Origin of the sequence: Pseudomonas monsensis (assembly GCF_014268495.2) — a bacterium.
GTDB lineage: Bacteria > Pseudomonadota > Gammaproteobacteria > Pseudomonadales > Pseudomonadaceae > Aquipseudomonas > Aquipseudomonas monsensis.
This window is the reverse complement of record NZ_CP077087.1, coordinates 1,971,263-2,086,605: the sequence shown is the minus strand read 5'-3', so window position 1 is coordinate 2,086,605 and position 115,343 is coordinate 1,971,263. Positions and strand designations below refer to the sequence as shown.

Here is a 115,343-nt window from a genome sequence, read left to right as displayed (position 1 = left end):
TGGTGTGCGCCATCAGCACGCCGACGGCAAACAGGATGAACGCTTCGATGCTGTTCTGATGCGCCGCCAGTGCCCGTGCACCGTAACCGGTAAGTTGCGCCTGTTGCTGGCGCGGCAGGTGATTGTTGTAACCGCCCTGCTCTTTCATGGCTTTGCCGACCGGCATGCGGGCGATGTAAATCAACAAGGCACTGATAAACACGCACCAGAACGGAATACTCATCAAGCAGCCTCTTTAGTCGCTTCGGGCAACGGCGCCTCAGTAGGGGTATAGACCATCACGTCGAGAACGTCGGAATGAAATTCGCGACGATACAAAACCAGCACGACGCCGGCACTCATCAACATGAACAGCCACGGGCTGACAAACCACGCCAGCATGCTCATGCCGAAATAGTAAGAACGCAGGCCGAAGTTGAACTGGTTGGCCGCCATCGAAATAACTCGCGCCGCCCGTAATGCGAACGCCTTGCGCTCCTGCTCGGACACCTGACGCTCGCCGATCATCGGTGCCGAACCCACCAGTACAGCGGCAAAGTTGTATTGGCGCATGCACCAGCTGAACGTAAAGAAGGCATAGACGAACACCAGCGCCAGGCACAATAACTTGATCTCCGACATGCCTTGAGAGGCTTGTTGCACCATCGGAATATCCGCCAGCAAGGACACCGCCCGCTCCGACGCGCCCAGCACGGTCAGAATGCCGGCCAGGATGATCAGGGTGCTAGAGGCGAAGAACGAGGCGTTTCGCTCCAGATTGCCGATCACGCTGGCATCGGCAATGCGGTTGTCACGTAGCAACATGCGGCGCATCCAGTCTTCGCGGTACAGGTGCAGTACGCTGGCCAGGCATGCGGTGTCGCGGGCCTTCCAGCTGGCATAGCGGGTGTAACCGCCCCAGCAGGTGACAAACCAGAGCGCGGCGAGCAGGTGGATCAGGTTGGCTTGGATGAACGACATGCAATTCCCTGTGGAGTGTGAACACGGTACCTGTAGCAGTGAGCCTGCTGGCAATAGCGGTTTGTCAGCCAACTTCAATGGTGACTGACACAGCGTGATCGCAAGCAGGCTCACGCCAACATTAATTCTGTGCAGTGCTTCGACGTTAGCTCAGGGAAAAAGACACTGCCTCACGCACATAAAAAATGCCCCGTATCGTTTGATACGAGGCATTTCTGTTCAAGCGTTCAAGCCCCGCTTGTGGCGGGTCAGGGAACGTCAGGCAACGGCTTCGCTGCGCTTGCCCAGCAGGCGATCGCAAACCACCGCGACCACCAGGGTCATCACGCACGGCACCAGCCACGCCAGGCCCTGCTCGCTCAGCGGCAGGTGGGACAGTTGCGACGGCATCCAGTCGGCCAGGCCGGCACCTTTCAGCGCGTCGATCATGCCGAACACGAACGACACCAGCATCACCGGACCGATGATGCGGCCATGCTCATGCCAGAAGTCTTTGCAGAAGCTCAGCGCCACCAGCACGATGCACGGCGGGTAGATCGCGGTCAGGACCGGGATCGAGAAGGCGATCAGCTTGGTCAGACCCAGGTTGGACACCAACAGCGAGAACGCCGCCAGAATGATCACCAGGGTCTTGTAGGACAGTGGCAGCACACGGCTGAAGTATTCGGCACAGGCGCAGGTCAGACCGACCGCCGTGACCAGACACGCCAGCGAAATCAGTACGGCGAGGAAACCGCTGCCCAGCGAACCGAAAGTATGTTGCACATAAGCGTGCAAGACCGCGGCGCCGTTGGTGGCGCCAACAGCCACTTCGTGGCTGCCGGAACCGAGACGGAACAGGCTGACATACACCAGCGCCAGACCCACGCCGGCAATCAGCCCGGCGATGATCGCGTAACGGGTGATCAACGCTGGCGATTCAACGCCGCGAGAGCGGATGGCATTCACGATGACGATGCCGAATACCAGCGCACCCAGGGTATCCATGGTCAGGTAACCATTGATGAAGCCCTGGGAGAACGGCGCGGCGACGTACTCTGGCGTGCCTTGACCGATATCACCGGCCGGCAAGGCGAAGGCAGCGATGCCGAGAACGGCCAGTGCAATGATCTTCAACGGCGCGAGGAAACGGCCGACAGTGTCGAGCAAACGGCCCGGATACAACGAGATGAAGAACACCAGCAGGAAGTACACCGAGCTGTAGAGGAACAGCGCCAGCGGGCTCTCGCCGGTCAGCGGCGCCAGGCCAACTTCGAAGGACACGGTCGCGGTACGCGGCGTGGCGAACAACGGGCCAACTGCCAGGTAGCACGCCGCCGCGAGGATGCCGCCAGCGACCTTGCCGATCGGGCTGCTCAGTGCGTCCATCGCCCCGCCGACCTTCGCCAGCGCAACGACGGTGATGACCGGCAGGCCGACTGCAGTGACCAGAAAGCCCAGCGCCGCCATCCAGACATGAGGCCCGGCCTGCAAACCGACGATAGGCGGGAAGATGATGTTGCCGGCCCCGACGAACAGGGCAAATGTCATAAAACCAAGTGCCAGGATGTCCTGACCTTTCAAAACTTTCATTAAGGAAATACCACACTACTGAATCGGAATTTAGAGGGGGATTTCCCTGTGGGGTTAGGGAAATGCTGTCAGTCCGTATAAGACTGACCCGTTTAGCGCGTTGCATGCCTTGTGGGCGGCAGACGCAAAAATGGCTGCTAGCCTAACGAATTTGTCTGACAAACGCACTGTTTGAGGGCGAACTATCCGATACGCGACGTTTCCGTGTCGCGTTTTTGCATGTAATTGGGTAGATGTCTATAAATCGCTTTCGCGAACAAGCTCGCTCCCACTTGGGAATGCGTACAAATGTGGGAGCGAGCTTGCTCGCGAAGGCGATATCACTGATGACGCAGGTGCCAGAAACGACAAAGGCCACCCGAAGGTGGCCTTTGCCTGGTGAAGCGTCAGCTAAGCGCGAGGCTTACTTGACAGCCCAACCGGTCAGCTCGGCCAGGGCCTTGCCGATGTCTGCCAGCGAACGCACGGTTTTTACACCGGCGTCTTGCAGTGCAGCGAACTTCTCGTCTGCAGTGCCTTTGCCGCCAGAGATGATTGCGCCAGCATGGCCCATGCGCTTGCCCGGAGGAGCAGTCACACCAGCGATGTAGGAAACAACCGGCTTGGTCACGTGTGCCTTGATGTAGGCAGCCGCTTCTTCTTCAGCCGAACCGCCGATCTCACCGATCATCACGATCGCTTCGGTCTTCGGGTCTTCCTGGAACAGCTTCAGGATGTCGATGAAGTTCGAACCCGGGATCGGGTCACCACCGATGCCAACGCAAGTCGACTGACCGAAACCGGCGTCAGTAGTTTGCTTGACAGCTTCGTAGGTCAGGGTGCCGGAACGCGAAACGATACCGACCTTGCCTGGCAAGTGAATGTGACCTGGCATGATGCCGATCTTGCATTCGCCTGGGGTGATCACGCCTGGGCAGTTAGGGCCGATCAGGACTACGCCCAGCTCGTCGCACTTAACTTTAGCGTCCAGCATGTCCAGGGTAGGAATGCCTTCGGTGATGCAGACGATCAGCTTGATGCCGCCGAATGCCGCTTCCAGGATCGAGTCCTTGCAGAAAGGAGCCGGAACGTAGATCACGCTGGCGGTAGCGCCAGTGGCCGCGACTGCGTCTTTAACGGTGTTGAACACTGGCAGACCCAGGTGCTCGGTGCCGCCTTTGCCCGGAGTTACGCCGCCAACCATCTTGGTGCCGTATTCGATGGCTTGCTGGGTGTGGAAACTACCTTGCGAACCGGTAATACCCTGGCAGATAACTTTGGTGTCTTTATTGATCAGGACGCTCATTATTTGCCCTCCGCAGCTTTGACAACTTGTTGAGCAGCGTCGGTCAGGCTGGTAGCAGCGATGATGTTCAAACCGCTTTCTGCCAGTACTTTAGCGCCCAGCTCAGCGTTGTTGCCTTCAAGGCGAACAACAACCGGGATTTTCACGCCGACTTCTTTCACGGCGCCGATGATGCCTTCGGCAATCATGTCGCAGCGAACGATGCCGCCGAAGATGTTGACCAGTACTGCAGCGACGTTGGTGTCGGACAGAATGATCTTGAACGCTTCAGTAACGCGTTCCTTGGTAGCACCACCACCTACGTCGAGGAAGTTGGCTGGCTTGCCGCCGTGCAGGTTGACGATGTCCATGGTACCCATGGCCAGACCGGCACCGTTGACCATGCAGCCGATGTTGCCTTCCAGGGCTACGTAGTTCAGTTCGAACTTGGCAGCGTGCGCTTCGCGCGGATCGTCTTGCGACGGATCGTGGAAAGTCTTCAGCTTAGGCTGACGGTACATGGCGTTGGCGTCGATGTTGATCTTGGCGTCCAGGCAGTGCAGATCGCCGTCAGCCTTGATCACCAGCGGGTTCACTTCCAGCAGCGCCAGGTCGTGATCCTTGAACAGCTTGGCCAGACCTACGAAGATCTTGGCGAACTGAGCAACCTGCTTGCCTTCCAGACCCAGCTGGAATGCCAGCTCGCGACCCTGGAATGGCTGAGCGCCAACCAGTGGATCGATAGTGGCTTTCAGAATTTTTTCTGGAGTGTCGTGAGCGATTTTCTCGATGTCCACGCCACCTTCGGTGGAAGCCATGAACACGATGCGACGGCTCGAACGGTCAACGACAGCGCCCAGGTACAGCTCTTTAGCGATATCAGTGCACGATTCAACCAGGATCTTGGTGACAGGCTGACCATTGGCGTCAGTCTGGTAAGTCACCAGACGCTTGCCCAGCCACTGCTGTGCGAAGGCTTTGGCGTCTTCTTTGCTGCGAACCAGCTTGACGCCGCCCGCTTTACCGCGACCACCGGCGTGAACCTGGGCTTTGACAACCCACTCGTTGCCGCCGATTTTGTCGCAAGCTTCTGCTGCTGCTTCCGGGGTGTCTACTGCGTAACCAGTGGATACTGGCAGGCCGTATTCAGCGAACAGCTGCTTACCCTGATACTCGTGAAGATTCATGCTTTTTACCGTCTTCGTTAGGTACTGCGCATTCGGCGCTGCGCTCTTGATGAGTGCCGCGCCACCTGTGACTGCTGCTTGCGTAGCTTTTCCGGGTACCCGGTGCAGCTACGCAAGACTGCGTCCAGCGGACATTCCGCGGTGAGACTTGCTCGCAAGGCTCACGACGGGCCGTTACCGCCGTGGTTTCTTATTGTGTGTCTTAACGCTTCTTGCGGTTGGCAATGTGGATGGCGCCGCCATTCACAGCCAGAGCAGCTTCGTGCAAGGCTTCAGACAGGGTCGGATGGGAGAAAACCATCATGCCCAGGTCTTCAGCGCTGGTGCCGAATTCCATACCGATCGCGCCCTGCTGAACCAGTTCTGCAGCGCTCGGACCAATCACGTGCACGCCCAATACGCGGTCAGTCTTGGCATCAGCGATGACCTTGACGAAACCACCGGTATCGTTGGCGGCCATGGCACGGCCGGAAGCGGCGAACGGGAAGGTGCCGACGTTAACTTCAACGCCTTCAGCTTTCAAGGCCTGCTCGGTTTTGCCAACCCACGCGATTTCCGGGTGAGTATAAATAACCGAAGGGATCAGGTCATAGTTCATCTGGGCTTTGTGGCCCTTGATGCGCTCGACAACCATGATGCCTTCTTCGGATGCCTTGTGCGCCAGCATCATGCCGCGAACCACGTCACCGATGGCGAAAACGCCCGGTACGGTGGTAGCGCAGTGATCGTCAACGTGCACGAAACCGCGCTCGTCCAGGGTCACACCGCTGTCGGCTGCCAGCAGATCAGTGGTCACCGGACGGCGACCAACGGCTACGATCAGCTTGTCAAACGTGATGGTCTGTTCGCCGTTGGCATCGGTGTAGTTCACCACGACTTCGTCGCCGTTCACTTTGGAACCGGTTACGCGAGCGCCCAGTTTGATGTCCAGACCCTGTTTGGTCAGGGTTTTCAGCGCTTCCTTGGAAACAGCGGTGTCCGCTGCCATCAGGAAGGTGTCCAGGGCTTCCAGGACAGTCACTTCTGCACCCAGACGCGACCAGACCGAACCCAGTTCCAGACCGATCACGCCAGCGCCGATCACGCCCAGACGCTTCGGTACGGATTGGAATTCCAGAGCGCCAGTCGAATCAACGATGACTTTCTGGTCGACCGGAGCCGGTGGAATGTCGATCGGACGCGAGCCTGGTGCCAGGATGACGTTTTCAGCTTCGATGACTTCAACCGAACCGTCTGGCTTGGTGACTTCGACTTTCTTGCCGGCCAGCAGTTTGCCGTGGCCCTGAATCGAAGTAACGCCGTTGGCCTTGAACAGGGTGGCAACGCCGCCGGTCAGGTTCTTGACGATGCCAGCCTTGCGGCCAACCATCGCAGCGACGTCCATTTTGACTTCGCCGGTCGAGATACCGTGAACGTTGAAGCTTTCTTTTGCTTCCTTGTATTTCCAGGAGCTGTCCAGCAGCGCCTTGGAAGGAATGCAGCCCACGTTCAGGCAGGTACCGCCCAGGGCTTGCTTGCCTTCGGCGTCGGTGTACTTCTCGATGCAGGCAGTGGTCAGACCCAGCTGCGCGGCCTTGATGGCAGCTACGTAACCGCCAGGGCCGGCACCGATCACTACTACGTCAAATTTCTGCGACATTCAAAAAATCCTCTTTAGCAATAAAGCTACAAGCCGCAAGCCAAAAGCTACAAGCCAATCCGCTCGTATTGAGCTTGAGGCTTGTAGCTTGACGCTTGCAGCTGCTTTTTAGATATCCAGCAACAGACGAGCCGGATCTTCCAGCAGGTTCTTGATGGTCACCAGGAAGGTCACAGCTTCTTTGCCATCGATCAGACGGTGATCGTAGGACAGTGCCAGGTACATCATCGGACGGATCACGACCTGACCGTTGATGGCCATCGGACGCTGGATGATGTTGTGCATGCCCAGAATCGCTGCCTGCGGCGGGTTGACGATCGGGGTCGACATCATCGAACCGAAGGTACCACCGTTGGTGATGGTGAAGGTACCACCGGTCATCTCGTCCATCGACAGTTTGCCGTCGCGGGCTTTTTTGCCGAATGTTGCGATGCCGCCTTCGATTTCAGCCAGGCTCATCAGCTCGGCGTTACGCAGAACCGGTACCACCAGACCACGGTCGCTGGAAACAGCAACACCGATGTCGGCGTAGCCGTGGTAAACGATGTCGCCGCCGTCGATCGACGCGTTGACAGCCGGGAAGCGCTTCAGCGCTTCGGTGGCGGCCTTGACGAAGAACGACATGAAGCCCAGGCGTACGCCGTTGTGGGACTTCTCGAACAGATCCTTGTACTTCGAACGCAGAGCCATGACTTCGGTCATGTCGACTTCGTTGAAGGTGGTCAGCATCGCCATGTTCGACTGAGCTTCAACCAGACGCTTGGCCACGGTGGCACGCACGCGGGTCATCGGCACGCGCTTCTCGATGCGGTCGCCAGCGGCGAACACAGGAGCAGCGGCAGCTGGAGCAGCAGCCTTGGCAGGCGCGGCAGCCGGAGCGGCTTTCTTGGCGGCAACAGCAGCCACCACGTCTTCCTTGGTCACACGCCCGCCTTTGCCGGTGCCGGCAACGGAAGCGATGTTGATGCCGTTTTCTTCAGCCAGCTTGCGCGCGGCAGGAGCAGCAACAGGATCGTCTTCGCCTTCAGCAGCGGCCGGGGCAGCGGCGGCCGGAGCAGCAGCTGGAGCAGCTGGAGCAGCGGCAGCAGCGCCGCCTTCAACGATGGAGCCCAGTACTTCGTCGGACAGGACGGTTTCGCCCTCGCCCTTGACGATTGCGCCCAGCACGCCATCAGCAGTAGCCAGAACTTCCAGTACGACTTTGTCAGTTTCGATGTCGACGATCAGTTCGTCGCGCTTGACGGCGTCGCCCGGTTGCTTGTGCCAGGTGGCAACGGTGCCATCGGCAACCGATTCCGGGAAAGTGGGGGCTTTGATCTCGATAGCCATTATCTGTAGTTCCTTAAATTCGGTTTCAGGTGCGCGAAGGCGTTAAACGGTAAACGCGTCTTGCAGCAGTTTTTCCTGCTGCTCGGCGTGCATCGAAGCGTAACCACAGGCTGGGGCAGCAGAAGCCTCACGGCCCGCGTACTCAAGTACGAGAGACTTGTCGAGGTTGCTGATGCTACGGCGCAAGTGATGCTGGCTGCAGTACCAGGCACCCTGGTTCATCGGCTCTTCCTGACACCAAACGGCATTTTTGACGTTGGTGTACGGCGCCAGGACTTCTTTCAAGTCGTCCTCAGGGAATGGATACAGCTGCTCGATACGCACGATGGCGATATCTTCACGGCCTTCGGCACGGCGTTTTTCCAGCAGGTCGTAGTAGACCTTGCCGCTACACAGAACAACGCGCTCGACCTTTTTCGGATCCAGGGCATCGATTTCCGGGATAACGGTCTGGAACGAACCTTCAGCCAGATCTTCCAGGGTCGAGATGGCCAGTTTGTGGCGCAGCAGCGACTTAGGTGTCAGAACAACCAATGGTTTGCGCAGCGGGCGAATCACCTGACGACGCAGCAAGTGGTAGATCTGCGCCGGGGTAGTCGGCATGCACACCTGAATGTTGTGCTCGGCGCACAGCTGCAGGTAACGCTCAAGACGTGCCGAGCTGTGCTCAGGACCCTGACCTTCGTAACCGTGTGGCAACAGCATGGTCAGACCGCAGAGACGGCCCCACTTGTGCTCGCCGCTGGTGATGAACTGGTCGATGACAACCTGTGCACCGTTGGCGAAGTCGCCGAACTGGGCTTCCCAGATCACCAGCGCGTTCGGCGTGGTGGTCGAGTAACCGTATTCGAATGCCAGTACCGCTTCTTCCGACAGGAACGAGTCGTACAGGTCAAAACGTGGCTGACCGTCGTACAGGTTCTGCAGCGGAATGTAGGTGCCCGCGTCTTTCTGGTTGTGCAACACAGCGTGACGGTGCGAGAACGTACCGCGGCCGATGTCCTGACCGGTCATGCGAATCGGGTGACCTTCGAACGCCAGGGTCGCGTACGCCATGGTTTCGGCGTAACCCCAGTTGATCGGCAGGCCGCCGGCTTGCATCTTCTGACGGTCTTCGTAGATCTTCGCGACCTGACGCTGAACCACGAAGCCTTCAGGAATCTCCAGCAGCTTGGCGGACAGTTCTTGCAGGGTCTTCAGATCGAAGCGCGTGTCGTGACGCGCAGTCCAGGCATGGCCCAGATACGGACGCCAGTCCACGAACAGCTCTTTGTTCGGCTCTTTGACCAGTGACTTCACCACGTGCAGACCGTTGTCCAGCGCGTTGCGGTACTCGTCGACCTTGGCCTGAACGCGATCAGCGTCCAGTACACCGGCCTGGGTCAGGCGATCAGCGTACAGCTCACGGGTGGTGCGCTGCTTGGTGATCTGCTGGTACATCAGCGGCTGGGTGCCGCTTGGCTCGTCGGCCTCGTTGTGGCCGCGACGACGGTAGCAGACCAGGTCGATCACCACGTCACGCTTGAACTGCATGCGGTAGTCGATGGCCAGCTGGGTCACGAACAACACGGCTTCCGGATCATCGCCATTCACATGGAGAATCGGCGCCTGGATCATCTTCGCAACGTCGGTGGCGTACTCGGTGGAACGCGAGTCCAGCGGGTTGCTGATGGTGAAACCGACCTGGTTGTTGATCACGATGTGCACGGTACCGCCGGTCTTGAAACCGCGGGTCTGCGACATCTGGAAGGTTTCCATGACCACGCCCTGACCTGCGAACGCAGCGTCACCGTGGATGGAGATCGGCAGCACCTTCTCACCGGTAGCGTCGTTACGACGATCCTGACGGGCACGAACCGAACCTTCAACCACCGGAGAAACGATTTCCAGGTGGGACGGGTTGAACGCCATGGCCAGGTGAACTTCACCGCCGGCGGTCATCACGTTGGACGAGAAGCCCTGGTGGTATTTAACGTCACCGGAACCCAGCTCGACCTTCTTCTTGCCTTCGAACTCGTCGAACAGCTCGCGCGGGTTCTTGCCGAAGGTGTTGACCAGGACGTTCAGACGGCCACGGTGAGCCATGCCGATGACGACTTCCTTGGTGCCGTAGGAACCGGAACGCTGGATCAGTTCGTCGAGCATCGGAATCAGGCTTTCGCCGCCTTCCAGACCGAAACGCTTGGTGCCCGGGTATTTGGTACCCAGGTATTTCTCCAGGCCTTCACCGGCCGTCACGCGCTCAAGCAGGTGGCTCTTGATGTCGGCGGAGTACGTCGGACGACCACGCACGCTTTCCAGACGCTGCTGGAACCACTGGCGCTGCTCGGAATCGGTGATATGCGTAAATTCAGCGCCGATGGTGCGGCAATATGTCTGCTGCAACGCTTCGTGAATTTCGCGTAGGCTCGCTTCCTCTTTGCCGATGAACAGGTCGCCGGCACGGAAGGTCGTATCAAGATCGGCATTGGTCAAGCCGTAATGATTGATCGACAGGTCTGCAGGTGCAGGACGCTGCCACAGTCCCAGCGGGTCAAGCTGGGCTGCCTGGTGGCCACGCATACGGTAGGCCTGGATCAATCGCAGCACTTCAACTTGCTTCTTCTCGTGCTCACTGCTCACGCTGCCGGCGGAAACCGGTTGGGCGCGGCGCTGGTTCTTTGCCAGCAGCACGAAATGATCGCGAATTGTGGAGTGCGAAACATCAGTGGCAGAGTTGCCGTCGGCAGGCAACTTCTGAAAGTAGGTGCGCCACTCTTCTGGCACAGCGTTAGGGTCGTGCAGGTAGAGCTCATAAAGCTCTTCCACATAGGCAGCGTTTCCACCTGAAAGGTAGGCGCTGTTCCACATGCGCTGCATCACGCTTTCTTGCATGCTTGGTCACCCTCGGTTAGGGGAACACCATCGGCGTCGACACCGAGCAAACTTGCAGAAGTCCGAATGCAGCGACCAAAACAAGCCACTTAGGATCACGCTGATAGTCCGGGTACCAGCCCGGATGCCCCTGCTTGTCTCATTTCTTCAAAATAAGAGCTGCAGCTTGTGACTACGGCTCTGGTTATAGCCATGACGCGGGTTGAAGCCCGCGCCACAGCCTCTTCGGTACAGCGGTTCTACGGTTACAGCAGCTGAATCACACGCCGCTCGAGAGCAACATGTTACGGATGTGACCGATGGCCTTAGTCGGGTTCAGGCCTTTCGGACATACGTTGACGCAGTTCATGATGCCCCGGCAGCGGAAAACGCTGAACGGGTCATCGAGCGAAGCCAGACGCTCGTTGGTCTTGGTGTCACGGCTGTCTGCCAGGAAGCGGTAGGCTTGCAGCAGCGCAGCTGGACCCAGGAACTTGTCCGGGTTCCACCAGAAGGACGGGCACGAGGTCGAGCAGCAAGCGCACAGGATGCACTCGTACAGACCGTCGAGCTTTTCACGCTCTTCAGGGGACTGCAGACGCTCGATGGCCGGAGCCGGCGTGTCGTTCTGCAGGTAAGGCTTCACCTTCTCGTATTGCTTGTAGAAGATGCTCATATCGACGACCAGGTCACGAATAACCGGCAAACCTGGCAGCGGACGAACGATCAGCTTGTTGCCTTTTACGACAGCGGACAGCGGCGTGATGCACGCCAGACCGTTTTTGCCGTTGATGTTCATGCCGTCGGAGCCGCAGACACCTTCACGGCAAGAGCGACGATAGGAGAAACCCTCGTCCTGCTCTTTGATCAGGGCCAGCACGTCCAGCACCATCAGGTCTTTACCACCGGTATCGACCTGGAATTCCTGCATGAACGGCGCAGCGTCCTGATCAGGGTTGTAACGATAAACACTGACTTGCAACATGGCGGTCACCCTTAATAAGTCCGGACTTTAGGTTCGAAAGTCGGAACAGTCTTCGGCGAGAAGTTAACGGCACGCTTGGTGACGCGCTTGTCACCCGGGAAGTACAGGGTGTGGCACAGCCAGTTTTCGTCGTCACGGTCTTCAAAGTCTTCACGGGCGTGAGCGCCGCGGGACTCTTTACGTACTTCGGCCGCGATGGCGGTAGCTTCAGCCACTTCCAGCAGGTTTTGCAGTTCCAGCGCTTCGATACGTGCAGTGTTGAACGCCTGCGACTTATCGTTGATCTTCACGTTGGCGATACGCTTGCGCAGATCGGCCAGCTGAGCGATACCCTTCTGCATGTATTCGCCGGTACGGAATACACCGAAGTAGTTCTGCATGCAGCTTTGCAGCTCGCGACGCAGGGTGGCGACGTCTTCGCCATCGGTACGGCTGTTCAGCGCGTTCAGACGCGACAGGGCTGCTTCGATATCGGCTTCGGTAGCGTCGTCGTATTCGATGCCGTCGGTCAGCGCCTTTTCCAGGTGCAGGCCGGCAGCGCGGCCGAATACCACCAGGTCGAGCAGCGAGTTGCCGCCCAGACGGTTGGCACCGTGAACCGATACGCAAGCCACTTCACCTACCGCGAACAGACCAGGAATGATCTGGTCCACGCCTTCAGCGTCCTGGGTGATCGCCTGGCCGTGAATGTTGGTGGCAACGCCGCCCATCATATAGTGGCAAGTCGGAACAACCGGAACCGGCGCAACCACCGGGTCAACGTGTGCAAACGTCTTCGACAATTCGCAGATGCCTGGCAGACGGCTGTGCAGCACTTCCTCGCCCAGGTGGTCGAGCTTGAGCATTACGTGGTCGCCATTCGGACCGCAACCGTTGCCGGCGATGATTTCTTTAACCATCGAACGAGCAACCACGTCACGACCAGCAAGGTCTTTCGCGTTCGGAGCATAACGCTCCATGAAACGCTCGCCGTGCTTGTTGATCAGGTAACCACCTTCACCACGGCAACCTTCGGTCACCAGTACACCGGCGCCGGCGATGCCGGTCGGGTGGAACTGCCACATTTCGATGTCTTGTACCGGCACGCCAGCACGCAGTGCCATGCCGACGCCGTCACCGGTGTTGATCAGGGCGTTGGTGGTGGAAGCGTAGATACGACCTGCACCGCCGGTAGCCAGTACGGTGGCCTTGGCGCGGATGTAGGTGGTTTCGCCGGTTTCGATGCAGATCGCGATCACACCGACGAATTCGCCTTCCTGGTTTTTCACCAGGTCGACAGCGTAGTACTCGTTCAGGAACGTGGTACCGGCTTTCAGGTTGCCCTGATAAAGGGTGTGCAGCAGCGCGTGACCGGTACGGTCGGAGGCTGCGCAAGTACGGGCAGCCTGGCCACCTTTACCGTAGTCCTTGGACTGACCACCGAACGGACGCTGGTAGATACGGCCTTGCTCGGTACGCGAGAACGGCAGACCCATGTGGTCCAGCTCGAAAACCGCGGCCGGGCCTTCCTGACACATATATTCGATAGCGTCCTGGTCACCGATGTAGTCGGATCCCTTGACGGTATCGTACATGTGCCAGCGCCAGTCATCGTTCGGGTCAGCCGACGCGATGGCGCAGGTGATGCCGCCTTGGGCGGACACAGTGTGCGAACGGGTCGGGAAAACCTTGGTGATCACGGCAGTCTTGTGACCACCCTGTGCCAGTTGCAGCGCAGCGCGCATGCCGGCACCGCCACCACCAATAATGATGGCGTCGAAAGAAATCGTTGGAATGTTAGCCATGAATCAGATACCCCAGAGAATCTGCACACCCCAGACGAAGTAAGCGAACATCGCGATGCCGCAAACTGCCTGGAAAAGGAAACGTACTGCGGTCGCGGACTTGCCCAGCGCCATTGGCGTCAGGTAGTCGGTCGCGATGGTCCACATGCCGACCCAGGCGTGAGCGCCCAGGGCAACGAGGGCCAGCAGACTGAAGATACGCATCCCGTTGTGAGCGAACAGGCCGTGCCACTGGTCGTAGCCAATGCCCGGATTCGCTGCAAGGTATCCGATCAGGAAAATGAAATAAGCCGCGAGAACAACCGCAGACACACGTTGCGCCATCCAGTCATAGAGGCCCGAACGCGAAAGGTTCGTAACGCTGGTTACCATATCCAAACTCCTGCCAGAACGATCAGCACCACGGAAATGGCGATGATGATTTTCGAGCCCAGGCGGCCGCCTTCCAGCGTCTCACCGATGCCCATATCCATGATCAAGTGGCGCACACCGGCTACCAGGTGATACAGCAGAGCGGACAGGAGGCCCCATGCTACGAACTTGGCCAGCGGGCTGGTCAAGCATGCCTTCACTTCGGCAAAACCTTCCTCGGAACCCAGGGATTTGCCCAATGCATAAAGCATGAAGCCGAGGCCCAGGAAGAGGATGATGCCGGAAACACGGTGAAGAAACGACGTAACGCCGGTGATGGGGAGTTTGATGGTCCTTAGGTCTAGGTTTACAGGTCGTTGGCTTTTCACGGCTTTTTTTTCACACTGAAGAGCCCCTAACAATCAGGGCAAAGTTGTTGGGGAGTGCACTGGTCAGGTAACCACCACCCAGGGATGCGACCCCCAATAAAGCAGGCCCAAAAGCCCTTGGCGGTCGGTGGCCGAGTATAGACAGTTAGGCTACTAATGACAACGCAATCACCTACCCCAAATAGCTGATTGCACAAGTCGTATAAAAGGCGTAAATGGCAGTCAATTTCGAGGAAAAAGTACGCTTAAAGCCTTCTGGAGCAAGACTTTAGGCAAATTGACATTCGAATTTATCTCACTATAGTGGTGCGGGCCCTGCGTGGGGGGTCTGTCTGATGGTTCAAGCATAAATAGGAGGCCACATGGCTGACAAAAAAGCGCAGTTGATCATCGAGGGCGCAGCCCCCGTCGAGCTGCCCATTTTAACCGGCACCGTTGGTCCCGATGTAATCGATGTTCGGGGCCTGACGGCCACGGGCCGCTTCACTTTCGACCCAGGCTTCATGTCGACCGCCTCGTGCGAGTCGAAGATCACCTATATCGACGGCGACAACGGCATTCTGTTGCACCGCGGCTACCCGATCGAACAACTGGCTGAAAAGTCGGACTACCTGGAAACCTGCTACCTGCTGCTCAATGGCGAACTGCCAACCGCAGAACAGAAGGCCCAGTTCGTCAGCACCGTGAAAAACCACACCATGGTTCACGAGCAGTTGAAAACCTTCTTCAACGGTTTCCGTCGCGACGCCCACCCGATGGCCGTCATGTGCGGTGTAGTCGGCGCCCTCTCGGCCTTCTACCACGACTCCCTGGACATCAATAACCCGCAGCATCGCGAAATCTCCGCGATCCGTCTGGTTGCCAAGATGCCGACCCTGGCAGCGATGGTTTACAAGTACTCCATGGGTCAACCCATGATGTACCCGCGCAACGACCTGACGTACGCGGAAAACTTCCTGCACATGATGTTCAACACCCCGTGCGAGATCAAACCGATCAGCCCGGTACTCGCCAAGGCCATGGACCGGATCTTCATCCTCCACGCCGACCACGAGCAGAACGCGTCGACTTCCACCGTGCGTCTGGCCGGCTCCTCGGGTGCCAACCCGTTCGCCTGTATCGCCGCCGGTATCGCCGCACTGTGGGGCCCTGCCCACGGTGGTGCGAACGAAGCCGTATTGACCATGCTCGACGAAATTGGTGATGTGTCCAACATCGACAAGTTCATCGCCAAGGCCAAGGACAAGAACGATCCGTTCAAGCTGATGGGCTTCGGTCACCGCGTTTACAAGAACCGCGACCCTCGCGCGACTGTAATGAAGCAGACCTGCGACGAAGTACTGAAGGAGCTGGGCATCAACAACGATCCGCAACTCGAACTGGCCATGCGCCTGGAAGAGATCGCGCTGACCGACCCGTACTTCATCGAGCGCTCGCTGTATCCGAACGTCGACTTCTACTCGGGGATCATCCTCAAGGCGATCGGCATTCCGACCAGCATGTTCACCGTGATCTTTGCACTGGCACGTACTGTCGGCTGGATCTCCCACTGGAAAGAAATGCTCTCCAGCCCGTACAAGATTGGCCGTCCGCGCCAGCTGTACACCGGCTACGAGTCGCGTGACATTACCAAGCTGGAAGACCGCAAATAAGGCTTGTCTTGCGATAACGTCTTGAAGTTGTACCGGGAACGGCCTCTATTTATATAGGGGCCGTTTTTGTTTGTGCTTGGTATTTTTTGGGGTTGGGGGCATATCCGTTGCTGCGGGAGCTGCCGCTGGCGGTTTCGCTCTTACAGCGAGTCCCTTTTTCAAACGCCGGAGTGCCGGCCTAGCAAAAAGGAACCAAAAGGCTTTGCCCCTGGCGTACGGCACTTCGCTGAGGCTCAGTGTTCCCTCGCTACGGTGTCCATCCGGGGGCATCGCCTACGGTTTGCTTCGCTGCACCTCCTCTCGATGTATGCGGCTTCGCCGCACGGCGCTGCGCGCCTACCCCCGGATGAACACCTTCGCTCGGCCTGCCGATGGGGCAAAAGATCAAAAGCCAAAGCCAGATCAAAAGCCGGATCAAGAGCCCCTCACCCTAGCCCTCTCCCGGAGGGAGAGGGGACTGACCGAGGTGTTTGGGGGATCTGCGCCGACGTGCGATATCGCGTTGAACTCAGGCGTTGAAAAACACACAAATCGGCCCCTCACCCTTCCAGGGAGAGAGGGGAGTGATCGAGGTGTTTGGGGGAGCTACGCCGACTTGGGATATCGAGTTGAACGCGAATTTTGAGAGACCCACCATCGGCTCCCTCTCCCTCTGGAGAGGGCTGGGCGGGCGGCGTTCCGATGAGGGGCAAGAGCACCACAAATCCAAAGCCAAACACCCGCTCTTCACCACTCAATAGGCCGAGTGTCAGCTCGCCTGCTTTTGATCTTGATCTGTAAGGCGACATCGGAAGGCTGAGTGGAGGGATTGATCCGGGGGTGGGAGCGCAGCGACCGTTTGGCGAAGCCAAACACAGCGAGAGGAGGTGCAGCGAAGCAAACCGGAGGCGCTGCGCCCGGATCGTTCCCGGAGCGAAGGAACCCCGAGCCCCAGCGAGCGGGCCGTACGTAGGAGCAAGCGTTTTTTGCTTACTTTTTTTGGCGTTCGGTACGTGTCAAGGTAACTGTCGCCTTGGTCTTACGGTTGCTAGTCCATTGCGCCCTTAATTTCAGGGCGCTCAGGATTTAAGTAAACGGCATCTGCCAGCTTCCAGTTGCGTGTGCGAGTGCTCCACCGGCTTGGGTTAGTTCGCCTGGCATCCTCATAAAGCTCTGCCCTGGCTTGTAATAGGGCGGTTGCTTTGCCCTCGTGCCGTTGGTTTGGCGTGACGTATTTCAGGGCACTGTGGCGGTGATCTTCGTTGTACCAATCGATGAAATTCTGCACCCAAAGCCTTGCATCAGTGACCGTATCAAATGGTTGATCCGGCCAAAGCGGGCAATACTTTGCGGTGCGAAAAAGTGCTTCGGCGTAAGCATTGTCATTGCTCACCCTTGGCCGACTAAAAGAAGGCTCTACGCCCAGCGCGACCATGCTTTCACGCAGCAAAGAACCTCTCATCACGTGTCCGTTATCTGAGTGCAACACCAGCGGACGACCTGCCGTCTGTTCGCGTAAACATCCCTTTCTGAGCAGTTCACAGGCGTGTTCGGCGCTCTCCACTTCGTGGACTTCATTGGCGACCAGTTTGCGACTGTAGACGTCCTTGACCATGTACCAGTAGAAAAACGGCCCTTCACTGTGCTCGGCAACCAGGTGATATCAGCACCACACCTGATTGGGGCCATCAGCGCGATGCGTCGTCAGTACTCTTCGTTTTGGGGCTTTGGCCCGGCCGCGACGGACGTTTTGATTGGCGGCTTTCAACACACGATAAAACGTCGATTCCGAAGCTAGATAAATGCCTTCATCAGCCAGCTTAGGCACGATTTGGTGCGGGGTCAGGCTGGCGTAGCCAGCCTGATTGGCAGCATCCAGCACCGCTTGACGCTCCGTATCATTGAGCTTGTTAGCCGGAGCTGCACGTTGAGCCAGCTGTCGCCCGTCACATTCAGTGTGTTGCCAGCGTTGAACTGTGCGCAGGCTCAGACCCAGTTCATTGCAAGCGCGATATCGACGAGCGCCATTCAGCACTGCGTCGGCAATCAACTTCATGGCTTGCGTACGATCAGAGGCGTTGATCAGTCTTCCTTGTCCTTGCCCCAGATCGCATTGGCTTTTTCTGAGCTCCAGCAACGCCACCGCCTCTGCACGACTGGCATCAGACTGAATCAGTTGGCGCTCAAGTATTTTGATGCGCCGTTGCTCGGCCGTTTTTGAAGTTCGAGAGGTGAGATCAACAACGGGATTAGCGTTTTGGCATGCCACTCGCCACTGTTGGATTTGCTCAGGGTAAATGCCTTTGATTCGGCAGTATTGAGAGATCTCGACCTCGCTCAACGGCGCGGTTTCCATGACGGCATTGAATTTATCGGCGCTAGACCATTGGTCACTGGTCTTGCCGTTTCCCGGAACGATCAAGCCTTTATCTCTAGCCATTTGTCTCCAGTTTCGCAGTGACTGTGGCGTGAGATTGAGTGCAACGGCAAGTTCCGCCACTGATCGATTGAGGGGCGGCATCATTTGCAGAACGACCCAATCTTTGAAGTCGTTGTCGTAGCGTTTGCCCATTTTGGACATGGTTATTCACCTTCGCCCTCTTGATTATTTGAGTCAATCAATAAGGGCGACAGGTAGCCTGACACGGAGGGCGTTTGAAAAAAAGTGAGTCGCCGTAAGGGCGAAACCCTAAGCCGCCGTTACCGCAGCAATGGATATGTACACAGCTCGAGCCGATAACCGCCCACAAAAAATGCCCCGATCTCTCAACCGGGGCATTCAGCACAACATTACAAAACCATCAAACCATCAATGCGAAACCGCCCCACTCGCCCCCAACCCAGTCTGCGAACGCACAAACTGCGGGAAGAACAGCGCCCGCTCGTTATCCGCAGCCGCCGACTTGTCGGTAATCGAGAAGAACCAGATCCCGATGAAAGCAATGATCATCGAAAACAGCGCCGGATACTCGTAAGGGAAAATCGCCTTCTCGTGATGCAGAATCTGCACCCAGATGGTCGGGCCAAGCACCATCAGGCCTACCGCACTGATCAGCCCCAGCCAGCCGCCAATCATCGCACCGCGGGTAGTCAGCTTCTTCCAGTACATCGAAAGCAGCAGCACCGGGAAGTTGCAGCTCGCCGCGATGGAGAACGCCAGGCCGACCATGAACGCAATGTTCTGGCTTTCGAACAGGATGCCCAGGCCGATGGCCAGCACGCCCAGTGCGATAGTGGTGATCTTCGAGACGCGGATTTCATCCTTGTCGTTGGCCTTGCCCTTCTTGATCACGCTGGCATACAGGTCGTGAGACACCGCAGAAGCACCGGCCAGGGTCAGACCGGCCACCACCGCCAGAATGGTCGCAAACGCTACCGCCGAGATGAAGCCGAGGAAGATACTGCCGCCCACCGCGTCCGCCAGGTGTACCGCCGCCATATTGTTGCCGCCGAGCAGAGCGCCCGCCGCATCTTTGAAGGTCGGGTTGGTGCTGACCAAAAGGATTGCGCCGAAGCCGATGATGAAGGTCAGGATGTAGAAGTAGCCAATGAAGCCAGTGGCGTACAGCACGCTCTTACGGGCTTCTTTTGCGTCGCTGACGGTGAAGAAGCGCATCAGGATGTGCGGCAGGCCAGCGGTACCGAACATCAGTGCCAGGCCGAGGGAGAACGCCGATACCGGATCCTTCACCAGACCGCCCGGACTCATGATCGCTTCACCTTTGGGGTGAACCTTAATCGCCTCGGAGAACAGCATGTTGAAGTCGAAGTTGACGTGCTTCATCACCATCAGCGCCATGAACGAAGCACCGGAGAGCAACAGCACCGCCTTGATGATCTGCACCCAGGTGGTCGCCAGCATGCCGCCGAACAGCACGTACAGGCACATCAGGATACCGACCAGAATCACCGCGACGTAGTAGTCGAGACCGAACAGCAGCTGAATCAGCTTGCCGGCACCGACCATCTGCGCGATCAGGTAGAACGCCACCACCACCAGCGAACCGCAAGCGGACAGCGTACGGATCTGGGTTTGCCCGAGGCGATAGGACGCCACGTCGGCAAAGGTGTATTTGCCCAGGTTACGCAGGCGCTCGGCGATCAGGAACAGAATGATCGGCCAGCCCACCAGAAAGCCGATCGAGTAGATCAGGCCATCGTAGCCGGAGGTGAACACCAGCGCGGAAATCCCCAGGAAGGATGCCGCCGACATGTAGTCACCGGCAATCGCCAGACCGTTCTGGAAACCGGTGATCTTGCCGCCAGCAGCATAGTAGTCAGCCGCCGACTTGTTGCGCTTGGAAGCCCAGTAGGTGATGCACAGCGTTGCCCCGACGAACACCACGAACATGGCGATTGCCGAAACGTTGAGCGGTTGTTTGTGAACTTCGCCGGTCAAGGCATCGGCAGACCATACGGCCGGAGCGAAGGCTGCGATGCTCAAAAGAGCCAGTAGACGCCGGATCATTGCTGAGCCTCCTTGAGAATCGCATTGTTCAGGTCGTCGAACTCGCCATTGGCGCGGCGCACGTAGATAGCGGTGAGGATGAATGCAGAAAGAATGAGTCCGACACCGATTGGAATTCCCCAGGTAATCGAGGATTCCGGACTGAGTTTCGCGCCCAGAACATGCGGCCCGTAAGCGATCAACAGGATGAAGCCAGAGTAAAGCCCGAGCATGATCGCCGAGAGTATCCAGGCGAACTTTTCCCTTTTTCGCACCAGCTCCTTGAATCGGGGACTGTTTTGAATCGAGAGGTAAATGCTGTCGTTCATTGTTTTTATCCTCGCAGCACAAATTATTGTTGGAACATAGCTAATGTATGCGGCTGCGAGCGCGGTAACAGACGACCTTAGTAGTAGAACGCCATGACACTTTTGCCAATTTCCGGTACACGCAAAACAACTGTGGGAGCGAGCTTGCTCGCGAAGGCGTCAGATCAGTCGATATTTGCATCAACTGACAGAACGCATTCGCGAGCAAGCTCGCTCCCACAGGGTTAGGCGGCGAAGCTTTTATTTGGTCCAGTCAGCCACGCGATCCGGGTGCTTGGCGACCCAATCCTTGGCCGCTGCTTCAGGTTTGGCACCGTCCTGAATTGCCAGCATCACTTCGCCGATCTCGTCTTTCGACGCCCACTGGAAGTTTTTCAGGAACTTGGCCACTTCCGGAGCTTTGGTGGCGAGTTCCTTGCTGCCGATGCTGTTCACGGTTTCAGCCGCGCCGTACACGCCTTTCGGGTCGTCGAGGAAGCGCAGTTTCCACTTGGCGAACATCCAGTGCGGCACCCAACCGGTAACCGCAATCGACTCGTTCTTCTTCTCGGCACGGGTCAGCTCGGCAATCATGCCGGCGCCGGAACTGGCCTTGAGGGTGTAACCGGTCAGGTCGTAATCCTTGATCGCCTGATCCGTCTTGAGCATCACGCCGGAACCGGCGTCGATGCCAACAATACGTTTTTTGAAGCTGTCGTCGGTTTTCAGGTCTTCGATGGATTTGGCTTTCACGTATTCCGGCACGATCAGGCCGATTTTCGCGTCCTTGAAGTTCGGGCCGTAATCGACCACCTGGTCCTTGTTCTTCGTCCAGTATTCACCGTGGGTCACTGGCAGCCAGGCCGAGAGCATGGCGTCGAGTTTGCCGGTGGCCACGCCTTGCCACATGATCCCGGTGGCGACGGCTTGCAGTTTCACGTCGTAGCCGAGTTTCTGCTTGATCACTTCGGCCGCCACGTGGGTGGTCGCGACGCTGTCGGACCAGCCGTCAACGTAACCGATGTTAAGGGTCTGTTTTTCAGCGCTGGCGAATGTGGAACTCATCGCAAGCACCAGAGCGGCACCTGCGCCTAAAAGTCGTCGCATCTTCATCGTTACTTCCCCGAAATGCTGCGCCCGACGGATGCCGGGCATCGTCAACGTATTGTTATGGTGCACAGCGCCCCCATCACGCCTGACCGCAAACTCGCCCGACCGTCAGTGGAGTACTGACGCTTTCGATCATCGGCCTGACGCCCACAGCGACCTGCTCTGTCAGCGACCTCAATACACCGAGAAACGACATCAGAAAGCCATTAATTGCAGCTGAATAAATGACGCCAGATAATCCGCCCGAACTTTGCATGGCAAATCATGCCGGCCACCAACGCGTGGATAAATGCAGGTAACATGCGTCGCTTTGCAGCCACTCGGCCTGACCATGTCCGCGACGTCCCGCTTCCCGTTTATTCCTTATCTCTTCGCTTGCCTGCTCGGCCTGCTGGCCCTTGGCGGCTTCTGGTACGACCTCGGCAAGCCGGTGATCCTCCCGGACGCCGCGACCCCGACGCATAAATTGCAGTGCGCCTCCTACACGCCTTTCGACAAGGATCAGTCGCCGTTCGACGTGCCGTTCAAACTGCGTCCGGAACGCATGGATGCCGACCTTGCCCTGCTGGCGACGCGCTTCGAATGCATCCGCACCTATTCGATGACCGGCCTCGAAGCCCTGCCGGAACTGGCGCGCAAGCACGGTTTGAAGTTGATGATCGGCGCCTGGGTCAACAGCAACCCGGTGGACACCGAAAAAGAAGTCGATCTGCTGATCAAGTCGGCCAACGCCAACCCGGACGTGGTCAACGCAGTGATCGTCGGCAACGAAGCCTTGCTGCGCAAGGAAGTCACCGGCGCACAATTGGCCAAACTGATCAACAAAGTCAAAAGCCAGGTCAAGCAACCGGTCACGTATGCCGATGTCTGGGAGTTCTGGCTCAAGCACCCGGAAGTCGCGCCGGCGGTGGATTTCCTGACCATTCACCTGCTGCCGTACTGGGAAGACGACCCGTCGAACATCGACGTCGCCCTGCAACACGTGGCGGATGTGCGTCAGGTGTTCGGCAACAAGTTTGCGCCCAAGGACGTGATGATCGGCGAGACCGGCTGGCCCAGCGAAGGCCGCCAGCGCGAGACCGCCCTGCCGAGCCGAGTCAATGAAGCCAAGTTCATTCGTGGTTTTGTCGCGATGGCCGAAAAGGAAGGCTGGCACTACAACCTGATCGAAGCGTTCGACCAGCCATGGAAGCGTGGCAGCGAAGGCGCGGTTGGCGGTTACTGGGGTCTGTTCGACGCGGATCGTCAGGACAAAGGCGTACTCGCCGGGCCGGTGACCAATGTGCCGTACTGGAAGGAATGGCTGGGCCTCGGCGGGCTGATTTTCCTCGGTACGCTGCTGCTCGGCGGCCGGGTGCGCAGCACACAATCGGCATTGATCCTGCCGCTGCTCGGTGCGGTGGCTGCCTGCTCGATCGGCGCCTGGGGCGATCTGGCGCGGGTGACCACGCGGTTTGCCAGCGAATGGCTGTGGGTCGGCTTGCTGACCGTGTTGAATCTGTCAGTGCTGGTGCACGCTGCGTTGACCTTGAGCGCCCGCCAGGGCTGGCGTGAACGCGCGTTCAATTGGCTGGAGCGCCGCGCCGGGTGGCTGGTCGCTGTGGCCGGTTTTGCCGCTGCGGTGATGATGCTGGAGATGGTGTTCGACGCACGTTATCGCAGCTTCGCCAGCATGGCGTTCATTCTGCCGGCGCTGGTGTACGTGTGCCGCCCGGTCAGTGTGCCGCGCCGGGAAATCGCCCTGCTGACCTTCATCATCGGCGCAGGGATTGCCCCGCAGCTGTATGAAGAGGGATTGTTGAATCAGCAGGCGTGGGGCTGGGCGCTGGTCAGTGGCTTGATGGTGGCGGCGCTTTGGCGTTGCCTTCGTGTTCGCAAGACCTGATTTTCAGCGCCTTCGAAGCCCTCATCGCTGGCAAGCCAGCTCCCACAGGATATTGGCTGAACACAACATGTGTGTACGAGCCAAAAACCTGTGGCAGCGGGCTTGCCCGCGATGACTGACTGTCAGGCGCTAAGGGACGCCCGGACCAGGCGCAACCCGGCAATCACCAGCGCAAACACCGCCAACGTGGTGTTGTACAACGCCAGCGCCGGCAGGCCGAACGCCAGCGCGAGCACCGCCAGCCACCACCCTGCCCGCCCGGGCAACACAAACCCCAGCAACGCCGCAACCAGCGCGGTCCAGCCCAACACCTTGAAGTGAATCATCAGCCCCAGGTTCGAGCGCACCGTGCATTCCCAGCGGCTTGCCTCGTCGACGCAGATGCCGACCCACCGTCCATCCTCCATGAAGCCGTAACGCGCGCCATAGCTGGCAGCCAGCCACAACGGCAACAGGACGAGCAACAGCACCACGGGCAAGCGGCGAGACATGAATCACTCCAATCTACGGAAATCGGCGGCCAGCTTAATCGGACTTGTACCGTTGGCAAGTACTAACAACTGTTAACTGTTCATTCGGCCGCTGCAAAGTGTATCGTCCAGCTACTATTACTCCGAATTCTGCCTGTTTGGTGCCGAGGCATGGCACTTTGGCGCAAGCCCGGTGGTCATAGCCTGCGAACTTCATTCGGCACCTTCCTTTAAGGGATCCAGTCATGCTCCGTTCCTTGCGCTTCGCCGCGCTGTTCAGCGGCCTTATTCTGAGTGCGTCCGCACTGGCGGTGGATATCGATGCCGCCAGTTATGGCTATCCCCTGACCAACCCGTTCGAGGCAACCATCGCCACGACGCCACCGGACCTGCGCCCGGAATTGCCGTCCAACGACGACATCAACCAGTCCGACCACAGCATCACCTTGCGCCCGGAGCGGGCCTTCATCCTCCCGGACAACTTCTGGGCGGTGAAGAAGCTCACCTACCGCATCGCCGAGCAGGACAAACCGGCGCCGCTGATCTTCCTGATCGCCGGCACCGGCGCACGCTATGACAGCACGCTCAACGAATACTTGAAGAAGCTCTACTACAAGGCCGGTTATCACGTCGTGCAGTTGTCCTCGCCGACCAGTTTCGATTTCATCAGCGCCGCTTCACGCTTCGCCACGCCCGGTATCACCAAGGAAGACGCCGAAGACATGTACCGGGTGATGCAGGCCGTACGGGCGCAGCACCCGAAACTGCCGGTCACCGAGTATTACCTGACCGGCTACAGCCTCGGCGCCCTCGATGCCGCGTTTGTCGCGCACCTGGACGAAACCCGGCGCAGCTTCAACTTTAAGAAAGTCCTGCTGCTCAACCCGCCAGTCAACCTCTACACCTCGATCAGCAACCTCGACAAGCTGGTTCAGACCGAAGTGAAAGGCATCAACAACAGCACCACGTTCTATGAACTGGTACTGGGCAAGCTGACCCGTTACTTCCAGCAGAAAGGCTACATCGACCTCAACGACGCCCTGCTCTATGACTTCCAGCAGTCCAAGCAGCACCTGACCAACGAGCAGATGGCGATGCTGATCGGCACGTCGTTCCGCTTCTCGGCCGCCGACATCGCCTTTACTTCGGACCTGATCAACCGTCGTGGCCTGATCACCCCGCCGAAATTCCCGATCACCGAAGGCACCAGCCTCACGCCGTTCCTCAAGCGTGCGCTGCAATGCGACTTCGATTGCTACCTGACCGAACAGGTGATTCCAATGTGGCGCGCGCGCACCGACGGCGGCAGCCTGCTGCAACTGATCGACCAGGTCAGCCTGTATGCGCTCAAGGATTACCTGCACGACAGCCCGAAAATCGCCGTGATGCACAACGCCGACGACGTGATCCTCGGCCCGGGCGACCTGGGCTTCCTGCGCAAGACGTTCGGCGATCGCCTGACCGTTTATCCACTGGGCGGCCATTGCGGCAACCTTAACTACCGCGTCAACAGCGACGCCATGCTGGAGTTTTTCCGTGGCTAAATATCTCCTGCTGATTGCAGCGCTCCTCAGCGCAGGCGTGGCCCAGGCCGACAACAGCAAAGCCAACGCGCCGGTGGTGGTCGACAGCGACGGCTTCAAGGAGCCGTTGTCCAAACTCAAGTTCAACCCGGGTCTGGACCAGCGTGAGTTCGAGCGCTCGACGCTCAACGCGCTCAACGTGTATGACCCGCTGGAGTCGTGGAACCGTCGCGTCTACCACTTCAACTACCGCTTCGACCAATGGGTGTTCCTGCCGGTGGTCGACGGTTACCGTTACGTGACCCCTGGCTTCCTGCGCACCGGGGTCAGCAACTTCTTCAACAACCTCGGCGACGTGCCGAACCTGGTCAACAGCCTGCTGCAGTTCAAGGGCAAGCGTTCGATGGAAACCACCGCACGCCTGTTGCTCAACACCACCATCGGCATTGCCGGCCTGTGGGACCCGGCGACCGCCATGGGCCTGCCGCGCCAGAGTGAGGACTTCGGCCAGACCCTGGGCTTCTACGGTGTACCGGGCGGCGCCTACTTCGTGCTGCCAATCCTCGGCCCGTCGAACATCCGCGATACCGCCGGGCTCGCGGTGGACTACACCGCCGAATCGGCGATCAACTATCTGAACGTCTCGGAAGTCAGCTCCAACCATCCTGAGATCTGGGCCCTGCGCGCCGTCGACAAGCGCTACCAGACCAACTTCCGCTACGGCCAGATGAACTCGCCGTTCGAGTACGAGAAAGTGCGCTACGTGTACACCGAGTCGCGCAAGTTGCAGATTGCCGAGTAAAAACGGCTGCCACAAAACAGTGTGGGAGCGAGCTTGCTCGCGAATGCGGTAGTCCAGTCAACGTTTAAGTCGACTGATACTCCGCTTTCGCGAGCAAGCTCGCTCCCACATTTGTTTTGTGTCGCTGGTTAGCTCTTCAAGGCGCGCCAGATTTTGCCGACGACAGAAACCACCGCCAGCACCACCGCGCCCGCGATGATCCCCGCCACGCCGTTGAGCAGCACCGGCACCGCAAACCCGGCACCGCCCGCCGCTGCGCCAACGCCTTCAATCCAGTGATGCACCACAGGAATGCCGTGGGTGAGGATGCCACCGCCGACCAGAAACATCGCTGCCGTACCAATCACCGACAGGCCTTTCATCATGTACGGCGCGGCGCGCAGGATCGCGTTGCCGATGCTTTTTGCTGCCGAGCCGGATTTCTGCGTCAGCCACAGGCCCAGGTCGTCGAGTTTGACGATGCCGGCCACTAGGCCATAAACGCCAACGGTCATGACAATCGCGATGCCGGACATCACGATCACTTGCTGGGTCAACGAGGCATCGGCCACGGTACCGAGGGTGATGGCGATGATTTCCGCCGAGAGGATGAAGTCGGTGCGGATCGCGCCTTTGATCTTGTCCTTCTCGTAGGCCACCAGATCGGTGGTCGGGTCAGCGACCGCCTCGGTGAGTTGCGCATGCTCGGCGTCATCTTCGGCCTTGCTGTGCAGGAACTTGTGCGCGAGCTTTTCAAAACCCTCAAAACACAGATAGGCGCCGCCAACCATCAGCAGCGGCGTCACCAGCCACGGTACGAACGCACTGATCGCCAGCGCGGACGGCACCAGAATCAACTTGTTAAGGAACGAACCCTTGGCGACCGCCCAGACCACCGGAATTTCCCGCTCGGCGCGCACCCCGGAGACCTGCTGGGCATTGAGCGCCAGATCGTCGCCGAGCACCCCGGCGGTCTTCTTCGCGGCCATCTTGCTCATCAACGCCACGTCATCCAGAACGGTGGCAATATCGTCGATCAGCACCAGCAAACTGCTTCCTGCCATGAATCTTGTTTCCTTATGTGAATAATGCCGCGCAGCATACCGCGACTGCAGGCCACACGGGCATTCTTGAGCCACGCGCGAGGCCGGTGCTACCATGCGCAACCGCCAGAACAGGCAAGGAACCACCGGGTTTATGAGCACAATCCGCGAGCGCAACAAAGAACTGATCCTGCGTGCCGCCAGCGAGGAATTCGCCGACAAGGGCTTCGCGGCGACCAAAACCAGCGACATCGCCGCCAAGGCAGGATTGCCCAAACCCAACGTCTACTACTACTTCAAGTCCAAGGAAAACCTCTACCGCGAGGTGCTGGAAAGCATCATCGTGCCGATCCTGCAGGCTTCGACCCCGTTCAACCCGGACGGCGTGCCGAGCGAAGTGCTCAGCGGCTACATCCGCTCGAAGATCCGCATCTCCCGCGACCTGCCCTTTGCCTCGAAAGTGTTCGCCAGCGAAATCATGCACGGCGCCCCGCACCTGAGCGCCGACCTGGTCGAGCAACTCAACGGCCAGGCCAAGCACAACATCGACTGCATCCAGACCTGGATCGACCGCGGCCAGATCGCCCCGATCGACCCCAACCACCTGATGTTCAGCATCTGGGCCGCGACCCAGACCTACGCCGACTTCGACTGGCAGATCTCTGCGGTCACCGGCAAGGACAAGCTCGACGAGGCGGATTATGAAGCGGCAGCGCAGACGATTATCCGATTGGTGTTGAAGGGGTGTGAGCCGGATCAGTAAGACCGCGGTGACCCTATCGCTGGCAAGCCAGCTCCCACAAGGTTTTTTGTCGTTTGCAAAATCTGCATTCAACAAGCAAACCTGTGGGAGCTGGCTTGCCAGCGATGGCGGCAACTCGGTATCAGATCAAACCCAGATGGCATCCCACAGCGGATAATCACCCAGCCTTTCTACCAATCCTGCCCGCAACGGGTTAGCGACCACATAGCGCGCCATCTTCACCAGATCATCTTCCCGCCTCAATGCTCGATCATGAAAACCCTGCTGCCAAAGCGGCCCGCTACGATCGCTGGATAGATTCACTTCACGGGTAATCAGCGACTTGGTTTCCCCCATCAGCCTTCTGAGCGAACAATTTTCCAGCTCAACGAGCCAATGAAAATGGTCAGGCATGACCACCCACGCCAGTGAATTAGCCAATCCAAGCTCCTGTGCCCGGCGAAATTGATGAACCACCAATCGACCCAAAGCGAAATTGGCAAAGATAGGTTCGCGACCAAGTGTGTTGGTTGTCAGCAGATAGATTTGATTGGGCTCGGCATAGCGGCCGGTTCGCAGACGATGTGAAGCCGGAAGATCAGGCAATCCTTTGCCCCTTGATGATGAGTTCACCAGAAGGCTAGACCGCAGCGCCCCATCTGGCTCGGCCGTCTTTTATCTTGATATGTCAGTCAGGCCGCCATCGCTGGCAAGCCAGCTCCCACAGTTTTGATGTTGAATACAAAATTTGTGAACGACACAAAACCTTGTGGGAGCTTGCCAGCGATTGCTTTACTTCAGACGCTACTGATCAAGCCGCCACCCCCGCATCCGCCTTCAACTCCAGCGCCTCCACTGCCCTGATCGCCACCTGCTCATCAATATCCGACAGATCGCCGCTGATGCCGATCGCTCCCAGCACATTCCCCGCCTGATCGCGAACCAACACCCCGCCCGGGGCCGGGACGACGCTGCCCTGGCCCATGCTGTTGAGTGCGGCGATAAAGGCCGGGCGTTGTTGGGCGTCCAGCGCCAGCAGGCGTGAGCCCTTGCCCAAGGCGATAGCGCCCCAGGCTTTGCCGATGGCGATCTGCGGGCGCAGCAGACTGGCGCCGTCTTCGCGTTGCAGGGTGATCAGGTGGCCGCCGGTATCGAGTACCGCAATGGTCAGCGGCGCAGCGTTGACAGCTCGCCCGGCGCTGATGGCTTCGTTGACCAGGTTGACTGCGACTTTCAAGGTTAAAGCGCTCATGGTGCCGTCCTCATTTTGTTATTGGGAAAGTCGGGGGGCTGCGGTTTTGTGCCGCAGTCCGATGCAACAAATAGAACACAATGAGTTATTTTTTTGTATACAATAATTCTCGAAAAGCGCCACATGCGACGAAAAGCCACAGTAGATACGGCTTCCGACGAATGAAACAGGCGCTTGAGAAAATGGATTGACCTGCGCCGTCCGCCGTGAATACACTCTGCGCAAAGCCACTTGTATACAATTACAAAACGTAAAGAGGCACAAAACCATGAGCAAAATGAGAGCAATCGAAGCCGCCGTTCTGGTGATGCGCCGTGAAGGGGTTGATACCGCCTTTGGCATTCCCGGCGCTGCGATCAACCCGCTGTACTCCGCCTTGCAGAAAGTCGGTGGCATCGATCACGTCCTCGCTCGCCACGTCGAAGGCGCGTCGCACATGGCCGAGGGTTACACCCGCACCAAGGCCGGCAACATCGGCGTGTGCATCGGTACTTCCGGCCCTGCCGGTACCGACATGGTCACCGGGCTCTACAGCGCCTCGGCCGACTCGATCCCCATCCTCTGCATTACCGGCCAGGCACCCCGCGCCCGTATGCACAAGGAAGACTTCCAGGCGGTCGACATCACCAGCATCGTCAAGCCCGTCACCAAGTGGGCGACCACAGTTCTGGAGCCGGGCCAGGTGCCTTACGCGTTCCAGAAAGCTTTCTATGAAATGCGCTCCGGCCGTCCAGGCCCAGTGCTGATCGACCTGCCGTTCGACGTGCAGATGGCCGAGATCGAATTCGACATCGACGCTTACCAGCCGCTGCCGCTGGCCAAGCCGACTGCGACCCGCGTTCAGGTTGAAAAAGCTTTGGCGTTGCTGGATCAGGCCGAGCGTCCATTGCTGGTGGCCGGTGGCGGCATCATCAACGCCGATGCCAGCGATCTGCTGGTTGAATTCGCTGAGCTGACCGGGATCCCGGTCATCCCGACCCTCATGGGCTGGGGCACCATCCCGGACGATCACCCGCTGATGGTCGGCATGGTCGGTCTGCAGACGTCGCACCGTTACGGCAACGCGACGATGCTGAAATCCGACGTGGTACTGGGCATCGGTAACCGCTGGGCCAACCGTCACACCGGTTCGGTCGATGTGTACACCGAAGGTCGCAAGTTCATTCACGTCGACATCGAAGGCACGCAGATCGGCCGCGTGTTCACCCCGGACCTGGGCATCGTGTCCGACGCTGCTGCCGCGCTGACCGTGTTCATCGAAGTGGCGCGTGAATGGCAAGCCGCCGGCAAGCTGAAAAACCGCTCTGCCTGGCTGCAGGATTGCCAGCAGCGCAAGTCCAGCCTGCACCGCAAGACCCACTTCGACAACGTGCCGGTCAAGCCGCAGCGCGTTTACGAAGAGATGAACCAGGTGTTCGGCAAAGACACCTGCTACGTCAGCACCATTGGTCTGTCGCAGATTGCCGGCGCGCAGTTCCTGCACGTCTACAAGCCGCGTCACTGGATCAACTGCGGTCAGGCCGGCCCGTTGGGCTGGACCATTCCGGCAGCGCTGGGCGTGGTCAAGGCCGATCCGAGCCGTAAAGTCGTGGCCCTGTCGGGGGACTATGACTTCCAGTTCATGATCGAGGAGCTGGCGGTCGGCGCTCAGTTCAAACTGCCGTACATCCACGTTGTGGTGAACAACTCGTACCTGGGCCTGATCCGCCAGGCCCAGCGCGGGTTCGAAATGGACTACTGCGTGCAGCTGTCCTTCGATAACCTGAACGCGCCGGAACTCAACGGTTACGGGGTTGACCACATCGCAGTCGCCGAAGGCCTGGGCTGCAAGGCGCTGCGTGTGTTCGAACCCTCGGAAATCGCCCCTGCCCTGCGCAAGGCCGAACAGATGATCGAAGAGTTCAAGGTGCCGGTGATCGTCGAAATCATCCTGGAGCGTGTGACCAACATCTCCATGGGGACCGAGATCAACGCCGTCAATGAATTCGAAGACCTGGCGCTGGTCGGCAACGATGCGCCAACGGCGATTTCGCTGCTCGACTAAACGTAATTGGCCCCCTCTTCCTCCGGGAGAGGGGACTTGATCGCGTTCAGTCTGATCAACCGTGTCACATGCGTTTTTAGGAGACCACCATGCCGCGTTTCGCAGCCAACCTGTCCATGCTGTTCACCGAACAGGATTTCCTTGCCCGTTTCGACGCCGCCGCCAAGGCCGGTTTCAGTGGTGTGGAATACCTGTTCCCGTACGACTTCAGCTCCGCCGAAATCAAGGCCAGGCTCGACGCCAACGGTCTGACCCAAGTGCTGTTCAACCTGCCGGCCGGTGACTGGGCCAAGGGCGAGCGCGGTATCGCCTGCCTGCCGGACCGGGTTGAAGAATTCCGCGCCGGTGTCGATCTGGCGATCGCCTACGCGCAAGTGCTGGGCAACACTCAGGTCAACTGCCTGGCCGGTATCCGCCCGCAAGGCGTCGACGATGCCACCGTGGAAAGAACCTTCGTCGCCAACCTGAAATACGCCGCCGACAAGCTGCAGGCAGCGGGCATCAAACTGGTGATGGAAGCGATCAACACCCGCGACATTCCGGGCTTCTACCTGAACAACACGGCGCAAGCCCTGTCGATCCGCGAGCAGGTCGGCAGCGCCAATCTGTTCCTGCAATACGACATCTACCACATGCAAATCATGGAGGGCGATCTGGCCCGCACCCTGCAATCGCACCTGGGCGAGATCAACCACGTGCAGCTCGCGGACAATCCGGGGCGCAACGAGCCGGGCACTGGCGAGATCAACTACCGCTTCCTGTTCGAACACCTCGATCGCATCGGTTATCAGGGTTGGGTGGGTTGCGAGTACAAGCCGCTGACCACCACTGAAGCGGGCCTCGGCTGGCTGAAAACCCACAACGCAATCTGATTGACCACGCATAGCCCGTGTGGCGAGGGGATTTAGCGAATCGTCGCACCGCCCCGTTCGGCTGCGCAGCAGTCGTAATAGCTACACCCGCGCATTGCAAAAAATCTGGGGCAGCTTCGCTGCCCATCGGGGATAAATCCCCTCGCCACAAAAGCTCACCGACTCGGTGTTGGGAGCAAGACAAAAACAAGAGGATTTTCTCATGGCTAAAATCGGATTTATCGGCACCGGCATCATGGGCCACCCAATGGCGGCGAACCTGCAGAAAGCCGGTCACAGCCTGTTCCTGTCGGCGCACCACGACGCCGCGCCTGCCGACCTGGTTGCCGCTGGCGCCGTCGCCCTGGCCAACCCGCGCGAAGTGGCGCAGGAAGCTGAATTCATCATCGTCATGGTTCCGGACACCCCGCAGGTCGACGACGTGCTGTTCCGCGCCGACGGCGTTGCCGCCGGTATCGGCAAAGGCAAAGTGGTGATCGACATGAGCTCGATCTCGCCGACCGCCACCAAGGCCTTCGCCAAGAAAATCAACGAAAAAGGCGCGCAGTACCTCGACGCCCCGGTATCCGGCGGTGAAGTCGGCGCCAAGGCGGCGACCCTGAGCATCATGGTCGGTGGCGACGCCGATGCGTTCGAACGCGCACTGCCGCTGTTCCAGGCCATGGGCAAAAACATCACCCTGGTCGGTGGCAATGGCGACGGTCAGACCGCCAAGGTCGCTAACCAGATCATCGTCGCGCTGAACATTCAGGCCGTGGCCGAAGCGCTGTTGTTCGCCTCGAAAAACGGTGCCGATCCGGCCAAGGTGCGTGAAGCACTGATGGGCGGTTTCGCTTCGTCGAAGATCCTCGAAGTGCACGGCGAGCGCATGATCAAGGGCACCTTCGATCCGGGCTTCCGCATCAGCCTGCACCAGAAGGACCTGAACCTGGCCCTGCAAGGCGCCAAGGAACTGAACATCAACCTGCCGAACACCGCCAACGCCCAGCAAGTGTTCAGCACCTGTGCGGCCATCGGTGGCAGCAACTGGGACCACTCGGCGCTGATCAAGGGTCTGGAACACATGGCCAACTTCTCGATTCGCGACAACAAATAATCTTCACTTCTGGCTCGCTCCCTGTGGGAGCGGGCTTGCCCGCGATGGCATCGACTCGGTTTTTCTGAAGGACCGCAGCGCCTGAATCGCTGGCAAGCCAGCTCCCACAGAGACCGGGTTGCTGCACCGTTGTCGCTCCACTCCAATAACAAGAATTCCGGGAGCCCGCCATGTCGGTCGATCCGCAACAACTGCTGCGCGAGCTGTTTGCCACAGCCATCGACGCGGCCCATCCGAACCAGGTCCTCGAAGCTCATCTGCCTGCCGATCGCACTGGCCGAGTCATCGTCATCGGCGCCGGCAAAGCGGCCGCCGCGATGGCGCAAGTGGTCGAGCGCTGCTGGCAGGGTGACGTCTCGGGCCTCGTGGTGACCCGTTACGGTCACGGCGCCCCGTGCGAAAAAATCGAAGTGGTCGAAGCCGCGCATCCGGTGCCGGACGCTGCCGGTCTGGCCGTGGCCAAACGCGTGCTGGAACTGGTCAGTAACCTGACCGAAGACGACCGTGTGATCTTCCTGCTCTCCGGTGGCGGCTCTGCCCTCCTCGCCTTGCCGGCCGAAGGCATCACCCTCGCCGACAAGCAGTCGATCAACAAAGCCCTGCTCAAATCCGGCGCAACCATCGGCGAGATGAACTGCGTGCGCAAGCACCTCTCGGCGATCAAGGGCGGGCGTCTGGGCAAGGCCTGCTGGCCAGCCACGGTGTATACCTATGCGATTTCCGATGTGCCGGGCGACCTCGCCACGGTCATCGCGTCCGGCCCGACCGTGGCCGATCCAAGCACGTCTGCCGAAGCACTGGCGATCATCAAACGCTACGGCATCGAGATTCCCGCTTCCGTGCGTAACTGGCTGCAAAGCCCTGAGTCGGAAACGGTCAAACCCGGCGATCCGAGTCTGGCGCGCAGCCACTTCCAGTTGATCGCCCGCCCTCAGCAATCGCTGGATGCCGCTGCGGTGAAATGCCGCCAGGCCGGTTTCAGTACGCTGATCCTTGGCGACCTCGAAGGCGAGTCGCGCGAAGTGGCCAAGGTCCACGCCGGCATCGCCCGCCAGATCATCAACCACGGCCAGCCATTGGCGGCGCCGTGCGTGATTCTCTCCGGCGGCGAAACCACCGTGACCGTGCGCGGCAATGGCCGTGGCGGACGCAACGCCGAATTCCTCCTCAGCCTCACCGACAGCCTCAAGGGCCAGCCCGGCGTCTACGCCCTGGCCGGTGACACCGACGGCATCGACGGCTCGGAAGACAACGCTGGCGCGATCATGACCCCGGACAGCTACGCCCGCGCCGCCGCCCTCGGTTTGAGCGCCAGCGACGAGCTGGATAACAACAACGGTTACGGCTACTTCGAGGCGCTCGATGCGCTGATTGTCACCGAGCCGACCCGCACCAACGTCAACGACTTCCGCGCCATTCTGATCCTCGAGAGCTCTAAATCATGACGCCTGATAAAAAGGTCAAAATCCTCGCCACCCTCGGCCCTGCCGTCGATGGCATCGAAGACATCCGTGAGCTGGTCGAGGCCGGGGTCAATATCTTCCGCCTGAACTTCAGCCACGGCGATCACGCCGACCACGCCAAGCGCTATCAGTGGATCCGCGAAGTCGAGCGCCAGCTCAACTACCCGCTGGGCATTCTGATGGACTTGCAGGGGCCGAAACTGCGCGTCGGCAAGTTCGCTGACGGCAAGGTGCAACTGCATCGCGGTCAGGCGTTCCGTCTGGATCTGGACGCGACACCGGGCGACGAACGCCGAGTGAACCTGCCACATCCGGAGATCATTGCGGCGCTCGAAGCCGGTATGGATCTGCTGCTCGATGACGGCAAACTGCGCCTGCGGGTGGTCAGCAAATACACCGACGCGATCGACACCACCGTGCTCAACGGCGGTGAGCTCTCCGACCGCAAAGGCGTGAACGTGCCGCAAGCGGTGCTCGACCTGAGCCCGCTGACCGCCAAGGATCGCCGCGACCTGAGCTTCGGCCTCGAGCTGGGGGTGGACTGGGTGGCGCTGTCGTTCGTGCAACGTCCGCAGGACATCATCGAAGCCCGCGAGCTGATCGGCGACAAGGCCTTTTTGATGGCGAAAATCGAGAAGCCGTCGGCGGTTGAGCAACTGCGTGAAATCGCCGAGCGGAGCGATGCGATCATGGTCGCCCGTGGTGACCTTGGCGTGGAAGTGCCGGCGGAAAGCGTGCCGCAGATCCAGAAAAACATCATCAGCACCTGCCGCGAACTGGGTAAACCGGTGGTGGTGGCGACGCAGATGCTGGAGTCGATGCGCTTCTCCCCGGCGCCAACCCGCGCCGAGGTCACCGACGTCGCCAACGCCGTGGCCGAGGGTGCCGATGCGGTGATGTTGTCGGCGGAAACCGCGTCCGGTGAATACCCGCTGGAAGCCGTGCAGATGATGAGCAAGATCATCCGTCAGGTGGAAAACGGCCCGGACTATCAGACGCAGCTCGACGTCAGCCGACCAAAGGCTGAAGCAACCGTATCCGACGCGATCAGCTGTGCGATCCGCCGCATCAGCAACGTGCTGCCGGTGGCGGTGCTGGTCAACTACAGCGAGTCGGGCGCATCGACCCTGCGTGCGGCGCGGGAACGGCCGAAAGCGCCGATCCTCAACCTGACGCCAAACCTGCAGACCGCACGCCGCTTGAGTGTCGCGTGGGGGATTCACTCGGTGGTCAACGATCGCCTGCGTCAGGTCGACGAAGTCTGCTCGACCGCGCTTGAGATCGCCCAGGCCCAAGGCATGGCCGAGCGCGGCGACACGCTGCTGATCACCGCTGGTGTGCCATTCGGGCAGCCGGGGTCGACTAACTCGCTGCGTATCGAAACCTTGATCTAAAGAAAGCTACACAACCTGTGGCGAGGGGATTTATCCCCGTTCGGCTGCGCTGCAGTCGTCGCTTTTAGGGGTGTGACGGTTTCCACAGAGAAACCGCATTCTCCGATGGGGGCCGCTTCGCAGCCCAACGGGGATAAATCCCCTCGCCACACTGACTTGCAAGACCTTTTGATTTTCCAACTGCCCAGATTTTCTCAACATGCCTGCCAATCATTTCAACACCCACTGCCCCGACTGGGCCGAGGCTTTGCTCAACGGTTTCAGTCAGATATTCCTCCAGCGCCATCCGTTGTGCGGCCTGTTGTGCCTGTTGGCGATCCTGCTGACGGCGCCGGTGCTGTTCGCCGGCGCGCTGCTCGGTGCCGTCGCCGGGTTGCTCACTGCACAGCGGCGCAACTACGCCAAGGCGGATCGCCAGGCCGGATTGTTCAGTTACAACGGCGTGCTGCTCGGTTTGTTGCTGAGCCTGTATTTCCCCTGGTCGCCGCTGCTGCCGCCACTGATTCTGGCGGCTGGCGGCCTGAGCGCGATGCTCACTCAGCAGTGGCTCAAACATGTGTACCGCAGCCGCTCGATACCGGCCTACACCTCGCCGTTCGTGGCGATGAGCTGGATGTTGCTCCTGTTCGCCGAACCGTCCGCGCCAATGGCACACATCGAGATGAACACGCTGAACCTGCTCGCCGCTGAACTGCGTGGATTGGGTCAAGTGATGTTCCTCGGTCATCCGCTGGCCGGCGCATTGGTCGCCGCCGGTCTGCTGGTCGCGGATCGCCGTGCGTTTGCCTGGGCGCTATTGGCTTCAGCCATCGGCCTCGGTTCCAGTCTGCTGCACCATGAAACCCACGCGGCGTTGCTCGGCCTCGGCAGCTACAACGCCGTGCTCGCCGCCCTCGCCTTCAGTGGTCAACGCCAACAGCCGTGGTTGCCGCTGCTCGGTATCGTGCTGGCATTGCTGGTGACGCCGCTGTTCGCCGCCATCGGCCTGGCGACGCTGACGGCGCCGTTCATCCTAGCCGGCTGGCTGATCCGCGCCGGGATCCAGGTGCTCGGCAAAGCGGCCGTGGACGGCACGCCTTGCGTACAGGGGGAGAATCAACCTAGGCTGCGCTGATCTTTAATTCAGGCGTTATCCATGGACAGCAACAACGGTTGGCGTGAACGGCTTTACGTCATGATTTTCCAGAGTGACACCCTCGCCGGGCGGCGCTTCGACGGCACCTTGCTGTTGATCATCCTCGCCAGCCTGGTGGTGGTGATGCTCGACAGTATCGACAGCATTCACCAGAACTACGCCGATGTGCTGGCCTACATCGAGTGGGGCTTCACCATCATTTTTCTCGGGGAGTACATCCTGCGGTTGTACTGCTCACCGAAACCGTTGCGCTACGCCTTCAGTTTCTACGGACTGGTGGATCTGCTGGCGATCGTGCCGGGGATTCTCGCGCTGTACTACAGCGATGCGCAGTACCTGCTGATCATCCGGATCATTCGCATGCTGCGGATCTTCCGCGTGCTCAAGCTCAGCCCGTACCTCAAGCAAGCCAACTACCTGATGTCGGCGCTGCGTGGCAGCAAGCAGAAGATCGTGGTGTTTCTGGTCAGCGTCTGCACCCTGGTGACAGTGTTCGGCACCCTGATGTACGTGATCGAAGGCCCGGAACACGGCTTCACCAGCATCCCCAAGGGCATCTATTGGGCTATCGTGACCCTGACCACCGTCGGCTTCGGCGACATTGTGCCGAAGACCCCATTGGGCCAGGTGATTTCGTCGCTGGTGATGATCACCGGTTACTCGATCATCGCCGTGCCGACCGGGATTTTCACCGCAGAACTGGCCAACGCCATGCGCGGCGAACAGCTGCAACACGACTGCCCGGTGTGCAGGAAAAACAGCCATGAACATGGCGCGGCGTTCTGCTCCCGTTGCGGCAATGCACTGTTCAAGAAAATGGAATAAGCACAGAGCTTTTTAATCTTTAAGCGACTATGCGTGCCCCGTTATAGTCGCTGGCAAAACGGTATCCCCCCGACCGCTATCACCGACACAACAAGGAATGCGCAGTGAAAAAACTCTTTGGCGCCTCACTTCTCGCCGCCGGTCTTGCCTTTGGCAGTGTGGCGCAAGCCGCACCGCCCCTGCTCAACGTCTCCTACGACGTGATGCGCGATTTCTACAAGGACTACAACACTGCCTTTCAGAAACACTGGCAAGCCGAGCACAACGAGAACATCACCGTGCAGATGTCTTTCGGTGGCTCGAGCAAACAGGCGCGTTCGGTGATTGATGGCTTGCCGGCTGACGTCATCACCATGAACATGGCGACCGACATCAACGCCCTCGCCGACAACGGCAAACTGGTCCCGGAAAACTGGGTCACCCGCCTGCCGAACAACAGTGCGCCGTTCACTTCGGCCACCGTGTTTATCGTGCGCAAAGGTAACCCGAAAGCCCTGAAAGACTGGCCGGACCTGCTCAAGGACGGCGTGCAGGTAATCGTGCCGAACCCGAAAACCTCCGGTAATGGCCGCTACACCTACCTGTCGGCCTGGGGCTACGTGCTGAAGAACGGCGGAGACGAGAACAAGGCCAAGGACTTCGTCGGCAAGCTGTTCAAACAGGCGCCGGTGCTCGACACCGGTGGCCGCGCCGCGACCACGACGTTCATGACCAACCAGATCGGCGACGTGCTGGTGACCTTCGAGAACGAAGCGGAAATGATCGCCCGCGAGTTTGGTCGCGATCAGTTCGAAGTGATCTACCCGAGCGTCTCTGCCGAAGCCGAACCACCCGTGTCGGTGGTCGACAAAGTGGTCGACAAGAAAGGCACCCGCGCTGCGGCGGATGAATACCTGAAGTACCTGTGGTCGCCGGAAGGCCAGGAAATTGCCGCCGCCAACTACCTGCGTCCACGGGACCCGGCGGTGCTGGCGAAATACACTGACCGCTTCCCGAAAGTCGATTTCCTCTCGGTCGAGAAGACCTTCGGTGACTGGCGATCGGTGCAGAAGACCCATTTCAATGATGGTGGGGTTTTTGACCAGATTTATACCGGCCAGTAAGGCTTGAGTGACAACGAAAAAGGCGATCCTCTGCGGTCGCCTTTTTTTGTGGAAGCCTGCCCCTCACCCCAGCCCTCTCCCGGAGGGAGAGGGGGCCGACCGAGGTGTCTGGCGTCAGACATCGACCTGAAATATCGAGTCGATTATGCGGTCGCCCAAACAGTTCCAAGTTGGTGTACCTCTCAAGCATCGCCCAATCAGTTTCAGGTCGGTGCACCTCTCAAGCATCCCCCAAGCAGTCCCAGGTCGGTGCACCTTTCAAGCATCCCCCAATCAGTCCCCTCTCCCTCTGGGAGAGGGTTAGGGTGAGGGGCTTTTACATCGGTGGAGTGACGCCATCCTTGCCGGCGGAAATCGATTGCGCGGTCAGCGTGCCATCCGCGCCCTGGGTCACGAAGGTGACAATCTTCACCCCGACCTTGAGCAAACTGCGATCCCCCGGCGTCAGATTGACGATCGGCACATCCTCCGGCACCAGGATCTTCTGCTGCCCGCCCTTGTAACTGACGGTCAGCACCCGCCCATTACTCACCACCAGATCACCGACGCTGCCATTGGTCATGCTGCTGCCCCTGGCCAGGTCGAACGGCCGATGGCCGTCGCCACTGCCGGCCAGTTCCGGCGGGAATACGTGCACTTCAAGGGCCTTGAGCGTGCCATCCTCCTGGGGCATGGCCGCCGAACCGATGTAGCTGCCGGGTTTGATGTCTTCGATATTTGCCAGCGTGACGGCGCGGACCTTGGTGTCGGCGGTCAACTGGATGACCACGTTTTCGCCGCTGTTGACGTGGACTTTCAGCGCCTCGGCGCTGACCCCGGTGATCTCGCCGCGCACACCGATGCGCATCCCCGGTGCGTCCGCGGCCTGTACGCTGGCCGTGCCAAGCAGGCTGATCAAGGCAATGGTTACGGTGTGGCGAAGCCTCTGACGAAACATTGCAATCCTCCGGTCATGAATGTTGAACAAGCCGCTGCAAACATAAGCACGCTATCGAAGAAGATGTAAGTGAATGTATCATCGCCTTTCAACGGTCGGACGCAAAGTCCACCGATGGATGCCCCCTGACAGAAGCCAGTCATTCCGCAACGGAATAATTGATATCAACCGAAGGCTTCTTCTGCGCACCCGGTTTGTCCCTTAGCCTCACCGCATCCCCTTTCGCCGGATCGAGAAATCTTATGACCACCACTACACACGCAATGACCCGAGGCATGGTGCTGCTGTTCGCCTTCTGCTGCGGCGCCATCGTCGCCAACATCTACTACGCACAGCCAATCATCGGCCTGATCGCCCCGGACATCGGCCTGTCCGACACCATGGCCAGCTTCATCGTCTCGCTCACGCAGATCGGTTATGCGCTGGGCCTGTTCTTTCTGGTGCCGCTCGGCGACCTGCTGGAAAACCGCCGGTTGATGATCATCACCACCGTGGTGGCGATTGCCAGCCTGCTCGGCGCGGCATTCACCAGTCAGCCGAATGTGTTCCTGCTGATTTCATTGCTGGTGGGCTTCAGTTCGGTGTCGGTGCAGATCCTGATTCCCCTCGCCGCGCATCTGGCGCCGGAAGAATCCCGTGGCCGGGTGGTCGGCGGGATCATGGGGGGGCTGCTGCTGGGTATCCTGCTGGCGCGGCCGGTGTCGAGCGTCGTGGCTGACCATTTCGGCTGGCGCGCGATGTTCATGATTGCTGCCGCGTTGATGGCGGCGATCAGCGTGGTGCTGGCGTTGACCGTACCCAAGCGTCAGCCGGACCACAGCGCTTCTTATGGCCAGTTGATCGGTTCGTTGTGGACCCTGCTGCGCCAGCAACCGGTGTTGCGTCAGCGCGCGTTTTATCAGGGCTGCATGTTCGCCACGTTCAGCCTGTTCTGGACGGCGGTGCCGCTGGAACTGGCGCGCAACCATGGTCTGTCGCAAAGCGAAATCGCGATCTTCGCCCTGGTCGGTGCCATCGGGGCCATCGCCGCCCCCATCAGCGGGCGTCTCGCGGATGCTGGCCACACTCGCATCGCCTCGCTGCTGGCCATGCTGTTCGCCAGCCTGAGCTTTCTGCCGGCCTTCATTCACCCGGCCTACAGTGTGATCGGCCTGGCCGTCACCGGCGTGGTACTCGACTTCTGCGTGCAGATGAACATGGTCCTCGGCCAGCGCGCTGTCTATTCGCTGGACGCCAAAAGCCGCGGTCGCCTGAACGCCCTGTACATGACCAGCATCTTCATCGGCGGCGCCTTCGGCTCCTCGGTCGCCAGTGCGGTGTACGAACATGGCGGCTGGTTGTGGATCGTGATTGTCGGCAGCGTGTTCCCGCTGCTGGCGCTGTTGCGGTTTCTGAGTGTCTCGCAGCGTGGTGCATTGGCAACGGCGTAAGACGTCAACGCATCGCGAGCAGGCTCGCTCTCACAGGTTGCTCACTGGACCTGTGGGAGCGATGACGCTTAATACCGAACCAGTTTCTCCATCGCCGCATCCGCCAGAAAGGAGGAGCGGCTTTTGACGTTGTGCTCACGCACATAGCGATCAATGCGTTGGATGACATAGCCCGGCAACGTCACGTTGACCTTCTCGGTTTTGCCCAGGTAGGGCGAGATATCCAGCTCCAGCATGCCCCAGCCCATGTCGGCAAACTCCGGATTATTGCGATGGGCCGCTGCCGACGTCGGCATGGGAATCGACTCGCCGTCCGCCGCCATCTCCTGTAGCAGGATGTGAGCGATTTCGACGGCGGCGTTGTAGGCGTCCTCGAAGGTATCCCCAGCCGTGGCCGCGCCGGGAATGTCGGGTATCTGAATACCGATGGCCGGTGTTGTCGTCACCCCATTCGATGCAGATCGGATATTGCATTATGGATCTCCCTTGTCGCTGGCTGGCGGGGTGTATCGGTGCCTGAAGATGTGATGACTGCCGGTAACCCGATCCAGTGTCCAGCCTGCCTCCTCCAGCTCCTTGATCAATAGCCTGCTCTGCACCCACCGCCTCCTTGCCTCGGCCTGTTAAAAGCAACCCTGGAGTTATCTTTACTCAAGTACAGAAATCTACGGAGTGACGTCCAGCTGTTTTACCGAATGTGATGAACGGCCCCATTCCCCCCAGGCATGAGTGCTATGCCACGCGCCTGTGTTCCGCCGCCCTCGCCTCACGGTCAATCTTGAATCCAGCCACTACCGGCGCTCCTACAGGACTTTCGACCATGACCCTGCAAGCAAGACTCGACGCGTTCAAAGCCGACTTCAAGGCCGGCAAGCCCCCTTACAACGCCCCCGCCGACATTCACCCGGTGATGGAGCGCGCCACCGCCGAGCTGATCGCCTCCGGCGCGGCAAACCGTGCCCTGAAAGTCGGTGACATGGCGCCGCTGTTCACCCTGAAAGACCCCGAAGGCCATCCCGTATCGTCGGCGGATCTACTGGCGCAAGGGCCATTGGTGTTGACGTTCTATCGCGGTGTCTGGTGCCCGTACTGCAACCTGGAATTGCAGGCGTTGCAGGCCTTTCTCCCGTCGATTCAGCATGCCGGCGCCAGTCTGCTGGCCATTTCGCCGCAGATCGCGGCCAACAGCCGCAAGTCGCAACGCATCAACCAATTGCAATTCCCGATCCTCAGCGACCCGCGCAATGACGTGGCGGCGGCGTTCGGCCTGCGTTTCGAATTACCGGACTACCTGATCGAGCTGTACAAGAACCTGCGCAACGACCTGCCGACCTTCAACGATGATCCAGCGTGGACATTGCCGATGCCGGCCCGTTTTGTGATCGCTCAGAATGGCGTGATTCGTTACGCCGAGGTCAACCCGGATTACACTCAGCGTCCCGAGCCTGAAGCGATGCTGGATGCATTGCGCGGCTGATCCGATCCCCTGTGCCCAGGAGTTGCCATGACCCGACGTACCTTCCTCATCACCGGCGCCAGCAAAGGCATAGGCCGAGCGCTGGCCGAGCATCTGGACCGTGCCGGCCATCGGGTGGTGGGGATTGCCCGCCAGCCTGACCTGAGCTTTCCGGGCATCCTGTTTCCACTGGATCTGAGTGATCGCAAGCTGACCGGCGAGGTACTGGCGGAACTGGCGCGCACCTATGAATTCGACGGGCTGGTGAACAACGTCGGGCTGGTACGACCGCAGGCCTTGGGCGACATTGATCTGGACGCGTTCGACGAGGTCATGCGGCTCAATCTGCATTCGGCGTTGCAGGCGACTCAGGCGCTGTTGCCGGGGATGCGCACGCGGGGCTGGGGTCGGGTGGTGAACATCTCCAGCCTGACGGTGCTGGGCATTACTCAGCGTACAGCCTATGCCGCAGCGAAAGCAGCGCTGGTCAGCTTTACCCGTTCGTGGGCGCTGGAACTGGCGCAGACCGGCATCACCGTGAACGCCGTCGCGCCCGGACCGACCGAGACCGAGCTGTTCCGCGCCAACAATCCGCCCGGCAGCGAAGGCGAAGCGCGCTATCTGGCCGGGGTGCCGATGGGCCGCCTGGGGCAGCCGGAGGAGATCGCCGCGGCGATCGCGTTTCTGTTGTCCGAGCAAAGCGGGTTCATCACCGGGCAGACATTGTTTGTCGATGGCGGCGCCTCTGTGGGCAAAGCCGCGTTCTGAGCAACACCTTATTGCCCGGTGGGGTTACGACAATTTTCAGACTTGCACAGGAATACCGATGGACCGTCTCGCCGCCATGGAAACCTTCGTCTGCGTCGTTGAAACCGGCTCGTTTTCCGCCGCTGCCCGGCGCTTGAATATCGGCCAGCCGGCTGTGTCGAAGACCATCGCTCTGCTGGAAAAGCGCCTGGCCGTCAGCCTGTTGCTGCGCTCGACCCGCGGCCTGACCCCGACCGAAGCCGGGCTGGCCTATTTCGAGCGGGCCAAACGTGCCATCGACGAAGCCGACGAGGCCGACAACGCCGCCCGTGGCAGTGCAGGCGGTTTGAGCGGCAACTTGCGCATCAGCGCGGCGGTGACCTTCGGCCGTCTGCACATCGTTCCGCACCTGGGGGCGTTTCTCGATCAGCACCCGCAACTGAACATCGACCTGATGCTCGACGATCGCAACATCAACCTCGTCGAGGAAGGCATCGACGTCGCCCTGCGCATGGGCGCATTGACCGATTCGGGCCTGACCGCGCGCAAGATCGCCGATTGCCGCCGCGTGGTGCTCGGCACCCCGGCGTACTTCGCCAGACACGGCGAACCGAACTGCCCTGCCGATTTGAGTAAACACCAGGCCGTCGTCTACAACCTCGGCGGCGGCAACACCTGGCAGTTCGCCAAAGGCGCGGAACGACAATCGGTCATTATCAGTGGTCGCCTGCGCGTCAGCGCGGCCGAGGGCGTGCGCGAAGCCGTGCTGGCCGATCAGGGCCTGACGCTCGCCTCCGAATGGATGTTCGCCCCGGAACTGGCCAGCGGTGCGGTGAAGCCCGTCATGCCCGACTGGACCCTGCCCGACATGGATTTATGGGCGGTGTTTGCGACGGGAAGGATGGCGAGTGCCAAGGCGCGGGCGTTTGTCGAGTACGTGCAAGGGTTGCTGGCTAGCGAACATTAGCGCCCAGCGTTTCGTTTATTCGAATAAGGTCCCGACATCCCTCCTTTGCGAATGCCGGAACACCCCGTGTCGATCATCACCCATCCGCGGATTCGGCTACGGCCAGCGCTGCCGCTGAACAGCAACGATCACACTTGAAACTTCCAGCGCTGGACGTCGAACCTTTTCTCAATCTGCTACAGCGCCAAGGCCTGATTCAATCGGTGCAGGCATTGCGCAAGTTCGGCGCAATGCTCTGAAGACGCGCCCCCGAAACGCGGACAAAAAAAACGGCGATCCAAAGATCGCCGTTTTTTCATTACTGCCCGAACTGTTTGCCCAATCCCGGCGGCACGCCGTGGATGTTGGTGTCTTCCCACGGACCGTTGGGGCTGATCGAGCGGCTCCAGCCGTTGTTCCAGCGGTAGTAGGTGCGCTGGCGGTAGAAAGTGTTGGGCTGGTCGTCGAGGACATAGACGCCGAGCTTCTGGTCCCAGTGGCTATTGCCACCCGGTGGCGGGGCGAAGCTGGCCGAGGTGCGTGGCACCGGTTTGGACGGTTTGGCCGGGATGCTTTTGCCAGGGGTTGGCGAGGTGGACGGGGTCGGGCTCGGCTGGGACGGCGGAATCGGCGGCAGATTGGTGGTGGGTTCCGGTCGTTGCACCGCACATGCACTCAAGCCCAGGGCCAGTGTGAGGACTGTGATTCGGGCGATGGTGTGCATGGCGGTGCTTTCCTGTTGTGTCCGGCTATTTGTCCGGGCTGTCGATGATCAGTTTTTGTAGCGCGGTGGTGCTGCTGGCCAGAGGCCCGCTGCGACCGACCCACTCACCAGCCGTTGGCTGGCCCGCGCGGGAGATGCGCGCAACCAGTTGGACTTCAGGGAAGTTCGACAGTTTCAACTGCGGCATCATCGCGTCGGCATCGCCCAGTTCGACAGTCACCGGTAGATCCGCCACGGTCAGGCGTTTGGCCGCCAGCGGTGCCGGCGGGCCGGAGGTGGCGCGGGCAAAGATGAACACGCTGTCGCCCGGCTGCACTTTGCTTCTGAGTTCGCTGGAAAGATCGACGCTGACTTTCAACAGTGCGGCTTTCGCGGCTACCGGTGCCTGAGCGACTTTGCCGCCGCTGGCTTCCAGACGCTCGGCGGCACGTTTGATCCCGCCTTGCAGCGCGGCGCGGGAGTTGTCGTCCGGCGGCAGTTGCGCCAGCAGACGATTCCAGTAGTCGATTGCCTCCTGATAACGCTCGCCCTCGAACGCGGCAATACCGAGCAGGCCAAGGCTGGTGACCTCTTTCGGATCGGCCTTCAGTGCTTCGTCCGTCAGCGCCTGGATCTTCGCCGACCACTTTTTGCCGTCAGCGAAATATTGCGCCTGGGCCCACTGGCCGAGCAGTTCCGGCTGACGCCCGGCGAGGTTGGCGGCGCGCTCGAACATCTTCGCCGCGTCCGCCGGACGCTCCTGAGCCATGTAGGTACGACCGAGGAAATACAGGCCCTCGGCAGAATCCGGTTGCGCCGCGACCGCACGCTCCAGACGCTGGGTCATTTCTTCCATCGACTGCGGCGCCTGGGCGAACTCGCGGGTCAGTTCGACCTTGTCGGCAGCGCCAAAATGCAGGTACAGACCCAGGCCCAGTACCGGCACCAGGACGGCGGCCAGCAGCGGCAACGGTTTGCCCAGTTTCGACACACGTGGCGCGGCAACGCCTTCGGTATCGGCGAGCAGTTCACGGGCAGCCTCGGCGCGCCCGCTGTCCATTTGCCCGGCATCGAGTACGCCTTCGGCCTGCTGCGATTGCAACTCGGCCACGCGTTCCTGATACAACGCGACGTTCAGGGCAGTGCGATCCTCTTCACGCTGGGCGCGACGCTCACGCAGAACCGGGATCAACAGAAAACTCAGGGCGACCAGAAGCAACAGCCCTGCGGCAAGCCAGAAATCAATCATTCTTGGTTTTTATCCAACAGTTGGTCGAGACGCTGACGCTCTTCGGTGGACAGCGATGTCGGGGTCTCGGCGCGCTGGCCGCGACGACGGCGGACAATCACCGCGATCACCACAAAACCGCCAAGCAGCAGCCCGGCCGGGCCGAACCACAGCAGTGCGGTCTTGGCGTTGAGTGCCGGTTTGTAACGGACGAAATCACCGTAGCGGTCGACCATGAAGTCGATGATCTGCTGGTTGTCCTTGCCCTCGCCGAGCATGCGGAAAATCTCTTTGCGCAGGTCGGCGGCAATCGGTGCGTTGGAGTCGGCAATGTCCTGGTTCTGGCACTTGGGGCAGCGCAGCTCCTTGGTCAACTCACGGAAACGCTCGCGATCACCTTCCTTGGCGAACTCATAAGTATCAATCGCGGCGTGAGCCATGCCGGCCAGACTCAGGCCCAGTACCACGGCGGCTAAAAAGCGCTTCATGGCTTGGCCTCATCGACCAGCGCCTGATACTTGGCGGCGAGTTTTTCGCGCCAGACCTGCTCGTCGATCACGCCGACGTACTTGTCGCGGATGATGCCCTTGGCGTCGATGAAGAAGGTTTCCGGGGCGCCGTAGACGCCGAGGTTCAGACCCAGCGAGCCTTCGTCGTCACGGATGTCCAGCACGTACGGGTTGTGGAATTCGGCCAGCCACTTCAAGGCATCGGCGTTGGTGTCCTTGTAGTTGATGCCGTAGATCACCACGCCGCGCTCGGCGAGTTTATTCAACACCGGGTGCTCGACCCGGCAGGAAATGCACCAGGTGCCCCAGACGTTGACCAGGGCAGGTTTGCCGAGAATGTCAGCCTTGGTCAGGGTCTTGTCGCCCTGCACGTTCGGCAGGCTGAATTCCGGGAATGGCTTGTTGATCATCGCCGACGGCAACTCCGCCGGATCGAGGTACAGACCGCGATACAGAAACACCGCCACCAGCAGGAAAATCGCCAGTGGCACCAGCATCAACCAACGTCTCATGCAGCCGCTCCCGTCATGCCCAGTGCTTCACGCACCTTGGCTTTCACCTTGACCCGATAACGCCGATCCAGCGCCGCCAGCAATCCGCCCAGACCGGTGAGCAGGCCACCGAACCAGATCCAGCGCACGAACGGTTTGACGTGAACCCGCACCGCCCACGCGCCGTTTTCCAGCGGTTCGCCGAGTGCGACGTAGAGATCGCGAGTGAAACCGGCGTCGATCCCGGCCTCGGTCATCATCGAACTCTGCACCGTGTACAGGCGTTTTTCCGGGTGCAGCACGCTGATTTCCTTACCGTCGCGGATGATCCGGATAGTGCCTCTGTCGGAGGTGAAGTTCGGCCCTTCGAAGTGTTTGGCGCCTTCGAAGATGAAGTGATAACCGGCCAGGTCCATCGACTCGCCCGGCGCCAGACGCAGATCGCGTTCAGCACTGTTCTGGCTCGACAACACCACACCGAGGGCGCATACGGCGATGCCGAGGTGAGCGATCTGCATGCCCCAGTAGCTGCGGGTCAGGGCTGGCAGGCCTTTGATCAGGCCTTTATGGCGGGTCTTGTCGAAGATGTCGCGCACGCCGGCCAGCAGCACCCACGCGGCGAGCAGGAAGGTCGCGATCACCGCCCAGTTGAAATCGCCGTAAGCGACACCGGCCACCACGGCCAACGCGACGCTGCCGAGCAACACCGGGGTCAGCATGTTCGCCAGCCATTTCACCGGAGTGTCTTTCCAGCGGACGATCACACCAACGGCCATCACCACCATCAGCAACGCCATCAGCGGGATGAACAACGCATTGAAGTACGGTGGGCCGACCGACAGCTTGGCACCGCTCAGGGCATCGAGAATCAGCGGATACAGGGTGCCAAGCAGAATCATCGACGCCGCTACCACCAACACCAGGTTGTTGCCCAGCAACAGGGTTTCCCGCGACCACAGGTTGAAACCGACCTGACTCTTCACCACCGGGGCGCGCAACGCGAACAGCGTCAGCGAACCACCGACCACGAACAGCAGGAAAATCAGGATGAATACGCCGCGCTCCGGATCGGAAGCGAACGCGTGCACCGAGGTCAGCACGCCCGAGCGGACAAGGAAAGTGCCGAGCAGACTGAGGGAGAACGCGGCAATCGCCAGCAACACCGTCCAGCTCTTGAACACGCCACGTTTTTCCGTGACTGCCAGCGAGTGAATCAGCGCGGTGCCGACCAGCCATGGCATGAAGGAAGCGTTTTCCACCGGGTCCCAGAACCACCAGCCGCCCCAGCCGAGTTCGTAGTAAGCCCACCACGAACCAAGGGTGATGCCGATGCCGAGGAAGGCCCACGCGACGATGGTCCACGGACGCGACCAACGCGCCCACGCCGCATCAAGGCGACCGCCCATCAACGCCGCGATGGCAAAAGCGAACGCCACCGAAAAGCCGACATAACCCATGTACAACATCGGCGGGTGAACGATCAGGCCAATGTCTTGCAACAGTGGATTGAGGTCAGCGCCATTGCTCGGCATTTGCGGCAGGATGCGTTTGAACGGGTTGGACGTGAGGATGAGGAACAGCAGGAAGCCGGTGCTGATCATGCCCATCACCGCCAGAACGCGGGCGAGCATGACTTGCGGCAACTGCCGCGAGAACACCGACACGGCAAAGGTCCAGCCGCCGAGGATCAACGCCCACAACAGCAACGAACCTTCGTGGGCGCCCCACACTGCGCTGAATTTGTAATACCACGGTAAAGCGGTATTGGAGTTGTTGGCGACATAGGCGACGGAGAAGTCATCGGTCATGAACGCGTAGGTCAGAATGCCAAACGCAAACAGCAAAAACGCAAACTGGCCCCACGCCGCCGGCTGGGCCAGGCTCATCCAGAAACGGTCGCCACGCCAGGCACCGACCAATGGCACCACGGCCTGCACCAGCGCAAAACACAGCGCCAGAATCATCGCCAGATGGCCGAGCTCGGGAATAAACAGTGCGGACGTCATCGATCAACCCTCCTTCGCTGGGGTCGGCGCGGATTGACCACTGTCTTTCAACGCTTTGGTCACTTCCGGCGGCATGTACTTCTCGTCGTGCTTGGCCAGCACTTCATCGGCCACCACCACACCGTCGGCATTGAGCTTGCCGAGGGCGACGATGCCCTGCCCTTCGCGGAACAGGTCCGGGAGGATCCCGCGGTAGGTGATGGTCACGGCTTTGTTGAAGTCGGTGACGACGAATTTGACGTCCAGCGAGTCCGGCGAACGTTGCAGCGAACCCTTCTCGACCATGCCGCCGGCGCGGATGCGCGTGTCATGCGGCGCTTCGCCGTTGGCGATCTGGGTCGGCGTGTAAAACAGGTTGATGTTTTCCTGCAGGGCGCTCAGGGCCAGGCCGACGGCAGCGCCGACCCCGACCAGGATCGCCAGAATGATGATCAGACGTTTTTTGCGCAGCGGATTCACTTGCCGTTCTCCCGGCGCAGACGACGCGCCTCTTGTTGCAGATACCGCTTGCGGGCCAGGACCGGCGCCGCCACGTTGAAGGCCAGCACCACCAGACAGATGCCATAGGCCGACCAGACATACAGGCCATGATGGCCCATGGCGAGGAAGTCGCCGAATGAAGCAAAACTCATCGCGCGGCCTCCAGACTGTTCTGCACTTCTTCTTTCACCCAACTGGCGCGGGCTTCGCGCTTGAGCACTTCAAGGCGCATGCGCAGCAACAGCACGGCGCCGAAGAAACAGTAGAAACCCAGCACGGTCAGCAACAGCGGCAGCCACATCTCTGCCGGCATTGCCGGTTTTTCGGTGAGGGTGAAGGTCGCGCCCTGATGCAGGGTGTTCCACCACTCCACCGAGTATTTGATGATCGGGATATTGATCACGCCGACGATGGCCAACACCGCGCAGGCCTTGGCGGCGCTGTCGCGGTTGCTGATGGCATTGCCCAGCGCGATCACCCCGAAGTACAGGAACAGCAGAATCAGCATCGAAGTCAGGCGCGCGTCCCACACCCACCACGACCCCCACGTCGGTTTGCCCCAGATCGCCCCGGTGACCAGCGCCACGGCGGTCATCCACGCGCCGATCGGCGCGGCGCATTGCAGGGCGACGTCGGCCAGTTTCATCTTCCACACCAGCCCCACCACACCGCACACCGCCAGCATCACGTAGATCGACTGCGCGAGCATCGCCGCAGGCACGTGGATGTAGATGATGCGAAAGCTGTTGCCCTGCTGATAGTCCGGCGGCGCGAAGGCCAGGCCCCAGACGACGCCGACGCCGATCAGCAGCAACGCTGCAATGCTCAACCAAGGCAGGAACTTGCTGCTGATGCCGTAGAACCACTTGGGCGAGCCGAGCTTGTGAAACCAGGTCCAGTTCATACTGTATCCATCACGGGTGCCGCTCATCGGTGTGAGCTGGCAAGGGTCATTCTTTAAAAAAAGTGGTCAATTTTTGACCAGACCTCATTATTATTCGCCGACGCTGATCTTCAGGCCAGCAGCTATTGCAAAGGGTGTCAGGGTGATCGCCAGGGCGGTCAGGCTACCCAGCCAGAGCAGATACCCGGTCGCCGGCATGCCTTGCAGCGCGGCCTGCAAGGCGCCACTGCCAAGGATCAACACCGGGATGTACAGCGGCAGAATCAACAGCGCCAGCAACAGGCCGCCGCGTTTCAAACCGACCGTCAGCGCTGCGCCCACCGCGCCGAGCAGGCTCAGCACCGGTGTACCCAGCAGCAACGACAACAGCAACACCGGCAGGCAGGCGACCGGCAAACCGAGCATCAACGCCAGCAACGGCGAGAGCAGAACCAGCGCCAACCCCGAAAAAAGCCAGTGTGCCAGCACCTTGGCCAGTACCAGAAGAGGCAGCGGGTGCGACGAAAGGACCCACTGTTCAAGGGACCCGTCTTCGAAATCACTGCGGAACAGCCCGTCCAGCGAGAGCAGCACCGATAACAGCGCGGCCACCCAGACTAACCCGGGGGACAGGTTTTGCAACACTTGAGTTTCCGGGCCGACGGCCAGCGGGAACAGCGCGATGACGATGGCGAAGAAAATCAGCGGATTGGCCAGCTCCGCCGGGCGGCGGAACAGCAGGCGCGATTCACGGGCAACCAGCAGGCCGAACACACTCATACTGCCCAGTTCCCCAGATCGAGATCACGATAGCCGGCCGGCATCCGGCTCAGCGTGTGGTGCGTGGTCAGGACCACGAGGCCGCCGCGTTCGCAGTGCCCGGCCAGATGTTCTTCGAGCTGCGCCACGCCCTGCTTGTCGAGGGCGGTGAACGGCTCATCGAGAATCCACAGTGGCGGGCTGTCCAGATACAGCCGCGCCAACGCCACGCGACGTTGCTGACCGGCGGACAACGTGTGGCAGGGAACATCTTCGAAACCGCGCAATCCTACGGCTGCCAGCGCTTGCCAGATCGCGTCGCGCTCGGCGGGATGATGCAGGGCACAGAGCCACGAGAGGTTTTCTTCCGGGGTCAGCAAATCCTTGATCCCGGCGGCATGGCCGATCCACAGCAGGTTGCGCGCCAGTTCGCCGCGTTGTTCGGTCAGCGGCTGGCCATTGAGCAGGACCTGACCGTCGGTCGGCTGCATCAGCCCGGCGAGCAAACGCAACAGACTGGTTTTACCGCTGCCGTTGGGCCCGCTGATCTGCACCATATCGCCACTGGCCAGTCTCAATTCGAGATTTTCGAAGAGCAGCCTGAGATCGCGTTCACACGCGAGGGCAACGGTTTGCAGGACAGGACTGGTCAAGGGATCACGGGCCTTATACGGTTCAAGTCGGCTCTGGCGCGGCCGTTAAAGAGGTGCAGCATAGATGCATTGACGGCTCGATCTAGAGAGCTGGGTCAAACAATTGCTATGTTTTTTGAACGAAGCGCAAGACGGGCGGCATTATACATGCCGTGCCTTACTCTCAAGAGTGCATTTTCCTCAGGTTGTGTCCGCGTATGACAGGCGAAATGAACATCCTCCCGCTCCCGCCCGCCACCCCGGCGACCGTTCGCCCGCAGGTCGGTGAGCTGCTCAAGCTGCTGACCCCGGTCGAAGGCCTGATCGGCGCCGGGCAAAGCGCCAAGGCCGAGGTGTTGTCGCTCAAGCAAGCGGACCAGACCTTTCAGTTGCTGCTCAAGGTGACGCTGGACAGCGGCCGTCAGACCACCGTGCAAGCGACCAGCAATCTGCCGCTGCCCCAAGGCACCAGTCTGGCGATCACTCAGCCCTCGGCGGGCAATCTGGCGATTACTGTGCAACAAGCCATTGCCAGCAGCGTCGCCGCCCTCACCCGCATCGACACCGCGCAATTGCCGGTCGGCACGCTGCTGCAAGGCAAAGTGCTGACCTCGCAGGCGCTGCCGCAAACGCCGGGGCAAGTGGCGGTGTTTCGCTCCTTGGTCAGTTTGCTCAACACCGCACAGAGCGGCAGCACCCTGACCATCGACAGCCCGCAGCCGCTGCGCATCGGCACCTTGCTCTCGGCATTGGTCGAAGACTCACACACCCTTAAATTCCTGCCGATGAGCAGCCGCCAGGAACAACTGGCCGTGAGTCAGCAACTGCTCGGCCAGCAAAGCCGTCAGGCCTCCCTGACGGGGTTGCTGAACGCCTTGCAAAATCTGCCGAGCGATACCGATCAGACATCGCAGGATCTGCGCGCCGTGGTCGACAAACTGCTCGCCAGCCTCCCCGATGTACAACAACTGAGTACCGCCAAAGGCGTAGCACTGGCCTTGGCCAACAGCGGCGTGTTCCTCGAAGGCAAACTGCTGACCGGGCAGAACCCGACGCTGGCACCGGACATGAAAGCCGACCTGCTCAAGCTGATCGCACAACTGACCCCGGGCCTGCCGGGCAACAGCAGTTTCAACGCGATCATCGCCGCCAACACCCTGGCGCAAGCGCTGCCGAGTTTCGTTCGCAACGCCCTCGGCATGCTTGGCCAGGTCAGCGCGAAACCGGTGCCAAGCAGCTTTCCGCTGCCCGAGCGTTTGCTGCAAAGCCTGGAAGGCGAAGGCGATCTGGAACAGTTGCTGCGCCTCGCCGCTGCCGCCGTTTCGCGCCTGCAAAGCCATCAGTTGTCGAGCCTGGAGCAGACCGGCGTTACCGACGACGGGCGCCTGCTCAGCACCTGGCAACTGGAAATTCCCATGCGCAACCTGCAGGACATCGTGCCGTTGCAGGTCAAGTTTCAGCGTGAAGAAGCGCCGGAAAGAGAACCGCAACCGAACGAACGTCGCGATGAGCGCGAACCCAGGCAACAACTGTGGCGCGTTGATCTGGCGTTCGACATGGAACCGCTCGGGCCAATGCAGATTCAGGCGCAATTGATCAGCGGCAGCCTGTCGAGCCAGCTCTGGGTCGAGCGGCCGTACACCGCCGACCTGATCGAAAACAACTTGTTCGCCCTGCGTCAGCGTCTGCTCGATTGCGGGCTGAATGTCGGTGACCTCGACTGCCACCTCGGCGCCCCGCCGCAAGGCAACCAAACCCGTCTCGAACACCGCTGGGTCGACGAAACCGCATGAACGATTCCACCGCACCACGCCAGGCCATCGCCCTCAAATACGACGGCAACCACGCCCCGACCCTCACCGCCAAGGGCGACGAAGAGCTGGCCGAAGAAATCCTGCGCATTGCTCGCGACTACGAAGTGCCAATCTACGAGAACGCCGAGCTGGTGCGCTTGTTGGCACGAATGGAATTGGGCGACAGCATTCCCGAAGAGCTCTACCGGACCATTGCCGAGATCATCGCGTTTGCGTGGAATCTGAAGGGAAAATTCCCCGAGGGGCAGGACCCGAATGCGCCGATGGTCGAGAAGGACGTCACCGAACGTGGGGATGATTATTAAGCCCTGAAAGCAAAAGATCGCAGCCTTCGACCGCTCCTACATCAGGATTAGCGTTTCCCCTGTAGGCGCTGCCGAACGCTGCGATCTTTTGATATTGCTTGCCGCTATAAGCTTGAAGCTCTTAGCTGCCCTTATGTAATTTGCGCATCAACTCCGCCTCAGCCTGGGTCAACCCGCAGGACTGAGTCAGTTCATCGACGCTCGCGCCCATGCCCACCAGTTTCGCCGCTTGGGCGAATGACAGGCTCGACGGATCGCGCTGCTCAAGCGCAACGATTTTGTCCGGCAAAGGACCGACCACCGAGCGCAACTCATGCAGGGCGTCGCCCATGCGCACGTTGCCGTTCTGGTAATCGTCGACACGTTTGGCCAGTTCCTTGATGCGCTGATCACGCAGCGCATCGCCCTGGGCCTGTTGCGCAGCGATCACCCGCTGCGCCTTGATGTACGCCAGAAACATCGCCAGCGTGCCTGCCCAGAAGAGGAACAGGACAATGACTGCAACCTCAAGAATCAATCAGATGTTCTCCAGATCCGACCATTCTTCTTCGCTCATCATCTTGTCGAGTTCGACGAGGATGAGGAGTTCGTTGTTCTTGTTGCACACGCCCTGGATGAACTTGGCCGACTCTTCGTTACCGACGTTCGGTGCGGTCTCGATTTCCGACTGACGCAGGTAAACCACTTCAGCAACGCTGTCGACCATGATGCCGACGACTTGCTTGTCGGCTTCGATGATGACGATACGGGTGTTGTCGCTGATCTCGCCGCTGTTCAGGCCGAAGCGCTGACGGGTGTCGATCACGGTGACCACGTTACCGCGCAGGTTGATGATGCCCAGCACGTAGCTTGGCGCGCCCGGCACCGGAGCGATCTCGGTGTAGCGCAACACTTCCTGAACGCGCATCACGTTGATGCCGTAGGTTTCGTTGTCCAGTTTGAAGGTCACCCATTGCAGGATCGGATCTTCAGAACCTTTTGCATTCGTCGCCTGACTACTCATACCCTGACCCCTCGAAAAAACCGCTCTGGGCGGTGTGTGTTCTGTGTGGCGGCATTCAACAATGCCGTCGCCTGATTGTTATGTCGGCTGCTACGTCGGTTTATGTAGCGGCTTGTGGCCGCCGAGGTGCTTTGCCCCACCGCTGGCGATCAACTCGGCCAGTGCGGAAACGTCAAGCAATGCACACATGTGCTCAATCACGGTGCCGGCGAGCCAAGGCCGCTGACCCCGGTGACTTCTCCATTTGATTTCATTCGGGTCCAGACGCAACGAGCGGCTGACCTGATGCACCGCCAGCCCCCACTCGTAACCTTGTACCGAAATCACGTACTGCAGGCCCTGACGGAAGTCATCGCGATAGCGATCCGGCATGACCCAGCGTGCGGTGTCCAACACTTTCAGGTTGCCGGCCTGGCTCGGCAGAATCCCGAGGAACCATTCCGGCTGGCCGAACAGTGGCGTCAGCTCGTGGCCGGCCAGCGAATAAATCGAGCCGAGGCACACCAGCGGCACGGCCAGGGTCAACCCGGCAACGTCGAACAGCAGGCATTCGAACGCTTCCGAAGCCCAGGCCGGGCGGCCATCGGTTTCCACCGGTGGCGGCGTATTGCTCGGCGGCAGATGCACTTCTACCAGCGGCGGGACCAGGGTCTGCTCGACCGGCGTACGCGCAACTGGAGCCGGAGCCGGCTCGACCACCGCCGGTTCCGGCGTGGTTTTCAGCAATTGGGTTTGCAGCAGGGGCGCGAGCGTCGAAACCGCTGCGCGCACCGGCTCAGCCTCTTCAAGCAACGTGACAGGGGCCTTGGCCACCGGGGCGGCGGCAGGCGCAGCAACCGGTGCGGCAGGCTTGGCCGCTTTCAGGGCGTCACGCGCCTGTTCCTCCAGTACCGCGGCCTGGAACTCGTCCAGTGCCTCGGTGCTTTCGATCACCTCGACCGGCGCCTCAACTGGCAGCAACTCGTCAGGAATCTCCTGCAGCAAGCCATCCAGATAGGATTGCAACGCCAGTTGCGGACGCGACGTCAATTTGATCGGCCGATTCATGCTCAAGCCACCTGCGGAACAAGTTGTTGCGCCAACAGATGCTTGAGCAGCGCGCGGTAAGCCAGCACGCCACGGCTCTTGCCGTCGAATTGCGAAGGCGTGACACCGGCCCGGCTGGCGTCGCGCAGACGGGTATCGACCGGGATATAACCCTGCCAGATCTCGTCGGGGAATTTGTCGCGCAGCACGCGCAAGGTGTGCATCGAGGCTTGCGTACGGCGGTCGAACAGGGTCGGCACGATGCTGAACGGCAGCGCCTGTTTGCGCGAGCGGTTGATCATCGCCAGGGTGTTGACCATGCGCTCCAGACCTTTGACGGCCAGGTGTTCGGTCTGCACCGGGATCACCAGTTGCTGGCTCGCGGCCAAGGCGTTGACCATCAGCACGCCGAGCAACGGCGGGCTGTCGATCACTGCGTAATCAAAGTCCTGCCACAACTGCGCCAGACTCTTGGCGATCACCAGGCCCAGACCACTCTGCCCCGGCGACTGACGCTCAAGGGTCGCGAGCGCGGTGCTCGATGGCAGCAGGGAAATGCGCTCGTCACTGGTCGACAACAGCAACTGCCCCGGCAGGCCTTGCGGCACGCTGCCCTTGTGCAGAAACAGGTCGTAATTGCTGTGTTCCAGGCTGTCGGGGTCGTAGCCGAAATAGCTGGTCATCGAGCCGTGCGGGTCGAGGTCGACCACAACCACGCGCTTGCCCGCCTCCGCCAGCAATCCGGCTAAAGCGATGGAAGATGTGGTTTTACCGACACCACCCTTTTGATTGGCGACTGCCCAGACTCTCATTCGGTTCGTTCCTCCCGGTCGAGATGCTCGACCGAGACATAGCTCAGCGTATTAATGCGGGTGACGGAGAATTGACGGCACTCTCGCGTCCCGGCGTCTTGACCGGGGTCGGTGCAGTTTGTGTGCCAGCGCGCTTCAACGCCGCGTCCGGTTGTGCATTGGCGGTGCCGGTGCCGGTCAGACTGCGGCGCACATCCAGATTGCGCGACACCACCAACACCACGCGCCGGTTCTTTGCGCGGCCTTCGGCGGTGGCGTTATTGGCCACCGGCTGGAACTCGCCATACCCCACCGATGCCAGACGCCCGGGGTTCACCCCCTGCATCGCCAGCATGCGCACGATGCTCGCCGAACGCGCCGAGGACAGTTCCCAGTTGGTCGGGTACTGCGCGGTGCGGATCGGCTGATCGTCGGTGAAGCCTTCGACGTGGATCGGGTTGTCGAACGGCTTGAGGATCGCCGCGACCTTGTCGATGATGTTGAACGCGATGTCGCTCGGCATCGCGTCGCCGCTGCCAAACAACAGGCTGGAGTTGAGTTCGATCTCGACCCACAACTCGTTGCCACGCACGGTCATCTGGTTGGAAGCGATCAAGTCGCCGAATGCGGCGCTGATATCATCGGCGATGCTTTTCAGCGGATCACTGGCCCCGGCGATCCCGGCGTCGACCTGCTCGGCGTCCTTGACCAGCGGCTTGGCCGGGGTCACGGTTTTCGGTCGTTCGTCACCGATCGGGATCGGCTTGAGCGAGCGGTCGGAGTCGGTGAAGACCCCGATCAGCGCCTCGGAAATGACCTTGTATTTGCCTTCGTTGATCGACGAGATCGAGTACATCACCACGAAGAAAGCGAACAGCAGCGTGATGAAATCCGCGTAGGACACGAGCCAGCGCTCGTGGTTAACGTGTTCTTCCTGATGCCTGCGGCGAGCCATAGTCCATTACCCCCATCAATCCATGAAGCCCTGAAGCTTCAGCTCGATAGAGCGTGGGTTTTCACCTTCGGCGATCGACAGAATTCCTTCCAGCAACATTTCGCGATAACGCGACTGCCGCAATGCGATTGACTTGAGCTTGGCCGCCACCGGCAGCAACACCAGGTTGGCACTGGCCACACCGTAGATGGTCGCGACGAAGGCCACGGCGATGCCGCTGCCCAGTTGCGTCGGATCGGCGAGGTTGCCCATCACGTGAATCAGGCCCATCACCGCGCCGATGATACCGATGGTCGGCGCATAGCCGCCCATGCTTTCAAAGACTTTCGCCGCTTCGATATCGCGGGCTTCCTGGGTGTAGAAATCCACTTCAAGAATGCTGCGGATGGCTTCCGGCTCGGCGCCGTCGACCAGCAGTTGCAAGCCCTTGCGCGAGTAGTTGTCCGGCTCGGCATCGGCCACGCCTTCCAGGCCGAGCAGGCCTTCCTTGCGCGCAGTGAGACTCCAGTTGACCACGCGGTCGATGCCGCCGGCCAGGTCCACGCGTGGCGGAAACAGAATCCACGCCAGGATCTGCATGGCGCGCTTGAAGGCGCTCATCGGCGATTGCAGCAACGCGGCACCGATGGTGCCACCGAGGACGATCAGCGCTGCCGGGCCGTTGGCCAGCGCGCCGAGGTGACCGCCTTCCAGGTAGTTGCCGCCGATGATGGCGACGAACGCCATGATGATCCCGATAAGGCTTAGAACATCCATCAGATACACGCCTCGACGATGTGCTTGCCGATGTCGTCCAGGCCGTAGACCGCGTCAGCCAGGTCGGCTTTGACGATGGCCATCGGCATCCCGTAGATCACGCAGCTTGCCTCATCTTGCGCCCAGACCGAGCTGCCGCCCTGTTTGAGCAGGCGCGCGCCTTCACGGCCGTCGGCGCCCATGCCGGTCAAGACGACCGCCAGAACTTTGTCACCGTAGGACTTGGCCGCGGAACCGAAGGTGATGTCCACGCACGGCTTGTAATTCAGACGCTCGTCGCCCGGGAGGATTTTCACCGCGCCACGGCCGTCGATCATCATCTGCTTGCCACCCGGCGCCAGCAGCGCCAGGCCCGGACGCAGGATGTCGCCATCCTCGGCTTCCTTGACGCTGATGCGGCACAGCTTGTCCAGACGCTCGGCAAACGCCTTGGTGAACGCCGCCGGCATGTGCTGGATCAGCACGATCGGTGCCGGGAAGTTCGCCGGCAACTGGGTCAGCACCCGTTGCAGGGCAACCGGGCCACCGGTCGAAGTACCGATGGCGACCAGTTTGTAGGCTTTGCGTTTCGGTGCCGGCGACGAAGCGCTGGCGGCCGGAGCGCGCGCCGGAGCAGGCGCCGGTGCCGGGCGAGCCGGAGCACTGGTGCTGTGGCTGCTGAAGCTCGATGCCGCCGGTGCTGGCGCAGGCGTCGGTGCAGCGGCCGGAGCCGGCGCACTGTAGGCACTGAAACGACGATTACTGCGCGAGATGCTATGGACCTTCTCGCACAGCAGTTGCTTGACCTTCTCCGGGTTACGCGAGATGTCTTCAAAATTCTTCGGCAGGAAATCCACCGCGCCGGCATCCAGCGCATCCAGGGTTACCCGGGCGCCTTCGTGGGTCAGCGAGGAGAACATCAACACCGGGGTCGGGCAGCGCTGCATGATGTGCCGCACTGCCGTGATGCCATCCATCATCGGCATCTCGTAGTCCATGGTGATCACGTCCGGCTTGAGCGCCAGGGCCTGATCAATCGCCTCTTTACCGTTGGTTGCGGTGCCGACCACCTGAATGCTCGGATCCGCTGAAAGAATTTCCGAGACGCGGCGGCGGAAAAAACCCGAATCGTCCACCACCAGGACTTTGACTGCCATAAACACTCCATTAGGTGCAGCGGGACGTTGTCGCCCCGCTGCCCCGGATTCAAATACGCCGTGCGGCGTAACGCTTGAGCATGCTAGGAACATCGAGGATCAGCGCGATGCGGCCGTCACCGGTGATGGTGGCGCCGGACATGCCCGGAGTGCCCTGCAGCATTTTGCCCAATGGCTTGATGACCACTTCTTCCTGGCCGACCAGTTGATCGACGACGAAGCCGATCCGCTGGGTGCCCACCGAAAGGATCACCACATGGCCTTCGCGCTGCTCTTCGTGAGCGGCGGAGCTGACCAGCCAGCGCTTGAGGTAGAACAACGGCAACGCCTTGTCCCGCACGATCACCACTTCCTGGCCGTCCACCACGTTGGTGGTCGACAGGTCGAGGTGGAAGATTTCGTTGACGTTGACCAGCGGGAACGCGAACGCCTGATTGCCAAGCATCACCATCAGCGTCGGCATGATCGCCAGGGTCAGCGGCACCTTGATGACGATCTTCGAGCCCTGGCCCTTGGTCGAGTAGATGTTGATCGAACCGTTGAGCTGGGAAATCTTGGTCTTCACCACGTCCATGCCGACACCGCGGCCGGACACGTCGGAGATCTCGGTCTTGGTCGAGAAACCCGGGGCGAAGATCAGGTTGTAGCACTCGGTATCGCTCAGGCGATCGGCCGCGTCCTTGTCCATCACGCCGCGTTTTACCGCGATCGAACGCAGGACGTTCGGGTCCATGCCCTTGCCGTCGTCGGAGATCGACAACAGGATGTGGTCGCCTTCCTGCTCGGCCGCCAGCACCACGCGACCGCCACGGGCCTTGCCCGACGCTTCGCGTTCTTCCGGCGACTCGATGCCGTGGTCGACAGCGTTGCGCACCAAGTGGACCAGCGGGTCGGCCAGGGCCTCGACAAGGTTTTTGTCGAGGTCGGTTTCTTCACCCACCAGTTCCAGGTTGATCTCTTTCTTGAGCTGACGCGCGAGGTCGCGAACCAGACGCGGGAAGCGCCCGAAGACCTTCTTGATCGGCTGCATCCGGGTCTTCATCACCGCGGTCTGCAAGTCAGCCGTGACCACGTCGAGGTTCGACACGGCCTTGGACATGGCTTCGTCGCCGCTGTTGAGACCCAGGCGCACCAGGCGGTTACGCACCAGCACCAGTTCGCCGACCATGTTCATGATTTCGTCGAGACGCGCGGTGTCGACTCGCACGGTGGTCTCGGCTTCGCTCGCCGGTTTTTCCGGTGGCGGAGTTGCTGGAGCACGAGCCGGCGCCGGTGCAGCAGCGGCAGCCGGTTTTGGCGTTTCAGCTTTTGGCTCAGGCTTGGCAGCGGCCTTCGGCGCGGCGGCCGGAGCCGCTGCAGCCTTGGCGGCAGGCGCGGCGACTGTCGACGCGGAGCCGGCCGTCGCAGCGCTTGCATCGAACTTGCCTTTGCCGTGCAGCTCGTCGAGCAGCGATTCGAACTCGTGATCGCTGATCAGGTCGCTGCCGGCAGCAGCGGCTACCGGTGCGGCAGGTGCCGCCGGTGCCGAGGCGATCGCCGACTCCAGCGCTTCCACGGCGAAGTTGCCCTTGCCGTGCAACTGATCAAGCAGTGCTTCGAATTCGTCGTCGGTGATGTCCGAGCTGTCGCCCGCCGCCGGTGCCGCAGGCGCTGCCGTCGGTGCAACGGCGTCAGGTGCGAACTGGCCTTTGCCGTGCAACTGATCGAGCAGCGACTCGAACTCGGCATCGGTGATTTCATCGCTGGCGGCCGCTTCGGCAGTTTGCACCGGTGCAGCAACGACCGGGGCTTCGGCTTCGGCCTTGACGGCGTTCAGCGAGTCCAGCAGCTGTTCGAATTCGTTATCGGTGATGTCGCCCGAATCGCCCGAATCGCCTTCGACGACCAGTTCTTCGATCATCTCGGCCACCGGTGAAGCCGGGGCTTGATCGGCCGTTTGCGGCTCGGCCAGACGCGCCAGCGCGGCCAGCAGTTCCGGGGTGGCGGCGGTGATCGGGGCACGTTCACGGACTTCGCTGAACATGCTGTTCACCGCGTCCAGTGCTTCGAGCACCACGTCCATCAGTTCGGCATCAACGCGGCGTTCACCCTTGCGCAGGATGTCGAACACGTTTTCGGCGATGTGACAGCACTCCACCAGCTCGTTGAGCTGAAGGAAGCCGGCGCCCCCTTTTACAGTATGGAAACCGCGAAAAATTGCGTTGAGCAGATCTGCATCATCCGGGCGGCTTTCCAGCTCAACCAGTTGTTCGGACAGTTGCTCAAGAATCTCGCCGGCCTCAACCAGGAAATCCTGAAGGATCTCTTCATCGGCGCCGAAGCTCATTAATGGGGTGCTCCTACAGGTCTAAAAACCTAAAACTCAAAATCCAAGGCTGGATAGCAAATCGTCCACATCGTCCTGACCGGACACAACGTCTTCTCGTTTATCGGCATGAATCTGCGGACCTTCACCCTGCGAGAGATGTTTTTGTGGATCTTTTTCTGCAAGCATCGCGGCGCGGTCATGTTCGATGCCCGCAAAGCGGTCCACCTGACTGGCCATGAGCACGAGTTTGAGCAAATTGCTTTCGACTTCGGTGACCAGTTGGGTCACGCGCTTGATCACCTGACCGGTCAGGTCCTGGTAATCCTGGGCCAGCAGGATGTCGTTGAGGTTGCTCGACACCGCACGGTTGTCCGTGCTGCTGCGCGACAGAAAACCGTCGACCCGACGCGCCAGTTCGCGGAACTCTTCAGCCCCGACCTCGCGACGCATGAAGCGACCCCAATCGGTGCTCAGGGCCTGGGCTTCGTCAGCCAGGCCATTGACCACCGGGGTGGCGCTTTCCACCAGATCCATGGTGCGGTTGGCCGCGGCTTCAGTCAGCTTGACCACATAGCCCAGGCGTTCGGTGGCGTCGGTGATTTGCGACACTTCCTCGGCCTGCGGCATGTGCGGATCAATCTGGAAGTTGACGATCGCACTGTGCAGTTCGCGCGTGAGCTTGCCCACTTCCTGATACAGGCCGCGGTCACGGGTCTGATTGAGCTCATGGATCAGTTGCACAGCGTCGCCGAACCTGCCTTTTTCAAGGCTCTCGACCAGTTCGACCGCGTGTTTTTTCAGGGTCGACTCGAAATCGCCCTGTGAAGATTCGTTATGCTCCATAGCTCCCCCGCGCGTTCATCAGCCGATGCGTTCGAAAATCTTCTCGATTTTTTCTTTCAGCGCCTGAGCCGTGAAAGGTTTGACCACGTAGCCGTTCACACCGGCCTGGGCCGCTTCGATGATCTGCTCACGCTTGGCTTCTGCCGTCACCATCAGCACGGGCAGGTGCTTGAGTTTTTCATCGGCACGTACGTGGCGCAGCAGGTCGATACCGGTCATGCCCGGCATGTTCCAGTCCGTTACCAGAAAGTCGATGCTTCCGCTGTTGAGCACCGGAATGGCAGTGGTGCCATCGTCGGCCTCGACGGTGTTGGTGAACCCCAGATCACGCAGCAGGTTCTTGATGATCCGCCGCATCGTTGAGAAGTCATCAACGATGAGGATTTTCATGTTCTTGTCCAATTCGACCTCCAAGCAGTCTTAAACGCGCCCAGCACCTGGACGCGCCATTTCAATCAATCCGGCGTAGCACTCGAAGACTGTCTGGAGCACAACAGAGCAAGACCGGTGCCGTTCATCACCGCACCAGCCTCGTTCGCAGTGTCCCCACACTGCCTTCAGCGCGCTCGCCACTCCCCCAAACGCCCCCGCAAGCGGGCCGCGCACTGGCTGTGTAACTGGCTGACCCGCGACTCACTGACGCCAAGGACTTCACCGATTTCCTTGAGGTTCAGCTCTTCGTCGTAGTACAGCGCCAACACCAGTCGCTCACGCTCCGGCAAATTGGCAATCGCGTCCGCCAGTGCGGCCTGGAAACGTTCATCTTCCAGATCGCGTGACGGCTCAAGATGAGCACTGGCGCCATCCTCGTGCAGCCCTTCGTGTTCGCCGTCCTGCAACAGGTCGTCGAAACTGAACAGGCGGCTGCCCAGGGTGTCATTCAAAATCCCGTAGTAATCGTCGAGACTCAATTGGAGTTCGGCCGCAACCTCGTGATCTTTAGCATCACGGCCGGTTTTAGCTTCAATTGCCCGAATTGCGTCGCTGACCATACGGGTGTTGCGGTGAACCGAGCGTGGCGCCCAGTCCCCTTTACGGACTTCATCGAGCATCGCGCCGCGGATTCGAATGCCCGCGTACGTTTCGAAACTGGCACCTTTGCTGGCGTCGTATTTGGTCGAGACTTCGAGCAGACCGATCATGCCGGCCTGAATCAGGTCTTCGACCTGCACACTGGCCGGCAAGCGTGCCAGCAAGTGGTAGGCAATGCGTTTGACCAGTGGCGCGTAACGCTCGATCAACTCGTATTGCGCGTCGCGTGCCGACTTCTTGTAGTAATTCATACCGCTGGCGGTCATAGCACTGGTCCTGCCGTTTGCTGCACGAGGCGCTCGACGAAAAATTCCAGGTGGCCGCGCGGGTTCGCCGGCAGCGGCCAGGTGTCGACCTTCTGGGCGATGGCCTTGAACGCCAGGGCGCACTTGGAACGCGGAAAGGCTTCATAGACCGCACGCTGCTTCTGCACCGCCTTACGCACGCTTTCGTCGTAAGGCACGGCGCCGACGTATTGTAGGGCCACGTCAAGGAAGCGATCCGTGACCTTGGTCAACTTGGCGAACAGGTTGCGCCCTTCCTGCGGGCTCTGGGCCATGTTGGCCAGCACGCGGAAGCGGTTCATGCCGTAATCGCGGTTGAGCAGTTTGATCAGCGCGTAGGCGTCGGTAATGGACGTCGGCTCGTCGCAGACCACCAGCAACACTTCCTGCGCGGCGCGTACAAAACTGACTACCGAGTCACCAATACCCGCAGCGGTGTCGATCACCAGCACGTCGAGATTGTCGCCGATGTCGCTGAACGCCTGAATCAGGCCGGCGTGCTGCGCCGGGCTCAGGTGCACCATGCTCTGGGTGCCGGAAGCGGCCGGCACGATGCGGATCCCGCCGGGGCCCTGCAACAGGACGTCGCGCAGCTCGCAGCGGCCTTCGATCACGTCGGCCAAAGTACGTTTGGGGGTCAGTCCCAGCAGAACGTCGACGTTCGCCAGCCCCAGGTCGGCGTCCAGCAGCATGACCCGACGGCCAAGCTCTGCCAGCGCCAGAGACAAGTTCACTGACACGTTAGTCTTGCCGACGCCACCTTTGCCGCCGGTCACCGCGATCACCTGTACGGGATGCATGCTGCCCATGTTATTTCTTTACCTTGTCTTGCATAGACGGAGGCCACATTACTGGCTGCGCGTTCACAACCGGAACAATGCATGGCAGGCCATCGATGTAGGTACAAAAACTGTTCATGAATACCTCAGCCTACCTGCTTGGTCGGGCTGTGATAGATATCAGCGAACATGTCAGCCATGGCTTCTTCGCTGGGTTCTTCCTGCATTTGCACGCTGACGGCGCGGCTGACCAGTTGATGACGGCGCGGCAGATGCAGATCATCCGGAATCCGTGGGCCATCGGTCAGGTACGCGACCGGCAATTCATGACTGATCGCCAGGCTCAACACTTCGCCAAGGCTGGCCGTTTCATCCAGTTTAGTCAGGATGCACCCGGCAAGCCCGCAACGCTTGTAACTGTGATAAGCGGCGGTTAGAACCTGTTTCTGGCTGGTGGTTGCCAGCACCAGATAATTTTTTGAACGGATGCCGCGCCCGGCCAGACTTTCCAGCTGCATGCGCAGGGCCGGATCACTGGCTTGCAGGCCGGCAGTATCAATCAGCACCACGCGTTTGCGCAGCAACGGATCCAGCGCCTGCACCAGCGACTGGCCCGGATCAACGTGCGTCACCGGCACATTGAGAATCCGCCCGAGGGTCTTGAGCTGTTCCTGTGCACCGATGCGGAAGCTGTCCATGCTCACCAGCGCCACGTTGTGCGCGCCGTATTTGAGCACATAACGCGCGGCCAGTTTGGCCAGCGTGGTGGTCTTGCCCATGCCGGCCGGGCCGACCATGGCAATCACCCCGCCCTCTTCCAGCGGCTCGACTTCCGGCACGGCAATCATCCGCGCCAGATGCGCGAGCAACATGCGCCAGGCCTGACGCGGCTCTTCGATATCGGTGATCATCGACAGCAGATCGCGCGACAGCGGGCCGGACAGGCCGATGCGCTGCAGACGGCGATACAGATTGGCCTGCGCCGGGCGGCTGCCTTGCAGCTGATTCCAGGCCAGGGTGCCAAGCTGCACTTCCATCAGTTCGCGCAGGCTGTTCAATTCGAAGCGCATCGAGTCCAGCGCACGCGGGTCGACACCGCCGGAGGACTGCGCAGGGGCCGGGGCCGGACGCGCCGGAGCGGCGTAGGCCGGCTCGCTCAACGGTTCGGCAGCAGTCAGCGGCAGGCCGGCCGTCAACGGCAGCCCGGCGAACAACTGGCGATTGGTATTGCCGTCGGCTTCGCCACGCAGGCTCAGTTCGGCCTGGGCGGTGACGATGCGCGATTGGGTCTTGCGCAGCTCGTCTTCGAGTTCCATGTTCGGAACCCGAGGCGCCAGCGCCGACAATTTGTAATCCAGCGCCGCCGTCAGCTCGACGCCGCCGGCAATGCGGCGGTTGCCAATGATGGCGGCATCAGCGCCCAGCTCATCACGAACCAGCTTCATGGCCTGACGCATATCGGCGGCGAAAAAACGCTTAACTTGCATAAACCACTACCTCAGCCGTTGGGCCCTACTGTCGCAACGATGGTCACTTGCTTGTTGTCCGGAATTTCCTGGTAGGCCAGCACGTGCAATCCAGGGACTGCCAGGCGACCAAAGCGCGAGAGCATCGCGCGTATCGGGCCGGCTACCAAGAGGATCACCGGCTGACCTTGCATTTCCTGACGCTGCGCCGCTTCGATCAACGAACGCTGCAGCTTCTCGGCCATGCTCGGCTCCAGCAAAACGCCCTCTTCCGAGCCTTGTCCTGCCTTCTGCAGACTATTGAGCAATATTTGTTCCAACCTTGGCTCCAGGGTGATCACAGGCAGCTCGGACTCAGTGCCTACAATGCTTTGGACGATGGCGCGAGAAACGCCAACCCGGACCGCAGCCACCAATGCGGCGGTATCTTGACTCTTGGCAGCGTTGTTGGCGATGGCTTCGGCGATGCTGCGGATATCGCGCACCGGCACGTGTTCGGCCAACAGCGCCTGCAGCACCTTGAGCAGTTGCGACAGCGACACCACCCCCGGCACCAGCTCCTCAGCCAGTTTCGGCGAGCTTTTGGCCAGCAATTGCATGAGTTGCTGCACTTCTTCGTGGCCGATCAGCTCACTGGAGTGCTTGTACAGAATCTGGTTCAAGTGAGTCGCGACCACGGTACTGGCATCGACCACGGTGTAACCGAGCGATTGTGCCTGCGCACGCTGGCTGATTTCGATCCACACTGCCTCCAGGCCAAAAGCCGGATCTTTGGCGTTGATCCCGTTGAGCGTGCCGTAGACCTGCCCCGGGTTGATCGCCAGCTCGCGATCGGGATAGATCTCGGCTTCGGCGAGGATCACACCCATCAGGGTCAGGCGATAAGCGCTCGGGGCCAGGTCGAGGTTGTCGCGAATGTGCACGGTCGGCATCAGGAAGCCCAGATCCTGCGAGAGCTTCTTGCGCACGCCCTTGATTCGCGCCAGCAATTGCCCACCCTGATTGCGGTCGACCAGCGGAATCAAGCGATAGCCGACTTCCAGGCCGATCATGTCGATTGGTGTCACGTCGTCCCAGCCCAGCTCTTTGGTTTCCATGGCGCGGGCCGGCGACGGCAGCAGCTCCTGCTGGCGCTTGACCTCTTGCAGAGCCTGCACCTTGGCGACGTTCTGCTTCTTCCAGAACAGGTACGCGCCACCGGCAGCCAGCGCGGCCATGCTCAGGAACGAGAAATGCGGCATGCCCGGCACCAGGCCCATGACCGCCATCAGGCCCGCCGCCACCGCCAGCGCTTTGGGCGAGGCGAACATCTGACGATTGATCTGCTTGCCCATGTCTTCCGAACCGGAAGCACGGGTCACCATGATCGCCGCCGCTGTCGATAACAACAGTGATGGCAATTGCGCCACCAAACCGTCACCGATGGTCAGCAAGGCGTAAACCTTGCCGGCGTCGGCAAAACTCATGTTGTGCTGGAAGATACCAACGGCCATGCCGCCGATCAGGTTGATGAACAGAATCAGCAGGCCGGCGATGGCGTCACCCCGGACGAACTTGCTGGCACCGTCCATCGAACCGTAGAACTCGGCTTCCTGAGCAACTTCGGAACGCCGGGCCTTGGCCTGGTTCTGGTCGATCAGGCCGGCGTTGAGGTCGGCGTCGATCGCCATTTGTTTGCCGGGCATTGCGTCGAGGGTGAAGCGTGCGCTCACCTCGGAAATCCGCCCGGCACCCTTCGTCACCACGACGAAGTTGATGATCATGAGGATCGCGAACACCACGATACCGACCACGTAGTTACCGCCGATCACCACCTCACCGAAGGCCTGGATCACCTTGCCGGCGGCGGCGTGGCCGTCCTGACCGTGGAGCATCACCACCCGCGTCGACGCCACGTTCAGCGCCAGCCGCAGCAGCGTCGCCACCAGCAGAATGGTCGGGAACACCGCGAAATCCAGCGGCCGCAATGCATAGACGCAGACCAGCAGGACGACGATCGACAGGGCAATGTTGAAGGTGAAGAACACGTCGAGCAGGAACGGCGGCACCGGCAACATCATCATCGCCAGCATGACCAGCAGCAACAATGGCACGCCCAGATTGCCTCGACTGAGGTCGGCAACATTCGAGCGAGCAGTGTTGAATAACTGAGAGCGATCCACCGGTTTTCCCCGTTCCTTTAAAGCAAACTTTTGACGCCCAGAGCGGGCTCACGGCGGGTACTGCAAGAAGCTTTCCAACTTTTGCCAAGGATTGAAACAGAGAGGAAGGTGAACGCGACCACTGTAGGCCTTCGCCTGCTCGCGATGAGGATTTTCCAGTCAATACATTCAAACCAGACAGACCGCTATCGCGAGCAGGCGAAGGCCTACAGGGGAATGCATTCCAAATGTCAGATTGAAATGCATTCCAAATGTGGGAGCGAGCTTGCTCGCGAAGGGGCCCTTATGTTCGACGCAAGTTTCTTCATTTAAACGAAGGTGTTTAAAAAACACCTTCAGACACGTCTTACAGGCTACACATCCTTGCGCCATTGCCTACAGCTACGCCAGAATCCGCCGGCTTGTGCGCTTTGGGGGCGGGTTCTATTGTGGTCCAGTCGCTGACGAATCAGCGATCGGGTTTAGCGACTCGAACTCAAGTCAAAGGTGCATCAGCGTTCCAGGCTTCGTTGCGGATCTGTATTTTCGCGATTTCGTCATGGTGGCTGTATGCGGGAGACCTTCGGGTCTACCGGTTGCCTTTGACCGGTTCGCTAACCTGCGTACAGCCGCCACCCCTCCTGTTTAGCGACAGGATTTGGCGGCTCCACCTCAAAGGAGCTTCACCATGATCAAACCAACACCCAACCCGCCCGAAACCGACGCCACCTCCCCCTACGAATCCCTCGACTCAAAAAAACTCCACGAAGCCGCCGACCGCGCCCTCGATCACTACCTATGCCCACCTGGCTCCACCCCACTGCCACGCAGAAGCCGCGGGATGTACGCCGTCACCGCCGACTTCAAAAACGAGGAACTGCTGGTCGATGCCAGCGACACACTCGCTTCAGCCAGAACCATCGCCCATGACGCCGCCGCCCTGTTGCCGGTAGCGCAGCGCCGGACGCTGCTGGGAATTGCGCAACTGATCATGCTGAGTGAGCTGGCGGTGAACCGCGCGCTGGATAATCTGCAATTACCCCAATAGCAGGGATCTGTGACAAGGACCGAGCAAGGCGTTGTGGCCGCTGGCGCCTTCGCGGGCAAGCCCGCTCCCACAGGGGACGGTGTTGCCCACAAACCTGTGTTTACACGCACAACCTGTGGGAGCAGGCTTGCCCGCGAAGGCGGCCTCACAGCCAGCACAAGTCTTAATGCATAAAAAAACCGCCGCCCCGTTCAACCGGGACGGCGGTTTTCTTGTTTCATCGCAGCACACTCAGGAATCGCGCCGTAAATCCGGCGGTTTTTTGCAGAAATCAGGGAGCGGCCAAAGGCAGCGATCTTTTGCTTTTGAGGACATGCCAGAGTCGAACCTGTCCGGGAACAGTTGCCAGATGATCCTGAAGCCGCACCCTGACCACTCGTCGCAAACCCCAACGCACCTGTCAGATCTGACAGGTGCCAACTTCGCCTTCCCGGCGCCTAATCACTCCATCGCCCCCCCACTCGGCAGGAGTGCCTTCAATGCTCGTCCAACCCCGCAAAGACATCAACACACTCGCCTTGAACGATCCGGAAATCACGGGCGGCGTGCTGTTGCCCGACGGCATCTGGGGGGTCAACCTCGCGGCCGCGCGACTCAACTTTCCCGACAAGGGGTTGAAGTGCCAGATTCCACCCTGGAACAACATGGACGAGGGCGACAAGGTCGAACTGCTGCTCCATGGCGCGGTGATGGATCAAAAAACCATCTACGACGCCAGCGAAATCGGCGAACGTGTCACCCTGTTCGTGCCGCCGAAGCGGCTGCTGACCGGGGCCTCGACACTGTCCTACAAAGTGACCCGCTTTTCCCAGCGACCCGAGGAAGGCCCGACACTCACCCTCTTCGTCAAACTCGAACTGCCCGGCGGCCAGGACACCGACCCTGACTATGGTCACTCCGAACTGGCCATTGCCTTCCTGCCAGAGAGTGTCGTGCGCGACGGGGTCGACAAGGACAACGTCAAGGACGGCGTGGTGGTGATTGTCGCTCCCAAATCCGGCTCCGGCCTGCCCTACCCCAATGCCGCCGCGGGGGATGTGATCCATGTCGGGTGGGCCGGTCAAACCGTACTGTCCGCCCCCCTCACCCAGGCCCAGGTCGACGCCCCTGATGCCAACCCGGTCAGGATCCTCATCGACGAAGCCACCCTGCTGGCGGCCGGGGATTCGGACCTCACCGGCCTGTCCGTCAGCTACATGATCCGCGACCGTGTGCTCAACCAGTCCGAAGACTGGTGCAAGGAGGCGCGCATCGTCGTCGACACCGGTAATTCGCGGCTGCTAGCGCCGATCCTTAAACAGGCTGACGGGCTTATTCTGGATCTGGAAAAACTCGGTGATGACCTCCCGCTGCTGAAGGTCTGGGCTGAGGATTCAAATGAGTTCAGTCGGGGCGATGTCATCGTCATGCGCCTCACCGGCACCACGGCCGAAGACAAATCCGTCGACATCGTCGTGCGCCAGAGCATTGATAAAAACCCGCCGGTGGAGGTCGATATCCTGCACAGCAACCCTGGCCTGCGTTCGCTGGGGACACGCTCAGCCATTTATTCCTACGGACTGGAGCGCAACGGCAAGATCATCCAGCGCTCCAAGTCACGCACCATCACTGTCGTCGGCGAACCGACACGTCTGGCGGCACCGATTGCGCTGGATGCGCCGCAGGGGGCACTCGACCCGGACGCAGCCAACTACCGCATCCGCATTCCCTACGATCTGTCGATCACCGCAGATAATGCCATCGAACTGAAATGGTTCGGCACCCGCCCCGACAACACCAGCTACGACCCGGCACTGGACTGGTATTTTCCCACGGAGGAAGAAGCCAGCGCCCCGGCCGGTTTCATCATCACCGTCGAAGGCCGGCACGGCAAAACCCTGGAAGGCGGCTCGCTGGATCTGTCGTACAACCTGCTCAGCGCAGGGGAAAACGACGAGATCATCAGCCGCGCCTCACAACACGCCGCGCGCTTGATCGTCGGCGAACCGAAATTCGAACTGGTGCCACCGATCGTCCTCGGCGAAAAGGACGGCGCGCTGGAACCGGCTGATCTGCCCGGCGGCGTCGGCAAACTCACCGCTCCGCGCCCGGTGGCCAGGCCGACCGAAGCAAACGATATCGTCACCTACACCTGGTTCGGCGAAGTCAGCGGCGAGAAGGTAGATTTCAAAAAGCTCAATGCACTGTCCAAGGACAAGGACGTCGACTTCACGCTGGATGCGGCGTTTGTGGCGCAACACATCGAACCCAACCGCGGGAAGAAGGTGACGGTGCGGTATCGGATTTTTCGGGATGCGAGCAAGGACACAAGTTATTCCAATGTGCTGGAGTTTGTGGTGGGGCAAGCCGTGGCGCTTGATCCGCCTACCATTGATTCGGTCAAGGGATCGCCAAGCGGCAAGGAAATCGTCGAAGGTGGCACCACTGTTGAAACCAGCGTGGTGCTGAGCGGTACGGCCGCCAAGGGCAAGAACGTCGAGATACGCGATGGCGCCACCGTCAAGGATCAGGTCACGGCGGATCCGGTATCCGGAATCTGGACCTACACCGCGTCGGGGCTGACTGTGACGAAACACAGTTTCACCGCGACAGGAAAGTACGGCGCCGAACCCGCCTCTGCGGCCTACACGCTCACCGTCACGACCGTCATGGTGCCGACGCTGAGCAATGTGCTGGACGACAAAGGCATGGAGGTACCTGATCGCCAAACTACCGTCAGTACATCGCTGACACTCAAAGGCAGCGCCAGCAAGGGGCAGGACGTCGAGGTTTACGATGGCAGCGGTTCAGGCGCAGTGTCGAAGGGAATGGCGAAAGCGGATGAAATAACAGGCCTGTGGGAACGCACGATCACGGTTGCAGTCGGCGCGCGCCGGTTGTATGCCAAATCGCTGTATCACAGCAGTTCAGTCTATTCGAATGTGCGTTACTTGAGCGTTATTGAAGATATTGCCCCGACCATTGACTCTGCCAACGGCTCGCCGAGCGGGGCCGATATCCTACCGGGCGGCACCACCAGCGAAACGGCCGTGACCCTCAGCGGCAACGCCGCCAATGGCCAGAACGTCGAAGTCTTTGACGGCGCTGCCTCCAAGGGTCCGACAACCGCAGATCCCACAACCGGCGTCTGGACGCTGCTCGTCAGTGCCTTGGCTGTGGCTGAACATAGCTTTACCGCCAAGGCGTTGTATGGTAATGGGCAGACTTCTGCCGCGCGAACCCTTACGGTGGCCCCCGCGTTCATCATAGAAACCTCAACTTTAGTAATATCTGGTCGCAACCTTTCCATCGCGGATTCCGGTCCCAGATGGCTTCGTACCGGAAAGGACCCCGCCGGCACCACAGCCGACCGAACCCCGTCAAGTGGCGTCCCCCCTTACAGGTATAGGTCAGGCGACAGTGGCATCGCTTCGGTTGAGGAGACGACAGGGCGCGTGCGGAGTGAGTGGAACGGAACGACCCGTATTTATGTGACCGACAGCCTGGGACGCGACGCCAGCTACGAGGTAATCGTGCGCAATGTACTTCGTCTAATAAAGTACCCGGGCGGTGGCCGCACCTCGGCACAAGCACTAGCGTGGAGACAATCTCTAGGGGGCGCCCTCATCGGGCCCGCTGACCTACCATTATTAGTTAAATACGCCAGGGTCGGCTCCCCCGATTATGACAACGGGAGGGGCATTGACATCGCACCCCTCCTCAACCGACCAACAGTAGCCCCACACGCTCGCCCAGGGCACTATATTGACTACTTGGTCGGGGGCACCGTCGAGCCATGGACATGGTGGATATTAGACGGAATAACCAATCCAACGCCCGACAACTACATCAGCACCACCTTACTCGTATGTTTAGTACCATAATCGCCGAGCCATCACCCCATAAATAGCCAATAGGTTAATACGAAAAAACGTTAATCCACCTCATCCACGTCCGAGGACGCGGGTGAGGTTTGCTCCTATAGCTGGCGTTCTTTCGATGAACAGAAACTAACACAAGTGGCTATTGGACGGGGGTAACGCTTTCCCAGGAAAGTGAAGCCCCGTTCAATACGTCCGACATAGGTTTTGTCGGGATGCTTTTGTAGATCAAACTCTTCAAACAGGTCATTGACCACACGCACAGCCTGACGCAGTTTATTGCGTGTCGGTGCCAATACCAGCACGTCATCCATATAGCGTAAATAAAACACGTCTGGCCGCATCAAGGCCACATCCAAACGGGATAAGTAGAAACCGCCCGCAGAGGACTGAGTGAGCACGCCAAGGGAATGCCTCGCGTGTGATCCCAAAATACGCCACCGCGCTCGGCAGTGCGCGTGAGGCATTGCGCGACCACGTCGAGAAGGCATGGATCCTGCACCTGCAGTGCCAGATCAGCCATCAGTCGCTGATGCGAAATGGAGGCATAGTAGGAATTGACATCGGTTCTGAACACAAAGCGGTGACTGGGAAGTACCATTCGGGACGCATTTATTTACCAGTCCCAACCTTAAAAACCGCACTCCTGTAAAAAGAGAGCGCGGTTTTTTCGTTTAAGCTCAATTCACAATAATCGTTTAATAGCGTTTAAATCTGTGTCCGTAAAGCCACGCAGACTTGCACCTTTGCCTACAGCTACGCCAAATCCGCCGGCTTGTGCAGCTCTGAAGCGGGCTATATCGTTTCCCTGTCACTGAGAAACAGTGATCGGGTTTGATAGTCCGAGTTAACCGAGGCGCACAGCGCCGGCAATTGCATTCTGTCGATGTTTTTTCGTCGACCGACTTGTTATGGCGCGCTGGGTTTTCCTTGGTGCCCGGTCTACCAACCTGCGTTCAGCCGCCACCCTAATGTTTGGTAGCAATAGGCAGCAGCTCCATTTACCAAGGAGCTTCACCATTGCGCAACTGATCATGCTGAGCGAGCTGGCGGTGAACCGGGCACTGGATAATCTGCAATTGCCTCAATAGCAGGGATCTGTGACAAGGACTGAGCAAGGCGTTGTGGCCGCTGACGCCATCGCGGGCAAGCCCACAGGTTCTGCGTGTAAATACAGGTTTGTGAGCAACACCGCCTCCTGTGGGAGCAGGCTTGCCCGCGATGACGGCCTCACAGCCAGCACAAGTCTTCAGGCATAAAAAAACCGCCGCCCGGTTCAATCGGGACGGCGGTTTTTTTGTTTCATCACGGCAGAGTCAGGAATCACGCCGCAGATCCGGCGGAATCGGCAAATCGTCCTTGAGCGGGTCCGGGCGCTTGCCCTTGCCCGCACGGTGCTGGCGGATCTGGTAGACGTAGGCCAACACCTGAGCGACAGCCAGATACAGCCCGCCGGGGATTTCCTGCTCCAGCTCGGTGGAGTAGTAGATCGAACGCGCCAGGGCCGGCGATTCGAGGAGCATGACGTTGTTGGCCACGGCGATTTCGCGGATTTTCAGTGCGAGGAAGTCGCTGCCCTTGGCCAGCAGCACCGGTGCCCCGCCCTTCTCCGAGTCGTACTTGAGCGCCACAGCGTAGTGGGTCGGGTTGGTGATGACCACGTCGGCATCGGGAATCGCCGCCATCATCCGCCGCTGGGACATCTCGCGCTGCACCTGACGGATCCGCTGCTTGACCTCGGGCCGGCCTTCCTGATCCTTGTGCTCGTCGCGCACTTCCTGCTTGGTCATCTTGAGCTTTTTCATGCTCTCCCAGATCTGCACCGGCACGTCCACCGCCGCGATCAGGATCAACCCGCAGGCCATCCACAATGTGCTCCAGCCGACCAGCAAGACGCTGTGAATGATCGCCTGGTCCAGCGGCTCATGGGCAATGCGCAGCAGGTCGTCGACGTCCGACGACAACACCACGAGCGCCACCGCCAGCACGATGAAAAACTTCGCCAGCGCCTTGAGCAGCTCGACAATCGCCTTCATCGAAAACATGCGCTTGAGACCGGCGCCGGGGTTCATCCGGCTGAACTTGGGCGCCATGGAACCGGCGGCAAACAGCCAGCCACCGAGGGCGATCGGCCCCAGCAGTGCAGCGAGCAGCAAGGTGATCATGATCGGCTGAATCGCCACCAGGGCGATCTTCCCTGAATGCAGGAGAAAGGTGCCCATCGAGCGTTGATCCATGATCACTTCCCGCGACAGCGAGAAGTTCATGCGCATCAGCTCCATCAGATCCTGCGCGAGCATGCCGCCGAAAATCAGCAGGCCACCGGCGCCGGCCAGCATCACCGCGAGGGTGTTGAGCTCTTTGGAGCGCGCAACCTCACCCTTTTCACGGGAATCCTTTTTGCGTTTCTCCGTGGGGTCTTCTGTTTTGTCCTGACCGCTTTCGCTCTCAGCCATGACTCAGCGCGCCTGTGACAGTTCGCGTAAAAACTGCAGAGCCTCGGCGGCCAGCGGTTGATACTGGTTGAGAATGTCCGCCAGACCGACCCAGACGATGAACAGGCCGAGCACCAGGGTCAGCGGGAAACCGATGGAGAAGATGTTCAGTTGCGGCGCCGCGCGGGTCATGACGCCAAAGGCGATGTTGACCACCAGCAGCGCCGTGATCGCCGGCAAGACCAGCAACAGTGCCGCACCCAGGACCCAGCCGAGTTTGCCGGCCAGCTCCCAGTAATGTGCGGTCATCAGACCGCTGCCGACCGGCAGCGTGGTGAAACTCTCGGTGAGGACTTCGAACACCACCAGGTGGCCGTTCATCGACAGGAACAGCAAGGTCACCAGCATGGTGAAGAACTGCCCGATCACCGCCACCGACACGCCGTTGGTGGGGTCGACCATCGAGGCGAATCCCATGCCCATCTGGATCGCGACAATCTGCCCGGCCACCACAAAGGCCTGGAAAAACAGTTGCAGGGAAAAGCCGAGAATCGCGCCGATCAGAATCTGCTCGGCAATCAGCAGCAAGCCGCTCAGGTCCAGCGCATTGACCGCCGGCATCGGCGGCAGGTTGGGCGCGATCACCACAGTAATTGCCAGGGCGAAGTACAGCCGAATGCGCTTCGGCACCAGGGTCGTACCGAACACCGGCATGACCATCAGCACCGCGCCGACGCGAAACAGCGGCAACATGAATGTCGCCACCCAGGTACTGATCTGGGTGTCGGTCAGCTGAAGCAACGATTGCATGGCTTAGCCAATGACCATCGGGATGTTGTGGTACAGCTGGATGATGTATTCCATGAAAGTCTGCACCAGCCACGGGCCGGCGACGATCAGCGTTACCAGCATCACCAGCAGTCGCGGCAGGAAACTCAGGGTCTGTTCGTTGATTTGCGTGGCGGCCTGGAACATTGCCACCAACAGGCCGACCAACAGGCTCGGAATCACCAGCACCGCGACCATCAGCGTGGTCAGCCACAATGCTTCGCGGAAAATGTCGACCGCAACTTCAGGGGTCATGGCGAGACACCGCCGAAGCTGCTCGCCAGGGTGCCGATAATCAGCGCCCAACCATCCACCAGGACAAACAGCATGATCTTGAACGGCAGGGAAATGATCAGCGGCGAGAGCATCATCATCCCCATCGCCATCAGCACACTGGCCACGACCAGGTCGATGATCAGGAACGGAATGAAGATCATGAAGCCGATCTGGAACGCGGTTTTAAGCTCCGAAGTGACGAAGGCCGGCACCAGAATAGTCAGCGGCGCCTGATCCGGCGTGGCGATATCCGTGCGCTTGGACAAGCGCATGAACAGCTCCAGATCGCTGCTGCGGGTCTGGGCGAGCATGAAGTCCTTGATCGGCACCTGGGCCTTTTCCACTGCCTGTTGCGCGGTGAGTTTTTCCGCCAGGTACGGCTGCAGCGCATCGTTGTTCACCCGATCGAACACCGGGGCCATGATGAACAGCGTCAGAAACAGCGCCATGCCGGTGAGGATCTGGTTCGACGGCGTCTGTTGCAGGCCAAGGGCCTGACGCAGGATCGAGAAGACAATGATGATCCGGGTGAAACTGGTCATCAGCATGACGAACGCCGGAATGAAGCTCAGCGCGGTCATGATCAGCAGGATCTGCAGGCTGACCGAATACTCCTGCGCGCCGTCGGCGTTGGTGCCCAGCGTGATCGCCGGGATCGACAACGGATCGGCGGCGAACGCCAGCGGCGCGGCCAGCAACAGGGCCAGCGTCAAGACGATGCGTAGCGCACCCATTACTTCTTATCCTTCTGATCCTTGCCGAGCATCTTCAACAGATGCTGGGCAAACTCCGGAGTGGCTTTCTCGCTGGTCGCCGGCACCGGCACCGGCTCCTTGAGCACGTGCAGCGCGGTGATGGTGCCGGGGCTCAGGCCGAGCAGAATCTGTTCGTTGCCGACCTGCACCAGCATCAGCCGGTCACGCGGCCCGAGGGCGCGCGAACCGATCAGTTCGATCACCTGGCCCTTGCCGGCAGGACCGGCCTGCTGCACACGGCGCAACAGCCAGGCGAGGAAAAAGATCAGCCCCAGCACCAACAGCAAGCCGAACACCAGTTGCGTCAGTTGCCCGGCCACACCGCTGTTGACCGCCGGTGCGGCGGCTGCGGCGGCAGGTGCGGCGGCCGGTTCCGCCGCCAGCACGCTCAATGGCAACGCCAGCAACGCCCAGAGAAACCGTTTCACTCAGCGCAGCTTCTTGATGCGTTCGCTTGGGCTGATCACGTCGGTCAGGCGGATGCCGAACTTCTCGTTGACCACCACCACTTCGCCGTGCGCGATCAGCGTACCGTTGACCAGTACGTCCAATGGCTCACCGGCCAGACGATCGAGCTCGATCACCGACCCCTGGTTCAGTTGCAGCAGGTTGCGGATGTTGATGTCGGTGCTGCCGACTTCCATCGAAATCGACACCGGAATGTCGAGGATCACGTCCAGGTTCGGACCGTCCAGCGTCACCGGATCGTTGTTCTTCGGCACGCTGCCGAACTCTTCCATCGGCAGACGGTTGGAGCTGGCCGTACCGGCGTCAGCGGCCAGCAGTGCGTCGATGTCAGCCTGGCTGCCATCACCGGTCTCTTCCAGGGCCGCAGCCCATTCATCAGCCAGTGCCTGATCGTCCTGGGCGTTCATATCGTCGTTCATCATTTGTCCTCGGCGGGCAACAATTCAGTTAAATGCGTGGGAATAAGAGCGGCGCTTCAGCGACGCTCGATCGGCTCGATCACCTGCAACGCGAGGTTGCCTTTGTGCGAGCCCATCTTGACCTTGAAGGCCGGTACGCCGTTGGCGCGCATGATCATGTCTTCCGGCATTTCCACCGGGATCACATCCCCCGGCTGCATGTGCAGGATGTCGCGCAGCTTCAACTGACGGCGGGCCACGGTGGCGCCGATCGGTACGTCGACATCGAGCACGTCCTGACGCAGGGCGTTGACCCAGCGCTCGTCCTGATCGTCGAGGTCCGACTGGAAACCGGCGTCGAGCATTTCGCGCACCGGCTCGATCATCGAGTACGGCATGGTCACGTGCAGGTCACCGCCACCGCCATCGAGTTCGATGTGGAAGGTGGAGACCACAATCGCTTCGCTCGGGCCGACGATGTTGGCCATGGCCGGGTTCACTTCCGAGTTGATGTACTCGAAGTTGACTTCCATGATCGCCTGCCAGGCTTCTTTCAAGTCGACGAACGCCTGCTCCAGCACCATGCGTACTACGCGCAGTTCGGTCGGGGTGAATTCACGCCCTTCGATCTTGGCGTGACGGCCGTCGCCGCCGAAGAAGTTGTCCACCAGTTTGAACACCAGTTTGGCGTCGAGGATGAACAGTGCGGTGCCGCGCAGCGGTTTGATCTTGACCAGGTTGAGGCTGGTCGGCACGTACAGCGAGTGCACGTATTCGCCGAATTTCATCACCTGGACGCCACCGACGGCAACGTCTGCCGAGCGGCGCAGCATGTTGAACATGCTGATGCGGGTGTAACGGGCAAAACGCTCGTTGATCATTTCCAGAGTCGGCATGCGTCCACGGACGATGCGATCCTGGCTGGTCAGGTCGTAGCTTTTGACACTGCCGGGTTCGGCAGCGTTATCGGTCTGTACCAGACCATCGTCGACACCATGCAACAGCGCGTCGATTTCATCCTGGGACAGCAGATCCTGCACGGCCATGTCGTGTTCCTACTGCAGTACGAAATTAGTGAAAAGCAACTGTTCGATCACCACTTTGCCCAGCTCTTTCTGCGCCACTTCCTGGACGCTGGCTGTGGCCTTCTGGCGCAGCATCTCCTGGCCGACCGGGGTCGCCAGTGTGGCGAAATCCTGACCGGAGAAGAGCATTACCAGGTTGTTGCGGATCACCGGCATGTGCACTTTGAGCGCTTCGAGATCAGCCTGATTACGCGCCAGCATGGTGATGCTCACCTGCATGTAGCGCTGACGGCCGTTCTGGTTGAAGTTGGCGACAAACGCCGGCGCCATCGGCTCGAAGATCGCCGGCTGCTTGCCGACCGGCGCGGCTTCGGCCGCTGCGGCAGGTTTGCTCTGAGCACTGTGCATGAAGTACCAGGTTGCGCCCACGGACACACCGATCGCCAGCAGCAGAGCCACCACGATCAGGATGATCATCTTGAGTTTGCCTTTGGTCGCGGGGTCTTTTACAGCTGCTGCTTCGCTCTTCGCCATGCCAATAATCCGTCACTAATCGGGTTTTCACAGTCGCACCGCAAGGCAAGAGCAAGTGTTATGCCAGAAGTGTCGGAGCACAGGACGAGAGGGAATGGTGAATCGATGCAAGCGCCTGTGGGAGCTGGCTTGCCAGCCCCCACAGATTTCAGGGAGGGTGTATCAGGCGTAATAGTCGACGGCGCTGGAGCCGATCACGCTGGTGGTTTGAGCAGCCGCCTCAGCCACAGCCGCCGGCGTCAATTCTTCTTCAGCCGAGTCCAGACGACCACCCGCAGCGCTGGTGCGCCCAGTCTGGCCCTGCTGCGCCTGCTCCTGGCCTTGACCCTGCCAGCCACGCCCCTGATCGGACACGTTGACGTCGACCTGACCCATGCCCTGCTGGGTGAACATGTCGCGCAGGCGATGCATCTGCCCGTCCAGCGCTTCACGCACACTTGGGTGCGCGCTCATGAACGTCACTTGCGTCTGCTGATCCGGCACCATGTTCACGCGGATATCCAGACGCCCCAGTTCCGCGGGCTGCAATTGAATGTCCGCCGCCTTCAGGTTGGCGCTCGACAGGTACATGACGCGGTTGACCACTTCTTCGGTCCAGCCGCTCTGATGCATGGCGATCGGCTGATTCACCGGAACGGCGTTCGCGGTCTTCGGCGTCGCCGCCTGGGTCAGCGCCGCCAGACGGTTGGCGAAGTCATCGACACGCGTATCGCTGGTGGCGGCTTTCAGGTCTTTGAGGCCATCTTCGATCAGCCCGCTGAATGCTTTTTCGCCACCCTGGCTGGTGCTGTCCTTGTCGGCCTGCACGTCGAGCATGCTGGCCATGCCGGCGGCGAAGTTCTGCGCCGAAGTCAGCTCGCCATCAGCCTGAGCCTGCGCAGGCGTGGCTTTCGGCTGGGCCTGGCTGGCGGCGGAAATGTGCCCGCCCTGCTCCATCGCCATGCGTACGACGGGCAACGCATCGAGCGGATCGGCTTCTGGGTCGAAAGCACTGTCGGGCGCCGGGTCTTTGACCGCATTCGGCAAGACCGCCACCGCCGGCGCTTCGCTGGCTGCCGGTGCCGGCGTTGCAACCACTGGCGCCTGCACGACGGGCGGCGTCACCGCCGGCTGCACGGCGACGGCCAGCGCCGGATCCAGTGTCGGATCCACTGGCGCGGTATCGGCCACCGGCGTTTGCGCAGTATCGCGGGTGTCATCGCTGGCGCTCTGGTCGTCACTCGCTGCCGGCTTGTCGGCAGGCAACGCTTTGCCGCTATCGGCAACCGGCGGTTGCGGGGCGGCAGACTGGTCTTGGCCGACGTCCTTTTTGCCGCTGTTATCGGCCGCCTTGTCCCGCGGTGGTTTCGCCGGGTTGTCGGCGCTCACGGCGGGCTTGGCAGGGGCCTGATCGGCGAATACCTGAGCGAAGCTCGAAGCCTTGTCCCCGGCGTCTGCGGCCGTCGCCGGCGCTTTGGACGAGGCGGCTTGCGCCTTGGCCTGAGCGGCGGTCTGAAGAAGAATATTGGGGGTCGCAGGCATAACACGGTCTCCGCTGCACTGGGATCGTAGGTACAGTTGGACGAGATAACTGCAAGTGCCGGGCCAGTTTCACCCGACACTCGATAAAAGCGCCGGACGGCGGCTTTCAGTGGGTCAGTGCGTGTTGCCGCTCGCCTTCATAAACCGGGCGTACTTCGCAGAACTCGCTGCTGATATCAGCGACCAGCCTGGCAATTTCCGAGGGGCTCTTGTCTTTGGCCTCGGCCTCCAGCTCCTGACAGAGTTCTGCCAGGCGCACAGCGCCCATGTTGCTGGCGCTGCCCTTGAAACTGTGGGCAACCTCGGACAACACCTTGGCATCAGCGGTCTTTTGCAGCTCATGCAAGCGACTTTCGGAATCAGCCAGAAAGGTATCCAGCAGTTCCGGATAGCCGTCCTCCATGACTTCGCGCAAGAGGCTCAAGGCCTCGCGATCCACATGTTTGTCAGTCACTTGTTCACTCCTTGATCAAGAATTGCGCGGATTATGCCTGAACCTCCCAGAAAAACTCCACGCGGGCACTACGACCTTCGTCCGACCAACTGGCGTTATGCCCCAATTGCCGGACCAGGCTGACACCTCGCCCCGACAGACGGACGCCGTCGAGGGGGCGCTCCATGATCCGGGCCACATCGAAACCCTTGCCACTGTCTTCGACCCGAATGATCAGACGCCCACCCTCGCCGTGCGGCAACACCTGCAAATGCACGCGCACGAAGCCTTCCTGCAACGCCTCCAGCCTCGCGTTGCGCTGCTGGTAATAACGAGCAAAACCCTCGGCGTCGCGCTTGAGGCTGGAATCGAGCCCGAGCACACCGTGTTCCAGCGCATTGGAATACAGTTCGGCAAGCACGCTGTACAGCGCACCGCTTTGTGCCCGCAAGCCATGCACCTCCAGAAGCAGTTGCAAAAGATAGGGCAAAGGATTGAAGCGCTGGAGCGTGGCGCCGCGAAACTCGAAGCTCACCGACCAGTCCAGCGGGCAGGATTGGCCGCTGTCGGAATACACCGGAGCCGGCAGACGAACCTGTACCGGCGCCAGCAGACTGACCTCGACCATGCTCACATCGTCACGTGCCTCACCACGAAAATCGCACAGCGCCTGCTCGATATCGTCAAACAGCCGATCAGGCTCACGACTGGCGGCGAACACCCGCTGCAAGCGTTCGACGCCGAACAACTGATCGTTGGCATCACTGGTGTCGATGACTCCATCGGAGAGCAGAAACACCCGATCACCGACCGCCATCGAGTGCACTTCCGTACGATCGTCAAACGCCTGCGGACTCAGCACCCCCAACGGCAAATGACGCGCAGCCAGCGGCTCACGCTCGCCCGTGGCAATCCGGTGCAGATACCCGTCGGGCATGCCGCCGTTCCACACCTCCACCGAGCGACGCTGAAAACTCAGGCACAACAATGTCGCGCAGCAGAACATGTCCACCGGCAGGATGCGTTTGAGCTTGGCATTCATTTCGCGCAGGGTTTCGGCCAGGCCATAGCCTTTGGCGGTCATGCCGTAGAACACTTCGGCCAGAGGCATCGCGCCCACCGCCGCCGGCAGACCGTGGCCGGTAAAATCGCCGAGCAGGACGTGCATGTCTCCGGCCGGCGTGTACGCGGCCAGCAACAGATCGCCATTGAACAGCGCATAAGGCGATTGCAGGTAGCGGATGTTCGGTGCGCTCAGGCAGCCGGAATGCGCGACCTTGTCGAACACCGCTTTGGCCACGCGTTGTTCGTTAAGCAGGTAATCGTGGTGTCGGGCGATCAGGTCGCGCTGTTGCAGGACCGTAGCCTGCAAGCGGCGCAAGCGATCCATCGCCTTGATTTTGGCGGCAAGAATCACCTGATTGTAAGGCTTCGCCAGAAAATCGTCGCCACCGGCCTCCAGACAACGCGCCAGCGCCTCGCTTTCGGTGAGCGAGGTCAGAAAGATGATCGGCACCAGGGTTTCCCCGGCCAGCACCTTGATCTGCTGTGCCGCCTGAAACCCATCCATCACCGGCATCATCGCGTCCATCAGCACCAGGTGCGGTTGCTGCTGACGGAATACTTCAACCGCTTCGGCGCCGTTGGCCGCCGTCAGCACTTCATGACCCTGACGGCGAACGATGGTCGACAACAGCAAGCGATCGGCGGCGCTGTCTTCGGCAATCAGAATGGTCAGCGGCTCTTGCGCCTGCATCGCCGTCAACTGATGTCGAACAGTTTGTCGAAATTGGAGATGGCGAGGATCTTTTTCACGTCGGAGCTGCTGTTGACGACTCGCACGTCCGAGTTATCGCCGCCGGCGTGATCCCGCAGCAGGAGCAGCATGCCCAGCGCCGAGCTGTCGAGATAGGTGGCCTCTTTGAGGTCAACCACAATGGACCCGGGTTTTTTGTCAACCCTCTCGTAGGCTTCGCGAAACTCCTGGTGCCGGCCGAAATCGAAACGCCCCCTGACCGAGATCGTCAGTTTTTTTCCATCCGCAGAGACTTCTGTAACGACTGACATTGACTGGCTTCCTTGTCATTGACGAACGTGTACAAGGTTTAGCACTTGGACAGGTTTGGGGCAAGGCTGGAGGCCGGATCAAATGGGAGCGATTTAAAACGAATCATGGCGTGGCAAGCGCTGGGCCAGTTCGTCCAGCAGCTTCTGCTCGCGCTTGTCCTCGGCCCGCTGCGCCTCTTCGCGATAACGCTGCACCAGCTTGCGCAAGCCTTCGACGCGGGCGAAGGCCTGTTGCCAGGCCTCACGGGCCTTCTCGAGGTTGTTCTGGTGCCAGACCAGGCTCTGGCGCTGCTGATCGACGGCGGTGTCGAGTTGCGCGAGAAAGCCTTGAAAGCCCAGCAGCCATTGCCCGGTTACCCCGGTGCTGCCGCGTACGATCCATTGCTCGGAATAATCCAGACGAAAGGCGTGGAGGTCGGCGAGCTTGCTTTGCGCCACTTTCACCTGCCCCTGGAAATACCCCAGGCGCTGCACGGCGGCTTTCTCGGCCTTCTCGGCCATGTCCACCACCGGCGCCAGACGCGCGGCTCGACTCAGGGCCATGATCGGTTAACCGCCGGGAGCCGGGGCGAAGAGCGAAGCCAGATGGTTTTCACTGGAGCCCAGGTTAACGTTGTCGTTGAGCCCCTGGCGCAGGTACATCGTCATGGCCGGATGCAGATTGATCGCCGTGTCGGTTTCGCGGTCACCCCCGGCCACGTAAGCGCCGACGCTGATCAGGTCGCGACTCTGCTGATAGCGCGACCAGTATTGCTTGAACATCTGCGCATGGTTCATGTGCTTGATGCCAACCACCGCCGGCATTACCCGGCTGATCGACGCTTCAATGTCGATGGCCGGGTAATGACCTTCTTCGGCCAGACGCCGGGACAGCACGATGTGGCCGTCGAGCACACCCCGCGCCGAGTCGGCAATCGGGTCCTGCTGGTCATCGCCCTCGGACAATACGGTGTAGAACGCGGTGATCGAGCCGCCCCCCTTCTCCGCATTACCCGCACGCTCCACCAGTTTCGGCAGTTTGGCGAACACCGAGGGCGGATAGCCCTTGGTCGCCGGGGGCTCGCCAATGGCCAGGGCGATTTCCCGCTGGGCCTGGGCGAAACGGGTCAGCGAGTCCATCAGCAACAGGACGTTCTTGCCCTTGTCGCGGAAATACTCGGCGATTCGCGTGCAATACATCGCCGCACGCAGACGCATCAACGGCGCATCGTCCGCAGGGGATGCGACGACCACGGAGCGCTTGAGACCTTCTTCACCGAGAATGTGCTCGATGAATTCTTTAACTTCTCGACCCCGCTCACCGATCAGCCCGACGACGATGATGTCGGCCTCGGTGAAGCGGGTCATCATGCCCAGCAGCACGGATTTACCGACACCGGTACCGGCGAACAGGCCCAGACGCTGGCCCCGACCGACCGTCAACAAACCGTTGATGCAACGGATGCCGACGTCCAGCGGCACGCTGATCGGATCACGGTTGAGCGGGTTGATCGTCGGGCCATCCATCGGCACCCAGTCTTCGGCCTTCATGCTGCCCTTGCCGTCCAGCGCACGACCGGCGCCGTCGAGTACGCGGCCGAGCATGCTCATGCCCATCGGCAAACGCCCGGCGTCGGCCAGTGGCACCACGCGGGCGCCCGGGGCAATACCGGCAACACTGCCGACCGGCATCAGGAAGACTTTGTTGCCGGAGAAACCCATGACTTCCGCTTCCACCTGGGACGGGTGGTAAGTGTCGTCATTGATCACCATGCAGCGGGTGCCCATGGCAGCGCGCAGGCCTTCGGCCTCCAGCGTCAGGCCGACCATGCGCAGCAGGCGGCCTTCAAGGATCGGCGCACCGGCAATTTCAGTGGCTTCGGCGTAGGTGCTCAGGCGCTTGGCGAAACTGGTGCGTTCAAGGCGCATCGGCGGTGTCCGCGAGCGGCGCGTCAGGGCTGACGGCCGGTTTGGCGTCCTCGGGAATATCCAGACTCAAATCGGCAGCGGCCGGGTGCAGGGCCTGTTCGTGCAACTGATCGAACAGTTTGGCCATGACCTGACTGACCCGCGACTCGATGCTTGCGTCGATGCGGCTGTGCTCGGTTTCGACCCGGCAGCCGCCCGGCAGCAGCGTTTCGTCTTCGACGATGCGCCAGTTTTCCTCATGGCGTTCGCGCAGGGCTTTGACCTGGGCGAAGTCCTGCGGATTGACGTACAGGCGCACGTTTTCCACGCCCAGCGGCAACAGCTTGAGGGCATCGCGCATGACGTGTTCGATCTGGCTCGAGTCGATGGCCAGCTCGCGCCTGATCACTTGTCGGGTGATGTGCTGAACGAGGTCGACCAGAGACTTTTCGATCTGCGTGTCCTGCTCGGCAATCGGTTCGAACAGGTGGCTCATCAGTTGCTCGAGGCTGGCGATTTTCGCCGCCAGCGCGACTTCAGCTTCCTGACGCACCTTCAGCGTGGTGCTGTGAAAACCTTCTTTTTCGCCGATGGCGAAGCCCTCGTTGTAAGCCTCCTGACGGATGCTCTCGAGTTCTTCCAGGGTCAGTGGCTGGACTTCTTCCAGCGGCACTTCTTCCATTTCCGGCGGTTCGGGCTCCGGCTCCGGCTCGGGTTCCGGTGCCGGCGGATCGAAGCTGGGCATGGTCCAGGATTCGAAACCGCGAACATCCCGGGCACGGATCAGATCCGTTACATCGTCATGCTTGTCCATGGGCTTAGATCATTTCCTCGCCGCCCTTGCCACCGAGCACGATCTCGCCGGCTTCGGCCATACGACGGGCAATGGTGAGGATTTCTTTCTGCGCGGTTTCCACGTCGCTGACGCGCACCGGGCCTTTGGCCTCGAGGTCGTCGCGCAACAGTTCGGCCGCACGCTTGGACATGTTCTTGAAGATCTTCTCTTTGACGCCTTCGTCGGAACCCTTGAGGGCCAGCACCAGGACATCGGAGGAGACTTCGCGCAACAGCGCCTGAATGCCGCGATCGTCGACGTCGGCGAGGTTGTTGAACACGAACATGAGGTCTTCGATCTGACCGGACAGGTCTTCGTCGACTTCGCGGATCGAATCCATGAGCTGGCCTTCGATCGAGCTGTCGAGGAAGTTCATGATGTCTGCCGCACGCTTGATGCCACCCAGGGTGGTGCGCGAGGCATTCGAGTTGCCGGAGAACTGCTTCTCGAGAATCTGGTTCAGCTCTTTCAGTGCGGCTGGCTGCACGGTGTTCAACGACGAGACGCGCAGGATGATGTCCAGACGCACTTTGTGGTCGAAGTTGCCAAGCACTTCACCGGCCTGATCCGGGTCGAGGTACGCAACCACGATGGCCTGGATCTGCGGGTGCTCGTAGCGGATCACGTCGGCGACGGCGCGTGGTTCCATCCATTTCAGGCTGTCGAGGCCGCTGGTGTTGCCACCGAGCAGGATGCGGTCGATCAGGCCGTTGGCCTTGTCTTCACCCAGGGCCTGGGTGAGCATTTTGCGCACGTAATCGTCGGAGCCGACGCCGAGGCTGGTCTGGTCGCCGACGATGTCGACGAACTCGCTCATGACCTGCTCGACCTGCTCGCGATGGACGTTGCCCATCTGCGCCATGGCCACGCCGACGCGCTGAACCTCTTTCGGGCCCATGTGACGCAGCACTTGTGCGGCATCGGTCGAACCCAGGGACAGCAGCAGAATCGCGGCTTTGTCGACCTTGTTCAGTTTGACGGTAGCGGCTCGGTTATCACTCATCTGCGTTAATCCACTCTTTCACGACCTGAGCCACGCGACCCGGATCTTCGGCCACCAGACTCTTGATTGCATTCAGCTGCGCGTCATAACCCTCGCTCGGGCTCGGCAACAGAATGCTCTGCGGACCACCGAGGCTCACGCGGTCGTTGGCCAGTTCGCCGTCCAGGCCGCCCATGCCACCGAGTTCCACGTCGCTGCCCAGACCGGCCAGCTCCTTGCCTTTGCCACCGCCAGTGATGTTGTTCAACACCGGACGCAGCACACCAAACACCAGCACCAGGATGAACAACACGCCCAGCACTTGTTTGACGATGTCCCAGAACCATGGCTGGGAGTAGAACGGAATATCGGCGACCACTTCGCCGCGCTCGGCGGAGAACGGCATGTTGATCACACTGACGCTGTCACCACGGCTGGCATCGAAACCGACGGCGTCCTGCACCAGACGGGTGAAGCGCGCCAATTCGTCGGCGCTCCACGGCGCACGGCTGGTTTCACCGTTGGCCGGGTTGACCTTGACCTGATCGTCGACCACCACCGACACCGACAGACGATTCAGGCGACCCTGCTGCTGTTTGGTGTGGCTGATGGAACGGTCAAGCTCGAAGTTCTTGGTGGATTGTTGACGCTTGTCCGCCGGGTACGGTGCAAGCATAGGCTGGCCGGTGGCCGGGTCCATGATTTGCTGACCGTTGGCATCGACCAGTGGCTGACCGGGTTGAATCATGCCGGCCGGCGCTGCGGTGCCACCGGTGGTTTGCGGCGCCGAGGCTGGCGACGGCGGCTGGTTGCTCAGGGCACCCGGCACACCTTGCGGGCCATTGCTGGCGGTGCGTTGTTCGTTGACCGACTGCTCGCTGCGCAACGCCGGCTGATCCGGGTTGAACTGCTCGGCGGTCGATTCGACGGCACTGAAATCGACATCGGCCGACACTTCAGCCTTGTAGCGATCGTTGCCCAGTACCGGTTGCAGAATGTTGTGCACGCGCTGGGTGAGCATGCTTTCCATGCGGCGGCTGTAATCGAACTGCTTGCCGGCCATGGTCATTTCGGAGTTTTCCGCCTGATCGGAGAGCAGGTTGCCCTTCTGATCGACGACGGTGATCTGCGATTTGCTCAGTTCAGGGACGGACGTAGCCACCAGGTTGATGATCGCGACCACCTGCCCCGGCTCCAGCGAACGGCCGCTGTACAGTTCAACCAGAACCGAAGCACTTGGCTTGCGCTCATCACGCACGAACACCGAGCTCTTCGGAATCGCCAGGTGCACGCGGGCACCCTTGACGTTGTTCAGACTGGAAATGGTGCGCGCCAATTCGCCTTCGAGGCCGCGACGGTAGCGGGTGGCTTCCATGAACTGGCTGGTGCCCAGACCCTGTTCCTTGTCGAGGATTTCGAAACCGATGTTGCCGTCGCTGGGAGTGACACCAGCGGCCGCGAGTTTCATCCGCGCACGGGACAGGTCGTCGGCCTTGACCAGCAAGGCGCCGGAGTTCGGCTCGACGGTGTAGGGAATATCGGCGGAGGCCAGGGTGTCCATGACCTGCTTGGCGTCCATGCCGGCAAGGCTGCCGTACAACGGACGGTAATCCGGCTGCTGCGACCACAGCACCACGGCAAAGCCAATCGCTACGCTCGCAGCCAGGCCGACCAACAGGCCCACCTGACGCAGCATGGTCATCTCGGAGAGGTTTTCCAGGAAGGACAGGCCGAACAGCGGCGGTTTGCCGTCTATCGGGGTGACCTTGGCCGGAACGTTATCGGCGACTGCTTCTGCCATGACTCAATCTCGTCCTTAAACCGGCATCTGCATGATGTCTTGATAGGCTTGAACCAGTTTGTTGCGCACCTGGGTCAGAGCCTGGAACGACACGCTGGCTTTCTGCGAAGAAATCATCACGTCCGTCAGATCGACGCCGCTTTTGCCGATTTCAAATGCGTTGGCCAACTGGGTCGACGCCTGCTGGGTATCGTTCACTTTGTTGATGGCCTGACCGAGCATGTCGGAAAAGCTGCTACCTGCCAGTTCAGGGACGGCGGCAGTCGATTTCGGCGCAGACATGGCATCCATTTGCATGGCCTTCATGTCCATCATCAACCGATTAAATTCAATACCTTGGCTCATGGTCTACTCTCTTGGGCGGCCCGCAATTTTTTGACACTCACTCGGCGGGTACACAGGTGTTAGCAACAAGGGTGCCAGCTCGGCTGACCTGTTTCATAAAAGCCGTTCCGGGCTCCCGGCCAGCGCTGAATCACCGTAACGGCCGTGGGAGGCGACTTGGTCCCGAAGCTGGCAGGTCAATCACATCATCCGTGAATGACACAGCGCTTTCGGGAACAAGCCCCCTCCCACATTTGCCAGCGTCAACTTTCAGGTGGCGAACAGATAACCTTCGACGTCCATCCCGGCATCGCGCATTTGCGCCAGTTTGTAGCGCAGGGTGCGCGGACTGATGCCGAGCTTTTCCGCCGCTTCCTTGCGCCGCCCGCGCTCGCTGCGCAGGGTGTCGATGATCATCTGGAACTCGCGGCGACGCAGGTCATCACCCAGCGCGCCGGCCGAATCCGCTTCGATTTCAACTTCACGCACCACGCCTGGCGTAGGCGCCGATACCGGCAACGCGGCGAATGTCACCGGCCCTGCCAGACAGAAATCCTGCGGCTGAATCAGGCCGCCCTGTTGCAGGATCAGCGCACGCTGAATGGCGTTATCCAGTTCGCGCACGTTGCCCGGCCACGCGTAGCCCGTCAGGCACGCCTGCGCCGCGGGCGAAAGTTTCGCCGCAGCATGCTTCATTTTATTGACGTGTTTGGCCAGCAAGCGCTCCGCCAGCGGCAAGATATCGGCAGTGCGCTCACGAAGTGGACGCCAGGCCAACGGGAAAACCGACAGACGGTAATAAAGGTCTTCACGGAACCGCCCCGCCGCCACTTCGCCCGCCAGATCGCGGTTGGTGGTGGCGACCACACGGATGTCGAGACTGATCGGTTTGCGCGCACCGACCCGCTCCACTTCGCGTTCCTGCAACACGCGCAGCAACTTGGCTTGCAGGCCGAGGGGCATTTCAGAGATTTCGTCGAGCAACAGCGTGCCGCCATCGGCCTGCTCGAACTTGCCCGCTTGCGCTGCGATGGCGCCGGTGAACGCCCCCTTCTCATGACCGAATAATGTCGCTTCGAGCATGTTGTCCGGGATGGCCGCGCAATTGATCGCAATGAAGGGCTGACTGGCGCGATGGGATTGCTGGTGAATGTAGCGCGCCAGCACCTCCTTGCCAGTGCCGGACTCGCCAGAGATCAGCACCGTGGAATCGCTGCGCGCCACCCGCGCGGCCAGTTCCAGCAACTGCGCGCTGGCAGGTTCGACCGCGATCGGACCTTCAGCGTCGCTGGCGCCGAGGTTGCCCAAAGCATGCCGGGCGACCAGGTCAAGCAAGGCCTTGGGCTCGAACGGCTTGACCAGATAATCCGCCGCCCCCTGGCGCATTGCATCCACCGCACGCTCGACAGCGCCGTGGGCGGTCATCAGCAACACCGGCAGTTGCGGCTGCCGGGCCCGCAACAGTGCGAGCAATTGATGGCCATCCATGCCGGGCATGTTGACGTCGCTGAGCACCAGGCTGAACGCTTCACGCGCCACCGCCGTCAACGCTTCTTCAGCGCTGCCGACGGCCTGGTAATCATGGCCGGCCAGCAACAGCGTATCGGCCAGCGCCTCGCGCAACGAGCGGTCATCCTCGACCAGCAAAACCTTGATGCCCATGACCTTCACTCAGCTCCCTGTCCAGCGGAAAACAGCGGCAGAATCACCTGCGCGCACGTGCCGCGCCCGACCCGCGAACGCATCTGCAATTCTCCCTGATGTGCCCGGGCGACTGCCTTGACCACGGTCAGGCCGAGGCCGGTGCCGGTGACTTTGGTCGTGAAAAACGGCTCGCCAAGCCGCTCGAGCACAACCGGATCAATACCGCTGCCACTGTCGCTGACGCACAAACGCAGGGTGTTATCGCGGGTGTAGCAGTGCACTTTCAGGCGCACGTTGCCGTCACTGGCCTGAATCGCGTTTTCAATCAGGTTCAAAATGGACCCGACCAGCGTGTCGCGGTTGCACAGCAACTCGCCGACATGACTGTCGCATTGCCAGCGAACGGGCAAGTCCTGCACATGGGTCAACGCCGCGGCTTGCAGCGACTGCATCAAGGCATTGGGGGTGATGCGATCGGTCAGCGGCAGCTCGCCACGGGCGAACACCAGCATGTCGCGCACCTGATGCTCCAGCTCATGCAAGCGCTCCTTGAGACGCCCGGCAAAGCGCTGCTGGGTGGCGACCGGCAGTTCCTGTTCGGTCAAATGACTGGCGTAGAGCAACGCTGCGGAAAGCGGTGTGCGGATCTGATGGGCCAGCGAGGCGACCATGCGCCCCAGCGAAGACAGGCGCTCGTGACGCGCCAGTTGATCTTGCAGGTGACGGGTTTCTGTCAGGTCATTGAGCAGCACCAACTGCCCCGGCTCGGCATCCAGGGAGCGGGTGGCAATCGACAGGCGTCGACCGTTTTTCAGGGAAATTTCATGACCGTCGTCTTCACGCGGGGCGAAGCAACGGGTGATGACGTGACGCCACAACTCGCCTTCCAGCGGAAGCCCGAGCAGGTCGATGGCCGCCGGGTTGGCCTCACGGACGATGCCATGGCCGTCAATCACGATAACGCCACCCGGCAACAGATCAAGCAGGTGTTGCAGGCGGTTGGCCAGACGCTCTTTTTCCGCCAGTTCCTGCATGCGCTGGGCACTGACCACGGCCAGTTCACCCTTGAGCTCGGTGACCCGCGCTTCGAGCATGCTGTAAGAATCGGTCAGCTGGCTGGACATCTGATTGAACAAGGCGAACGCCTGCTCAAGACCCTGTCGGCTGGCCTGCTCTACGGAGGACGGCTGCCCCTCGGAGCTGGAGGCAGGAGACATCTGGGCGGCTTGGGGCATTGTGCTCTCTCGCTTGGCTGACCGTCAGTTAAACGGAACGTTGCGAGGGATGTAGCAATACCCGTGCCTAAAAAAAACTGCTTATAAATGAGGTGCTTGAAAAACAGGCGTCAATCATCTGCCTGTTCATCGCCTTCCCGCCGGCTCATGCCGTACTTGCGCATCTTTTCCACCAGCGTGGTACGACGAATGCGCAGGCGTTCGGCCGCACGCGCCACAATGCCGTTGGCATCGTCCAGCGCCTGCTGGATCAGGCCCTGTTCCAGACCACCGAGGTAGTCCTTCAGGTCCAGGCCTTCCGGCGGCAACATGGCATTGGCGGTGAAGTCCGGGGTATGGCCGTTGATGGCCACGCGCTCTTCGAGATCGCTGCGCAGGCTGTCGACCATCTGCTCGTCTTCGTCATCGACGTAGCGGAATTTCTTCGGCAACTCGACCACGCCGATCACCCCGTAGGGATGCATGATCGCCATGCGCTCGACCAGGTTGGCCAGTTCGCGGACGTTGCCCGGCCAGCCGTGACGGCACAGCGACATGATCGCCGCCGAGTTGAAGCGGATCGAACCGCGCTTCTCGTGCTCCATGCGCGAGATCAGTTCGTTCATCAGCAACGGGATGTCTTCGACGCGCTCACGCAGCGGCGCCATCTCGATCGGGAACACGTTGAGGCGATAGTAGAGGTCTTCGCGGAAGGTGCCGATCTCGATCATGCTTTCGAGATTCTTGTGGGTCGCCGCGATGATGCGCACGTCGACACTCTGGGTCTTGTTGCTGCCCACGCGCTCGAAGGTACGCTCCTGCAGCACGCGCAGCAGCTTGACCTGCATCGGCAACGGCATGTCGCCGATTTCGTCGAGGAACAGCGTACCGCCGTTGGCCAGCTCGAAACGCCCGGCACGGCTGGTGATCGCGCCGGTGAAGGCGCCCTTCTCATGACCGAACAGTTCGCTTTCCAGCAGCTCTGCCGGGATCGCCCCGCAGTTGACCGGGACGAACGGTGCGTCGCGGCGCTTGGAATGGTAATGCAGGTTGCGCGCGACCACTTCCTTGCCGGTACCGGACTCGCCCAGGATCAGCACGCTGGCGTCGGTGTCAGCCACTTGCTGCATCATCTGCCGGACGTGTTGAATCGCCCGGCTGGTGCCGACGAGGCTGCGGAACAGATTGGGTTCGCGATGCCGGCCGCGCTCGCGGGCCTGGTCGTACATTTCGCGATAGACCTGGGCGCGATGCAGGGAGTCGAGCAACTTGCTGTAGCTGGGCGGCATTTCGAGGGTCGACAGCACGCGGCGACGCTGGTCTTCAGGCAGGTCAACGGAAGAATTATCACCCATTAACAAAACCGGAAGGAACTCATCCCATGTCGAGAGTGTCTTTAACAAGCCCAAAAGCGCACCAGGAGCATTCACCGTCCCGATCAGTACGCAAATGACTTCACGACTTGATGACAAAGAGCCGACAGCCTGCTGCCAGTCATGGCTGCCGCAGGGCAAATTTTCTTCGCCAAGAAAATTCAAGATCACCGCCAGGTCGCGGCGGCGGACGCTATCGTCATCAATCAGCAGAATTTTGGTTTCACGCCACATGCAATAGCAACTTCCCTAGTCAACTCAATGCCCGAAAAATGGGGCAAGCGAGACGCTTGCAGGACACCATGTGCCTGTAGACGCCTGAAATCTGAAAACAGCCACTAGTTAAGTCAAAAAACCGTGCACAGTCAAATTTATGGCGCACATGTCTGGATTAACTGGGGGTTAATTAACCAAACAGATGGTAAACCTTTGCCGCGTTCTGCGCTTGGGTGATCTGCGACATCTCATCGACTATCGCCTGCCGCTCACCGGTCGCTGCATCCAGCAACCGCTTGTAAACCCCGAGCAACTCCTCAAGGTTGTCGCGCAACGCGGCCTCGTCCACCGAAGCTTCACTCAAGACGTCTTCCATGCAGGAACGGCAAGCCATGTCCAGCTCGCTGATGGCTTCCCAGTTGCGCTCGGCCAGAGCACCGACCAGAGCCTCGCGGGTTTCTTCGATTCGCTGCAATACAAGACTCATGGTGATCTCCTTAAAACTGTGGAGCCGGCGTGCCGATGGCATCCCAGCCGTCCTTGACCGTACGCAGCAGGTCAGCGACTTCGTCGAGGATCTTTGGATCGGTCTTGGCGTTGGCTTCGGTCAGACGCTTCATCATGTATTCGTAGAGATTAGCCAATTCGCCAACCTGTTCCGACCGATTCTCCAGATCAAGCCCTTCAAGCAGACCACCGATGATGCCGATGGCTTTACCGATCAGGATGCCCTTGTTCGGGATGTCCTTGCGCTCCATGGCGCCTTTGGCCTGAGCGATACGATCAAGACCGCCCTCCATCAGCATCTGCACCAGGCGGTGCGGGCTGGCTTCGGAAGTCTGGGCCTGAGCGCCAATCTTCTGGTATTGGCGAAGGGCTAACATCGGATTCATGTTCTACCTCATCAAAATTTCTATGGTACGCATATCAAGGGTATCGACGACGCGTCAAAAAACTTTAGATTCAAATGCAAAAAGCCCGGAGCGTAGAAAAACGCTGCCGGGCTTTTGGCGTTTCAGGCCTTAGCCTTTCTGTTGAGCGGTCAACGCCTCGAACATCGACGTGATGTTGCTGGCGGTGGCCTTCAGCTTGCCGACAAGGGTGTCCATGTCGTTGTACTTTTTGGTCAGTACAGCGGTCAGGGTTTCGATACGACGATCGAGCGCAGCCTGATCATTGGTCAGTTTGGTCTTGGTCTTGTTCAGACTGGTGGTGCGCTGATCCAGAATCCCACCAGTAGTGGAGAACGGCGTAATCGCTTTTTGCATGCGCTTGAGCAGACCGTTGTCAGAACCCAACTCGCCAACGAACATCTTCTGGACTTCGCCACCCAGCTTCTTGTCATTCATGGCAGCGGTGAACTTGGTGCTGTCAAAAGTGAGCGCACCGGTTTTCTGATCGGTGGTGATGCCCAGTTGCGCCAGAACGGTCAGCTTGTCGCCCGAACCGGTTTGCGACAGAGGTTCGCGGATGGCCGACAGGATCGAACGCGGCAAGGCGTCGCCAGTCAGAGCCGCCGCAACGGTCGGCTTGCCATCATCGTCCAGGGAAGGCTTGGTCAGCGCAGTGATGCCGTTGGCCAGAGCATTGTAGGCATCGACGAACTTCTGAATGGAAGCCTTCAAGCCATCGTTGTTGCTGGCGACGGTGACAGTGGAGGTACCGGTCGCTACCAGATTCAAGGTCAGGCCGGAAACAGCCTTGTCGACGGTATTGCTCTTGCTGGTCAGGGCCATGCCGTCGATGGTGAATTCGGCATCGATCGCCAGAGCACCAATGGAACCGGCGGACGTCGCCGTCATCGGCGAACCGCTGGTACCGATTACCGTGCCACCATTGATGGCCAGCTCGGAAATTCCGCTGACGGAAATGTCGGAACCCGCACCCGTGGTAGTAGAACCCAGTACCAGACGCGAACCAAAGGAGTCAGTGACGATGTTGGCACTGATGCCTGCGCTCTTGAGCTTGTCGTCACCGTTGATCGAGTCGCGCACCGATTGCAGTGTCGCCCCAGCCTTGATGTCGAGGTTGTATGTGCCAGTACCCTGCTTGATGGTCAGCGTGCCAGCCGTAATCGGACTGGTGTTACCACCTGCAAAAGCGGCACTGGCGACCTTCGAGGAGGTGGCCAGCTTGCCGACGGTCACAACGTAGTTACCATTGACCGCCGTGTTGCCGGCAGTGGCGCCGAGGATCTTTGGATCAGAGGAGGTTGCAGCAAAACCCGGAAACTGCGGATTGGAGAGACTGCCCAGATCCGTCAAGGTCTGGGTGAAAGCCGTCATCAGCGACTTCAAGGTACCAATACCGGAAATGCTTGCGGTGTTGGTCGCAGTCCCACGGTCGATCTGACCTTGCTTGGCCGCTTTGTCAGCGTTTACCAGAGCTTTGACGATAGCACCGGTATCAAGGCCGGAGCCTAAACCCGTGCCCGGTAGAATTGGACTTGCCATGTGGAACTCCCTTCAGTGTGTCGCCGGCCTTTTGACCACTACAACGCCCAAAAGAACATAGCAACAAAATTCGTGCCAGTTGTCAGACTTTAGCGCTGAACAACAGGCTGCTTGCATCATTCAAACTGTTCGCCAGCTTCAGAACCTCTTCGTTAGGGATCTGACGGATCACCTCACCGGATTCACTGGCAATCACTTTGACTACAACTTTGCCTGAAGGCTCATCTATCGAGAACTCCAGGTTACGCTTGACCGACTGCACAAACTTTTCGATTTCCTGAACGGCCATCTTCAGCTTGTCTTGATCGGTCTGCTCGTTTTTACTTTCTTCCTTGACGGCAGCTACTGGAGCAACCACCGGGCGAGGCTTCTCCGCAGGCTTGTCGGCAACAGTCGTCGCCTGCTTGGCCGCAGGATAAGACAAGTTCAGCTTGGCGCTCATATCCATGTCCATCACCTCTTAAAAAAGTAAAAAGCGAGAGAGCGCGACAAGCGCACTCCCCCGCCAAAACTCATCAGCTATTACTGAAGCAGTTTCAGTACAGCGGATGGCAGTTGGTTGGCCTGAGCCAGAACTGCGGTCGAAGCTTGTTGCAGAGTTTGTTGCTTGGTCAGCTGTGCAGTTTCAGCAGCGAAGTCGGTATCTTGTACGCGACCCAGTGCAGCACTGGCGTTTTCGTTGATGTTTTGCAGGTTGGAGATAGTGCTGGTCAGACGGTTCTGAGCAGCACCGAGGTCCGCACGGCTGGTGTTGATGGTTTTCAGAGCTTTGTCGATCGCGTCGATTGCAGCTTTGGTGCTTGCTTCAGCAGTGGTGCTGTCGGTACCGGTAACAGCGATAGTAGCCGAACCAACGCTCAGAGTTGCAGCGTCGAAGCCGCTGTTCAGAGTGATGGTGATCTGGTTGGTAGCGCCAGTGTTGGAACCAACCTGGAAGGTCATGGTGCCAGCAGTACCGTCGATCAGGTTTTTGCCGTTCAGGTTGGTCGACTTGGCGATACGAGTCAGCTCGTCCGACATGGTCGCGAATTCTTTGTTCAGAGCAGCACGGTCGTCGGTGCCGTTCGAGTCGTTTCGTGCTTGAACAGCCAGTTCACGCATACGCTGCAGAATGTTGGTCGATTCTTGCATCGCGCCTTCAGCGGTCTGAGCGATCGAGATACCGTCGTTGGCGTTTTTGATCGCCATGGTCTGACCACGGATCTGCGAAGTCATACGGGTAGCGATTTGCAGGCCGGCGGCGTCGTCTTTAGCGCTGTTGATTTTCAGGCCGGAAGACAGGCGAGTCATCGAAGTGGACAGAGCGTCGGAAGCACGGTTCAGGTTTTTCTGAACGTTCAACGATGTGACGTTAGTGTTTACTGTTAAAGCCATGACGAATTCCTCGTTGGTTGGGTACTGCGGCTTCCGGCCCTGGCAACCGCCGGGTATGGCCTAGAGAACCTTCGTAATAGTTATCGTCGGGATTGGAACTTGCTTTAGGGGATTTTCGAAAAAAATTGCCATCAGACGGCCACCCCTCGTAAATCAAGGACTTGGCGGCCGTCGACAAACGAAAAAATGGCGTCAGGAATACGCCGGAAGCTCAAGATCGGGAGCCAGAACCGACGAGTGGGGAGAAATTGTCTAAACGGACAGACTGTCCGTGATCAGTTGAGTCAATTCGTATTCGAGGTAGTCCGCCAGTGCCAGCCAGTTTTGCGCCTCCTGACATTCCAGCATCAGACTGAGAACCTGCAGCCATTGGTGTTGATTATCCGCATCCGCTTGATCGAAGGATGGTTGCAGCGCAGCGGCCAGATCAATCATCGCCAACCCTGCCTCAACGTCACGCCCCAGCCGGAACAACGTCGCACACTGCTGTGCCTGCTCGACAAACATTGCACTCATAGCGCCAACTCCGGATGAAAGGCGGTCCCGGCAATGATCGCCCCGGCCCGACTGCTGTTGTAAAAGCGCACCTGGGGATGCCCGGCGATAAAGCGCTCCAGTTCGCACAGATAGCTACGGAAGTTGAGTTGAGTCTTGATGCGTTGGCCGTGGCCATCGAGCACCCAGTGTTTCGCCGCACCGAGTTGTGGCCCCAGTTCACCGTCACTCCAGCCGGCATGGGTCTTGTCGCCCGGGAAGGCAAAGTCGGCACCGAACAGGGTGATTTCCCCGGCACCCATTTTCACCGCCAGATCCACTGCCGGATGGATCACACTGCCGCCCCCATGCAATTCACCTCTGGGGAATTGCTGGCGCAATGCCTGATAGATCGGGCTAGGTGAATAGGCTACATAGCGCGGGCCTTGCCAGGCACTCAACACTGACGGATCGACCATGGGCATATACACCAGACGAATGGCGCTCGTGCCGGCCGGCGGCAAGTGGCGCTCGGCAATGCGCTGATCGATCGTAACCACGATGTCGGGGCGAATCCCCTGTTCAAGCAACGGTCTATACGCGGTGTCGACACAGATAAACAGCGGCCGTGGCTGCTGCTCGCGGATCGTCCGCAATCGCTGGAAGTGCATTTCCAGGCTCGGCCCTGTCGCAATCACAAACACCGGCATGCCCGCGCACGTGCCGAACAGCTCGGCGACATCCGCATCGACGTGCATCAGCGTCTGACTGGCATGCAAGCGTTCGACAATGTGCGCAGCGTGCGGATCAAACTCGCGATTATTGAACGTAAGGTGCGTCTCGCTGATCAGTCGGTCGCGGATTTTCGCGTTGTAGTCGTCTGCCAGCACCAGCTCGGACGGCAAGGCAAAGAAAGGCAGGCAGATTTCCTCGCGATCACCGGCGTAGTGCAACTGGACGCGTGAATCGCCGAGCCACGGTGTTTGATCAAGCAGTTGCAGCACCAGCGAAAACACGGCGCCATTGAGGATGTGCACGTGCAATTGCGCGAGTGCCGGACGTAGCAGCAACTCGTGTTGCAGATCGCCCAAACCGGCACCGTAGACGTGTAACACCGGGCTGTCGGCTGCCAGGCTTGCGGCCTGTACCTGCGCTTCACGCATACGATCATGCCGACTGGTCAACTGAATGCCATTGACGCTCAAGGTCGAGCCCAGTCCTTCCACCAGATCGGCCTGCAACGAGCTCGGGTCTTCGCTCAGCAGACGCGCAGCCACCGCAGGCCAGCGCTTTTCGATGATCTGGGTATTGGATTGAAAAAACTCGCTCATGGCGCCTCGCCTGACATCCGGGCAAAAAAATAGCGCTCAAGGTTACACCTTGAGCGCTTTTTTGTGCCGCGTTTTATAGAAAAACAGGTGACTCAGGGACGATAGATGATCGCCGAACCCCAAGACAAACCGACACCGAAACCGCTGATCGCAACGCGACTCCAGTCAGAATCGAGCACGTGTTTTTCCAGCAGCAACGGAACACTCGATGACACGGTATTACCGGTCTCGACCATGTCCTTGATGAACTTCTCTGGCTCGCCTTCGAAACGCCGCGCCACGGCATCGACAATCGCCGCACTGCCCTGGTGGATGCAGAACGCATCAATGTCGTCGGCCTTGAGGCCGGAATCGTCGAGCAATTCATGCAAGTGCGCCGGGACTTTGAGCAGCGCGAAGTTGAACACCTGACGACCGTTCATGAAGAACACACCATTGCTGACCTTAAGGTGCGGAGCGCCGGAGCCGTCAGTACCGAACTTGGCTTTACCCAACGCCCAGGTCGGATCTTCGCCCATCCAGGTGGCGGTGGCGGCATCGCCGAAGAGCATGGTGGTGTTGCGATCTTCCGGGTCGACGATCTTCGAATAAGGGTCAGCGGTGATCAGCAAGCCGTTCTTCAGGCCTGCGGCTTCCATGAAGCCCTTGATCGCATAGATGCCGTAGACGTAACCGGAGCAGCCCAAGGAAATATCGAACGCCGCGACATTGGTCGGCAGACCGAGTTTGTCCTGCACGATCGCAGCGGTGTGCGGCAAGCCTTCCTCGTCACCGTTCTGAGTGACAACGATCAGTGCGTCGATCGACTCACGTTTCAGCTCAGGATTGCTGGCAAACAGCGCATTGGCCGCTTCCACGCACAGATCGGAGGTTTCTTGTTCAGCGTCTTTGCGCGGCAGGAACGCCGAGCCGATCTTGCCGAGGATGAATTCTTCATCCTTCTCGAATTTTGCACCTTGTGCGTAGTTGTCCACGCCGGCTACAGGAACGTAGCTCGCAATGCTTTTTATGCCAATCATTACGGCTTCCCAATAAAAAACAGCCCAAAACCACCGCTCGCAAGGATTCGAGGGGCGCCGACAAACAGAAAATGGCTGCCACAGCGGCAACCAGAGGGGGAGCGCAAAGGGCTATCACTGGAACCGATAAAGGGCCAGGCGCCATCTCCCCGATCAATACAATACAGTGAAGATGCGCGTTATGACTCGCAGGTCACGCTATTTTGCCTAATCGGTTGCAGATCGGGTTATTCGACCAACGACCAATCCAGCGGCGTACCGCGCTTGATGGCCGTGCGAGCGCAACGACCAAGAACCGCCTCGGTGTGCTTGGGCGGCAGACCGAGACCCGGGCGAATGGCGCGCACATTGGCAGTGGTGAAGGCCTCACCGGCGACCATGTCGGTGGTGACGTACAGCGAGCGGCGGTAGACCAGCGACTTGCGCTCGGCCTCGGTGGGACCGTATTGCACCTGGCCCATGGCTTGCCAGGCGCGCTCGGTCTCGAGCACCAGACTGGCCATTTCCGCAGGTTCCAGCGAGAAACTGGCATCCACCCCACCCGCCGAACGGTCGAGGGTGAAGTGTTTTTCCACCACCGTTGCACCGAGCGCCACGGCCGCCACCGACACGCCGACGCCCATCGAGTGGTCAGACAGCCCGACCTCGCATCCAAACAGCTCACGCAGATGCGGGATCGTGCGCACGTTGCTGTTAAGCGGTGTCGCCGGATAAGTGCTGGTGCACTTGAGCAACACCAGATCCTTGCAGCCAGCCTCGCGGGCAGCGCGCACGGTTTCATCGAGCTCTGCGATGCTGGCCATGCCGGTAGAAATAATCAGCGGCTTGCCAGTGGCGGCGACACGACGAATCAACGGCAGATCGGTATTTTCGAAACTGGCAATCTTGTAGGCCGGCACATCGAGGCTTTCGAGAAAATCCACGGCGGTGTCATCGAACGGCGTCGAGAACGCGAGCATCCCCAGTTCCTTGGCCCGAGCGAAAATCGGCGCGTGCCATTCCCACGGTGTATGAGCCTTTTCATACAAGTCATACAGCGAGGTACCGGCCCACAAGCTGCCCGGGTCCTTGATGAAGAACTCGCCCTCGGCCAGATCCAGGGTCATGGTCTCGGCGGTGTAGGTTTGCAGTTTCAAGGCATGCGCCCCGGCCTTGGCGGCGGCCTCGACGATTTGCAGAGCAACGTCCAGCGACTGGTTATGGTTGCCGCTCATCTCGGCAATGATGAACGGCGGCGCGTCGGCACCGATCAGACGGTCGCCAATCTTGAAACTAGGCATGCGGGTGATCCTTCAAAACACGGGTGAACACGCAGGCACTTTGAGTGAACCCGGCGTCGCGAAAAACATTCAGTGAGGCCTGGTTGGCCGGCAACACTTGAGCGGTGATCGCGCTCATCTGCGGCCAATGTGCAGAGGCGAACGCTTCGCCCCGCGCCAACAGTGCACCGCCCCAGCCGAGACCAAAACGCCCTTGCAGCAAATACAGCGAGACCTCCGCGTCAAAACCACGCAAGTCATAGCGCAGAACACCGACCGGGCCGTCATCGCCTTCAGCGACCAACAGCAGCCGCTGAGGGTTACGCAAGCTCGCAGTCAGCCAGTCCAGATGTTGCTTCCAGTCGATAACGCCAGCGTCCAGTGACCAGCGGCGCACCGCCTCGGCATTGCGTCCGTCAAACAACAACTGCGCGTCGTCCAGCGTCGCCGGGCGCACCTTGAGCACCGCGCCCGCCAACGCCACCGCAACCCGCAGCGCGCCGCGCCCATCGACCAATTGCCGCGAACGTTCGGCCAGGCTTTGGCGCAGATAAACATTGTCGACGACCAAGCCGATGGCTTGGCGCAATTGCTCGACGCTGACCTGCTCGCGGGCGCCCAAGAACACATGCGCGCCAGCCGCCGCCATGACTTCGCCGTTGGCATACTGATTATTCGACACAGCTATGCAGATCGTTGGCAGCCCCAGTGCCGCGCGCTCCCAACTGGTGCCACCGCCGGCGCCGATAAACAAATCGGCCTCGGTCATGCGTTGATGGAAATCGCTGACAAAACTGTGCAATCGCCAATTCGGCCGTGTCTCGGCCAGGGCCTGCATCTGTGCCCATGCCGGGTTGTCGGCGCCGGCGACGAAATCTACTTCGAGCTCGGGAAAATCCGCCAGCGCCAGCATCGCGTGATGAGTCTGCATCGCCGCGTCGAAGCCGCCGAAATTCACCAATACCCGGCGAGCCTTGGACTTGATCTCGATGGCCGGGCAAATGAACTCCTCGCGCAGCATGGCAAAACGCGGCCCAAGCAATGTGCGACAACCGTCAGGCAACAGCGGCGCGTAATGCTCGCTCAGGCCGGAGAGGTTCTGATTAAGCAGCAGGTCAACGCTATAGCGCCGAGTGGCCAGATCATCCACTGCTGCAATCCGTGACGCCCAACGCCGGGCCGCCGTTTGCCAGTGATGATCGAGGCCATAGTGGTCGGCAATGATCCAGTCGAACCCTTCATGGCCGTCGAGCAATACATCCAGCGCATCAATGTCCGCTTGCCACGGCAGCATCGATTCGATGGCCTGCTGTGGATCTTCTTCGGCATAGCGTTCGGGTAATGCGAACGTCTCGAAACCTTCTTCCTGCAACGCATCAAGCCGATGCCCCGGCAAGCGCCGACAGGCAAATGCGACGTGACTGCCCTGCTTGCGCAACACCCGGGCCAGCGTCAGGCAACGGGCAATGTGACCGCTGCCGATGGTCGGCGACGCGTCCGCACGGATCAGCACTCTCATTGCACTTCCCCGCCAGCCTTGAGCGCGGCATACAGGTATTCGGCGCGTTTCCAGTCTTCGACGGTGTCGATGTCCTGCACCAGATGCCGAGGCAGGATTACCGGCAGACTGGCAGGCGAATACAAGACCTCACCGCGCATCCATGCCTCGCGTCGGCCCCAGTAGAATTGACCGGCATCCTGGAATGCTTCAGGCAGATCCTGCGAGCGGGTATTACGAAACTCCGGATACAACGCCGTCAGCGCCCCCTGCCCGTCCAGCGTCAACGCGCGCTGCACGGGAAAACCAAAGCTGCAAACAGAAAACGCGAAGGACTTGTCGCACTGCTGCTCCAGCAATTCGAAGCCTTCACGCAGAAACCGCGCCTGTAACAACGGGGCCGTGGCATAGACGCAACAGGCGTAATCAAACGCTGGCAGTTGCTGCAAGGCATGCACGATCACCGCTGCCGTGCCGGTGAAATCATCGGCCAGATGCGCAGGACGCAAAAATGGCACCGTGGCGCCATGAGCCCGCGCGAGCTCGGCGATTTCTTCGTCGTCAGTACTGACCACAACCTCGTCGAACAACCCCGAGTCCAGCACCGTGCGAATCGAACGGACAATCATCGGCACGCCATCGAACGGCGCAAGATTCTTGCGCGGGATGCGTTTGCTGCCCCCGCGGGCCGGGATGATTGCAACGTTGCTCAAGGGCGTTTTTCCAGAAGGAACCAGGTGACGTCGTCAGCAGGAAATTGTGGGTCACGGTGATACACAAAGCCGTAATCCAGCAGGTGCAGATCAGCGTAGCGATCGAGCATTTCACCGGCGAAATCGCGTTTGAACAGTTTGCCGCTGTTGCCGCGGTAGGACACTTCCACCGGCGCCGGATTGTAGTACTCCGCGATCAGGATATAGCGCTGGCTGAGCTCGTACAGCTGCGCGTAGGCCTTCGGCAACAGTTCCGGGGCAAGATGAATCAACACGCCTTTGCTCAGCGTCAGATCGTAGGAGAGTTCGCAGGGAAAGTCGAACAGCGAACCGTGCCAGATCTTTGCGATGTTCAGTGCTTTGGCCTGTGCACAGGCATTGGCGTTGATCTCGACGCCGGACAACTCGCATTGCGGCAACAGTTGATGCAGCGCCTGCAAGTTGTTCCCGACATTGGTACCGAGTTCCAACAGGCTGTCGATCCGCCCCGTTCTCGCCAGCGCCTTGGCAAACAACGCCAGATTGGCCGCCACCAGCGATTGCCCGACGTTGCGCGCAACGTACTCGTTGCCGAAGTCACCCTGCCAGAATTGTTCCTGTTCACTCAGATTGCGCATTGCCATTTCCCATCCACCGCCACAGCGGTGTTCACTCAGTCAACCGTCGCAATTGCTCGACCACATAGTCCTGCTGCTGATCGCTCAGCAAAGGAAACAGCGGCAGGCTGATCGCTTCGGCGTAATAGCGCTCCGCTTCGGGAAAATCTCCCTCGGCGAAACCCAGGTCGCGATAGTACGGCTGCAAATGCAGTGGAATATAGTGCAGATTCACCCCGACTCCGGCCGCGCGCAAGCCTTCGAAGACCTGGCGGTGGCTGAGATTGATCCGATCGGTCTGCAAGCGGATCACATACAGATGCCAGGCGGATTCAGCGAGCGGTTGGGCGCTCGGCAAGGTCACAGGCAAATATGTCAGCAAATTCGCGTAACGTGCGGCCAGCTCGCGTCGACGGGCGATGAAACCGTCCAGTTTGTGCAGTTGCGACAAACCGAGTGCGGCTTGCAAGTCGGTGATCCGATAATTGAAGCCCAGTTCCACTTGCTGGTAATACCACGGGCCGTGGCTGGCTTCAGTCATCTGCTGCGGATCGCGGGTCATGCCGTGGCTGCGCAGGCGTTGCAAGCGCTCGGCCAGTTCCGGGCGATTGGTCAAGACCATGCCGCCCTCGGCACTGGTGATGATCTTCACCGGGTGGAAGCTGAACACGGTCATCGCGGCGAATTCGCCGCACCCGACCGGCCGCCCCGCGTAGGACGCACCGACCGCATGAGAGGCGTCTTCGATCACCGTGAAGTTGTAGCGCTCGGCCAGTTGGGCAATTCTGCGCATATCGCAGCTCTGCCCGGAAAACGCCACCGCCACAAGCACTTTGGGCAGCACGCCATCGCGCTCGGCAGCGTCGAGCTTACCGGCCAGGACTTCAGCATCGAGGTTCCAGGTCAGCGGGTCGATATCGACAAAATCCACGTCGGCGCCGCAATAACGCCCGCAGTTGGCCGACGCCAGAAAAGTATTCGGCGTCGTCCACAAGCGATCGCCCGGCCCGAGTCCGGCGGCCAGGCAGGCAATGTGCAGCGCCGCCGTGGCATTGCACACCGCCACCGCATAATCGGCCTGACAGCGCTCGGCCATGGCCTGCTCGAAGCGCTCGATGGTCGGCCCTTGTGTGAGCCAGTCAGACTTCAACACCTCGACCACGGCGTCGATATCTGCCTGATCGAGGCTTTGCCGACCGTACGGAATCATACCGAGAGCTTCGCGTGCAGGTCGGCGATCTGCCCCACCGAGAGGAAATGCGGATTAGTGTCGGAACGGTATTCGAAGTCTTCGCTGACCGGCCGGCCGCGCTCACCGAGCTTGTCTTCGGCGAAATCGACGTCAACGCTGGTAAAGCGGATCGACGGCTGGATGGTGTAGTGATCGGCAAACTCCAGGGTCATCCGCGCATCGTCCAGCGGCACCATCAACTCGTGCAGCTTCTCGCCCGGACGAATGCCGACGTGCTTGTGTGGCAGGTGCTCGGCCATGCCCCGGGCCAGATCGACGATGCGAATCGACGGGATCTTCGGCACAAACACTTCACCGCCGTGCATGCGTGCAAAGCTGTCGAGGACGAACTGCACACCGTGATCGAGGGTGATCCAGAAACGTGTCATGCGTTCGTCGGTGATCGGCAGCTCTTCAGCGCCCTCGGCGATCAGTTTGCTGAAGAACGGCACCACCGAGCCACGGGAGCCGGCGACGTTGCCGTAGCGCACCACGGCAAACCGGGTCTGCTGTTCGCCGGCAATGTTATTGGCGGCGACGAACAGTTTGTCCGACAGTAACTTGGTTGCGCCGTAGAGGTTGATCGGGCTGGCGGCCTTGTCGGTGGACAGCGCAACGACTTTCTTCACGCCATTGTCGATGGCTGCGGCGATGATGTTTTCCGCGCCGTTGACGTTGGTGCGAATGCACTCGGTCGGGTTGTATTCCGCTGCCGGCACTTGCTTGAGCGCGGCGGCATGCACGACGTAGTCGATGCCGCGCATGGCCTGACGCAAACGGTCGGCATCGCGCACATCGCCAAGGAAATAGCGCATGCACGGCGCGTTGAACGTCTGCTGCATTTCGTATTGCTTGAGTTCATCCCGGGAGAACACCACCACGCGCTTGGGCTGGTATTGCTCCAGCAGGCGGCGGATGAAATTGCGCCCGAACGAGCCGGTGCCGCCGGAGATGAAAATCGATTTACCGTTGAACATGTCTTGAGTCCTGTTTCCTGATCGTCAGGCTTAGGCGAGCAACTGCGCCCAGTCGATGCTGGAGGCCTGGCCGAGGGTAAAGCCCTTGTCGGTCAGGGAAAGGTTCGGGTTGCGCGCCGCATCCTGAGCGAAACGTGCCGACCATTTGTCATGCAGCGCGGCGGCGGTTTGCGTGACTGGCGGCAACAGGCCCGGATGTTGAATCTGTGCCTGCGGGCACCACACGGTAAGGTAACCGGCATCCGCGACTTTCAGGCACAAGTCGATGTCGGCGAAGGCGCTGTCGAAATGCTCCTCGTCCAGGCCACCCACGGCGTCGAACAGCGCCTTGCGAATCATCAGGCAGGCGCCGGACACCGCCGAATAGCTCTGCTCGACCTGATTGCCGAACAGGTAACCGGCAGCGTCTTTGCTTTCACCGATAAACACCGCATTGACCTGACCATCACTGCCCAGCACCAGACCGCCCTGGGTCGTGGCGCCACGGCCGTCTACCAGTTTGGCGCCCACGATACCAACTTCCGGACGCTGAGCCTGATTGAGCAATGCATCGAGCCAGTTGGCGTTGACCACCTCGGCCTCGGCCGAAAACAGCACCAGGTACTCACCTTTGGCTTCGCCACTGGCGAGGTTGTACAACGCCGACTCGCTAAGCCGCTCGCCGCTGCGTAACACGCGAATGCGATCGCCCTTGCCCTGTAGACTGTCCAGCCACTCAAGCAATTGCGGCGATTGACTATGGTTGTCGACCAGCAGGATTTCGTGGCGCTGGTAGCGGGTTCGCTGCAACAGGCTGACCAGCGCTGTTTGCAGGTGTTCGAGATTGTCCTGGCTGTGCAGGATGATCGACACCATCGGTCGCTCGCTGTGCTGGTAGTCGATCTGCCAGGTTGACGGCAACTTCGAACTGACCTGACCACGGTAACCGCGCTGACTCAGATGCCGCGTCAGGGTCTGGCGTTCATGGACATTTTCTTCAGCCTTCGGTGCGTTGCAGATCAGCAAAGGCTCGGCCAGATGCGCCAGACCGGCGAGGCCGCCGTCTTCGATCAGCCGCAGCAACAGGTCCAGCTCCAGCGCTTCGGTGTACTCGCTGGCAAAACCTTTGGCTTGCACCAGCGCATCACGCTGGATCAACCAGTGACGCGCCATCAGCGACGGCACGGTTTGCAGCAGGTCGAGATTCACGCCCGGGCGGAACGCGTGCGTCAGTTCGCCGCCCGGCTGGCGATGGATTTCATCCATGGCCACGGCCCGCACGCCTTCGGCACCGATGAGTTCCAGGCTGGCCCGCAACAGGCCGCTGACGGTGAACTGGTCGCCCGCCTCGGCCAGCAACAGCCAGTCGCTGCTCATTTGCGCGATGACCTGATTGATCCGCTCCACATAGTTGGAGGCGCTGACTTTGACGAAGTGCACGGTGTCGCGCACGGTGGTCGTGGCCGGCAGTTCGCCAGCGGTGAACACCACCACTTTGAAAGCCTTGTATTGACCGCCGACCAGGCTGTCGAACGTTGCCTGAAGCTTGACCATGTCGGCTTCCAGGTCCAGCAACAGAATGCCTACCTGCGGTCCGCCATTGTGCTTGGCCAGATGGCGGGCGATGGTCGGCAATTGCGCCGCGTGCGGATTGCGTGCCTCCAGCCATTGCAGCAGCCGCCCGCTCGGCATGTTCTCGAACAACTTGCGGTCAGCCTGCCCCGGCACCGAGTTCAGACGCTGCAGCCACGCTTGCAGCTTCAGCCCTTCTTCATGCTCATCGCTGCCCAGCAACGACTCGGCAAGACGCTTGACCACTTCACGGTTGAACAGGTTGAGGGTCAGCGCTTCCCAGAGCCGTGCGCGAATCGTGCGCTCGTCGTCGTTAGGGTGCAGGCGCATCAGCTCATGCTGACGCAGCAGCACGCCTTCGAGCTCCTGCAACTGCACGCGACCGGCCGGCATGGCGTGTAGCAGGAATTCGAATTCGGTCAGTAAATCGAACATCGGCTTGTTGTAGAACGGCATTTCCACGAACTGCTCGGGAGCGAAAGAACGTACCGGCTCCTTATCGCATTCAATCCACGCCGAACGGAAAATCGGTGCGCCCGCCAGCGAAACACCCTTGAGCAAACAATTGGCCATCTGGGCAAAGGTGTTCAGCGCAATCTGCTTGATCGCGGCCGGATCCTGGTCGCTGAGCGGCGTCTTGATCGTTGCCAGAAACTCAGCGAACTGCTCACGCTCTGCCACGGTTTTCGCGTCCTGATAAGCAAGGACGGTCAGCACGTTGGTGTTGTGATCCGAATTGCCATAGTTCACTTCACGCACGGCAAACGGAATCGGAAGAATGCGCGCCTTGGCACAGGCCAGCAGATAGAACGAGTGACCGATTTCCTGCCACTCGAAGCTGGTACCTGGCGGTAACTGGCTGTACCACTGTTGCAGCAGATCAGTGCGGGTCACGGCATAGAACGGCGGCAGAAACTGCCCCATGAAGTCCATGATCCGGGTTTCAGCGTCTGGCGAGTCGTAGTCTTCCTGCACGCGCTTGTCGCGGCGGTAATAGGTGACTTCGTTGGCACGGGTCAGGTACATCATCCCGTAGCCATGGCACACACCGTAATCGGTGTTGGCGTGCAGGAATTCGACCGACGCAGTCAGCGCGTCGTGAATCAGGAAGTCATCGTCGGCAGCGAACACCATATAAGGCGTCGTGACCTGCGCGACACCCCAGGTCAATTTGTCCTGCAAGCCCTTGTAGGTGTACTGCGGCAAATGCCGGTAGTCGACCGACGGAAAATCCACAGCGATGCGGTCGTCGCACTGCACGGACGAATCCAGCACCAGCACCCTGGCCGGGTAACTGCTGTAGTACTGCAAGGTACGACGCAGGAAGGCACTGCGGTTGTGGGTGATGACCACCACCGTGAACAGCTCGTCCAGCGGTGTCACATTGGCTTGAGTACTGCTTTGAACCTGCATTTTCCTATCCCCACAACCGGCCAGTCGCCTGAAGTCTGAAACTGTTTTTGATTAACGAACGCGACGCAGATAGCCGTCCGGCGCCACGGTGATCAGCAGTTTGTTTTGCAGCTGCTGGTCGATCTCGAAATCCTGGTTCTCTTCCAGGTATTTCCACACCGCGGTTTTCGGGTTGTCGCCCGGGCCCCATGGACGGTCCGGGAAGAAATCGGCCGGCATGTCTTCAACCACGGTGTCCATGACCACGCAGTAGCTGTCGACCGACACCAGCGGTGCGTACAAACGCAGCTCTTCCAGCACATGATCGTGGGTGTGGTTGGAGTCGAGGACCAGAATGACTTTCTTGCCCTTGGCGGCGGCTTGAACCTGTGCAGCGATGGCCGGGTCGATGCTCGAACCTTCGATCATCTTGATGCGCTTGGCCATCGGGTGGCTTTCGATCGCTTCACGGTTGTGCGGGCGAATGTCGAGGTCGATGCCCAGCACTTCGCCGTGGCCTTGCAGCTCCAGCAACGAGGCGTAGTAGATGATCGAACCGCCGTGGGCGATGCCGCACTCGATGACCAGATCCGGCTTGACCTGCCAGATGATCTCCTGCATCGCCATCATGTCTTGCGGCAACTGGATGATCGGGCGGCCCATCCACGAGAAGTGGTAGCTGTACTTGTGTTTGGCCGATTCGTTGAAGAAATCACGGGCCAGGCCCGTCAGCTTCTGGTCGTCACCCTGTTGGGCGATCTGCTCGCGGCACTCGGCTTCGAAGGCTTTGTTGATGCTGTTGTCGGTCATTTTAATAATCTCAAGGGTCACTGAAACGAAGCGCTGTCGACGGCGTGATAGACGTAGCGTCCACCGGTCATCCGCTTGATCTCTTCGAGGTAATTGGAATTCATCACAAACAGGTGGGCGCCTTCGGGCAGCGCGTCCATCGCTTCCTGGGGCGAGGACACCCGCGCGCCGCTCAGTGGCAGATAACGCCCCTGTTTGGCCGGGTTGATATCCACCACACGGTCTACGGCCACACCGGCGCGCTGCAGGAACAGCGAATAGATCACGCCCTTGGACGAGGCGCCCCAGATCGCCGAACCCTGCTCGGGGGCAGACTGAATGATCTGCACGGCGCGATCGAGGCTGGCGGTGAACCCGTCCGGCAGCGTCAGGCGTGGCACCGGTTGTTCCGGGGTCAGGCGTAACGTCGACAGGTCGGCGACGATGTACAGGTACTGGCCACCGAACAGGTGGCCGGCCTCGTGCACGGTGCCGAACATCCGGCGCAGGTCATCGAGGCGGAAATAATTGACGTGTTCGTAGAACAGGTCGAACCAGGCCTTGTGCTCGAGGATCCAGTCAAAGCACGGCACTTCGATGTAGATCTGCCCGCCCTGGTTGGCTTCGGCGATCACCGACAGAAAGCTCACCGGGTCTTCGATGTGTTCCAGCACATGGCGCAGCACGATGGCGTCCGCCGCCAGGCCAAGGCCACGGGTGAACGGCGCCTTGATCACGTCGGCGTTGTCGCCTTCGTAGGCCGGGTCGATGCCGGTGATCGAATAGCCGAGGCCCTTGAGCAACTCCAGAAAGTAGCCTTTGCCACAGCCCACTTCGATCAGTTCCTGGCCCTTGAAGTGTTTAGCGATGATGCCTTCGACATCGCGCAGGTGCTGCTGGAACTGGCCGGAATGCGCCTGCTCGTTCTGATAGTCGGCGTCATAGCTGAGCTTGTCGGCATCGAACGCAGCGTTGAAGATCAGACCGCTGCGCTCATCCTGCACCAGCAGCATGTCGGCGCTGGCCGAGGCTTTCGCCGACTCCGGGTCGGCGAAGGTGCGGTTCTGCAACACCGGCAGGTCGGTGACCCGATACAACTCGTGCCTCATTGCGGCTCTCCCAGTAGCTGTTGCAAACGCTCGGTCACCGCCCAGAACGCCATCGGTTCGTGGGTCGGGTAAGGGTAGTGACCTAGGTTCAGATTCAGTGCCGCGCCGCGTTCGCGCAGGCGTTCTTCGACCAATGAACGCACCGACACCGGTTGGCCACTGGCGCAATTGATCACACCGTCGAAGTCGCGCTGCTGCAGGATCGCGGCGAGGTAAGCGGTTGCGGTGGCAATCGGCAAAAAGTCACGCAATTGCTCACCGCCAGACATGTTGAACGACGCGTCTGCGGCATCAATCGCCCGGTCCAGCGCTGCAAGCAGACTGTTGGGGTTCTGCCCTTCGCCATGCAGATAAAACAGGCGCGCCCACTGTAGGGTGAACGGCATTTCCTGCTGCAGGTTTTGCAAAAACAGGTGCAGCGTGTGTTTGGCCAGACCGTAAGGATTGCTCGGCTGGGGCTCGACGCTTTCACTGAGCGGGCCGCTTTGCAGGCCGTACTCGAAGCAGGTGCCGGTGACCAACACTTGCCGCACACCCGCCTCGACCGCGCCTTTGATAAAGCGGTAGTCGGCCATCAGGTTGTGCTCGAAGTGGAACAGCGCCCGATAGTTCGGCAGGCCCGGCCAGGCCAGATGCGCGAGTACGTCGATGCCCTCGGTCAGCGCGGCGACATCGAGTTCGGCGGCGTGAATATCCGCCGCAACGAACTCGACGTCATTGATCCACGGCATGCCTTGTGCGGTTTCTACGTTGCGCGCCACGGCACGAACGGCGTCGCCACGAGCAAGCAACGCCGCCACCAGATGCCGGCCGACGAAGCCCGTAGCCCCGGTTACCAGGACTTTCACAGGACTTTCAACTCAGGCACGGCGATCACGAAGCGCCCGTCCCATTGCCGCACCTGAGCCAGTTGCTGACTGACTTCGTGCAACAGGTTCCATGGCAGCACCAGCACGTAATCCGGTTTCTCGATGTCGATCTGTGCCGGCGCGACAATCGGGATGCGACTGCCCGGCAGGAACTTGCCCTGCTTGTGCGGGTTGGCATCGGCGACCCAGGCCAGCAGGTCGGGTTTGACCCCGGCGTAGTTGAGCAAGGTGTTGCCCTTGGCGGCGGCGCCATAGCCGACCACACGTTTGCCGTCGGCCCTGGCCTGCAACAGAAAGCGCAGCAAGTCATGCTTGATGCGCTCAGCGGCGGGGGCGAGGGTCGCGTAGTAGCCGGCGGTTTTCACCCCGGCCTCCAGCTCGGCTTGCAGCTGTTGTTGCACCGCCGGCTGCACCGCACGACGCTGGCCATCCTTGCGCTGCACGAACACCCGCAGCGATCCGCCGTGCGTGCTCAACTGACTGACGTCGAACACTTCCAGGCCATTGCGTTCACACAGGGTCTGCACGGCGGTCAGCGACAGGTACGAATAGTGTTCGTGATACAGCGTGTCGAACTGCGCGCCAGCCATCAGCGTCAGCAGTTGCGGGAATTCGAACGTTGCTACGCCGGCTGGCTTGAGCAGCGTCGCGAAACCACCGAGGAAATCATTGATATCCGGCACATGGGCGAGCACGTTATTGGCGGCCATCAGGTCGGCGCCCCAGCCTTCGCTGCGCAGCTGTGCAGCCGTCTCACGACCGAAGAACAGTTCACGAATTTCCAGGCCCTTTTCCCGTGCTGCTTGCGCGGTGCTGCGGGTCGGCTCGACGCCGAGGCACGGGATGCCACGACCCGCGACGTACTGCAGCAGGTAACCGTCGTTGGCCGCGACTTCAACCACGCGACTGTCGCCCGTCAGGCCAAAGCGCTCGACCATCTCGGCGACATAACGCTCGGCGTGGGCCAGCCAAGTGCTGGAGAACGAACTGAAGTAGGCGTACTCGGCGTCGAACAGACTGTCGGCGCGGGTGTAATCCTCGGTCTGCACCAGCCAGCATTGCTGGCACACGGCAACCTTCAACGGCACCCATTGCTCGGCCTGTTCCAGGCGATCGGCGTGCACGTAGGCGTTGGACGGTGGCGAGGTGCCGAGGTCGATCAGCGGCAGGCTCAGCGGTGCGGCGCACCCACGGCAGTTCATAGACGCACTCCAGCAAAGTGTTGATCGAGCGCGGGATGGCTGGAATCACGCGCTGACAAATTATTGACAGGCAACGGCCAGGCGATCGCCAGCCGTGGATCGTTCACCGACAAGCCGCCCTCGTGCTCCGGCGCGTAATCAGCGCTGTGCAGGTAAAGCAGTTCGGCGTCGGCTGTCAGCGTCTGGAAACCGTGGGCGAACCCGGCCGGAATCAACAGGCTGCGACCGTCGCCAGCCTTGAGGTGCTCGGCGTGCCAGTGCAGAAAAGTCTCGGAGTCCGGGCGCAGATCCACCGCCAC

At 60.2% G+C, this 115,343-nt stretch carries 108 protein-coding genes and 4 pseudogenes (2 of these 112 running past the window's edge); 23 read left to right on the top strand and 89 right to left on the bottom strand.

What is annotated here, in order from left to right; genetic code table 11:
* The 12 genes from HV782_RS09125 to sdhC all read right to left on the bottom strand — a co-directional run.
* Positions 1-223 carry the 5' portion of an MAPEG family protein gene (locus HV782_RS09125; protein WP_128614442.1) on the bottom strand. The gene continues 179 nt to the left of window position 1, outside the view, so only the first 223 of its 402 coding nucleotides appear in the window; its start codon is at positions 221-223; the stop codon falls past the left edge of the window.
* Positions 223-960, bottom strand: coding sequence for a DUF599 domain-containing protein (locus HV782_RS09120; RefSeq protein WP_123465868.1), 738 nt, complete (start codon positions 958-960; stop codon positions 223-225). The genes HV782_RS09125 and HV782_RS09120 overlap by 1 nt, the downstream gene beginning before the upstream one ends.
* Before the next feature lie 258 nt (positions 961-1,218).
* Positions 1,219-2,532 (bottom strand): branched-chain amino acid transport system II carrier protein, encoded by a 1,314-nt coding sequence (gene brnQ / locus HV782_RS09115; RefSeq protein ID WP_123465867.1) that lies wholly within the window; start codon positions 2,530-2,532, stop codon positions 1,219-1,221.
* A gap of 403 nt (positions 2,533-2,935) precedes the next feature.
* Positions 2,936-3,817, bottom strand: coding sequence for a succinate--CoA ligase subunit alpha (gene sucD / locus HV782_RS09110; protein ID WP_007919877.1), 882 nt, complete (start codon positions 3,815-3,817; stop codon positions 2,936-2,938).
* Positions 3,817-4,983, bottom strand: a complete 1,167-nt coding sequence (gene sucC, locus HV782_RS09105) for an ADP-forming succinate--CoA ligase subunit beta (protein ID WP_085732277.1) — start codon at positions 4,981-4,983, stop codon at positions 3,817-3,819. The genes sucD and sucC overlap by 1 nt, the downstream gene beginning before the upstream one ends.
* Positions 4,984-5,185: 202 nt before the next feature.
* Positions 5,186-6,622: a dihydrolipoyl dehydrogenase gene (lpdA, locus tag HV782_RS09100; RefSeq protein WP_123465866.1), complete on the bottom strand. Its 1,437-nt coding sequence runs from the start codon at positions 6,620-6,622 to the stop codon at positions 5,186-5,188.
* A 108-nt stretch (positions 6,623-6,730) separates the two neighbouring features.
* Positions 6,731-7,951 (bottom strand): 2-oxoglutarate dehydrogenase complex dihydrolipoyllysine-residue succinyltransferase, encoded by a 1,221-nt coding sequence (odhB, locus tag HV782_RS09095; RefSeq protein WP_186748379.1) that lies wholly within the window; start codon positions 7,949-7,951, stop codon positions 6,731-6,733.
* 42 nt (positions 7,952-7,993) lie between these two features.
* On the bottom strand, positions 7,994-10,825 hold the full coding sequence (locus HV782_RS09090) for a 2-oxoglutarate dehydrogenase E1 component (RefSeq protein WP_123465864.1): 2,832 nt from the start codon (positions 10,823-10,825) through the stop codon (positions 7,994-7,996).
* Between the two features lie 259 nt (positions 10,826-11,084).
* A complete protein-coding gene (locus HV782_RS09085; protein ID WP_038364054.1) occupies positions 11,085-11,789 on the bottom strand; it encodes a succinate dehydrogenase iron-sulfur subunit in 705 nt (234 codons plus the stop codon).
* An 11-nt stretch (positions 11,790-11,800) separates the two neighbouring features.
* A complete protein-coding gene (gene sdhA / locus HV782_RS09080; protein WP_123465862.1) occupies positions 11,801-13,573 on the bottom strand; it encodes a succinate dehydrogenase flavoprotein subunit in 1,773 nt (590 codons plus the stop codon).
* 3 nt (positions 13,574-13,576) lie between these two features.
* Entirely contained in the window at positions 13,577-13,945 is a 369-nt protein-coding gene (gene sdhD / locus HV782_RS09075; RefSeq protein WP_007919900.1) for a succinate dehydrogenase, hydrophobic membrane anchor protein, read from the bottom strand.
* Positions 13,939-14,313 (bottom strand): succinate dehydrogenase, cytochrome b556 subunit, encoded by a 375-nt coding sequence (gene sdhC / locus HV782_RS09070; RefSeq protein WP_045122948.1) that lies wholly within the window; start codon positions 14,311-14,313, stop codon positions 13,939-13,941. Before sdhC ends, sdhD begins: the two co-directional genes overlap by 7 nt.
* Positions 14,314-14,675: 362 nt before the next feature.
* Between sdhC and gltA the strand changes: the two genes are divergently transcribed.
* On the top strand, positions 14,676-15,965 hold the full coding sequence (gene gltA / locus HV782_RS09065) for a citrate synthase (protein WP_003222994.1): 1,290 nt from the start codon (positions 14,676-14,678) through the stop codon (positions 15,963-15,965).
* Between the two features lie 1,027 nt (positions 15,966-16,992).
* Here gltA and HV782_RS28950 read toward each other — a convergent pair.
* The 4 genes and pseudogenes from HV782_RS28950 to HV782_RS09040 form a co-directional block, all read right to left on the bottom strand.
* Positions 16,993-18,516, bottom strand: a pseudogene (locus HV782_RS28950) (IS3 family transposase).
* A 237-nt stretch (positions 18,517-18,753) separates the two neighbouring features.
* Positions 18,754-20,412, bottom strand: coding sequence for a cation acetate symporter (locus HV782_RS09050; RefSeq protein WP_186748443.1), 1,659 nt, complete (start codon positions 20,410-20,412; stop codon positions 18,754-18,756).
* Positions 20,409-20,720: a DUF485 domain-containing protein gene (locus HV782_RS09045; protein ID WP_123465858.1), complete on the bottom strand. Its 312-nt coding sequence runs from the start codon at positions 20,718-20,720 to the stop codon at positions 20,409-20,411. The genes HV782_RS09050 and HV782_RS09045 overlap by 4 nt, the downstream gene beginning before the upstream one ends.
* A gap of 240 nt (positions 20,721-20,960) precedes the next feature.
* Positions 20,961-21,812 (bottom strand): glycine betaine ABC transporter substrate-binding protein, encoded by an 852-nt coding sequence (locus HV782_RS09040; protein ID WP_186748444.1) that lies wholly within the window; start codon positions 21,810-21,812, stop codon positions 20,961-20,963.
* A gap of 286 nt (positions 21,813-22,098) precedes the next feature.
* Between HV782_RS09040 and HV782_RS09035 the strand changes: the two genes are divergently transcribed.
* A complete protein-coding gene (locus HV782_RS09035) occupies positions 22,099-23,694 on the top strand; it encodes a glycoside hydrolase family 17 protein (protein ID WP_186748445.1) in 1,596 nt (531 codons plus the stop codon).
* A gap of 122 nt (positions 23,695-23,816) precedes the next feature.
* Here HV782_RS09035 and HV782_RS09030 read toward each other — a convergent pair whose 3' ends face one another.
* Entirely contained in the window at positions 23,817-24,185 is a 369-nt protein-coding gene (locus HV782_RS09030) for a hypothetical protein (protein WP_186748446.1), read from the bottom strand.
* 224 nt (positions 24,186-24,409) lie between these two features.
* On the opposite strand from HV782_RS09030, the gene HV782_RS09025 reads away from it, so the two are divergent.
* Entirely contained in the window at positions 24,410-25,708 is a 1,299-nt protein-coding gene (locus tag HV782_RS09025) for a serine/threonine protein kinase (protein ID WP_186748447.1), read from the top strand.
* Entirely contained in the window at positions 25,701-26,489 is a 789-nt protein-coding gene (locus HV782_RS09020; protein ID WP_131670007.1) for an MlaA family lipoprotein, read from the top strand. The genes HV782_RS09025 and HV782_RS09020 overlap by 8 nt, the downstream gene beginning before the upstream one ends.
* Before the next feature lie 128 nt (positions 26,490-26,617).
* On the opposite strand, the gene HV782_RS09015 is transcribed toward HV782_RS09020, so the two are convergent.
* Complete coding sequence (locus HV782_RS09015) at positions 26,618-27,532, bottom strand: DUF808 domain-containing protein (RefSeq protein ID WP_128614998.1); 915 nt, start codon at positions 27,530-27,532, stop codon at positions 26,618-26,620.
* Between the two features lie 133 nt (positions 27,533-27,665).
* On the opposite strand from HV782_RS09015, the gene HV782_RS09010 reads away from it, so the two are divergent.
* The gene (locus HV782_RS09010; protein ID WP_128614997.1) at positions 27,666-28,274 is read left to right on the top strand and encodes a TetR/AcrR family transcriptional regulator; all 609 of its coding nucleotides are present in this window, start codon (positions 27,666-27,668) and stop codon (positions 28,272-28,274) included.
* Between the two features lie 126 nt (positions 28,275-28,400).
* Here HV782_RS09010 and HV782_RS09005 read toward each other — a convergent pair whose 3' ends face one another.
* Complete coding sequence (locus HV782_RS09005) at positions 28,401-28,859, bottom strand: REP-associated tyrosine transposase (RefSeq protein WP_186748448.1); 459 nt, start codon at positions 28,857-28,859, stop codon at positions 28,401-28,403.
* A 205-nt stretch (positions 28,860-29,064) separates the two neighbouring features.
* Positions 29,065-29,505, bottom strand: a complete 441-nt coding sequence (locus HV782_RS09000; RefSeq protein ID WP_186748449.1) for a GlcG/HbpS family heme-binding protein — start codon at positions 29,503-29,505, stop codon at positions 29,065-29,067.
* Between the two features lie 268 nt (positions 29,506-29,773).
* Here HV782_RS09000 and gcl point away from each other — a divergent pair, with 268 nt between their 5' ends.
* The 8 genes from gcl (at position 29,774) to HV782_RS08960 (ending at position 39,437) form a co-directional block, all read left to right on the top strand.
* Positions 29,774-31,549: a glyoxylate carboligase gene (gcl, locus tag HV782_RS08995; RefSeq protein ID WP_123465839.1), complete on the top strand. Its 1,776-nt coding sequence runs from the start codon at positions 29,774-29,776 to the stop codon at positions 31,547-31,549.
* 89 nt (positions 31,550-31,638) lie between these two features.
* Positions 31,639-32,421: a hydroxypyruvate isomerase gene (gene hyi / locus HV782_RS08990; RefSeq protein WP_123465837.1), complete on the top strand. Its 783-nt coding sequence runs from the start codon at positions 31,639-31,641 to the stop codon at positions 32,419-32,421.
* 202 nt (positions 32,422-32,623) lie between these two features.
* Entirely contained in the window at positions 32,624-33,517 is an 894-nt protein-coding gene (locus tag HV782_RS08985; RefSeq protein WP_123465835.1) for a 2-hydroxy-3-oxopropionate reductase, read from the top strand.
* A gap of 170 nt (positions 33,518-33,687) precedes the next feature.
* Complete coding sequence (locus HV782_RS08980) at positions 33,688-34,962, top strand: glycerate kinase type-2 family protein (protein ID WP_123465833.1); 1,275 nt, start codon at positions 33,688-33,690, stop codon at positions 34,960-34,962.
* Positions 34,959-36,374: a pyruvate kinase gene (gene pyk, locus HV782_RS08975; RefSeq protein WP_186748450.1), complete on the top strand. Its 1,416-nt coding sequence runs from the start codon at positions 34,959-34,961 to the stop codon at positions 36,372-36,374. The genes HV782_RS08980 and pyk overlap by 4 nt, the downstream gene beginning before the upstream one ends.
* 199 nt (positions 36,375-36,573) lie before the next feature.
* The gene (locus HV782_RS08970) at positions 36,574-37,488 is read left to right on the top strand and encodes an urea transporter (RefSeq protein ID WP_186748451.1); all 915 of its coding nucleotides are present in this window, start codon (positions 36,574-36,576) and stop codon (positions 37,486-37,488) included.
* 21 nt (positions 37,489-37,509) lie between these two features.
* Positions 37,510-38,334 (top strand): ion transporter, encoded by an 825-nt coding sequence (locus HV782_RS08965; protein WP_128615310.1) that lies wholly within the window; start codon positions 37,510-37,512, stop codon positions 38,332-38,334.
* A 104-nt stretch (positions 38,335-38,438) separates the two neighbouring features.
* Complete coding sequence (locus HV782_RS08960) at positions 38,439-39,437, top strand: sulfate ABC transporter substrate-binding protein (RefSeq protein WP_123465824.1); 999 nt, start codon at positions 38,439-38,441, stop codon at positions 39,435-39,437.
* A 316-nt stretch (positions 39,438-39,753) separates the two neighbouring features.
* On the opposite strand, the gene HV782_RS08955 is transcribed toward HV782_RS08960, so the two are convergent.
* Positions 39,754-40,374, bottom strand: coding sequence for a DUF5666 domain-containing protein (locus HV782_RS08955; protein WP_186748452.1), 621 nt, complete (start codon positions 40,372-40,374; stop codon positions 39,754-39,756).
* A 242-nt stretch (positions 40,375-40,616) separates the two neighbouring features.
* Between HV782_RS08955 and HV782_RS08950 the strand changes: the two genes are divergently transcribed.
* Positions 40,617-41,804, top strand: a complete 1,188-nt coding sequence (locus tag HV782_RS08950; RefSeq protein ID WP_123465820.1) for an MFS transporter — start codon at positions 40,617-40,619, stop codon at positions 41,802-41,804.
* A 68-nt stretch (positions 41,805-41,872) separates the two neighbouring features.
* Here the strand turns inward: HV782_RS08950 and HV782_RS08945 are convergent.
* Together HV782_RS08945 and HV782_RS08940 are read right to left on the bottom strand one after the other, a co-directional pair.
* A pseudogene (locus HV782_RS08945) lies at positions 41,873-42,278 on the bottom strand (type II toxin-antitoxin system HicB family antitoxin).
* Positions 42,279-42,304: 26 nt separating this feature from the next.
* Positions 42,305-42,403: pseudogene (locus tag HV782_RS08940) on the bottom strand (type II toxin-antitoxin system HicA family toxin); the annotation flags it as partial.
* 221 nt (positions 42,404-42,624) lie between these two features.
* On the opposite strand from HV782_RS08940, the gene HV782_RS08935 reads away from it, so the two are divergent.
* The 4 genes from HV782_RS08935 to HV782_RS29120 are packed head-to-tail and all read left to right on the top strand — an operon-like array spanning position 42,625 to position 45,213.
* Positions 42,625-43,281: a peroxiredoxin-like family protein gene (locus tag HV782_RS08935; RefSeq protein ID WP_128615906.1), complete on the top strand. Its 657-nt coding sequence runs from the start codon at positions 42,625-42,627 to the stop codon at positions 43,279-43,281.
* Positions 43,282-43,308: 27 nt separating this feature from the next.
* Positions 43,309-44,028 (top strand): SDR family oxidoreductase, encoded by a 720-nt coding sequence (locus tag HV782_RS08930; RefSeq protein WP_123465816.1) that lies wholly within the window; start codon positions 43,309-43,311, stop codon positions 44,026-44,028.
* A gap of 58 nt (positions 44,029-44,086) precedes the next feature.
* Entirely contained in the window at positions 44,087-44,974 is an 888-nt protein-coding gene (locus HV782_RS08925; RefSeq protein WP_186748454.1) for a LysR family transcriptional regulator, read from the top strand.
* 17 nt (positions 44,975-44,991) lie between these two features.
* Positions 44,992-45,213 carry a VapC50 family PIN domain-containing toxin gene (locus HV782_RS29120; RefSeq protein ID WP_496198563.1) on the top strand — a complete coding sequence of 74 codons (222 nt, stop codon included), beginning with the start codon at positions 44,992-44,994 and terminating at the stop codon, positions 45,211-45,213.
* Positions 45,214-45,272: 59 nt separating this feature from the next.
* Here HV782_RS29120 and HV782_RS08920 read toward each other — a convergent pair whose 3' ends face one another.
* The 10 genes from HV782_RS08920 to ccmA form a co-directional block, all read right to left on the bottom strand.
* Positions 45,273-45,677: a hypothetical protein gene (locus HV782_RS08920; RefSeq protein WP_128615814.1), complete on the bottom strand. Its 405-nt coding sequence runs from the start codon at positions 45,675-45,677 to the stop codon at positions 45,273-45,275.
* A 25-nt stretch (positions 45,678-45,702) separates the two neighbouring features.
* Entirely contained in the window at positions 45,703-46,905 is a 1,203-nt protein-coding gene (gene ccmI, locus HV782_RS08915) for a c-type cytochrome biogenesis protein CcmI (RefSeq protein ID WP_123465811.1), read from the bottom strand.
* Positions 46,902-47,372: a cytochrome c-type biogenesis protein gene (locus HV782_RS08910; protein WP_123465809.1), complete on the bottom strand. Its 471-nt coding sequence runs from the start codon at positions 47,370-47,372 to the stop codon at positions 46,902-46,904. The genes ccmI and HV782_RS08910 overlap by 4 nt, the downstream gene beginning before the upstream one ends.
* A complete protein-coding gene (locus HV782_RS08905) occupies positions 47,369-47,905 on the bottom strand; it encodes a DsbE family thiol:disulfide interchange protein (protein WP_007961670.1) in 537 nt (178 codons plus the stop codon). Before HV782_RS08905 ends, HV782_RS08910 begins: the two co-directional genes overlap by 4 nt.
* Complete coding sequence (locus HV782_RS08900) at positions 47,902-49,890, bottom strand: heme lyase CcmF/NrfE family subunit (RefSeq protein ID WP_186748455.1); 1,989 nt, start codon at positions 49,888-49,890, stop codon at positions 47,902-47,904. The genes HV782_RS08905 and HV782_RS08900 overlap by 4 nt, the downstream gene beginning before the upstream one ends.
* A 3-nt stretch (positions 49,891-49,893) precedes the next feature.
* A complete protein-coding gene (ccmE, locus tag HV782_RS08895; RefSeq protein WP_064586605.1) occupies positions 49,894-50,349 on the bottom strand; it encodes a cytochrome c maturation protein CcmE in 456 nt (151 codons plus the stop codon).
* Entirely contained in the window at positions 50,346-50,522 is a 177-nt protein-coding gene (gene ccmD, locus HV782_RS08890) for a heme exporter protein CcmD (RefSeq protein WP_123465805.1), read from the bottom strand. The genes ccmE and ccmD overlap by 4 nt, the downstream gene beginning before the upstream one ends.
* The gene (locus HV782_RS08885) at positions 50,519-51,274 is read right to left on the bottom strand and encodes a heme ABC transporter permease (protein WP_123465803.1); all 756 of its coding nucleotides are present in this window, start codon (positions 51,272-51,274) and stop codon (positions 50,519-50,521) included. The genes ccmD and HV782_RS08885 overlap by 4 nt, the downstream gene beginning before the upstream one ends.
* Before the next feature lie 90 nt (positions 51,275-51,364).
* Positions 51,365-52,033, bottom strand: a complete 669-nt coding sequence (gene ccmB / locus HV782_RS08880; protein ID WP_034151525.1) for a heme exporter protein CcmB — start codon at positions 52,031-52,033, stop codon at positions 51,365-51,367.
* Positions 52,030-52,665 carry a cytochrome c biogenesis heme-transporting ATPase CcmA gene (ccmA, locus tag HV782_RS08875; RefSeq protein WP_123465801.1) on the bottom strand — a complete coding sequence of 212 codons (636 nt, stop codon included), beginning with the start codon at positions 52,663-52,665 and terminating at the stop codon, positions 52,030-52,032. The genes ccmB and ccmA overlap by 4 nt, the downstream gene beginning before the upstream one ends.
* Before the next feature lie 197 nt (positions 52,666-52,862).
* Here ccmA and fliK point away from each other — a divergent pair, with 197 nt between their 5' ends.
* Positions 52,863-54,437, top strand: coding sequence for a flagellar hook-length control protein FliK (gene fliK, locus HV782_RS08870; protein ID WP_123465799.1), 1,575 nt, complete (start codon positions 52,863-52,865; stop codon positions 54,435-54,437).
* Positions 54,434-54,763, top strand: coding sequence for an EscU/YscU/HrcU family type III secretion system export apparatus switch protein (locus tag HV782_RS08865; protein WP_123465797.1), 330 nt, complete (start codon positions 54,434-54,436; stop codon positions 54,761-54,763). Before fliK ends, HV782_RS08865 begins: the two co-directional genes overlap by 4 nt.
* A 121-nt stretch (positions 54,764-54,884) precedes the next feature.
* Here HV782_RS08865 and HV782_RS08860 read toward each other — a convergent pair whose 3' ends face one another.
* The 14 genes from HV782_RS08860 to flhA all read right to left on the bottom strand — a co-directional run bounded on the left by HV782_RS08860 (position 54,885) and on the right by flhA (position 69,304).
* Positions 54,885-55,280 carry a DUF2802 domain-containing protein gene (locus HV782_RS08860; RefSeq protein WP_123465795.1) on the bottom strand — a complete coding sequence of 132 codons (396 nt, stop codon included), beginning with the start codon at positions 55,278-55,280 and terminating at the stop codon, positions 54,885-54,887.
* Complete coding sequence (locus HV782_RS08855; protein ID WP_007919980.1) at positions 55,281-55,766, bottom strand: chemotaxis protein CheW; 486 nt, start codon at positions 55,764-55,766, stop codon at positions 55,281-55,283. It lies immediately after the preceding gene.
* Positions 55,767-55,856: 90 nt separating this feature from the next.
* A complete protein-coding gene (locus tag HV782_RS08850; RefSeq protein WP_186748456.1) occupies positions 55,857-56,813 on the bottom strand; it encodes a CheW domain-containing protein in 957 nt (318 codons plus the stop codon).
* Between the two features lie 2 nt (positions 56,814-56,815).
* Positions 56,816-57,604: a ParA family protein gene (locus tag HV782_RS08845; RefSeq protein WP_008077691.1), complete on the bottom strand. Its 789-nt coding sequence runs from the start codon at positions 57,602-57,604 to the stop codon at positions 56,816-56,818.
* A gap of 43 nt (positions 57,605-57,647) precedes the next feature.
* Positions 57,648-58,538 (bottom strand): flagellar motor protein MotD, encoded by an 891-nt coding sequence (gene motD, locus HV782_RS08840; RefSeq protein WP_064586597.1) that lies wholly within the window; start codon positions 58,536-58,538, stop codon positions 57,648-57,650.
* Between the two features lie 15 nt (positions 58,539-58,553).
* A complete protein-coding gene (locus HV782_RS08835; protein ID WP_003222929.1) occupies positions 58,554-59,294 on the bottom strand; it encodes a flagellar motor protein in 741 nt (246 codons plus the stop codon).
* Complete coding sequence (locus tag HV782_RS08830; RefSeq protein WP_123465791.1) at positions 59,294-60,430, bottom strand: protein-glutamate methylesterase/protein-glutamine glutaminase; 1,137 nt, start codon at positions 60,428-60,430, stop codon at positions 59,294-59,296. The genes HV782_RS08835 and HV782_RS08830 overlap by 1 nt, the downstream gene beginning before the upstream one ends.
* Positions 60,431-60,479: 49 nt before the next feature.
* Complete coding sequence (locus tag HV782_RS08825) at positions 60,480-62,756, bottom strand: chemotaxis protein CheA (protein ID WP_186748457.1); 2,277 nt, start codon at positions 62,754-62,756, stop codon at positions 60,480-60,482.
* Between the two features lie 36 nt (positions 62,757-62,792).
* Positions 62,793-63,581, bottom strand: a complete 789-nt coding sequence (locus tag HV782_RS08820) for a protein phosphatase CheZ (protein ID WP_095190695.1) — start codon at positions 63,579-63,581, stop codon at positions 62,793-62,795.
* Between the two features lie 18 nt (positions 63,582-63,599).
* Complete coding sequence (locus HV782_RS08815; RefSeq protein WP_003183998.1) at positions 63,600-63,971, bottom strand: chemotaxis response regulator CheY; 372 nt, start codon at positions 63,969-63,971, stop codon at positions 63,600-63,602.
* A gap of 167 nt (positions 63,972-64,138) precedes the next feature.
* Positions 64,139-64,879 (bottom strand): RNA polymerase sigma factor FliA, encoded by a 741-nt coding sequence (gene fliA, locus HV782_RS08810; protein ID WP_003222919.1) that lies wholly within the window; start codon positions 64,877-64,879, stop codon positions 64,139-64,141.
* Positions 64,876-65,706 (bottom strand): flagellar synthesis regulator FleN, encoded by an 831-nt coding sequence (fleN, locus tag HV782_RS08805; protein WP_003222917.1) that lies wholly within the window; start codon positions 65,704-65,706, stop codon positions 64,876-64,878. Before fleN ends, fliA begins: the two co-directional genes overlap by 4 nt.
* A gap of 116 nt (positions 65,707-65,822) precedes the next feature.
* Positions 65,823-67,163, bottom strand: a complete 1,341-nt coding sequence (gene flhF, locus HV782_RS08800) for a flagellar biosynthesis GTPase FlhF (RefSeq protein ID WP_123465787.1) — start codon at positions 67,161-67,163, stop codon at positions 65,823-65,825.
* A gap of 11 nt (positions 67,164-67,174) precedes the next feature.
* A complete protein-coding gene (gene flhA / locus HV782_RS08795; protein WP_123465785.1) occupies positions 67,175-69,304 on the bottom strand; it encodes a flagellar biosynthesis protein FlhA in 2,130 nt (709 codons plus the stop codon).
* 667 nt (positions 69,305-69,971) lie between these two features.
* Between flhA and HV782_RS08790 the strand changes: the two genes are divergently transcribed.
* Positions 69,972-70,331 carry a DUF6124 family protein gene (locus HV782_RS08790; RefSeq protein WP_186748458.1) on the top strand — a complete coding sequence of 120 codons (360 nt, stop codon included), beginning with the start codon at positions 69,972-69,974 and terminating at the stop codon, positions 70,329-70,331.
* Between the two features lie 479 nt (positions 70,332-70,810).
* On the top strand, positions 70,811-74,194 hold the full coding sequence (locus HV782_RS08785; protein WP_217890341.1) for an Ig-like domain-containing protein: 3,384 nt from the start codon (positions 70,811-70,813) through the stop codon (positions 74,192-74,194).
* 95 nt (positions 74,195-74,289) lie between these two features.
* On the opposite strand, the gene HV782_RS08780 is transcribed toward HV782_RS08785, so the two are convergent.
* Complete coding sequence (locus tag HV782_RS08780; RefSeq protein ID WP_186748331.1) at positions 74,290-74,592, bottom strand: reverse transcriptase domain-containing protein; 303 nt, start codon at positions 74,590-74,592, stop codon at positions 74,290-74,292.
* Between the two features lie 615 nt (positions 74,593-75,207).
* Between HV782_RS08780 and HV782_RS28945 the strand changes: the two are divergent.
* A pseudogene (locus tag HV782_RS28945) lies at positions 75,208-75,282 on the top strand (DUF6124 family protein); the annotation flags it as partial.
* 225 nt (positions 75,283-75,507) lie between these two features.
* Here the strand turns inward: HV782_RS28945 and flhB are convergent.
* The 41 genes from flhB to HV782_RS08575 form a co-directional block, all read right to left on the bottom strand.
* A complete protein-coding gene (flhB, locus tag HV782_RS08775; RefSeq protein WP_128616048.1) occupies positions 75,508-76,647 on the bottom strand; it encodes a flagellar biosynthesis protein FlhB in 1,140 nt (379 codons plus the stop codon).
* A gap of 3 nt (positions 76,648-76,650) precedes the next feature.
* Entirely contained in the window at positions 76,651-77,436 is a 786-nt protein-coding gene (gene fliR, locus HV782_RS08770) for a flagellar biosynthetic protein FliR (RefSeq protein WP_186748330.1), read from the bottom strand.
* Positions 77,437-77,439: 3 nt separating this feature from the next.
* Positions 77,440-77,709, bottom strand: coding sequence for a flagellar biosynthesis protein FliQ (gene fliQ / locus HV782_RS08765; protein ID WP_123465775.1), 270 nt, complete (start codon positions 77,707-77,709; stop codon positions 77,440-77,442).
* Positions 77,706-78,464 (bottom strand): flagellar type III secretion system pore protein FliP, encoded by a 759-nt coding sequence (fliP, locus tag HV782_RS08760; RefSeq protein WP_123465773.1) that lies wholly within the window; start codon positions 78,462-78,464, stop codon positions 77,706-77,708. Before fliP ends, fliQ begins: the two co-directional genes overlap by 4 nt.
* Positions 78,464-78,913, bottom strand: coding sequence for a flagellar biosynthetic protein FliO (gene fliO / locus HV782_RS08755; protein WP_186748329.1), 450 nt, complete (start codon positions 78,911-78,913; stop codon positions 78,464-78,466). Before fliO ends, fliP begins: the two co-directional genes overlap by 1 nt.
* The gene (gene fliN / locus HV782_RS08750) at positions 78,914-79,372 is read right to left on the bottom strand and encodes a flagellar motor switch protein FliN (RefSeq protein ID WP_123465769.1); all 459 of its coding nucleotides are present in this window, start codon (positions 79,370-79,372) and stop codon (positions 78,914-78,916) included.
* Between the two features lie 56 nt (positions 79,373-79,428).
* Complete coding sequence (fliM, locus tag HV782_RS08745; RefSeq protein WP_003222890.1) at positions 79,429-80,397, bottom strand: flagellar motor switch protein FliM; 969 nt, start codon at positions 80,395-80,397, stop codon at positions 79,429-79,431.
* Between the two features lie 9 nt (positions 80,398-80,406).
* Positions 80,407-80,910: a flagellar basal body-associated protein FliL gene (gene fliL, locus HV782_RS08740; protein WP_123465767.1), complete on the bottom strand. Its 504-nt coding sequence runs from the start codon at positions 80,908-80,910 to the stop codon at positions 80,407-80,409.
* Between the two features lie 162 nt (positions 80,911-81,072).
* Positions 81,073-82,431 (bottom strand): flagellar hook-length control protein FliK, encoded by a 1,359-nt coding sequence (locus HV782_RS08735; RefSeq protein WP_186748328.1) that lies wholly within the window; start codon positions 82,429-82,431, stop codon positions 81,073-81,075.
* A gap of 106 nt (positions 82,432-82,537) precedes the next feature.
* Positions 82,538-82,885: an Hpt domain-containing protein gene (locus HV782_RS08730; protein WP_186748327.1), complete on the bottom strand. Its 348-nt coding sequence runs from the start codon at positions 82,883-82,885 to the stop codon at positions 82,538-82,540.
* A 31-nt stretch (positions 82,886-82,916) separates the two neighbouring features.
* Positions 82,917-84,620, bottom strand: coding sequence for an ATP-binding SpoIIE family protein phosphatase (locus HV782_RS08725; protein WP_186748326.1), 1,704 nt, complete (start codon positions 84,618-84,620; stop codon positions 82,917-82,919).
* A gap of 5 nt (positions 84,621-84,625) precedes the next feature.
* Positions 84,626-84,931, bottom strand: coding sequence for an STAS domain-containing protein (locus HV782_RS08720; protein WP_186748325.1), 306 nt, complete (start codon positions 84,929-84,931; stop codon positions 84,626-84,628).
* A 93-nt stretch (positions 84,932-85,024) separates the two neighbouring features.
* A complete protein-coding gene (gene fliJ / locus HV782_RS08715) occupies positions 85,025-85,474 on the bottom strand; it encodes a flagellar export protein FliJ (RefSeq protein ID WP_123465757.1) in 450 nt (149 codons plus the stop codon).
* Positions 85,475-85,480: 6 nt separating this feature from the next.
* Positions 85,481-86,839, bottom strand: coding sequence for a flagellar protein export ATPase FliI (gene fliI, locus HV782_RS08710; protein ID WP_123465755.1), 1,359 nt, complete (start codon positions 86,837-86,839; stop codon positions 85,481-85,483).
* Entirely contained in the window at positions 86,829-87,632 is an 804-nt protein-coding gene (fliH, locus tag HV782_RS08705; RefSeq protein ID WP_186748324.1) for a flagellar assembly protein FliH, read from the bottom strand. The genes fliI and fliH overlap by 11 nt, the downstream gene beginning before the upstream one ends.
* Positions 87,633-87,636: 4 nt before the next feature.
* Positions 87,637-88,656 carry a flagellar motor switch protein FliG gene (gene fliG, locus HV782_RS08700; protein ID WP_007920042.1) on the bottom strand — a complete coding sequence of 340 codons (1,020 nt, stop codon included), beginning with the start codon at positions 88,654-88,656 and terminating at the stop codon, positions 87,637-87,639.
* On the bottom strand, positions 88,649-90,436 hold the full coding sequence (gene fliF / locus HV782_RS08695; RefSeq protein ID WP_186748323.1) for a flagellar basal-body MS-ring/collar protein FliF: 1,788 nt from the start codon (positions 90,434-90,436) through the stop codon (positions 88,649-88,651). The genes fliG and fliF overlap by 8 nt, the downstream gene beginning before the upstream one ends.
* 15 nt (positions 90,437-90,451) lie before the next feature.
* Positions 90,452-90,781 (bottom strand): flagellar hook-basal body complex protein FliE, encoded by a 330-nt coding sequence (gene fliE / locus HV782_RS08690; protein ID WP_123465749.1) that lies wholly within the window; start codon positions 90,779-90,781, stop codon positions 90,452-90,454.
* Positions 90,782-91,030: 249 nt separating this feature from the next.
* Positions 91,031-92,422 carry a sigma-54-dependent transcriptional regulator gene (locus HV782_RS08685; protein WP_186748322.1) on the bottom strand — a complete coding sequence of 464 codons (1,392 nt, stop codon included), beginning with the start codon at positions 92,420-92,422 and terminating at the stop codon, positions 91,031-91,033.
* 5 nt (positions 92,423-92,427) lie between these two features.
* Positions 92,428-93,621 (bottom strand): sensor histidine kinase, encoded by a 1,194-nt coding sequence (locus tag HV782_RS08680; RefSeq protein WP_186748335.1) that lies wholly within the window; start codon positions 93,619-93,621, stop codon positions 92,428-92,430.
* Between the two features lie 128 nt (positions 93,622-93,749).
* Entirely contained in the window at positions 93,750-95,225 is a 1,476-nt protein-coding gene (locus tag HV782_RS08675; RefSeq protein WP_003222863.1) for a sigma-54 dependent transcriptional regulator, read from the bottom strand.
* 172 nt (positions 95,226-95,397) lie between these two features.
* A complete protein-coding gene (fliT, locus tag HV782_RS08670; protein WP_123465743.1) occupies positions 95,398-95,694 on the bottom strand; it encodes a flagellar protein FliT in 297 nt (98 codons plus the stop codon).
* Positions 95,695-95,704: 10 nt separating this feature from the next.
* Positions 95,705-96,100 (bottom strand): flagellar export chaperone FliS, encoded by a 396-nt coding sequence (gene fliS / locus HV782_RS08665; RefSeq protein ID WP_123465741.1) that lies wholly within the window; start codon positions 96,098-96,100, stop codon positions 95,705-95,707.
* A gap of 129 nt (positions 96,101-96,229) precedes the next feature.
* Positions 96,230-97,660 (bottom strand): flagellar filament capping protein FliD, encoded by a 1,431-nt coding sequence (gene fliD, locus HV782_RS08660; RefSeq protein ID WP_123465739.1) that lies wholly within the window; start codon positions 97,658-97,660, stop codon positions 96,230-96,232.
* Positions 97,661-97,742: 82 nt separating this feature from the next.
* On the bottom strand, positions 97,743-98,108 hold the full coding sequence (locus tag HV782_RS08655) for a flagellar protein FlaG (RefSeq protein WP_123465737.1): 366 nt from the start codon (positions 98,106-98,108) through the stop codon (positions 97,743-97,745).
* 74 nt (positions 98,109-98,182) lie between these two features.
* Positions 98,183-99,034 (bottom strand): flagellin domain-containing protein, encoded by an 852-nt coding sequence (locus HV782_RS08650; RefSeq protein ID WP_123465735.1) that lies wholly within the window; start codon positions 99,032-99,034, stop codon positions 98,183-98,185.
* 252 nt (positions 99,035-99,286) lie between these two features.
* A complete protein-coding gene (locus HV782_RS08645; RefSeq protein WP_123465733.1) occupies positions 99,287-99,550 on the bottom strand; it encodes a hypothetical protein in 264 nt (87 codons plus the stop codon).
* Positions 99,547-100,839 (bottom strand): motility associated factor glycosyltransferase family protein, encoded by a 1,293-nt coding sequence (locus tag HV782_RS08640; RefSeq protein ID WP_186748321.1) that lies wholly within the window; start codon positions 100,837-100,839, stop codon positions 99,547-99,549. The genes HV782_RS08645 and HV782_RS08640 overlap by 4 nt, the downstream gene beginning before the upstream one ends.
* Before the next feature lie 92 nt (positions 100,840-100,931).
* A complete protein-coding gene (locus HV782_RS08635) occupies positions 100,932-101,858 on the bottom strand; it encodes a ketoacyl-ACP synthase III (protein ID WP_123465729.1) in 927 nt (308 codons plus the stop codon).
* Positions 101,859-102,085: 227 nt separating this feature from the next.
* A complete protein-coding gene (gene pseI / locus HV782_RS08630) occupies positions 102,086-103,138 on the bottom strand; it encodes a pseudaminic acid synthase (RefSeq protein WP_186748320.1) in 1,053 nt (350 codons plus the stop codon).
* On the bottom strand, positions 103,131-104,636 hold the full coding sequence (gene pseG / locus HV782_RS08625; RefSeq protein WP_186748319.1) for a UDP-2,4-diacetamido-2,4,6-trideoxy-beta-L-altropyranose hydrolase: 1,506 nt from the start codon (positions 104,634-104,636) through the stop codon (positions 103,131-103,133). The genes pseI and pseG overlap by 8 nt, the downstream gene beginning before the upstream one ends.
* Complete coding sequence (pseF, locus tag HV782_RS08620) at positions 104,633-105,328, bottom strand: pseudaminic acid cytidylyltransferase (RefSeq protein WP_186748318.1); 696 nt, start codon at positions 105,326-105,328, stop codon at positions 104,633-104,635. The genes pseG and pseF overlap by 4 nt, the downstream gene beginning before the upstream one ends.
* The gene (locus tag HV782_RS08615) at positions 105,325-105,945 is read right to left on the bottom strand and encodes a pseudaminic acid biosynthesis-associated methylase (RefSeq protein ID WP_186748334.1); all 621 of its coding nucleotides are present in this window, start codon (positions 105,943-105,945) and stop codon (positions 105,325-105,327) included. The genes pseF and HV782_RS08615 overlap by 4 nt, the downstream gene beginning before the upstream one ends.
* A gap of 31 nt (positions 105,946-105,976) precedes the next feature.
* Positions 105,977-107,134, bottom strand: coding sequence for a UDP-4-amino-4,6-dideoxy-N-acetyl-beta-L-altrosamine transaminase (gene pseC / locus HV782_RS08610; protein WP_186748317.1), 1,158 nt, complete (start codon positions 107,132-107,134; stop codon positions 105,977-105,979).
* Positions 107,131-108,132: a UDP-N-acetylglucosamine 4,6-dehydratase (inverting) gene (gene pseB, locus HV782_RS08605; protein WP_123465717.1), complete on the bottom strand. Its 1,002-nt coding sequence runs from the start codon at positions 108,130-108,132 to the stop codon at positions 107,131-107,133. Before pseB ends, pseC begins: the two co-directional genes overlap by 4 nt.
* Before the next feature lie 30 nt (positions 108,133-108,162).
* A complete protein-coding gene (locus HV782_RS08600; protein ID WP_186748316.1) occupies positions 108,163-111,096 on the bottom strand; it encodes a TIGR00180 family glycosyltransferase in 2,934 nt (977 codons plus the stop codon).
* Between the two features lie 51 nt (positions 111,097-111,147).
* On the bottom strand, positions 111,148-111,885 hold the full coding sequence (locus tag HV782_RS08595) for a cephalosporin hydroxylase family protein (protein WP_047292500.1): 738 nt from the start codon (positions 111,883-111,885) through the stop codon (positions 111,148-111,150).
* Positions 111,886-111,902: 17 nt separating this feature from the next.
* Positions 111,903-112,973 (bottom strand): class I SAM-dependent methyltransferase, encoded by a 1,071-nt coding sequence (locus tag HV782_RS08590; protein WP_123465713.1) that lies wholly within the window; start codon positions 112,971-112,973, stop codon positions 111,903-111,905.
* Complete coding sequence (locus HV782_RS08585) at positions 112,970-113,821, bottom strand: NAD-dependent epimerase/dehydratase family protein (RefSeq protein WP_186748315.1); 852 nt, start codon at positions 113,819-113,821, stop codon at positions 112,970-112,972. Before HV782_RS08585 ends, HV782_RS08590 begins: the two co-directional genes overlap by 4 nt.
* A complete protein-coding gene (locus HV782_RS08580; RefSeq protein ID WP_186748314.1) occupies positions 113,818-115,044 on the bottom strand; it encodes a class I SAM-dependent methyltransferase in 1,227 nt (408 codons plus the stop codon). The genes HV782_RS08585 and HV782_RS08580 overlap by 4 nt, the downstream gene beginning before the upstream one ends.
* Positions 115,041-115,343 carry the 3' portion of a dTDP-4-dehydrorhamnose 3,5-epimerase family protein gene (locus HV782_RS08575; RefSeq protein ID WP_186748313.1) on the bottom strand. It continues 258 nt past the right edge of the window, so only the last 303 of its 561 coding nucleotides appear in the window; the start codon falls outside the window, past its right edge; it ends in the stop codon at positions 115,041-115,043. Before HV782_RS08575 ends, HV782_RS08580 begins: the two co-directional genes overlap by 4 nt.

What these genes read in the sequence shown, in the direction of transcription:
- HV782_RS09120 (WP_123465868.1), bottom strand. Translation starts at nt 960, where the DNA reads ATGTCGTTCATCCAAGCCAACCTGATCCACCTGCTCGCCGCGCTCTGG.
- brnQ (WP_123465867.1), bottom strand. Translation starts at nt 2,532, where the DNA reads ATGAAAGTTTTGAAAGGTCAGGACATCCTGGCACTTGGTTTTATGACA.
- sucD (WP_007919877.1), bottom strand. Translation starts at nt 3,817, where the DNA reads ATGAGCGTCCTGATCAATAAAGACACCAAAGTTATCTGCCAGGGTATT.
- sucC (WP_085732277.1), bottom strand. Translation starts at nt 4,983, where the DNA reads ATGAATCTTCACGAGTATCAGGGTAAGCAGCTGTTCGCTGAATACGGC.
- lpdA (WP_123465866.1), bottom strand. Translation starts at nt 6,622, where the DNA reads ATGTCGCAGAAATTTGACGTAGTAGTGATCGGTGCCGGCCCTGGCGGT.
- odhB (WP_186748379.1), bottom strand. Translation starts at nt 7,951, where the DNA reads ATGGCTATCGAGATCAAAGCCCCCACTTTCCCGGAATCGGTTGCCGAT.
- HV782_RS09090 (WP_123465864.1), bottom strand. Translation starts at nt 10,825, where the DNA reads ATGCAAGAAAGCGTGATGCAGCGCATGTGGAACAGCGCCTACCTTTCA.
- HV782_RS09085 (WP_038364054.1), bottom strand. Translation starts at nt 11,789, where the DNA reads ATGTTGCAAGTCAGTGTTTATCGTTACAACCCTGATCAGGACGCTGCG.
- sdhA (WP_123465862.1), bottom strand. Translation starts at nt 13,573, where the DNA reads ATGGCTAACATTCCAACGATTTCTTTCGACGCCATCATTATTGGTGGT.
- sdhD (WP_007919900.1), bottom strand. Translation starts at nt 13,945, where the DNA reads ATGGTAACCAGCGTTACGAACCTTTCGCGTTCGGGCCTCTATGACTGG.
- gltA (WP_003222994.1), top strand. Translation starts at nt 14,676, where the DNA reads ATGGCTGACAAAAAAGCGCAGTTGATCATCGAGGGCGCAGCCCCCGTC.
- HV782_RS09050 (WP_186748443.1), bottom strand. Translation starts at nt 20,412, where the DNA reads ATGATCCGGCGTCTACTGGCTCTTTTGAGCATCGCAGCCTTCGCTCCG.
- HV782_RS09045 (WP_123465858.1), bottom strand. Translation starts at nt 20,720, where the DNA reads ATGAACGACAGCATTTACCTCTCGATTCAAAACAGTCCCCGATTCAAG.
- HV782_RS09040 (WP_186748444.1), bottom strand. Translation starts at nt 21,812, where the DNA reads ATGAAGATGCGACGACTTTTAGGCGCAGGTGCCGCTCTGGTGCTTGCG.
- HV782_RS09035 (WP_186748445.1), top strand. Translation starts at nt 22,099, where the DNA reads ATGCAGGTAACATGCGTCGCTTTGCAGCCACTCGGCCTGACCATGTCC.
- HV782_RS09030 (WP_186748446.1), bottom strand. Translation starts at nt 24,185, where the DNA reads ATGTCTCGCCGCTTGCCCGTGGTGCTGTTGCTCGTCCTGTTGCCGTTG.
- HV782_RS09025 (WP_186748447.1), top strand. Translation starts at nt 24,410, where the DNA reads ATGCTCCGTTCCTTGCGCTTCGCCGCGCTGTTCAGCGGCCTTATTCTG.
- HV782_RS09015 (WP_128614998.1), bottom strand. Translation starts at nt 27,532, where the DNA reads ATGGCAGGAAGCAGTTTGCTGGTGCTGATCGACGATATTGCCACCGTT.
- HV782_RS09010 (WP_128614997.1), top strand. Translation starts at nt 27,666, where the DNA reads ATGAGCACAATCCGCGAGCGCAACAAAGAACTGATCCTGCGTGCCGCC.
- HV782_RS09000 (WP_186748449.1), bottom strand. Translation starts at nt 29,505, where the DNA reads ATGAGCGCTTTAACCTTGAAAGTCGCAGTCAACCTGGTCAACGAAGCC.
- gcl (WP_123465839.1), top strand. Translation starts at nt 29,774, where the DNA reads ATGAGCAAAATGAGAGCAATCGAAGCCGCCGTTCTGGTGATGCGCCGT.
- hyi (WP_123465837.1), top strand. Translation starts at nt 31,639, where the DNA reads ATGCCGCGTTTCGCAGCCAACCTGTCCATGCTGTTCACCGAACAGGAT.
- HV782_RS08985 (WP_123465835.1), top strand. Translation starts at nt 32,624, where the DNA reads ATGGCTAAAATCGGATTTATCGGCACCGGCATCATGGGCCACCCAATG.
- HV782_RS08980 (WP_123465833.1), top strand. Translation starts at nt 33,688, where the DNA reads ATGTCGGTCGATCCGCAACAACTGCTGCGCGAGCTGTTTGCCACAGCC.
- pyk (WP_186748450.1), top strand. Translation starts at nt 34,959, where the DNA reads ATGACGCCTGATAAAAAGGTCAAAATCCTCGCCACCCTCGGCCCTGCC.
- HV782_RS08970 (WP_186748451.1), top strand. Translation starts at nt 36,574, where the DNA reads ATGCCTGCCAATCATTTCAACACCCACTGCCCCGACTGGGCCGAGGCT.
- HV782_RS08965 (WP_128615310.1), top strand. Translation starts at nt 37,510, where the DNA reads ATGGACAGCAACAACGGTTGGCGTGAACGGCTTTACGTCATGATTTTC.
- HV782_RS08955 (WP_186748452.1), bottom strand. Translation starts at nt 40,374, where the DNA reads ATGTTTCGTCAGAGGCTTCGCCACACCGTAACCATTGCCTTGATCAGC.
- HV782_RS08950 (WP_123465820.1), top strand. Translation starts at nt 40,617, where the DNA reads ATGACCACCACTACACACGCAATGACCCGAGGCATGGTGCTGCTGTTC.
- HV782_RS08935 (WP_128615906.1), top strand. Translation starts at nt 42,625, where the DNA reads ATGACCCTGCAAGCAAGACTCGACGCGTTCAAAGCCGACTTCAAGGCC.
- HV782_RS08930 (WP_123465816.1), top strand. Translation starts at nt 43,309, where the DNA reads ATGACCCGACGTACCTTCCTCATCACCGGCGCCAGCAAAGGCATAGGC.
- HV782_RS08925 (WP_186748454.1), top strand. Translation starts at nt 44,087, where the DNA reads ATGGACCGTCTCGCCGCCATGGAAACCTTCGTCTGCGTCGTTGAAACC.
- HV782_RS08920 (WP_128615814.1), bottom strand. Translation starts at nt 45,677, where the DNA reads ATGCACACCATCGCCCGAATCACAGTCCTCACACTGGCCCTGGGCTTG.
- ccmI (WP_123465811.1), bottom strand. Translation starts at nt 46,905, where the DNA reads ATGATTGATTTCTGGCTTGCCGCAGGGCTGTTGCTTCTGGTCGCCCTG.
- HV782_RS08910 (WP_123465809.1), bottom strand. Translation starts at nt 47,372, where the DNA reads ATGAAGCGCTTTTTAGCCGCCGTGGTACTGGGCCTGAGTCTGGCCGGC.
- HV782_RS08905 (WP_007961670.1), bottom strand. Translation starts at nt 47,905, where the DNA reads ATGAGACGTTGGTTGATGCTGGTGCCACTGGCGATTTTCCTGCTGGTG.
- HV782_RS08900 (WP_186748455.1), bottom strand. Translation starts at nt 49,890, where the DNA reads ATGACGTCCGCACTGTTTATTCCCGAGCTCGGCCATCTGGCGATGATT.
- ccmD (WP_123465805.1), bottom strand. Translation starts at nt 50,522, where the DNA reads ATGAGTTTTGCTTCATTCGGCGACTTCCTCGCCATGGGCCATCATGGC.
- HV782_RS08885 (WP_123465803.1), bottom strand. Translation starts at nt 51,274, where the DNA reads ATGAACTGGACCTGGTTTCACAAGCTCGGCTCGCCCAAGTGGTTCTAC.
- ccmB (WP_034151525.1), bottom strand. Translation starts at nt 52,033, where the DNA reads ATGAGTGTGTTCGGCCTGCTGGTTGCCCGTGAATCGCGCCTGCTGTTC.
- fliK (WP_123465799.1), top strand. Translation starts at nt 52,863, where the DNA reads ATGACAGGCGAAATGAACATCCTCCCGCTCCCGCCCGCCACCCCGGCG.
- HV782_RS08865 (WP_123465797.1), top strand. Translation starts at nt 54,434, where the DNA reads ATGAACGATTCCACCGCACCACGCCAGGCCATCGCCCTCAAATACGAC.
- HV782_RS08855 (WP_007919980.1), bottom strand. Translation starts at nt 55,766, where the DNA reads ATGAGTAGTCAGGCGACGAATGCAAAAGGTTCTGAAGATCCGATCCTG.
- HV782_RS08850 (WP_186748456.1), bottom strand. Translation starts at nt 56,813, where the DNA reads ATGAATCGGCCGATCAAATTGACGTCGCGTCCGCAACTGGCGTTGCAA.
- HV782_RS08845 (WP_008077691.1), bottom strand. Translation starts at nt 57,604, where the DNA reads ATGAGAGTCTGGGCAGTCGCCAATCAAAAGGGTGGTGTCGGTAAAACC.
- motD (WP_064586597.1), bottom strand. Translation starts at nt 58,538, where the DNA reads ATGGCTCGCCGCAGGCATCAGGAAGAACACGTTAACCACGAGCGCTGG.
- HV782_RS08835 (WP_003222929.1), bottom strand. Translation starts at nt 59,294, where the DNA reads ATGGATGTTCTAAGCCTTATCGGGATCATCATGGCGTTCGTCGCCATC.
- HV782_RS08830 (WP_123465791.1), bottom strand. Translation starts at nt 60,430, where the DNA reads ATGGCAGTCAAAGTCCTGGTGGTGGACGATTCGGGTTTTTTCCGCCGC.
- HV782_RS08825 (WP_186748457.1), bottom strand. Translation starts at nt 62,756, where the DNA reads ATGAGCTTCGGCGCCGATGAAGAGATCCTTCAGGATTTCCTGGTTGAG.
- HV782_RS08820 (WP_095190695.1), bottom strand. Translation starts at nt 63,581, where the DNA reads ATGGAGCATAACGAATCTTCACAGGGCGATTTCGAGTCGACCCTGAAA.
- HV782_RS08815 (WP_003183998.1), bottom strand. Translation starts at nt 63,971, where the DNA reads ATGAAAATCCTCATCGTTGATGACTTCTCAACGATGCGGCGGATCATC.
- fliA (WP_003222919.1), bottom strand. Translation starts at nt 64,879, where the DNA reads ATGACCGCCAGCGGTATGAATTACTACAAGAAGTCGGCACGCGACGCG.
- fleN (WP_003222917.1), bottom strand. Translation starts at nt 65,706, where the DNA reads ATGGGCAGCATGCATCCCGTACAGGTGATCGCGGTGACCGGCGGCAAA.
- flhF (WP_123465787.1), bottom strand. Translation starts at nt 67,163, where the DNA reads ATGCAAGTTAAGCGTTTTTTCGCCGCCGATATGCGTCAGGCCATGAAG.
- HV782_RS08790 (WP_186748458.1), top strand. Translation starts at nt 69,972, where the DNA reads ATGATCAAACCAACACCCAACCCGCCCGAAACCGACGCCACCTCCCCC.
- HV782_RS08785 (WP_217890341.1), top strand. Translation starts at nt 70,811, where the DNA reads ATGCTCGTCCAACCCCGCAAAGACATCAACACACTCGCCTTGAACGAT.
- flhB (WP_128616048.1), bottom strand. Translation starts at nt 76,647, where the DNA reads ATGGCTGAGAGCGAAAGCGGTCAGGACAAAACAGAAGACCCCACGGAG.
- fliR (WP_186748330.1), bottom strand. Translation starts at nt 77,436, where the DNA reads ATGCAATCGTTGCTTCAGCTGACCGACACCCAGATCAGTACCTGGGTG.
- fliQ (WP_123465775.1), bottom strand. Translation starts at nt 77,709, where the DNA reads ATGACCCCTGAAGTTGCGGTCGACATTTTCCGCGAAGCATTGTGGCTG.
- fliP (WP_123465773.1), bottom strand. Translation starts at nt 78,464, where the DNA reads ATGGGTGCGCTACGCATCGTCTTGACGCTGGCCCTGTTGCTGGCCGCG.
- fliN (WP_123465769.1), bottom strand. Translation starts at nt 79,372, where the DNA reads ATGAACGACGATATGAACGCCCAGGACGATCAGGCACTGGCTGATGAA.
- fliM (WP_003222890.1), bottom strand. Translation starts at nt 80,397, where the DNA reads ATGGCCGTGCAGGATCTGCTGTCCCAGGATGAAATCGACGCGCTGTTG.
- fliL (WP_123465767.1), bottom strand. Translation starts at nt 80,910, where the DNA reads ATGGCGAAGAGCGAAGCAGCAGCTGTAAAAGACCCCGCGACCAAAGGC.
- HV782_RS08735 (WP_186748328.1), bottom strand. Translation starts at nt 82,431, where the DNA reads ATGCCTGCGACCCCCAATATTCTTCTTCAGACCGCCGCTCAGGCCAAG.
- HV782_RS08725 (WP_186748326.1), bottom strand. Translation starts at nt 84,620, where the DNA reads ATGCAGGCGCAAGAGCCGCTGACCATTCTGATTGCCGAAGACAGCGCC.
- HV782_RS08720 (WP_186748325.1), bottom strand. Translation starts at nt 84,931, where the DNA reads ATGTCAGTCGTTACAGAAGTCTCTGCGGATGGAAAAAAACTGACGATC.
- fliJ (WP_123465757.1), bottom strand. Translation starts at nt 85,474, where the DNA reads ATGGCCCTGAGTCGAGCCGCGCGTCTGGCGCCGGTGGTGGACATGGCC.
- fliI (WP_123465755.1), bottom strand. Translation starts at nt 86,839, where the DNA reads ATGCGCCTTGAACGCACCAGTTTCGCCAAGCGCCTGAGCACCTACGCC.
- fliH (WP_186748324.1), bottom strand. Translation starts at nt 87,632, where the DNA reads ATGGACAAGCATGACGATGTAACGGATCTGATCCGTGCCCGGGATGTT.
- fliG (WP_007920042.1), bottom strand. Translation starts at nt 88,656, where the DNA reads ATGAGTGATAACCGAGCCGCTACCGTCAAACTGAACAAGGTCGACAAA.
- fliF (WP_186748323.1), bottom strand. Translation starts at nt 90,436, where the DNA reads ATGGCAGAAGCAGTCGCCGATAACGTTCCGGCCAAGGTCACCCCGATA.
- fliE (WP_123465749.1), bottom strand. Translation starts at nt 90,781, where the DNA reads ATGAGCCAAGGTATTGAATTTAATCGGTTGATGATGGACATGAAGGCC.
- HV782_RS08685 (WP_186748322.1), bottom strand. Translation starts at nt 92,422, where the DNA reads ATGGGCATCAAGGTTTTGCTGGTCGAGGATGACCGCTCGTTGCGCGAG.
- HV782_RS08680 (WP_186748335.1), bottom strand. Translation starts at nt 93,621, where the DNA reads ATGTCTCCTGCCTCCAGCTCCGAGGGGCAGCCGTCCTCCGTAGAGCAG.
- HV782_RS08675 (WP_003222863.1), bottom strand. Translation starts at nt 95,225, where the DNA reads ATGTGGCGTGAAACCAAAATTCTGCTGATTGATGACGATAGCGTCCGC.
- fliT (WP_123465743.1), bottom strand. Translation starts at nt 95,694, where the DNA reads ATGAGTCTTGTATTGCAGCGAATCGAAGAAACCCGCGAGGCTCTGGTC.
- fliS (WP_123465741.1), bottom strand. Translation starts at nt 96,100, where the DNA reads ATGAATCCGATGTTAGCCCTTCGCCAATACCAGAAGATTGGCGCTCAG.
- fliD (WP_123465739.1), bottom strand. Translation starts at nt 97,660, where the DNA reads ATGGCAAGTCCAATTCTACCGGGCACGGGTTTAGGCTCCGGCCTTGAT.
- HV782_RS08655 (WP_123465737.1), bottom strand. Translation starts at nt 98,108, where the DNA reads ATGGATATGAGCGCCAAGCTGAACTTGTCTTATCCTGCGGCCAAGCAG.
- HV782_RS08650 (WP_123465735.1), bottom strand. Translation starts at nt 99,034, where the DNA reads ATGGCTTTAACAGTAAACACTAACGTCACATCGTTGAACGTTCAGAAA.
- HV782_RS08645 (WP_123465733.1), bottom strand. Translation starts at nt 99,550, where the DNA reads ATGAGTGCAATGTTTGTCGAGCAGGCACAGCAGTGTGCGACGTTGTTC.
- HV782_RS08640 (WP_186748321.1), bottom strand. Translation starts at nt 100,839, where the DNA reads ATGAGCGAGTTTTTTCAATCCAATACCCAGATCATCGAAAAGCGCTGG.
- HV782_RS08635 (WP_123465729.1), bottom strand. Translation starts at nt 101,858, where the DNA reads ATGATTGGCATAAAAAGCATTGCGAGCTACGTTCCTGTAGCCGGCGTG.
- pseI (WP_186748320.1), bottom strand. Translation starts at nt 103,138, where the DNA reads ATGCCTAGTTTCAAGATTGGCGACCGTCTGATCGGTGCCGACGCGCCG.
- pseG (WP_186748319.1), bottom strand. Translation starts at nt 104,636, where the DNA reads ATGAGAGTGCTGATCCGTGCGGACGCGTCGCCGACCATCGGCAGCGGT.
- HV782_RS08615 (WP_186748334.1), bottom strand. Translation starts at nt 105,945, where the DNA reads ATGCGCAATCTGAGTGAACAGGAACAATTCTGGCAGGGTGACTTCGGC.
- pseC (WP_186748317.1), bottom strand. Translation starts at nt 107,134, where the DNA reads ATGATTCCGTACGGTCGGCAAAGCCTCGATCAGGCAGATATCGACGCC.
- pseB (WP_123465717.1), bottom strand. Translation starts at nt 108,132, where the DNA reads ATGTTCAACGGTAAATCGATTTTCATCTCCGGCGGCACCGGCTCGTTC.
- HV782_RS08600 (WP_186748316.1), bottom strand. Translation starts at nt 111,096, where the DNA reads ATGCAGGTTCAAAGCAGTACTCAAGCCAATGTGACACCGCTGGACGAG.
- HV782_RS08595 (WP_047292500.1), bottom strand. Translation starts at nt 111,885, where the DNA reads ATGACCGACAACAGCATCAACAAAGCCTTCGAAGCCGAGTGCCGCGAG.
- HV782_RS08590 (WP_123465713.1), bottom strand. Translation starts at nt 112,973, where the DNA reads ATGAGGCACGAGTTGTATCGGGTCACCGACCTGCCGGTGTTGCAGAAC.
- HV782_RS08580 (WP_186748314.1), bottom strand. Translation starts at nt 115,044, where the DNA reads ATGAACTGCCGTGGGTGCGCCGCACCGCTGAGCCTGCCGCTGATCGAC.